The sequence below is a fragment of the Treponema sp. OMZ 803 genome, from assembly GCF_024181165.1.
Taxonomy (GTDB): Bacteria; Spirochaetota; Spirochaetia; order Treponematales; family Treponemataceae; genus Treponema.
Map to the genome: position 1 here is coordinate 2133006 of NZ_CP051195.1, position 115343 is coordinate 2248348.

Annotated in this window: 99 protein-coding genes, 4 tRNA genes and 1 pseudogene (2 of these 104 cut by a window edge); 48 read left to right on the plus strand and 56 right to left on the minus strand. The window is 45.5% G+C overall.

Features of this window, described 5'->3' with window-relative positions; translation table 11 throughout:
- The 7 genes from pyrE to pyrB form a co-directional block, all read right to left on the minus strand.
- Positions 1–565, minus strand: the 5' portion of a protein-coding gene (gene pyrE, locus ABH09_RS09690) for an orotate phosphoribosyltransferase (protein ID WP_253714225.1). The gene continues 107 nt to the left of window position 1, outside the view; 565 of the gene's 672 nt are visible here — the first part of the coding sequence; its start codon is at positions 563–565; the stop codon falls past the left edge of the window.
- Between the two features lie 68 nt (positions 566–633).
- Positions 634–1941, minus strand: a complete 1308-nt coding sequence (locus tag ABH09_RS09695) for a dihydroorotase (protein ID WP_253714226.1) — start codon at positions 1939–1941, stop codon at positions 634–636.
- 3 nt (positions 1942–1944) lie between these two features.
- Positions 1945–2712, minus strand: a complete 768-nt coding sequence (gene pyrF / locus ABH09_RS09700) for an orotidine-5'-phosphate decarboxylase (RefSeq protein ID WP_253714227.1) — start codon at positions 2710–2712, stop codon at positions 1945–1947.
- A gap of 68 nt (positions 2713–2780) precedes the next feature.
- A complete protein-coding gene (locus ABH09_RS09705) occupies positions 2781–3755 on the minus strand; it encodes a dihydroorotate dehydrogenase (protein ID WP_253714228.1) in 975 nt (324 codons plus the stop codon).
- A gap of 37 nt (positions 3756–3792) precedes the next feature.
- Positions 3793–4632, minus strand: a complete 840-nt coding sequence (locus tag ABH09_RS09710; RefSeq protein ID WP_253714229.1) for a dihydroorotate dehydrogenase electron transfer subunit — start codon at positions 4630–4632, stop codon at positions 3793–3795.
- A gap of 12 nt (positions 4633–4644) precedes the next feature.
- Entirely contained in the window at positions 4645–5103 is a 459-nt protein-coding gene (locus ABH09_RS09715) for an aspartate carbamoyltransferase regulatory subunit (RefSeq protein ID WP_040858957.1), read from the minus strand.
- A 68-nt stretch (positions 5104–5171) separates the two neighbouring features.
- Complete coding sequence (gene pyrB / locus ABH09_RS09720; RefSeq protein WP_253714230.1) at positions 5172–6089, minus strand: aspartate carbamoyltransferase; 918 nt, start codon at positions 6087–6089, stop codon at positions 5172–5174.
- 328 nt (positions 6090–6417) lie between these two features.
- On the opposite strand from pyrB, the gene ABH09_RS09725 reads away from it, so the two are divergent.
- From ABH09_RS09725 to ABH09_RS09785, 13 genes are all read left to right on the plus strand, one after another.
- Positions 6418–7173 (plus strand): head GIN domain-containing protein, encoded by a 756-nt coding sequence (locus tag ABH09_RS09725; RefSeq protein WP_253714231.1) that lies wholly within the window; start codon positions 6418–6420, stop codon positions 7171–7173.
- A gap of 46 nt (positions 7174–7219) precedes the next feature.
- Positions 7220–7573: a nitrous oxide-stimulated promoter family protein gene (locus ABH09_RS09730; RefSeq protein WP_253714232.1), complete on the plus strand. Its 354-nt coding sequence runs from the start codon at positions 7220–7222 to the stop codon at positions 7571–7573.
- The gene (locus tag ABH09_RS09735) at positions 7570–8070 is read left to right on the plus strand and encodes a methyltransferase family protein (RefSeq protein ID WP_253714233.1); all 501 of its coding nucleotides are present in this window, start codon (positions 7570–7572) and stop codon (positions 8068–8070) included. The genes ABH09_RS09730 and ABH09_RS09735 overlap by 4 nt, the downstream gene beginning before the upstream one ends.
- Positions 8071–8231: 161 nt before the next feature.
- Positions 8232–10199: an ABC transporter ATP-binding protein gene (locus tag ABH09_RS09740; protein ID WP_253714234.1), complete on the plus strand. Its 1968-nt coding sequence runs from the start codon at positions 8232–8234 to the stop codon at positions 10197–10199.
- A gap of 16 nt (positions 10200–10215) precedes the next feature.
- Complete coding sequence (locus ABH09_RS09745; RefSeq protein ID WP_253714235.1) at positions 10216–10827, plus strand: class I SAM-dependent methyltransferase; 612 nt, start codon at positions 10216–10218, stop codon at positions 10825–10827.
- Between the two features lie 71 nt (positions 10828–10898).
- Entirely contained in the window at positions 10899–11396 is a 498-nt protein-coding gene (locus ABH09_RS09750; protein WP_253714236.1) for a GNAT family N-acetyltransferase, read from the plus strand.
- A 220-nt stretch (positions 11397–11616) separates the two neighbouring features.
- The gene (locus ABH09_RS09755; RefSeq protein WP_253714237.1) at positions 11617–13431 is read left to right on the plus strand and encodes an ABC transporter ATP-binding protein; all 1815 of its coding nucleotides are present in this window, start codon (positions 11617–11619) and stop codon (positions 13429–13431) included.
- Positions 13432–13822: 391 nt separating this feature from the next.
- Positions 13823–15583: an aspartate--tRNA ligase gene (gene aspS / locus ABH09_RS09760; protein WP_253714238.1), complete on the plus strand. Its 1761-nt coding sequence runs from the start codon at positions 13823–13825 to the stop codon at positions 15581–15583.
- Positions 15584–15586: 3 nt separating this feature from the next.
- The gene (locus tag ABH09_RS09765; protein WP_253714239.1) at positions 15587–16624 is read left to right on the plus strand and encodes an amino acid--tRNA ligase-related protein; all 1038 of its coding nucleotides are present in this window, start codon (positions 15587–15589) and stop codon (positions 16622–16624) included.
- A gap of 405 nt (positions 16625–17029) precedes the next feature.
- Positions 17030–17689 carry a hypothetical protein gene (locus ABH09_RS09770; protein WP_253714240.1) on the plus strand — a complete coding sequence of 220 codons (660 nt, stop codon included), beginning with the start codon at positions 17030–17032 and terminating at the stop codon, positions 17687–17689.
- An 89-nt stretch (positions 17690–17778) separates the two neighbouring features.
- On the plus strand, positions 17779–18411 hold the full coding sequence (locus tag ABH09_RS09775; protein ID WP_253714241.1) for a hypothetical protein: 633 nt from the start codon (positions 17779–17781) through the stop codon (positions 18409–18411).
- 94 nt (positions 18412–18505) lie between these two features.
- Positions 18506–18679, plus strand: coding sequence for a hypothetical protein (locus ABH09_RS09780; protein ID WP_253714242.1), 174 nt, complete (start codon positions 18506–18508; stop codon positions 18677–18679).
- A 49-nt stretch (positions 18680–18728) separates the two neighbouring features.
- Positions 18729–19058, plus strand: a complete 330-nt coding sequence (locus ABH09_RS09785) for a hypothetical protein (RefSeq protein ID WP_253714243.1) — start codon at positions 18729–18731, stop codon at positions 19056–19058.
- 544 nt (positions 19059–19602) lie between these two features.
- Here ABH09_RS09785 and ABH09_RS09790 read toward each other — a convergent pair.
- The 6 genes from ABH09_RS09790 to ABH09_RS09815 form a co-directional block, all read right to left on the minus strand.
- Positions 19603–20277 (minus strand): cytochrome c oxidase assembly factor Coa1 family protein, encoded by a 675-nt coding sequence (locus ABH09_RS09790; RefSeq protein WP_253714244.1) that lies wholly within the window; start codon positions 20275–20277, stop codon positions 19603–19605.
- 65 nt (positions 20278–20342) lie between these two features.
- Positions 20343–21275 carry an ABC transporter permease gene (locus tag ABH09_RS09795; RefSeq protein WP_253714245.1) on the minus strand — a complete coding sequence of 311 codons (933 nt, stop codon included), beginning with the start codon at positions 21273–21275 and terminating at the stop codon, positions 20343–20345.
- Positions 21276–21278: 3 nt separating this feature from the next.
- On the minus strand, positions 21279–22379 hold the full coding sequence (locus ABH09_RS09800) for an ABC transporter permease (RefSeq protein ID WP_253714246.1): 1101 nt from the start codon (positions 22377–22379) through the stop codon (positions 21279–21281).
- Positions 22379–23884 (minus strand): ABC transporter ATP-binding protein, encoded by a 1506-nt coding sequence (locus tag ABH09_RS09805; protein ID WP_162664142.1) that lies wholly within the window; start codon positions 23882–23884, stop codon positions 22379–22381. The genes ABH09_RS09800 and ABH09_RS09805 overlap by 1 nt, the downstream gene beginning before the upstream one ends.
- Before the next feature lie 178 nt (positions 23885–24062).
- Entirely contained in the window at positions 24063–25154 is a 1092-nt protein-coding gene (locus tag ABH09_RS09810; protein WP_253714247.1) for a BMP family lipoprotein, read from the minus strand.
- 313 nt (positions 25155–25467) lie between these two features.
- Complete coding sequence (locus tag ABH09_RS09815) at positions 25468–27168, minus strand: methyl-accepting chemotaxis protein (RefSeq protein WP_162664144.1); 1701 nt, start codon at positions 27166–27168, stop codon at positions 25468–25470.
- A gap of 206 nt (positions 27169–27374) precedes the next feature.
- On the opposite strand from ABH09_RS09815, the gene ABH09_RS09820 reads away from it, so the two are divergent.
- Positions 27375–27851 carry an ABC transporter permease subunit gene (locus tag ABH09_RS09820; RefSeq protein ID WP_371922109.1) on the plus strand — a complete coding sequence of 159 codons (477 nt, stop codon included), beginning with the start codon at positions 27375–27377 and terminating at the stop codon, positions 27849–27851.
- Between the two features lie 397 nt (positions 27852–28248).
- Here ABH09_RS09820 and ABH09_RS09825 read toward each other — a convergent pair whose 3' ends face one another.
- The 5 genes from ABH09_RS09825 to selD form a co-directional block, all read right to left on the minus strand.
- Positions 28249–29394, minus strand: a complete 1146-nt coding sequence (locus ABH09_RS09825; protein WP_253714249.1) for an aminotransferase class V-fold PLP-dependent enzyme — start codon at positions 29392–29394, stop codon at positions 28249–28251.
- Positions 29395–29411: 17 nt separating this feature from the next.
- Positions 29412–29681: a putative Se/S carrier protein gene (locus ABH09_RS09830; protein WP_016670444.1), complete on the minus strand. Its 270-nt coding sequence runs from the start codon at positions 29679–29681 to the stop codon at positions 29412–29414.
- 3 nt (positions 29682–29684) lie between these two features.
- Complete coding sequence (gene yedF / locus ABH09_RS09835; protein WP_044013699.1) at positions 29685–30287, minus strand: sulfurtransferase-like selenium metabolism protein YedF; 603 nt, start codon at positions 30285–30287, stop codon at positions 29685–29687.
- Positions 30288–30341: 54 nt separating this feature from the next.
- Positions 30342–30575, minus strand: coding sequence for a toxin-antitoxin system HicB family antitoxin (locus ABH09_RS09840; protein WP_016670442.1), 234 nt, complete (start codon positions 30573–30575; stop codon positions 30342–30344).
- Between the two features lie 78 nt (positions 30576–30653).
- On the minus strand, positions 30654–31712 hold the full coding sequence (gene selD, locus ABH09_RS09845) for a selenide, water dikinase SelD (protein WP_253714250.1): 1059 nt from the start codon (positions 31710–31712) through the stop codon (positions 30654–30656).
- Positions 31713–32030: 318 nt separating this feature from the next.
- On the opposite strand from selD, the gene uvrB reads away from it, so the two are divergent.
- Together uvrB and ABH09_RS09855 are read left to right on the plus strand one after the other, a co-directional pair.
- Positions 32031–34022: an excinuclease ABC subunit UvrB gene (uvrB, locus tag ABH09_RS09850; RefSeq protein ID WP_253714251.1), complete on the plus strand. Its 1992-nt coding sequence runs from the start codon at positions 32031–32033 to the stop codon at positions 34020–34022.
- A gap of 295 nt (positions 34023–34317) precedes the next feature.
- On the plus strand, positions 34318–34926 hold the full coding sequence (locus ABH09_RS09855; RefSeq protein WP_162664148.1) for an ATP-dependent Clp protease proteolytic subunit: 609 nt from the start codon (positions 34318–34320) through the stop codon (positions 34924–34926).
- Between the two features lie 206 nt (positions 34927–35132).
- On the opposite strand, the pseudogene ABH09_RS13040 reads toward ABH09_RS09855, so the two are convergent.
- The 4 genes and pseudogenes from ABH09_RS13040 to lepB all read right to left on the minus strand — a co-directional run.
- Positions 35133–35933 (minus strand): annotated as a pseudogene (locus ABH09_RS13040) (hypothetical protein); the annotation flags it as partial.
- A 189-nt stretch (positions 35934–36122) separates the two neighbouring features.
- Entirely contained in the window at positions 36123–36359 is a 237-nt protein-coding gene (locus tag ABH09_RS09870) for a hypothetical protein (protein WP_162664150.1), read from the minus strand.
- Positions 36360–36385: 26 nt separating this feature from the next.
- Complete coding sequence (locus ABH09_RS09875; RefSeq protein ID WP_253714252.1) at positions 36386–37558, minus strand: thymidine kinase; 1173 nt, start codon at positions 37556–37558, stop codon at positions 36386–36388.
- Entirely contained in the window at positions 37559–39337 is a 1779-nt protein-coding gene (gene lepB / locus ABH09_RS09880; RefSeq protein ID WP_253714253.1) for a signal peptidase I, read from the minus strand.
- A gap of 430 nt (positions 39338–39767) precedes the next feature.
- On the opposite strand from lepB, the gene ABH09_RS09885 reads away from it, so the two are divergent.
- The 5 genes from ABH09_RS09885 (at position 39768) to rlmN (ending at position 46815) form a co-directional block, all read left to right on the plus strand.
- Complete coding sequence (locus ABH09_RS09885; RefSeq protein ID WP_253714254.1) at positions 39768–41870, plus strand: methyl-accepting chemotaxis protein; 2103 nt, start codon at positions 39768–39770, stop codon at positions 41868–41870.
- Positions 41871–42097: 227 nt separating this feature from the next.
- Positions 42098–43795, plus strand: coding sequence for an FAD-dependent oxidoreductase (locus tag ABH09_RS09890; RefSeq protein WP_253714255.1), 1698 nt, complete (start codon positions 42098–42100; stop codon positions 43793–43795).
- Positions 43796–44253: 458 nt separating this feature from the next.
- A complete protein-coding gene (locus tag ABH09_RS09895; protein WP_162664155.1) occupies positions 44254–44586 on the plus strand; it encodes a hypothetical protein in 333 nt (110 codons plus the stop codon).
- The gene (locus tag ABH09_RS09900; protein ID WP_162664156.1) at positions 44579–45730 is read left to right on the plus strand and encodes a tetratricopeptide repeat protein; all 1152 of its coding nucleotides are present in this window, start codon (positions 44579–44581) and stop codon (positions 45728–45730) included. The genes ABH09_RS09895 and ABH09_RS09900 overlap by 8 nt, the downstream gene beginning before the upstream one ends.
- A 59-nt stretch (positions 45731–45789) precedes the next feature.
- Positions 45790–46815: a dual-specificity RNA methyltransferase RlmN gene (gene rlmN / locus ABH09_RS09905; RefSeq protein WP_253715766.1), complete on the plus strand. Its 1026-nt coding sequence runs from the start codon at positions 45790–45792 to the stop codon at positions 46813–46815.
- A gap of 145 nt (positions 46816–46960) precedes the next feature.
- On the opposite strand, the gene ABH09_RS09910 is transcribed toward rlmN, so the two are convergent.
- Positions 46961–48001, minus strand: a complete 1041-nt coding sequence (locus tag ABH09_RS09910) for an OmpL47-type beta-barrel domain-containing protein (RefSeq protein WP_253714256.1) — start codon at positions 47999–48001, stop codon at positions 46961–46963.
- A 44-nt stretch (positions 48002–48045) separates the two neighbouring features.
- On the minus strand, positions 48046–48549 hold the full coding sequence (locus ABH09_RS09915; protein WP_162664157.1) for an OmpA family protein: 504 nt from the start codon (positions 48547–48549) through the stop codon (positions 48046–48048).
- 381 nt (positions 48550–48930) lie between these two features.
- Between ABH09_RS09915 and ABH09_RS09920 the strand changes: the two genes are divergently transcribed.
- A complete protein-coding gene (locus tag ABH09_RS09920) occupies positions 48931–49755 on the plus strand; it encodes an SDR family NAD(P)-dependent oxidoreductase (protein WP_253714257.1) in 825 nt (274 codons plus the stop codon).
- A 101-nt stretch (positions 49756–49856) separates the two neighbouring features.
- A complete protein-coding gene (locus tag ABH09_RS09925) occupies positions 49857–50351 on the plus strand; it encodes a flavodoxin domain-containing protein (protein ID WP_253714258.1) in 495 nt (164 codons plus the stop codon).
- A gap of 218 nt (positions 50352–50569) precedes the next feature.
- Here the strand turns inward: ABH09_RS09925 and ABH09_RS09930 are convergent, their stop codons facing one another.
- Positions 50570–53329, minus strand: coding sequence for a PD-(D/E)XK nuclease family protein (locus ABH09_RS09930; RefSeq protein WP_253714259.1), 2760 nt, complete (start codon positions 53327–53329; stop codon positions 50570–50572).
- Between the two features lie 247 nt (positions 53330–53576).
- Between ABH09_RS09930 and ABH09_RS09935 the strand changes: the two genes are divergently transcribed.
- From ABH09_RS09935 to ABH09_RS09945, 3 genes are all read left to right on the plus strand, one after another.
- A complete protein-coding gene (locus ABH09_RS09935) occupies positions 53577–54839 on the plus strand; it encodes a DUF2715 domain-containing protein (protein WP_253714260.1) in 1263 nt (420 codons plus the stop codon).
- Positions 54840–54895: 56 nt separating this feature from the next.
- Complete coding sequence (locus ABH09_RS09940; protein ID WP_253714261.1) at positions 54896–55414, plus strand: hypothetical protein; 519 nt, start codon at positions 54896–54898, stop codon at positions 55412–55414.
- Positions 55415–55528: 114 nt separating this feature from the next.
- Positions 55529–55780, plus strand: a complete 252-nt coding sequence (locus ABH09_RS09945; RefSeq protein WP_253714262.1) for a DUF2281 domain-containing protein — start codon at positions 55529–55531, stop codon at positions 55778–55780.
- A gap of 777 nt (positions 55781–56557) precedes the next feature.
- On the opposite strand, the gene ABH09_RS09950 is transcribed toward ABH09_RS09945, so the two are convergent.
- The 4 genes from ABH09_RS09950 to ABH09_RS09965 form a co-directional block, all read right to left on the minus strand.
- Complete coding sequence (locus tag ABH09_RS09950) at positions 56558–58399, minus strand: hypothetical protein (RefSeq protein WP_253714263.1); 1842 nt, start codon at positions 58397–58399, stop codon at positions 56558–56560.
- Between the two features lie 257 nt (positions 58400–58656).
- Positions 58657–59760, minus strand: a complete 1104-nt coding sequence (acrA, locus tag ABH09_RS09955; RefSeq protein ID WP_016518421.1) for an acryloyl-CoA reductase electron transfer subunit beta — start codon at positions 59758–59760, stop codon at positions 58657–58659.
- Positions 59761–59780: 20 nt separating this feature from the next.
- Complete coding sequence (gene acrB / locus ABH09_RS09960) at positions 59781–60581, minus strand: acryloyl-CoA reductase electron transfer subunit gamma (protein ID WP_016522167.1); 801 nt, start codon at positions 60579–60581, stop codon at positions 59781–59783.
- 15 nt (positions 60582–60596) lie between these two features.
- Complete coding sequence (locus tag ABH09_RS09965) at positions 60597–61769, minus strand: acyl-CoA dehydrogenase (RefSeq protein ID WP_253714264.1); 1173 nt, start codon at positions 61767–61769, stop codon at positions 60597–60599.
- A gap of 221 nt (positions 61770–61990) precedes the next feature.
- Here ABH09_RS09965 and ABH09_RS09970 point away from each other — a divergent pair, with 221 nt between their 5' ends.
- The 4 genes from ABH09_RS09970 to ABH09_RS09985 all read left to right on the plus strand — a co-directional run bounded on the left by ABH09_RS09970 (position 61991) and on the right by ABH09_RS09985 (position 67155).
- A complete protein-coding gene (locus ABH09_RS09970; protein WP_253714265.1) occupies positions 61991–63367 on the plus strand; it encodes an aldehyde dehydrogenase in 1377 nt (458 codons plus the stop codon).
- A gap of 110 nt (positions 63368–63477) precedes the next feature.
- A complete protein-coding gene (locus ABH09_RS09975; protein WP_253714266.1) occupies positions 63478–64500 on the plus strand; it encodes a calcium/sodium antiporter in 1023 nt (340 codons plus the stop codon).
- Positions 64501–64516: 16 nt separating this feature from the next.
- On the plus strand, positions 64517–65410 hold the full coding sequence (locus ABH09_RS09980) for an RsmE family RNA methyltransferase (protein WP_253714267.1): 894 nt from the start codon (positions 64517–64519) through the stop codon (positions 65408–65410).
- Positions 65407–67155, plus strand: coding sequence for a hypothetical protein (locus tag ABH09_RS09985; protein ID WP_253714268.1), 1749 nt, complete (start codon positions 65407–65409; stop codon positions 67153–67155). Before ABH09_RS09980 ends, ABH09_RS09985 begins: the two co-directional genes overlap by 4 nt.
- Positions 67156–67316: 161 nt before the next feature.
- Here the strand turns inward: ABH09_RS09985 and ABH09_RS09990 are convergent, their stop codons facing one another.
- From ABH09_RS09990 to ABH09_RS10005, 4 genes are all read right to left on the minus strand, one after another.
- Positions 67317–67952: a PrsW family glutamic-type intramembrane protease gene (locus tag ABH09_RS09990; RefSeq protein WP_253714269.1), complete on the minus strand. Its 636-nt coding sequence runs from the start codon at positions 67950–67952 to the stop codon at positions 67317–67319.
- A 13-nt stretch (positions 67953–67965) separates the two neighbouring features.
- Positions 67966–68619, minus strand: coding sequence for a pyroglutamyl-peptidase I (pcp, locus tag ABH09_RS09995; protein WP_371922157.1), 654 nt, complete (start codon positions 68617–68619; stop codon positions 67966–67968).
- A 373-nt stretch (positions 68620–68992) separates the two neighbouring features.
- Entirely contained in the window at positions 68993–69991 is a 999-nt protein-coding gene (locus tag ABH09_RS10000; RefSeq protein ID WP_162664180.1) for a DUF979 domain-containing protein, read from the minus strand.
- A complete protein-coding gene (locus ABH09_RS10005; protein ID WP_253714271.1) occupies positions 69984–70658 on the minus strand; it encodes a DUF969 domain-containing protein in 675 nt (224 codons plus the stop codon). The genes ABH09_RS10000 and ABH09_RS10005 overlap by 8 nt, the downstream gene beginning before the upstream one ends.
- Before the next feature lie 670 nt (positions 70659–71328).
- Between ABH09_RS10005 and ABH09_RS10010 the strand changes: the two genes are divergently transcribed.
- Complete coding sequence (locus ABH09_RS10010) at positions 71329–73023, plus strand: DNA repair helicase XPB (protein WP_253714272.1); 1695 nt, start codon at positions 71329–71331, stop codon at positions 73021–73023.
- A 163-nt stretch (positions 73024–73186) separates the two neighbouring features.
- Here the strand turns inward: ABH09_RS10010 and ABH09_RS10015 are convergent, their stop codons facing one another.
- From ABH09_RS10015 to tsaE, 3 genes are read right to left on the minus strand one after another with little or no spacing between them, the layout of a single operon-like run.
- Positions 73187–74272 (minus strand): HD-GYP domain-containing protein, encoded by a 1086-nt coding sequence (locus tag ABH09_RS10015; protein ID WP_253714273.1) that lies wholly within the window; start codon positions 74270–74272, stop codon positions 73187–73189.
- 3 nt (positions 74273–74275) lie between these two features.
- The gene (gene tsaB / locus ABH09_RS10020) at positions 74276–74941 is read right to left on the minus strand and encodes a tRNA (adenosine(37)-N6)-threonylcarbamoyltransferase complex dimerization subunit type 1 TsaB (RefSeq protein WP_253714274.1); all 666 of its coding nucleotides are present in this window, start codon (positions 74939–74941) and stop codon (positions 74276–74278) included.
- Positions 74938–75393: a tRNA (adenosine(37)-N6)-threonylcarbamoyltransferase complex ATPase subunit type 1 TsaE gene (tsaE, locus tag ABH09_RS10025; RefSeq protein ID WP_162664184.1), complete on the minus strand. Its 456-nt coding sequence runs from the start codon at positions 75391–75393 to the stop codon at positions 74938–74940. Before tsaE ends, tsaB begins: the two co-directional genes overlap by 4 nt.
- Positions 75394–75705: 312 nt before the next feature.
- Here tsaE and ABH09_RS10030 point away from each other — a divergent pair, with 312 nt between their 5' ends.
- The 9 genes from ABH09_RS10030 to ABH09_RS10070 all read left to right on the plus strand — a co-directional run bounded on the left by ABH09_RS10030 (position 75706) and on the right by ABH09_RS10070 (position 82207).
- Positions 75706–76533 carry an RluA family pseudouridine synthase gene (locus tag ABH09_RS10030; protein ID WP_253714275.1) on the plus strand — a complete coding sequence of 276 codons (828 nt, stop codon included), beginning with the start codon at positions 75706–75708 and terminating at the stop codon, positions 76531–76533.
- A complete protein-coding gene (locus tag ABH09_RS10035) occupies positions 76530–77384 on the plus strand; it encodes an RsmB/NOP family class I SAM-dependent RNA methyltransferase (RefSeq protein ID WP_253714276.1) in 855 nt (284 codons plus the stop codon). Before ABH09_RS10030 ends, ABH09_RS10035 begins: the two co-directional genes overlap by 4 nt.
- 46 nt (positions 77385–77430) lie before the next feature.
- Entirely contained in the window at positions 77431–78204 is a 774-nt protein-coding gene (trmB, locus tag ABH09_RS10040) for a tRNA (guanosine(46)-N7)-methyltransferase TrmB (RefSeq protein WP_253714277.1), read from the plus strand.
- Positions 78204–78557 carry a hypothetical protein gene (locus ABH09_RS10045; RefSeq protein ID WP_162664188.1) on the plus strand — a complete coding sequence of 118 codons (354 nt, stop codon included), beginning with the start codon at positions 78204–78206 and terminating at the stop codon, positions 78555–78557. The genes trmB and ABH09_RS10045 overlap by 1 nt, the downstream gene beginning before the upstream one ends.
- Before the next feature lie 9 nt (positions 78558–78566).
- Complete coding sequence (locus tag ABH09_RS10050; RefSeq protein ID WP_253714278.1) at positions 78567–78941, plus strand: chorismate mutase; 375 nt, start codon at positions 78567–78569, stop codon at positions 78939–78941.
- A gap of 67 nt (positions 78942–79008) precedes the next feature.
- Positions 79009–80643 carry a glycogen synthase gene (locus ABH09_RS10055; protein ID WP_253714279.1) on the plus strand — a complete coding sequence of 545 codons (1635 nt, stop codon included), beginning with the start codon at positions 79009–79011 and terminating at the stop codon, positions 80641–80643.
- A gap of 153 nt (positions 80644–80796) precedes the next feature.
- Positions 80797–81072, plus strand: coding sequence for a hypothetical protein (locus ABH09_RS10060; protein WP_253714280.1), 276 nt, complete (start codon positions 80797–80799; stop codon positions 81070–81072).
- A gap of 72 nt (positions 81073–81144) precedes the next feature.
- On the plus strand, positions 81145–82074 hold the full coding sequence (locus ABH09_RS10065; protein ID WP_162664191.1) for a hypothetical protein: 930 nt from the start codon (positions 81145–81147) through the stop codon (positions 82072–82074).
- 60 nt (positions 82075–82134) lie between these two features.
- Positions 82135–82207 (plus strand) — tRNA-Phe (locus ABH09_RS10070).
- A gap of 231 nt (positions 82208–82438) precedes the next feature.
- Here ABH09_RS10070 and ABH09_RS10075 read toward each other — a convergent pair.
- The 14 genes from ABH09_RS10075 to ABH09_RS10140 form a co-directional block, all read right to left on the minus strand.
- On the minus strand, positions 82439–83950 hold the full coding sequence (locus ABH09_RS10075; protein ID WP_253714281.1) for a carbon starvation CstA family protein: 1512 nt from the start codon (positions 83948–83950) through the stop codon (positions 82439–82441).
- Positions 83951–84149: 199 nt separating this feature from the next.
- The gene (locus tag ABH09_RS10080) at positions 84150–86069 is read right to left on the minus strand and encodes a PfkB family carbohydrate kinase (protein ID WP_253714282.1); all 1920 of its coding nucleotides are present in this window, start codon (positions 86067–86069) and stop codon (positions 84150–84152) included.
- Positions 86056–86964 carry a ribokinase gene (gene rbsK, locus ABH09_RS10085; protein WP_253714283.1) on the minus strand — a complete coding sequence of 303 codons (909 nt, stop codon included), beginning with the start codon at positions 86962–86964 and terminating at the stop codon, positions 86056–86058. Before rbsK ends, ABH09_RS10080 begins: the two co-directional genes overlap by 14 nt.
- 19 nt (positions 86965–86983) lie before the next feature.
- Positions 86984–87919: a nucleoside hydrolase gene (locus ABH09_RS10090; RefSeq protein WP_253714284.1), complete on the minus strand. Its 936-nt coding sequence runs from the start codon at positions 87917–87919 to the stop codon at positions 86984–86986.
- A gap of 20 nt (positions 87920–87939) precedes the next feature.
- Entirely contained in the window at positions 87940–88854 is a 915-nt protein-coding gene (locus ABH09_RS10095) for an ABC transporter permease (protein ID WP_253714285.1), read from the minus strand.
- Complete coding sequence (locus ABH09_RS10100; RefSeq protein WP_253714286.1) at positions 88847–89923, minus strand: ABC transporter permease; 1077 nt, start codon at positions 89921–89923, stop codon at positions 88847–88849. Before ABH09_RS10100 ends, ABH09_RS10095 begins: the two co-directional genes overlap by 8 nt.
- Positions 89920–91485 (minus strand): ABC transporter ATP-binding protein, encoded by a 1566-nt coding sequence (locus ABH09_RS10105; protein WP_253714287.1) that lies wholly within the window; start codon positions 91483–91485, stop codon positions 89920–89922. Before ABH09_RS10105 ends, ABH09_RS10100 begins: the two co-directional genes overlap by 4 nt.
- A 99-nt stretch (positions 91486–91584) precedes the next feature.
- Positions 91585–92664, minus strand: a complete 1080-nt coding sequence (locus ABH09_RS10110; RefSeq protein WP_253714288.1) for a BMP family ABC transporter substrate-binding protein — start codon at positions 92662–92664, stop codon at positions 91585–91587.
- Entirely contained in the window at positions 92661–94052 is a 1392-nt protein-coding gene (locus tag ABH09_RS10115) for an ADP-ribosylglycohydrolase family protein (RefSeq protein ID WP_253714289.1), read from the minus strand. The genes ABH09_RS10110 and ABH09_RS10115 overlap by 4 nt, the downstream gene beginning before the upstream one ends.
- A 502-nt stretch (positions 94053–94554) precedes the next feature.
- Positions 94555–95604 (minus strand): type I glyceraldehyde-3-phosphate dehydrogenase, encoded by a 1050-nt coding sequence (gene gap, locus ABH09_RS10120; RefSeq protein WP_253714290.1) that lies wholly within the window; start codon positions 95602–95604, stop codon positions 94555–94557.
- Positions 95605–95780: 176 nt separating this feature from the next.
- Positions 95781–98444, minus strand: coding sequence for a polynucleotide kinase-phosphatase (locus ABH09_RS10125; protein ID WP_253714291.1), 2664 nt, complete (start codon positions 98442–98444; stop codon positions 95781–95783).
- Positions 98434–99882: a 3' terminal RNA ribose 2'-O-methyltransferase Hen1 gene (locus tag ABH09_RS10130; RefSeq protein WP_253714292.1), complete on the minus strand. Its 1449-nt coding sequence runs from the start codon at positions 99880–99882 to the stop codon at positions 98434–98436. The genes ABH09_RS10125 and ABH09_RS10130 overlap by 11 nt, the downstream gene beginning before the upstream one ends.
- Before the next feature lie 49 nt (positions 99883–99931).
- A complete protein-coding gene (gene xseA / locus ABH09_RS10135) occupies positions 99932–101140 on the minus strand; it encodes an exodeoxyribonuclease VII large subunit (RefSeq protein WP_253714293.1) in 1209 nt (402 codons plus the stop codon).
- 46 nt (positions 101141–101186) lie between these two features.
- Complete coding sequence (locus ABH09_RS10140) at positions 101187–101867, minus strand: DUF3298 and DUF4163 domain-containing protein (protein WP_253714294.1); 681 nt, start codon at positions 101865–101867, stop codon at positions 101187–101189.
- A 122-nt stretch (positions 101868–101989) separates the two neighbouring features.
- Here ABH09_RS10140 and aroC point away from each other — a divergent pair, with 122 nt between their 5' ends.
- A complete protein-coding gene (aroC, locus tag ABH09_RS10145) occupies positions 101990–103108 on the plus strand; it encodes a chorismate synthase (protein WP_253714295.1) in 1119 nt (372 codons plus the stop codon).
- 67 nt (positions 103109–103175) lie between these two features.
- On the opposite strand, the gene ABH09_RS10150 is transcribed toward aroC, so the two are convergent.
- Positions 103176–103247, minus strand: a tRNA-Val gene (locus ABH09_RS10150).
- A gap of 179 nt (positions 103248–103426) precedes the next feature.
- On the opposite strand from ABH09_RS10150, the gene sufC reads away from it, so the two are divergent.
- From sufC to ABH09_RS10175, 5 genes are all read left to right on the plus strand, one after another.
- Entirely contained in the window at positions 103427–104158 is a 732-nt protein-coding gene (gene sufC / locus ABH09_RS10155) for a Fe-S cluster assembly ATPase SufC (protein ID WP_253714296.1), read from the plus strand.
- Between the two features lie 8 nt (positions 104159–104166).
- Entirely contained in the window at positions 104167–105615 is a 1449-nt protein-coding gene (sufB, locus tag ABH09_RS10160) for a Fe-S cluster assembly protein SufB (protein ID WP_162664209.1), read from the plus strand.
- A complete protein-coding gene (gene sufD, locus ABH09_RS10165; protein ID WP_253714297.1) occupies positions 105615–106919 on the plus strand; it encodes a Fe-S cluster assembly protein SufD in 1305 nt (434 codons plus the stop codon). The genes sufB and sufD overlap by 1 nt, the downstream gene beginning before the upstream one ends.
- A gap of 225 nt (positions 106920–107144) precedes the next feature.
- Positions 107145–108341: a SufS family cysteine desulfurase gene (locus ABH09_RS10170; protein WP_253714298.1), complete on the plus strand. Its 1197-nt coding sequence runs from the start codon at positions 107145–107147 to the stop codon at positions 108339–108341.
- 8 nt (positions 108342–108349) lie between these two features.
- Positions 108350–109135, plus strand: coding sequence for a TIGR00282 family metallophosphoesterase (locus ABH09_RS10175; protein WP_253714299.1), 786 nt, complete (start codon positions 108350–108352; stop codon positions 109133–109135).
- A 123-nt stretch (positions 109136–109258) separates the two neighbouring features.
- On the opposite strand, the gene trxA is transcribed toward ABH09_RS10175, so the two are convergent.
- The 5 genes from trxA to ABH09_RS10200 form a co-directional block, all read right to left on the minus strand.
- Complete coding sequence (gene trxA / locus ABH09_RS10180) at positions 109259–109564, minus strand: thioredoxin (RefSeq protein WP_253714300.1); 306 nt, start codon at positions 109562–109564, stop codon at positions 109259–109261.
- A gap of 62 nt (positions 109565–109626) precedes the next feature.
- Positions 109627–111519, minus strand: a complete 1893-nt coding sequence (locus ABH09_RS10185) for a hypothetical protein (protein ID WP_253714301.1) — start codon at positions 111517–111519, stop codon at positions 109627–109629.
- A gap of 80 nt (positions 111520–111599) precedes the next feature.
- On the minus strand, positions 111600–112409 hold the full coding sequence (locus ABH09_RS10190) for a class I SAM-dependent methyltransferase (protein WP_162664213.1): 810 nt from the start codon (positions 112407–112409) through the stop codon (positions 111600–111602).
- Between the two features lie 230 nt (positions 112410–112639).
- A tRNA-Tyr gene (locus ABH09_RS10195) sits at positions 112640–112721 on the minus strand.
- Positions 112722–112730: 9 nt separating this feature from the next.
- Positions 112731–112804, minus strand: a tRNA-Thr gene (locus tag ABH09_RS10200).
- A gap of 196 nt (positions 112805–113000) precedes the next feature.
- Between ABH09_RS10200 and ABH09_RS10205 the strand changes: the two genes are divergently transcribed.
- Together ABH09_RS10205 and ABH09_RS10210 are read left to right on the plus strand one after the other, a co-directional pair.
- Positions 113001–114266: an ABC transporter substrate-binding protein gene (locus ABH09_RS10205; protein ID WP_162664214.1), complete on the plus strand. Its 1266-nt coding sequence runs from the start codon at positions 113001–113003 to the stop codon at positions 114264–114266.
- A 253-nt stretch (positions 114267–114519) separates the two neighbouring features.
- Positions 114520–115343, plus strand: the 5' portion of a protein-coding gene (locus ABH09_RS10210) for a carbohydrate ABC transporter permease (RefSeq protein ID WP_162664215.1). It continues 94 nt past the right edge of the window; 824 of the gene's 918 nt are visible here — the first part of the coding sequence; the start codon lies at positions 114520–114522; its stop codon lies beyond the right edge, outside the window.

Sequence of the window (115343 nt, forward strand, 5' to 3'; positions counted from 1 at the left end):
TTAAAACCGAAAAACGAGAGAGCGATTCAAAGGGGCAGTTTTCGTTTTTAAAATTGGCATCAGCCTGCGCAAATTGATAAGAAAAAATCGCTTTTAAACTCACCTCGGCGGCTCCGGCTGCACGTAAGGACTTCACCGCGCCGATGCTGCTCTTCCCCGTCGAGATCAAATCTTCGATAAGCGCTATCTTCTTACCCGCAACGGCCGCCCCTTCTATTGTGCTGCCCGTTCCGTGATCTTTCGGCGCGGAACGCACGTAAGCAAGCGGTTTGTTCAAGGCGTTTGCAATGAAAGCTGCCCACGGAACCCCCGCCGTAGCAACACCCGCAATCACATCGGTATCGGCAGGAATTAATTGCGTAAAGGCCTCCGTAATGAGGGTGCGCTGTTGAGGCCAACCTAAAAGAGAGCGGTTATCGCAATAGATGGGGCTGCGTATTCCCGAAGCAAAGGTGAAGGGCTCCGCAACATTAATCTTGACGGCTTTTACCTCAAAGAGCGTGCGGGCAACCGCAATTTCTATTTCTTTTTTATCACGACAAATCGAATTACTCACAATACTCATAAATACCCCTATAAAAATATATATCAGACATCCCTAAAAGCACACTGCTTTCGGAACTTTCTCATTTCTTATGACTGAAATACGAAACGTCCGGCGGGGCGTTCCGGTAAGTCGGCGGCGAAACGGCCGTCGAGGTAGACTATCTTGCCGTTTACAATAGTCATATAATTTCTACCGATAAAGTTCCAGCCCTCAAAAGGAGACCATCCGCATTTCGATACTATGTCCTTTCGGCCGAGCTGCCAGTGTACCGCGGTGTCGGCAACGGTAATATCGGCATCGGCGCCTTTTGCAAGTACTCCCTTGCGCGTTAGTCCGAGGATTGCAGCAGGATTTTCACTCATCAGCTTTTGAAGCAGCGGCAGCGTGATATCTCCTTCCGCCGCCGCAGTAAGCATCAGCGCCAGCGAGGTTTCGGCGCCGGGTATGCCGAAAGTCAGCTGTGCCAGTTTTTCATCCAGCGTATGAGGCGCGTGATCGGTGCCGATGGTATCGACATATCCGTCCCGAATGGCCTGCATCAAAAATGCAGTATCGGATTGCGCTTTCAGTTCGGGCTTCATCCGCAACAGCATATCGGCTTCGGGGCTCGCTTCCCGCATACCGGTGTGTAAAAAAAGATGATGAGGCGTTACTTCCGCATAAATGGGATGCTGCCGGTTATGTAATGCAGGATTTTGCTTCGCCTTGATGACCGTCCGCATCTCTTCTTCGGAAGAAATATGGCAAATATACAGACCGTTCCCATAGCGGGCATTCAGCTCAATCGCTTTGTCGATCATCTCCGCTTCGGCATGCACAAAGACCAAGCCGCCGACCTTAAAAATTTCAGCCAGCAGAGCGGTATCTTCAATCAGCATAAGACCGGTGCTCACATTCATAAACACCTTCGTGCTGCGCGCCTGACCGCTGCCGATAACGCGCCGAATTTCATCAATATTATTGTTTTTTGAAGCGCCGAAGTGGAAGCCGAAATTAACAGCTGAAACCCGCGCCGCCTGTGCAATTTTTTCCGTAAGCGCCTGAGCCGTTACCGTCGGAGGCTGCGTATTCGGCATATCAAAAAAGGTCGTTATGCCGCCTTTTGCACAGGCGCGCGAGCCGGTATAAAAATCTTCTTTGTGAGTAAGCCCCGGATCTCTCATGTGGGTGTGTAGGTCGATAATACCCGGCATGACGAGGCGGCCTTCCAAGTCAACAACCCCGACGCGACCTTCCAAGTCAATTTCCTGCGAATCCTGTACGGCATCCACCTCTTTTGGATAATTCTGATCGGACATGCTCTGTTTGATGATGATATCTTCTATTATATCGCCGTTGATTACAAGGTCGATAATTTCGTTGCGGACGGTTTTCCCGTTTTTGAGTATGAGCACCGTTTAGTCCTCCGTTGCCTTTCTAATTTCCTCCAAAACCGCGTGCACCGCCTGAACGGGATCGGGATGTTGGGTAATCGGGCGGCCGACCACCAAATAATCGGCACCGTTTTTTACCGCTTCGTAGGCAGTCATCACCCGCGCCTGATCTTCTTTGCGGTTTTGAGCATACGAGCCGCTTTGGGTAAAGGCTGGGCGGACTCCCGGACATACGGTAATAAAATCCTTACCGAAACGCTGTTTAATAGCGGCAGCCTCCTGAGCGGAACAGACAATACCCTGCAAACCGGCATTGCTGACAGCGGCCGCCATCGCTTCGACGGTTGTTTCAACATCGACGGCTGCTCCGTAGAATTGCTGTAAATCGTGTGCGTTTAAATTGGTTAAGACCGTTACGCCGATGCAAATGCTCCGAGAGCCTTTTTCTTTGAGCATCTCGGCGACTGTCCTCATGGTTTTTTCGCTGTTGGAGCAATGCACATTGAACATGAACACATTTTGCTCCGCCGCAAAAAGGCAGGCCTGTACTACCGTGTTGGTAATATCATGGAACTTTAAATCCAAAAATACTTTTTTGTTTTTTCCGTGCAAATAATCGACAATGGCTCCCTTCGTCCGTAAGAAAATTTCGAGCCCTGCCTTATACACCGTAACGCTATCGCCGAGCTGCTCCACGAGGGCGGCTGCTTGGTCGAGCGTGTCATAGTCCAACGCAACAATCAATTTTTCGCGGACAGCGCTGCTGATGGTTCCGCATTGTGTTTTTTCCATATTGTAAAACTCCTCCGGGATGAGGGTATCTCAAAGCTGTTTGCTTTCGAGACTCCCCTACTCTCCTCTTATTGAACGGTATTGCGAACAGTACTGCGATGTTTGAGTTTGCTGCGGTATGCAGCTCCTCCGTCGGGATGGCTGCGGCCAACCAAATCCGTAACGGCAGTTTGATGTTTTTCGCAGTACCGTTCAAGACCGTCAAGTATTTCTACCGCAGCGCAAGGATTGTTAAAAAGACCGCAGCCGACCGCAACTGCCGAAGCGCCTGCAAGTATAAATTCAATTGCGTCCTCCGCAGTCCGTATACCGCCCATCCCGACAATCGGCAGCGACGTAACCTGCGACACCTGATAGACCATCCTGACCGCTATGGGCTTTACCGCCGGACCGGACAGTCCGCCGAAAATATTACCGAGCAGAGGCTTTTGCGTAGTGATGTCGATTGCCATACCGGAAACCGTGTTAATCAGCGAGAGCGCATCCGCTCCTTGAGCCTCCGCGATGCGGGCAAAAACCGTAATGTCGGTAACATTCGGCGACAGCTTCACGATGAGCGGTTTCCGGCTTGCCGCCCGTACCAGTGAGACCACCCGCTCCGTTTGTGCCGGATCGGTACCGAAAGCCATCCCTCCGTGCTTTACATTCGGGCAGGAAATATTGAGCTCTACGGCCGCGACTTCCGCGATGCCGTTCAGCCGGGCGGCAAGTTCCGCATATTCTTCTGCGGTTTTGCCGTTAATATTAATAATCAACGGGATGTGCAGCTGCGGAAGGATTTCCGGCAATACCCGCTGCACAAACTCATCATAGCCGACATTTTCCAAGCCGACGCAGTTGAGCATACCGGACGGCGTTTCTGCAATCCGCACCCCTGCATTACCGTCCCGCGGCTCAAGCGTTAACCCCTTCAGTACCGCCGCACCGAGTATATTCGGATCAAAGAAATCCGCATAGTCGGTACCGTAGCCGAAACAGCCGCTCGCCGTCATCAACGGGTTCGTTAAATGTAAACCTAAAAAATCCAAGGTAAGTTTGCTCATATCATTCTCTCAATTATCACGGCTCATTCTCTCATTGTTACGGCAATTCGTACGGAAACAAAAGCGAATCGAAAACAGGGCCGTCGGCGCATACTTTTTTCACCCCCGCAGCCGTTTGAATGGAACATCCCATACAGGCGCGCACACCGCAAGCCATCCGGCGCTCAAGGGAAAGCTGACAGGGTAACTGCGCCGACTGCGAAAACGCACGTATCTTATTCAGCATCGCAGTTGGCCCGCAGGCATAGATCATCGCAATGTCCGCAGAAGAAGTCCCGCTGCCTCGGTGTTTTTCGATATACGCTGAAAGTACGTCCGGTACAAACCCGTGAATACCGAGGCTGCCGTCATCGGTACAAAGGATGAGTTCAATATCCGCAGGCAGGGCAAAAAAATCGATAAGTTCTTGAATATGCCGGTCGCGTCCTCCTGCAAAAAAAATAATGCACGCTTCCGACTGCCTGCTGCGAATCGCCCGTATCAGTTGAGGCAGCGGCGCAAGTCCTATACCGCCTCCCGCGATAATATGACAGGAGCCGGCGGAAGGAACCATAAAGCCGTTCCCCAAGGGGCCTTGAATAGCCACGTTTTCACCGGCACGGTACTGCGTTAATTCTTGTGTGCCGACACCTGTCGGACGGTATACAAAGCTCAAGGTTCCCTGTTTCTCATCAAATGAATGCAGACTGATGGGGCGGGGTAAAATATGGGATTTATCGTGCAAACTGATCATGTAAAACTGTCCCGCACGGGGAAGATCGGTGTCTTCCAGCCTCCGCGGCAATCGGACGGTAAGACAGTCACAATCTGCTCCCGCATATTCATGGGAAACAATTTCGGTTTTTTCAAAATGCTTTTTTCCGCACCGGTGTTCCATACCGCTTCTCCGCTAATTTAAATTAAGCTTAATGTCGGCGACCGGAGTGACCCGTTCACAGTAAAAACACTTGTAGCAGTCCTGTCCATGCGAATGCACCTTTATAAACCGCGATGGTACCGCTTCATTATTTGAAATACATTTAAAATTTTCGCAGTGTATAAACGCTTCAATTTCATCTGGCAATTCAAGCGGTATTTTCTGTACAACCTTACTGTCTTTAATAATGTTCACCGTCGCATGGGGCGCCAACAGCGAAATTTTTGCCAGCTCCGATTTGGTCAATGTTTTATCGGCAATCTTAATCAGGCCTTTTTTATTGTGCGCCTTGCTATGCAAATTAAAACCGACGGTTACCATATCGGTATACTCTTTTAATTTCAGCATTTTGACGATCGCAAAGGTACGCTCCGGCGGTATATGGTCAATCACTATTCCGTTTTCCAATGCAGTTATCTGTAATTCCATCATTCAACTCCTTCTTGTAGTTCCGTTATTCGCACGGACAGTTTAATACCTCATTGCTTCTTGAGCTTTTATTATTCTAGAGAGAGCATCATCATTGCTTGTCTAATCGGGATGCCGTTCCGCGCTTGCTCAAAATAACGCGCATATTTTGTAGTGTCCAAATCCACATCGATTTCATTCACACGCGGTAGCGGATGCAGGATAATCATATCGTCTTTGCACTTACCTTCTATGTTGCCTCTATTGATGATATAAATGTCCTTCACCTTTTCGTATTCCTCCGGATCGGGGAAGCGTTCGCGCTGAATGCGGGTCATATAAAATACATCGAGTTTATCCAAACAGCCGGTAAAGTTTTCTTCTATATAATAAGTCACTCCTGCATCATCCAAATCGTCAAGCAGATATTGCGGCATAGCAAGGTTTGACGGAGAAACAAAGTAGATAACCGGATGAAAATGCTTGAGGGCTTTAGCCAACGAATGGACGGTACGCCCGTATTTTAAATCACCGGTAAAAGCAATATGGAGATTTTCCAAAGTGCCTTTTTCTTTCATAATGGTATACAAATCAAGGAGCGTTTGACTTGGATGCTGGTTTGAACCGTCGCCGCCGTTTAACACCGGCTTATGAGAAACGGAAGCTGCAAGGCGCGCCGCTCCGTCCATCGGATGGCGAATAACAATGATATCCGAATAGGATTCCACCATGCGTATGGTGTCCGAAAAGGATTCTCCTTTTTTAACCGATGAATGTTCCGTATCGAAATAGAGGATATTTGCGCCGAGCCGCATCGCAGCAGATTCAAATGACAGTTTTGTTCGCGTGCTCGGTTCATAAAACATAGTTGCAACAATCTTGCCGTGCATCAGCGAAAGTTTTTCCTCATCGGACATTTTTTCTATTGCTTCCGCCTTTTTCAAAATGAGCAGAATTTCTTCTGCGGTGAAATCATTCATTGAAATGATATCCTTCTTCCCGTTTATCATAGAACCTCCTCAAGCAAAAAAAAAGGATACTGTCTTCATTTAGAAAACAGTATCCTTATTTGTTACGGTAATAATGCTTACCGGCAGTTGAAAGGGTGAACCCCTGCGGATTATACCCCCGAATGGTACACAAGGATTATACTGGTGCTGCCGTAAGCGCTTTGTCATTATTGCCTCTTTCAATTTAAATTGCAGGTTTATAACATAAAAAAGAAGGATATGTCAAGTATTGAATTTCCTTCGGGTGACAGCCTTGGATGATACATTGACATATTTACAGCCTTAAAGTATGCTAAAAACCACAAATTTTATCAATTGAGGGGTTGTGATGAACAGGACAAAAAACAATATAACCAGTATCGTATACATTACCGTTATCGTATTGCTTTTGTTTGCCACCGGCGGCTGCCCGGGGTCGCTCATCCCTATTCGCGGGAACGGGACCATAAGCCGACAGAACTTTCCACTGAATGATTTCAAGACCGTTTCCGTCAGCGGCGACTGGACTGTCGAGATAGCACAGAACGGAACATTTTCCGTTACCGTAGATGCCGATAAAAATCTTTTTGACTATTTAGATATACGAGTCGATGGTAATCATAACCTCCATATCGGCTTCAAAAAAGGGTACGCTATAAGCAACGCCCACTGCAAAGCTTCAATTAAGATGCCGATTTTAAGGCGGTTAACAACTTCCGATTCGATTACCGGGGAGATTAACTCATTTAATAATATGTCAGGAAAAGCAATGTCGATTGCTATTTCAGGGTCAGGTGATATTACCGCAAACGGCATTAAGGTAAAAGAGTTAGCCTTGGAAATATCCGGTTCGGGTGATTTTAAAGCGACAGGGGAAGCTCAAACGTTTACGGGAAGTATTTCCGGTTCCGGCAATATTAAAGCTGTCGACTTGAAAACCGAAAAGGCGAATATTTCCATTTCCGGCTCAGGCTCTGCAAAAGTATGGGTTACAAACTCTTTAAAAGCTCATATCAGCGGGAGTGGCAGTGTTCTTTATAAAGGCAACCCCGCCAATGTTATCCCAGATATCAGTGGCACCGGCAGCGTAGCCCCTCTTCCGTAGAATGCGCCCGCGTCCGTTATTCTGAAGCATTGCCGGTATACATACCATGACCGTAGAAGATGAAGTACGTTTAGTTGATTCGATGATCGACTTGTATGCGGCGGCGCACCACACTCATTCTTCACAGGTCGATGCAGAGAATATTGATGCAGCGGTGCCGGATTTAGAGGCATTAAAAGCATATACGCACAAGCGGATTGAACAATGCCGGTATCGTAGCGACAAGCAGAAGAAACCGTTTTGTAACGTTTGCCCCATACATTGCTACAAACCGGAAATGCGTCGGCAAATCCGCGCAGTTATGCGCTACAGCGGCCCGCGTATGTTATTCCGTCATCCGGTATTAAGCCTGCAGCACCTTATCGGTACCATCCGCAGCAAAAGGACTCGTCCCCTATGAAAACAAATGAACAAGAACATCTCCCTGTAATGGGTATCGGTCCTGTATGTATTGCAATTATGATTGCGTTCACTGCCGCAGGTATTACTGCGGTAAAATTCGATCTACTGACAAGCGGAAACGTGCGTAGTGCAATCATTGCAATCGTTTTTGTCATTGCCGGAATACTGTGTATTGGTGGCGGCATCGCACTGTGGTGCGCTGCAGTATTCGGTTCCCGTATCGATATTACGATAAAAGCAAATCAACTTGCAACCGACGGCGTATATGCCCTTGTACGAAATCCCATTTATTCCGCTTTTTTATTTATCTGTACCGGAGTACTGCTATTTTGCCGAAATTGGTATGTATTGATTTTACCGCCACTCTTTTGGGTATACCTTACCGTGTTTATGAAATTGACGGAAGAACAATGGCTTTCCGAACGTTTCGGCGATGAATACGCAGCGTATTGCAAACGGGTTAATCGCTTTCTTCCATGGAAAAGACGAAAATAATGTTTAATTAAAACGGCTTATATGAAGCACTTAAAGAAGCGGTTGTTGTCTACAAGTATCTTTGTTAGATATTGTTGACAATCTATTCCTGTTTGCATATATTTTCTATGACTAAACAACTGACGATACCGTCGATTATTTGATATGGAGGACTATTCTCTATGAATGATACAAAAAAGCCGCAGGGAAAAAGCGCTGCAAAGAAGCGGCAATCCCCGGCAAATGCTACAGAGGAAAATCCGGCACAGGAGAGTGCCGTACCGCAGCAGCAAGAACGAAATCCGGCAAAACAGCAAGCCATTAAACGACTGTTAAGCTATGCGGGCAACAGCAAGAAATTTTTATCGCTGTCGCTGGTGCTTTCCGCTTTAAGCGCACTCGTCAGTTTTGTGCCGTACATTATGGTGTTCTTTGTAATGCGCGATGTGATTTCCGCAGTTGCGGCAAAAGAAGCGGTGAATGCAGCAGCTCTTACACGCTATGGGCTGTGGGCGGTCGGTGCTGCGGCGGCGGGCTTTGTGCTGTATTACGCGGCGCTCATGCTTTCACACGCGACGGCATTTACCATTCAGCAAAACCTTTCGATACGGATGGCGGAAACACTGGCAGACCTGCCCATTGGCTGGCATATTACGCATGTCAGCGGCAAGGTACGCAAGGTGTTTGAAAAAAACATTAATCAACTTGAAACGCTCATTGCTCATAATATGCCTGACACCGCACAAAACATGGTCTCTCCTTTTGCGATACTCGCGCTTACATTGGTATTCGACTGGCGGCTCGGACTGATTTCTCTTTTACCGCTTGTGCTTGCGTTTGTTCTGCAAGCTGTTTTAATGCGGATTAGCACCAACTCGGGCTTTATGCAAAAGTATGAAGACGCGCTTGAGCAGATGAACAACGCGGGTACCGAATATGTACGCGGTATTTCGGTTATCAAAACTTTTAATCAGTCTGTTTACTATTTCAAAAACTTTTACACCTCTATTATGCACTATAAAGAATTCGTTCTCCAATATTCGATGTCGTGGGAAAACGGCTATGCGATTTTTTTATCGCTTATCAAACTCGGGTTTGTCTTTTTACTTCCGGCAGCGTTATTGATGGCTGGGACGGCAACGCTTGACCCGCACTTTTTTTACAGCTTTGTGTTTTACCTTGCTTTCGCACCGGTTACCTACACAATGCTGATGAAAGTTATGTATGCAAACACGTTTTATCAGCGCTCAAACGATGCGCTCAACCGTATCGAAGATATTTTGCAAGCACCGCTGACCAAAGAACCGGAAACATCCATACTGCCTAAAAAATATGATATAGCATTTAACAACGTGATATTTTCATATAAGACGGAACCGGCTGCCGCCTCTGCAAAAACCGCACCGGAAACAGACGGAGGAAACACCGGCAGAGCAGCCCCATCTCCTCAGAGCCGAACCGCGATAAACGGCATCAGTTTGCACATCCCCGAACATTCGCTCACTGCGCTGGTCGGTCCTTCAGGCGGCGGTAAAACCACTCTGGTCAATTTGCTCGGCCGCTTTTGGGAAGTTGATGCAGGAAGTATCAGCATCGGCGGTATTGACATCCGCGATATAAAAACACAAGACCTGCTGCACACTGTCGGCTTTGTGTTCCAAGAGAATAAGCTTTTTAAGGAAAGCATTTTAGAAAATATCCGCTACGGCAAAAAAGATGCAAGCCGCGAAGAGGTAATGGAAGCGCTCCGCAAAGCCGAGTGTATGGACATTATCGACAAACTCCCCGCCGGTATCGACACGGTGTACGGCACCAAGGGCACATACGTCTCGGGCGGAGAAGCCCAGCGGCTCGCCATCGCCCGCGCCCTGTTGCAGGATGCCCCCATCATCGTGCTTGATGAAGCGACCGCCTTTGCCGATGCCGAAAACGAATACAAAATCAAAAAGACCTTCGACGTACTGCTCAAAGACAAAACCGTCATCATGATTGCGCACCGCCTGTCCTCAGTCGTAAACGCAGATAAAATCTGTGTTATAGAAGAAGGCAAAATCGCAGAAGAAGGCACACATAAGGAACTGCTTGCGCGGAAGGGTTTGTACGCAAGTATGTGGGACAATTTCCAAAAAGGTATCGAGTGGAAAGTGTGAATCAGGGGAGGAGAAAATGAGTTTAGGAGATAATTTTAGAAAACCTGCAGGCTTTATCGGTAAGCTGATTGTCGCGGGAATGAATTCAGGACATACGCGCATGGCGGAATGGGGCTTTTCGCATTTGGATGGAAAAATTTTAGGTAGCGGCCTTGATATCGGATGCGGCGGAGGTGCAAATGTCAAACGATTGCTTGAGCGCGGCTGCGAAAAGGTAACCGGCATTGATTATTCCGATGTCTGTGTTGCGCAATCGACGAAATGCAATAAGGCGTATATCGAACGGGGAGCCTGCCGTATACTGCAAGCAAGCGTTTCTTCCATGCCGTTTGAAAACGATTCATTCGATATTGCGACGGCATTTGAAACGGTTTATTTTTGGCCGGAAATAGAAACAGCGTTTAAAGAAGTGTTCCGCGTGCTCAAAAAAGGAGCGCACTTTTTTATCTGCAACGAAGTAGACGGGCTTCATAAAGGCGATGAAAAATGGCCGAAAAGAATCAGCGGTATGAAAATCTATACCGGTGAACAGTTGAGTGCACTGCTGACTTCGACAGGTTTTACCGGTATACAAACCGACTCGCTTTTTGCAAAAAGGTATCTGTGTGTAACAGCGCGGAAAGGGTAAATAATTGATAATTGATAATTAAATAAGATGGTATTGGTAACCGGTTTATAAAAAACATTATCGAGGTATTTATGATATTAAGAAAATATGAGGTGCAAGATTCCAAAATCATTTGCAGTTGGATTAAGGATACAAAGCAGCTTTATCAATGGTCTGCCGACAGAATAGGGCGGTTTCCGTTAAACGGCAATGAGTTAAATGAATACTATGATTCGATGAACGGTATACAGTCTATCATCCCTCTTTGCGCCGTTGACGAACACACCGTGCTCGGTCATTTGTTTATCCGGTACCCAAATAAAGACGATAAAACACTCGTCCGATTTGGGTTTATTATACTTTCGCCTGAGTGCAGAGGAAAGGGAAATGGAAAGGAAATGGTAGCCCTTGCAATAGAATATGCAAAAAACGTTTTGCATGCTTCAAAAATAACATTGAGAGTGTTTACGAATAATGAACGCGCTCGGCATTGTTATGAAATCGCTGGTTTTCAACCAACAGGGAAAGTTATAACCTATATGATGCCGGATGGCGTATGGGAATGTATTGAAATGGAATTGAACATCTAACTTTGAGGTCGGGTTTCCAAAGGGTGAAAACCTTTGGTCGCCAGCTGAGTGGAGTACCTTCCTGTACTCCTCTCAGCACGAGATTTGCATCAAACGCAAATCTCGTGCCTGTATGAAACCACCGCCATCCGTTGCGGTTCTGATTAGAAGGGGTCGTAGGGGAAGACCTTTCTTTTTATCGAAAAAAAAGAAAGGTCTTCCCCTACAATATGGAGAAATTATGTTACAAAGATTTTTTGCGTTATCCGATGCGGGGACGCGGAATTTACGCTTGTCGATTACGCTCGGGGTTATTATCAATTTATTTGTGATGGTGCCGCTAGGACTTTCGCTGTATGTGCTGCAGTATTTTTTGGCGCGTATTATGCAGCAAGGTTTTCAAGCCCCGAATGTATGGGCGGTGGTAGCAGCCGGAGCGGCGTTTATTGCCGTGCTGTTTATCCTTGAGAAATTAAAGTACGGCAGAACGTATAACGGCGCGTATGAAGAAGCGGCGAATGTACGTATTTCGCTTGCAGAGTCGCTTCGGAAGCTTCCGCTGTCGTATTTCGGCAGGCAAGATTTATCGTATTTAACCTCGACGCTTTTAAACGATGTTACAACGATTGAACAAGCGTTTTCTAATGTCGTACCGGAAATGTTCGGCGGTATTATTTCGATTTTAATTGCGGCGGCTCTTTTAGCGTTTTTGGATTGGCGGATGACTATTGCGTTGTTTGTTTGCGCCTTTGCAGGATTTTTTATTGTTGTCGGCTGCCGGAAGCTGTCGGAAAAAAAGATGAAAAGCGTCATCGTACGGAAGGATGGGATATACGATTCGCTGCAGCAGATGATAGACAATATCAAGGTGTTGAAATCTTCCGATAAAAAAGCTTTGTATGTGCAAAAGCTCAAAGACGATATTACCGAAACGACGAGCGTTGCGCTCAAATCGGAAGCTGCGATCGGAGCGCTTATGTTCGGTGTGGCTGCGTTGATCCGGTTCGGCTTTCCGCTCGTCATTTCGTATGGAGCGTACTTGCTGTCGCAGGGGCAAATCGAACTGTTGACCTATATCGTTTTTTTACTGGTCTCATGTCGTATCTTCGATCCGTTGACGACAGTGTTTATGCTGCTCGCCGAATTCTTTTATACACTGATTGCTGTTGAGCGGAAGCAGGCGATTGTCAATTATCCCAAGCAAACGGGAAGCGAAGCTTTTAAGCCGAATGGATATGATATCTGTTACGATAATGTGTCGTTTTCGTATAATGAACCGAGCGGCAAAGGTGCGACTGACATCGGTGGAAGCGCTGCCGGTAATTCACATAATGCAGGCGGCGCCGCAAACAACACCGGAGAAAACACGGTAAGCGGAATCAGCTTTACTGCAAAGCAGGGCGAAATTACGGCTCTCGTGGGACACTCCGGTTGCGGAAAATCCACCATTGCGCGATTGGCTGCGCGCTTTTGGGATGCGTCATCGGGTACAGTCAGCATCGGCGGCGTCGATGTTTCTACGGTAGAACCGGAAACTCTGCTGGGCGCATTTTCGATTGTGTTTCAGGATGTCGTGCTCTTTAACGACACGGTATACAATAATATCTTAATCGGCAATCGGAATGCGACAAAAGAGCAGGTACTCGCCGCCGCAAAAGCCGCGCAGTGTGAATCGTTTATCGAAAAACTGCCGCAGGGCTACGACACGGAAATCGGCGAAAACGGCTATACCCTTTCCGGCGGAGAACGCCAGCGGCTTTCCATCGCCCGCGCTCTCCTCAAGGACGCACCGATCATCCTCTTGGACGAAGCAACCGCCGCCCTCGACCCTGAAAACGAAACGCTCATTCAGCACGCCATCGGTACACTTATAAAAGGTAAAACCGTTATCGTCATCGCCCACCGCCTCCGCACCGTAGAAAACGCCGATAAGATTATCGTGCTCAACAAAGGTACCATTGCCGAAACCGGCACTCACGCCGAGCTGATGGAAAAAGACGGTATTTACCGTGAGATGTATAGGTTGCAGAGAGAATCGGAACAGTGGTCTGCGTAACTTGCAAATATGCGGGCATCTACTTCGTCGCATCATCAAAAGTGTACATCCGTGTACACTTTTGATAGCGAGTTTCAGCTGACGCTGAAACATCGCTTCTGTTTAAACCAGCGGCATCCTTGCCGCTACTGAAAATCCTCAACATTTCAGAACCGCCACGGACGGCGGTGGTTCTAGTCTGTAGCGTGTTTGCTTTGCAAACACGTAGGTACGAAATGTACATGGATGTACATTTCGTACCGTGCCTGCGGGTGTTTTTTGCACGCTCCTAGCATCTGCTCCACCTATTTGCAAGTTGAGGGGATTACTCTCTCTTCTCTGTCCAGCATGAATCAGAACACGAATTGCATAAACACTCCGTTTCAACTATACTTATTCCATTATGATAGAAATGAAACGTACAGTTACCTGCGGAGAGCTGCAAAAAAGCGACGCCGGTAAAACAGTAGTATTAAACGGATGGGTGCACCGCAAGCGCGACCACGGCGGTATCTCTTTTATAAACTTACGCGACCGCTATGGGCTGACACAGGTGGTTGTCGATGACGATGCAAGCGCTGAACTAAAGGAAATCGCAGCCGGTTTGAAGATGGAATATTGTATTGCCGTTGAAGGCACAGTGCGGGAGCGTCCCGATTCCATGGTCAACACGGAAATGACAACCGGACATATCGAAGTGAAGGCGCAGCGCATTGTCGTGCTGTCGAAAAGCGCCGTGCTGCCCTTCCAGATTGACGAAAAAACCAACGCCAACGAAGACCTCCGGCTCAAGTACCGCTACCTCGACCTGCGTTCCCAGACTATGCAGGATCACCTGATACTGCGCTCAAAGGTTACGTTCGCCGTGCGGGAGTACCTCACAGCGCGGAACTTCTTGGAAATTGAAACGCCGACCTTTATTAAATCGACGCCGGAGGGTGCACGCGACTATTTGGTACCCTCTCGCCTCTATCCGGGCAAGTTCTATGCGCTGCCGCAGTCCCCGCAATTGTACAAGCAGATACTGATGGTCTCCGGCTTTGACCGCTATTTTCAGATTGCCCGCTGCTACCGTGATGAAGACGCACGCGGCGACCGCCAGCCTGAGTTCACACAGATCGATATTGAAATGAGCTTTGTTTCCCGTGATGACGTGCTCGATGTTACCGAAAATATGTTCCGCACGGTATTCAAAAAGACGATCGGTGCGGACTTGGCGCAATCCTTCCCGCGAATCAGCTATGATGATGCCATCGACCTCTATGGCACCGACAAACCCGATATTCGCTTTGAGATGAAGATGCAGGATGCCGCATGGCTGGCTGAATGCACCGAATTTGCCGTGTTCAAAGATGCGGTCGCCGCCGGAGGAGCTGTCAAGGCGCTTGTAGTGAAAGGACAGGCACAAAACTACAGCCGCAAAAAGATTGAAGAGCTTGAAGCTGCGGCAAAAATCTACAAGGCAAAGGGGCTTGCATGGACAAAAGTTGCAGGCGGCGCATTTGAAGGCGGTATTGCTAAATACTGTGCCGGTGCCGAGGCTGAAATATGCAAAAAGCTGAATGCCAAGGACGGCGACCTCCTCCTCTTTGTTGCCGATGCAAAATATAAAACTGCCTGCACCGCACTCGGCGCTGTCAGAAGCAAACTCGGCAAGGATTTAAATTTGCTCGATCCAAAAGTATTCGCCTTTTTGTGGGTTATCGACTTCCCGCTCTTTGAATGGAATGAAGATGAGCAAAAATGGGATCCCGCTCACCACATGTTCTCCGCGCCGCAGGAACGCTACCTCGACACGCTGGAGCAAAACCCCGGCGAGGTAAAGGGAGACCTGTACGACCTCGTACTCAATGGCTACGAAGTCGCTTCCGGCTCAATCAGAATCCACAATCCGGAGCTGCAAAAACGGATATTCAACATCGTCGGCTTTAACCCCGCCGATGCGGAAAAGAAGTTCGGCTTTTTAACGGAAGCATTCAAATACGGAGCGCCGCCCCACGGAGGTATTGCCCCCGGTCTTGATCGCATCGTGATGCTGATGGCAGGCGAAACCTCGATTAAAGAAGTAATCGCCTTCCCCAAAAACACCTTCGCCGTCAGCCCCATGGACGAAAGCCCCAGCGAGGTTGATGAAAAGCAGCTTGCCGAACTGCACTTGAGCATTCGGGAATAAACAGTGGACATAGAAGCTATCGAATTCCGTGCGGCTTGTTTACAGGCTGCGCGGAATTTTTTTATTACACATGGCTATCTGGAGCTGGACACTCCGGCGCTTGCTCCGGCGCTCATCCCCGAAAGCTGTCTCGAAGTGTTCCGCACAGAATACCTCAAACCCTTTAAGACCGGCGAAGAAGCGGCAGTCCCGCTCTTTCTTGTCCCCTCCCCGGAAGTATTCATCAAACCAGTTATCGCCGCGCACGGGCGATCGGTGTTTCAGCTTTCCAAATGTTACCGCAACTGCGAATCCGTCGGACATATTCACAACCCTGAATTTACCATGCTGGAATACTACACCATGCAGGCGGATTACCGCGATTCCGTCACGCTTACCGAAACTTTTCTACAGACTATGGCGCAGGCAGTTGCGGGGCTGCCGCTTGCCGATCCCGAATTGGGTGCAGTGCTTTCCAAACCGTTTTTGCAGCTGACTATGGACGAAGCCTTTAAACGATTCGCCGGTTTTTCCCTTGCCGAAGCGGAAACACCGGAACTTGCCTTTCATGCTGAACGGCTCGGCCTCGGCGACAGGGCGCAGTATGAAGACTGGGCGTGGGATGATTTATACGAGTTGCTTTTGGTGCACTGCATCGAACCGCAGCTTCCGCCCGATGTGCCCGTTGCGCTGCTGGACTATCCCGCGCGGGTACCCTGCCTTGCACGGGAACGGTCGGAACAGCGTACCGCCGCTGACGGACGGACATATATATGGAAGACAAAAGAGCGGTGGGAAGTATATGTGCGCGGAGTAGAGCTCGCAAACTGCTATACCGAAGCGCGGGATGCGGGAGAGATCAACCGCTCTTTTGTGGATGAAGCAGCGGTTAAAAACGCAACGGCACGGGTTCCGCATCCCGTACCGGAGAACTTCGGCGGGATCTGCGCCCGTATGCCGCCCTGTTCGGGCGTCGCGATGGGTTTTGACCGCTTAATCATGCTCCTCGGCGGCAAAAAAACACTCGAACCGTTTTTATATGGTAGATTTTCTCGTCTATGATACCTACAATACAGAGAGCAGCTCTAAAAACTCGCTTAGAATTTGTTTAGAGGGATCCCATACTGATTTTGTAGTTTGTACATACCAATTCCGGATTTGGAACGACATCCATGTCCTCAACTGCAGCGGTTTTGGCATTCAAAAGCCCTATAAACAGGACGTGATTTTCTTTGACTTGTTTAGTGAAGATAGGCCTAATCTGTCTGCTGATGATTCGTTTCGGCGAGTATTTATGGTAGAAAGATACAGTTGTTTGGCGAGGTGCAGCTTAGATTGAAAGCGCATAGTTTCTATGATATTACGAGGAAAGGTCGAAAAGATGTTAGATGGACTCGTGCTACTGCACGAGCTGAATTTTTCAGGTATAAATCTAGATTTAATATTAAAAAAAGGTATAATAGAAGTATGAAACCTAAAGAAATAATAACAGAAATCAATAAAATAGAAATAGATATTGTTGATTTTATAAGTAGTTACAGAAGTGAACAACTTGTCAGTAATTATGATGATTGGAATTATAAAGATGTCATTGCGCATCTTTTGGAATGGATTATGTTTTCAAAAAATAAACTAAACGCTATTGTACATAACCAAGATTTTCAAGAAATAAGTAATATCGATATATTCAATAAACAAAATTATATAAAAAATAAGAATAATCATATTACAGAATTACAGAAGAAACTAATCTTTGAACTGAATGAATATAAAAATATTGTGCTATTGTATACAGAAGCGGATTTACAGAGAAAAGATTTGCCAACAGGTTTTTCATTTGAATTATGGCGGTATATGATAATGGATACTATTATACACCCTGTAATGCATTTATTATATTATTTAATTAAAACAAAAAACTATAAGTTATTTTTCAAATTGTGTAAAAAATATAATGACATATTTTATTGTTATGCAAAAGGAAATCTTGAGGTGTATTCTTTTTATGAATATATTGAAGATAGTAAAAAATTTATTGAGAATATAAAAGAATTAGGCGAGCAGTATAAAAATGATGATATGATACATGCAGTTTTAAAAGCCAATAAAATAGATGAAAACATCTAACACCCGCTTCAACCTGACATTGCGGACAAGCCGCAAATGCAGGTTAAGCGGATGTTATGCTAATACTCAACTTTTGTGTTTTATAAAAAATGAAGAAGACTAGTAATAATGATAAAAATAGCGGTTGGGAAATACTTTGTTATTTACTAATTGTATTTTTTTTATTTTTAGCATGTAAGAATTATTATAATCTTTCACACTTGGAAAAATTTGGAATCATTGAAACCGCAATTATAAAATCATATTCAATAAAAAGTCATATAGGGAGAAGTGGAACATATTATCATGTAAAAATTGAATATAGTTTGCTTGGTGAAAATTTAAAACAAATTTGTTCTTTTGATTTCAAGGCAAGTGAAGAATACTATGAAAATAAAAGAATACAAATTATTCACGATTCTAAAAATGATTTTAAACTTCCAATAGCTGAAAAAGAAGCGTATAAAAGAAATGAAATAAATGGAAATTTTATCCGCGCAATGGGAGTTTTATTTATTATATTATTAGCAAGATATGTTAATTACATATTCGAAAAAAACCGTAATCGAAACAAAAGAATAAAAAAACTTATAAAAAAGAAACCTGAATTAAAAGAGAAGTATAGAAAAGAAGAATGTATAAAAAATATAAGCATTTTAATCTTGTTAGTACCTTTTCTGTTAATTCAGTGCTTAATTGAATGGATAAAAGAAAGGTTTAATAGCAGAAAAAGAAATAAATAATGGCAGCCTGCTATACACCGATACGTTTTACAACTTAACTGTATGTTAGATGAACGTACTATCGTACGAATTATCAATTCAGGAGTTATAAAGTATGAATGAAAAAAATGAACTAAAGAAAAAGTCGGATATTGATTTATGGATCATTTTTATATCAACAATGCTTGTTATTATTTTATACAATAGTTTTTTATCAATAATTAGAACTATAACAAAGAATGCATGGGGATGTGTATTTATTTTCATTATATTTTGGAATGCTTATTAAATAATTTATTTGATCTAACACCCGCTGGGGCGCTATAATGGGATAATAAATGAGAAAAATTACGATTATATTTATATTATTTTGTATAGTATTTGTTTCATGTTCACAAAGACAGATTCCATTTAACAAAAAACAATGGATGAGAGAAAAAAATCGATTTTATATGACCGATTCGCTTATTAAAAAATTAAATGAAGATAAACCCAAAAGAGCTGAAATATTCGATTTGCTAGGAAAACCAAAACTTGAAGGTAGGATAAGTGATAATGAGGTCTCTTATTGGTTAAAATCTGACGGTTTCCTTGCTATGTGGGAATTATATATTGATTTTGATGATAACGGAAATTTTAAATCTGCTGTGGTTGCATATGCCGATTAAAAAGAGAAAAATCTTTTTCAGCAAGTTTTAGTTGCTGAACATAAGCCGAACTTTAAGATTCAGTTTAAAAAACTTTTTCACATCACATACTCACCGCTTTTTATAAAATATTTTGTGTTGACAAATCCATAAAATAGTATGTACAGTATAGATGTATATGACATTTAAATGGGATGAAAATAAAACTCTGAAACTATAATGTTAGGTCGACAAGCTAACCACTTGCGGAAAATTTATAGGGGTTCTTAAATGAAAAGGAATACATTTATTGTGCTACTAGTCTGTCTATTGACAATATCAGTAGTAGTTGGATTCGCAAGTTGTGAAGTAAGAGGATCACCCTGTCTGCAATGCCGTGGAACTGGAAAATGCTCCCACTGCGATGGGACTGGACAAGATTACGATAGGCATTATTATAATCATAATTGCGTTGCGTGTAAAGGTTCCGGAAAGTGTCATAGATGTAAAGGAACCGGAATATTATAATAGCAAAGAAAGTCTAAAATCCAGGTTTACAATATCACATAGGACGGCTACTAAGCAATTATTTTTCTTCCAATAGATTCACAACATTAGGGCTATCAACTTCTTTATAAAATAAGATTTTTTGATATGTCCAAATCCCATTTTCTTTTTTAGCCTTTACATAAACCCTAGAAATTCCGTTTTTTCCCTTTATCTTATATGAAATTGAAGCATCACCGGAAGAATCTCCACGTGCATTAATTGATCCCGATATCATTCCTATTTGTTTATAATCGGGTCCAATATACTCCATTATCTCATGGTTTGTTTCAATTAATTCTATTGAATGCTTGAATGGTATGCTCATTTTAAATATTTGCATTATCGAAATAACAATTATGGAGGACAAGCCAATAATAATAAACAAAACACAAACTACAGTAATTATTATTTTCTTACTTTGTTTTTTCTTTATATCTTTGATTTCAGTTTCGGTTTTATTTGCTAAAACTGTTTCTTTTCCGCAATAGGGGCAAAGTTTAGCCCCATTAGGAATTTTTTTATTACATGATTCACAGATTTCTAAAGGCTTTAAAATTAACATTACAATAAAAACCCATATTCCTATTCCCGGCCAAATTCCAAGCCAAAACCAATGGGGAGAGCGATTTTTCTTTTTTGCAACAATTATGCCGGCTATTATTGGCCCAATCCATAAAATAAGAAAAATGATAAGGAATATTTTTGTGTCCATTTTATACTTCCTTTAAAAAAAATGCGTGAAACTTTTAAAAATTTCACGCATAAGGTCGGGATTCTTTAATACGGTTCGCCGTTTGCCTTTGGCGCGGCTGAGTTTTTACTGAATAGTACGAGGGCTATCAGCGTAACAAGATAAGGGAATATCTTGAGCCATACCGGCGGTATGCCGCTTAAAGCAGGGATAACCTGCGAAACGTTCGCAACGGTACGGGCAAACCCGAAGAAGAAGGTTGCACCCAAAATACCGAACGGCTTCCATTGACCGAAGATCAAAGCGGCGATAGCCAAGAAGCCAAGTCCGTCTACGCTGCCGTTAAACTCTCCCGAATAGGTTACGAGAATGATGGAGCCGCCCAATGCGGAAAGCGCACCGCTCGCACATACCGCAAAGTACCGCATCCGATGTACGTTGATACCGGCGCTCGCAACGGCAGACGGATGCTCGCCGCAAGCACGCAGCCGTAACCCGAACGAGGTCTTATACAGCAGTATCCACGATAGAATAAGTATCAGTAGTACCAGCCACGTGCTCCAATACACTTGCGAAAAGAAGAGCGGCCCCAATACGGGAATTTTTGAAAGTCCGGGGACGTCCTGCCGGATAATACCTGCAACACGTACGTTTCCCGAACCGGTTATGGTACGAGCCATATAGATGGTTAACGCGGCGGCGAGCATATTGATAGCAGTACCGCTGATAACCTGATCCGCTTTCAGTGTAATCGACGCAAAGGCATGCAACAGCGAAAAAAGGATACCGGCTACAGCGGCAACCAGCAAGCCGATAGGAATAACAATCCCAGCCGGAACGGAATGTTGCAGCAAATTGATAGTGACCGCTGCGGAAAAACCGCCGATCAGCATCAATCCTTCGAGGCCGAGGTTCGTAACGCCACTCCGTTCGCTGTATAGCCCACCGAGCGAAGTAATCAAAAGAGGAATCGTATATGCAATTACATATGGAAAAATAAGGGTTAAAATATGCCACATACGTTATACCTCCTCCGCAGCAAGCCCTGCTGTTTGACGTGTGCGTATTTTTTTGGAAATCATACCCCAGAAGCGTTTAAAGAGCAGGCTGGTCGCTGTAAAATAGATGATAACCGCAATGATGGTATCTGCAATTTCCGGCGGAACAATAGTGTTTGCGCTCATAAAGCCCTTACCGACATGAAGCACGCCGAAGAAAATCGAACTGAGCGCAACGCCGACCGGAGTACCGGCGCCAAGTAAAGAAACGGCGATACCGTCAAACCCTTGTGAGGGCATTACGCCGATCTGCATATTCAGTGCGTAGCCGGTATAGTAGGTAAGTCCCGCCAAACCCGACAGCGCTCCCGCAATCATCATCGAAATAACGATATTCCGGTTTACTTTGATTCCTGCGTATTCCGCACAGTTACGGTTATAACCGACTGCTTTTAATTCAAAGCCGAGGGTAGTCTTATCCAAGATAATTTTAAGAAGGATCATTGCAAGAATACCGAGAAAGATACCGTAGTTTACATATTCGCTGCTGAACAAATCGGTAAGCCATGGGGTACGAAGCGAGCGGGCAACTGCGATGGATTTACTTTCCGTTTCTAGATATTCCGCTTTTAAGTAGCCCGGTACGATATAAAAAACGAGCCAATACGCAATCCAGTTCATCATAATGGTAGAAACAACTTCATGCACATTGAACAGCGCTTTTAATAAGCCGGGAACAACGCCCCAAAGCGCTCCGCCTGCGATACCGATAAGAATCAGTAAAATGAAAAAGAGCGGCCGCGGCATAGATGTCGCCGACAAGGCAAACATACTGCCAAGCAATCCGCCGATCAGCATCTGCCCCGAACCTCCGATATTGAAGAGTCCGGTTTTAAATGCAAATGAAACGGAAAGCCCCACCAATAAGAGTGTCGTTGCCGTTGCAAGCGTATTCCCGATGCGTTCAATATTCATAAGTCCGCCACGGAAAAGGTAAGAAAAAGCGGTAAAAGGATTTTCTCCGATACAAATAATCAGAATCGCTCCGGCAATTAAACCGAGCAATACGGCGGAAAGACTGATTACAAGGGTATTATCCGAAAGCGAAGTGTGTCTTTTTATCATCACTGTTGGCCTCCATGTTTGCGCGTATCTCCGGCCATCATCAATCCCACTTCCTCGACCGTCGTTTCTTCAGGACGAACTATACCGGTTAGGGTGCCGCGATGCATAACTGCAATTCGATCCGACAGATTAAAGATTTCGTCCAACTCAAAAGAAATGAGCAATACGGCTCGCCCTCTGTCCCTGTGTTTGACCAATTCTTTATGGATTGCCTCGATAGCGCCGACATCCAGCCCACGGGTAGGCTGTACGGCAATCAGCAGTTCCGGATCAAGGGCAATTTCACGGCCGAGGATAGCCTTTTGTTGATTTCCACCACTCAAGTTCCGTGCAGCCGAGTAAACCCCTTCGCCGGAGCGAACATCGAATTGCTTGGTAATATCACCCGCAAATGTGAACATCCGGTTTTTATGCAGGAACCCGTGCTTTTGAAAAGGTTCTTTGTAGTATGATTTGATAATCGTATTTTCGGCAATCGTATACTGCATAACCAAACCGTGTTTCTGGCGGTCTTCGGGAACCAATCCCATACCCGATTCATTGCGTTCGCGGATAGAGGTCTTTGTGATATCCTTACCACTTAGCAGAACGGTTCCTTCCGCAATCGGCATTAATCCCGAAAGTGCATGAACAAGCTCACTCTGCCCATTCCCGTCAACCCCCGCGATACCGACAATTTCGCCTTTATGCACTTGCAGTGAAAAGTCATTGACAGCAGGTACTTTTTTTGCACCGATAACTTTGAGGTGTTGTATATCGAGTACGACTTCGCCGGGCTGTGCAGGCGTTTTTTGTACCTTAAATTCAACCGGACGCCCGACCATCTTTGCTGCCATCTCGTTTTTGGAAGTAGTGGCGACGTCTATCACATCGATCAATTTTCCTCGCCGTATGATGGTGCAGCGATCCGCAACGTCCTTAATTTCCTGTAATTTATGGGTGATGAGGATAATGGATTTTCCTTCCTTTACCAGATTCCTCATTATTTGGATAAGCTCTTCGATTTCCTGCGGCGTTAAAACGGCGGTAGGCTCGTCAAAGATGAGCACTTCCGCATCGCGGTACAGCATTTTTAAAATCTCCACACGCTGTTGCATACCGACTGTTATATCCATAATGCGTGCATTCGGATCGATTTGTAATCCGTATCGGGCGCTTAATTCTTTTATTTTTTTTTCGGCCTTATGCAAGTCGAGAAAAAAGCCGCCTTCTTTTCCGAGGATAATATTTTCGGTAACGGTAAAGTTATGCACCAGCTGGAAATGCTGATGTACCATACCGATACCGAGTTCGTTAGCATCATTCGGATTATTGATAACCACCTGTTTACCGTTTACAAGGATTTCTCCCGCATCAGGGTGGTATAAACCGAATAAGATACTCATAAGAGTGGATTTACCCGCGCCGTTTTCCCCGAGAATTGCATGGATTTCCCCCTTTTTTACCTGCAATGTTATATCATCATTTGCAACAATACCGGGGAATTCTTTGCGGATATGGCGCATTTCAATAGCATATTGTTCAGACAGATCAGGCCTTCCTTTATTTACACTGTAAACTTTTATCTAATTACTATTGTTAAAAACCTCAGTTTTTAGAGATTTCTCAATAAACGATTAAAGAAAAATCCGAGGCGTACGTAGTCATACATCCTCGGATTTGCAGAAAACAAACGCTTATCGATTAGCGGAATAAATCGCCCTGCTTGTCGGCAACGACAATGGCGCCTGACTTAATCTGCTGATAAATTTCATTCACTTTCGCTTGTACCTCATCGGAAAGGTTGGGGTTCTCCGGAGGAATACCGACCGCATCTTCTTTTGCAGTCAAAATAAGTGTTCTTCCACCTTGAAATTTACCATCGAGTTCGTCTTTGACCATATCATAAGATGCACGGTCTACATACTTCATTGCAGAAGTTAAAACGACCGATTTTTTATCGGGGAGTAATCCTTCGTTATACTGATTAACGTCGACACCGACAACCCATACGTCTTTTCCAACCTGACGGCGCGCTTTTGTTTCATTGATTACGCCGACGCCGACGCCGCCTGCTGCAGCGTGGATACAGGTAACACCGCGGTCAAACATGGAAGCAGCGATCTGCTGTCCCGCTGCAATATCGCTAAACGTTCCCTGATATACGAAATCCTCCGGATGCATTTCGATGTTCGTTCCAAGATTTTCATTGGCATATTTAATACCTTGCTGCCATCCCCAGTTGAACTTCTGAACAGCCGGAATTTCCATACCGCCGATAAATCCGAAGCGGCCTTCTTTTAATTGAAGCGCTGCGGCAAGGCCGGCAGTGAAGCCTGCTTCCTGTTCGGCAAAGAGAATACCGATGGTATTCGGCCCGTTTTGAGCATCATACGAATCGGCAGGATGAGCGTTGCCGTCGATAAGGACGAGTTTTGCATCAGGGTATTTTGTCTGTGCCTTGAAAATTGCAGTTTCAAATTTAAAGCCAGGGCAAACGATGAATTTATATCCTGAATCATAGAGATTGGAGATTTCTTTCACATAGTCCGCTTCGGTTGTCCCCACCGGCTTTAAGTATTTAATCTCAACGCCAAGTTCCTTTTCCGCACGGATAATGCCTTCCCATGTTCCCTGATTGAATGATTTATCATCAATCGTCCCCGCATCGGTAACCATACCGACTTTCATAGCTTTCTTTGTCGTTTCCTCGCTTTTTGTACATGAGCAAATGACAAATGCACTTAATACCAGTACAGCTGCTCCCAGTACCGCTTTTAAGCTTATTTTTCGCATATTTGCGCCTCCTCAAATAAGTTCAATAAGTATACCTCAATAAAAATACCGTGTCAAATCGTTAATATAATGGAGGTAAACGCATCAGGTAGAGTAGATAAAAACCGCAAAAAAATTGAGACTGTGAGACCATTTGAACCGCGAAGAGGTTCAACTCTGGTCGAATAGTATCAATTTTTTCTGCGGGGTTGTTAAAAGCAACCTGATGCGTTTACCCATTTAGCGGAAAAATATGCGAAATTTTATTCAAAATTTCGCACAAAAAGACAGCAGTCGCCTAGAATATGTATAATGCGAAAGCCCTGATACCTTGCTAGAGTTGGAATGAATCAACTTCCCGTACGACTTCTTGGATAGCTTGTGCATTTTTTTGAGTAACTTCGTGGACGGTTTGGATTGCCTTGTTGATGTTCAATACATCACCGGTCATTTCGCTCATTTTCTCTGTCAGCGCTGCGGTTAGGGTATTGAGCATCGCCATTTCCTCTGCAGTATGGCGGCCGTTATTTGCCATTTCTTCCGATTTAGTTTTTATATCATGTGTTATACCGTTGATATCCGTAATAGCTGCGGTAATTTTTTCACTGCCGGTTTCCTGCTGTTGCATTGCTTCCAAAATACCGGCTTCCTGCTCGGAAATTTTGCTCACCAATGTGTATACCTGTTCAAACGCCTTTTCAGTCGTGCTTTCGGTATTGGTTAATTTCTGGATAATCTGTAAAGATTCTTTAATGACCGCGGCAATCTTTTTTCCTTGCATACTTGATTCTTCCGCTAATTTCCGAATTTCATCGGCAACGACAGCGAAACCTTTACCCGATTCACCGGCATGTGCCGCTTCAATAGCTGCGTTCATCGCTAAGAGATTAGTTTGGCTCGCCACATTTTGAATAACTTCACCTGCTTCCAAAAGATCGCCTGACCTTTTGGCAATTTCCATTGCCGCTTCATTGGCATTTTTTGCCCCTGCCTTTCCTTGCATACTCAGTTGATACGCATCTTTGATAACGGTATTACTTTCTTCAAGTAATTCGGTAACGGCTCTCACGTTTGTTATCATCGTTTCTATCAATGAAGAAGACTGCATAAGTTTATTTGATTGGATAACAATGTAGCCGTCGAGCGTATTGAGTGTTTCCAAAATCGTTTTTACCGTACTGTCGGTCGTTGTTACACTCTCGGCCTGATTCATCAATTGCTGCTTGAGGCTATTGATATTTCCGGCAATGTGACCGGCGCCTTCTGACGTAGTCTGCATTGTTCCTTCAAGAATGGTTCCGTGCTCCGTCAAATTACGGAGAGCGTGATGAATCGCTTCTATGACCGATTGATTGGCCGTTTGCTTTGCGCGTAAAAGCGCCTCATCTTCTTGCAGCTGTTTGATGTTTTCCTGTTTTCCAAGATCCGTAATCAAGAATAACACCGCAGCGATAATAACGGCATTAATAATGATTTGCGGAAAGAGAAGCAGATCGAACATGAGCGCGGCGGCCTCTGCGAACGGTTTCTCTCCGAGGAGCGGTACAAATACCATGATGTGCAGTATTTCCCACACTCCACCGAAACCTGAAAAAAGCAAAATCGTTTTGTACGTTAAAGTTATGCGTTCGTATTTCTGCCGAAGGATCAAGACGATACCGGCACAGACAATACCTGAGAAAAAAGTTGCTGCAGAACAGCCGAGCGCTGTCCATCCTCCGACAGTGTATCGATACACGCTGCCGATCAGTCCGACAATGATTCCCGGCAGAGGTCCAAGCAGCGCCGTTGCAACAACGACAACGCCTGTTCTGATATTCGCGAGCGCATTTCCCACTTGGATACCGAGAACCGAAGCCAAAATATTTAAAATAGAAAAGACCAATGTTAATCCGATTGCAGCAATAAATTCCGCTTGTGTTTTTGTATGATATACCAAAGCGGCTTTTATCGGTCTTATTTTAAATAAAAAATAAAGGACCATAAAAAAGAGTGCTACATTTGATGTAAGCGAAAAAAAGGTAGTTGCATTCACTGTTTTTCTCCATAAAGATATAAAAATATTTTGAAATTGATAATCCCCCTCCCCCCGATGCAAAGCGCAGAGGTAGTATCCCCTCCGCACGAATAAATATTTCTAACAATAGGAACGATTATCAAAAATCGTGTTAAATACGTATCATATTATGTGATAACGCATCAAGTCTGCGATGATAAGGACAACCGCTGGGTATTGATTTTGTGTATACACCTGCCGGCGTTGTGATGGCGCAGTTTTTTGTGAACCTTCCATACACCGTTAAAAACTTTTCCGCATCTTTTGATATACTCGACCAGAATTATGTTTTTATCGGAAAAAATCTCGGCTTATCCAATGTACAGATATTTTTTCATATTGTGCTTCCAAACCTCAAATATCAGATAGGCTGCATCTGGATAATATGCTTTGCACGAGTGTTGGGAGAATTCGGCGCTTGTATGATGCTGGCCGGAATTACCGGTATGAAGACGAAAACGCTTACCACCGCTATTTTTCTCAATATGACTACCGGCGACTTTGAAGCAGCGGCGGACTGTTCCTTTCCCATTGAGCGATATCGCCAGTTTGCAAATCGGAACGAACGACTACGATACGGCAATTTTTATTGCAGTACTCAATGCGCTGCACACACCCCTACCGCTTTTGAAAACACATTTTCCGTAAGCCTTTTGAAATAGCCTGTCCAGAAGTGTACATCCGTGTACACTTCTGGACGCGAGTTTTTGCTGCGCAAAAACGTCGCTTCTGAGTAGAACCACGGACATCCTGTCCGTTCTGAAAAAAGCCCTTCCGTAAGCCTTTTGAAATAGACTGTTAAGCAGTTGTACATCCCTGTACAACTGCTTAACGACGAGTTCGCACTGCGAACTCGCTCCTGTCGAGAACCACCGCCCTCCATGGCGGTTCTGATACGTTGAGGATATTCAGAAGCGGCACGTAGTATATAGCTTTCCGTAAGCCTTTTGAAATAGACGATGCAGATACAAGGCGCTTAGCAAATTCCAACCGGAGGCGTATCTATGATACGTTGAGGATTGGAATTTGCGTAGCAACGCAGTAGATGCGTCGTATATTTCAAAAGGACTCGCTGATGGCGCCAAGAGCATCGATACTAGCCTCTATCTCTTCCGTGGTATTAAACGTAGAAAAGCTGAAGCGGACGATCCCTTGTGCTTCCGTTTTATAGCTCTGGTGCACAAGCGGAGCGCAGTGGGCACCCGGACGGGTTGCAATGCCGTACCGCTCATCAAGGAGGCGGCTCACTTCCGCAGACGGCACGGTTCCAATGTTCAGCCCGATAACAGGACCGGCATTTTGTACGTTCGGTGCATAGAGCGTGATAAACGGAAGGTCTGCGGCGAGCTTGAAAAAGTATGCGCGCAGCTTTGCTAAATACGCAGCGGCGTTCTCTTGTCCAAGCTGTTCGATATATGCACATCCTGCCGTCAGTCCCGCAAAGGAAGGCACATTCATGGTACCGGCTTCAAAGACATCAGGCATTGTCGCGGGGTGTGTTTTGTCAAAAGAATGAATGCCGCTGCCGCCGGAAAACACCGGCTTAAAAGCAAAGTCGCCGTTCACGACGATGCCGCCGGTACCCTGCGGACCATACAACCCTTTATGCCCGGTAAAGCAGACAATAGTTTGCTCATACTGTGAAATATCCATCGGCATGGTACCGGCGCTTTGGGATGCATCGATAATCAGTGTTAGATCATTCTTTTTACATAAGCCGTAAATTCGCTGCATATCGGGAACGGCGCCGATAACGTTGGAGCAAGCGGTAACAATAATCGCCTTGGTATTGCTCCGTATCTGCGTTTCCATTGCCGTATAGTCAAGCTCGCCTGTTTCAAGGTCAAAGCCGATAATCGAAAGCTCCGCCCCCTGACTTTCCAGCTGATAGAGCGGACGCAAGACCGAGTTATGCTCGAGTGCAGTGGTAATGAGGTGATCGCCTGCTCCGAACAAACTTTTGAGCACGAGGTTCAAGGCTGCCGTTGCATTTTGGCACAGTGCAACTTGCAGCGGATCTGTTATATGGAAGATGCGGGCAACGGCAACACGGGTTTTATACAAAGAAGCAAGCGCCGCATGGGCGGTTTTATGCGCAGCACGCCCCGGATTTGCAAACTGCTGAGAGGCAATCGCGTCATACACTGCATCCGCAACACTGTCCGGCTTATGGAGCGTCGTCGCGCTATTATCAAAATAAATCATACTACTTACCCTTCTGACTATTTCCCAGACATCTTCACTGCGGTTCTGTCTGCACCGTGGACGGTAAGGGTATACACATCCTGATACGCGGCTCCGCTTGTTTTTAATAAGTCAACCGCTTTTTCAGCATCTTCACGGTTGACCCGCAGCGCCATCCCGCAGCCTTCTGAGATTTCCGGAGGGAGCGGGATCAGACGGGCGCCGGATAGACCGGTCACTGCCATTTCCGCTGCGATTGCCTGATGAGTACTATCAAATGAAATAACGCAAAATACTTCGTTCTGCATGGCTTAGGGCTTTACGACCTTATTGGTACGCATAATTTCCGTAATACGGTACATATTGGTAGCCGAACCGACTTGCAGTTTCTCTTTTAAGCCGTAGAAATCCAAACACAGCCCGCACGCAAGCACTTCCGTCCCCTTTTCCTGCAAGGTTTTTAAATCATTGACGGTTTTTTCGTTCTCGGTTGCAAGGCGGACACCGGAGTTATACATCACCACCATTTTAGGAATACGATCCTGTTCCGTCAGTGCATACACAAAGTTCTCCAACAGCTTTGTGCCGAAACCTTCATCACCGGTGCCCATCTTGTCGGAATTGATCACCACAACATATTCGTCAGCGCCTTGTTCCAGTACGCTTGTGTCGTTCAAAATAGCACAAGCCTCGCAGCCTTGAAAGTCATAGAGTACGGTATATTCCGCATCGTTCAGCTTGGTAACGCTCGCCTTAATATTCAGCTGCCCTGCCATCTTAGTCAGGTTCTGGGTCGCAATTTCGTTATCCACCCGTATCAGGATGTTTTCTCCTGCGGTGTTTTCGCGCAATACTTTTTTCGTCATAATGACGGGAATGGGACACACTTTGCCCATCGCATTTACTTCAATCATCATTTTCCTCCATAAAAACCTATCTCACCACAATCGGATAATCCGCACGAGGTTTTATACATCACATTCTTCAGGTTTGCTGTTAGGAGCTTTTTGTAAAACAGCTAAAAACTTTTCTCGCGATCCGTTTTTTGCCCGTTGCTCAATATACTGTTCCGTTTGTAGTGCCGATAATTTTTCTCCTATTGCAGCGGCAATAAATTGATTTATTGAGATGTTATCGATTTTAGCAACTTCTTTTATCATTGTGTGATATGAATCCGGGATTCTAATACTCAATGTGCTCATTTTTGACCTCCATTTAATATATCCATAAATTCCCGCGGCGTTAGCGCAACGATTCCTAAATGTCCCGCTTCTTTAAAGCTATCTCACCACAATCGGATAATCCGCGCGAGGTTCGATGGCGCCGATTTGGAATAGATTGATTCCTGCCTCGGCAAAGGCCGGTTTGATTTTTTCCGCTTCGGCGGGGCTAACGGCAAAGAGCAAACCGCCTGAGGTTTGCGGGTCAAAGATAATTTCTTCGAGTGCAAAATCTTTTATGCCGAAGTGAATTTTCCCTTGAGCAAAGTTCCGGTTCCGCTGTCCGCCGGCGGTAAGCAAAAATTCACCGGCTGCCTGATACGCTGCCTCGATATAGGGAATACGGTTTGCGTCAAGGCGGGCGGTAAAATCCGTGCCGGTCATTTCCGAAAGATGTCCGCTCAAGCCGAAACCGGTTACATCAGTGCAGGCATGAACGGTAAAGTTCCGGAGAACCTCGGCTGCGTATTTATTGAGGTAGGTCATTGAGGCAGCCGCTTCGTCAAAGGCGGCGCGGGAGACTTCTCCTGCGCTGTACGCGGTGGTGATAATCCCGATCCCCAGTTTTTTGGTTAAAAATAACACATCTCCCGCCTGCGGGGTGTTGTTTCGCCAAATGCGCTCAGGGTGTATCGTTCCCATCACGGAAAGTCCGTATTTTATTTTGGAGTCGTGGATGGAGTGTCCACCAACGAGTGCCGCCCCTGCTTCTTTTACCTTTTCCGCGCCGCCGGTTAGAATACTTTGCAGCGCCGCGTATGCATTATCGCGGGTTGCTTCCTCAGGATAGCAGACAATGTTCATTGCACATACCGGCTCGCCGCCCATCGCGTACACATCGCTTAAAGCATTCGCTGCTGCAATCTGCCCGAAAAGGGTAGGATCGGTTACCATCGGCGGGAAAAAATCAAGGGTCTGGATGACTGCTATATCGGGTGTCAGCTGAATAACAGCCGCATCATCGGAGCTGTCGAAGCCGACCAATAAGCCTTCGTGTGAAGTCTTGGGGAGAGTTTTCAGTAAGGCGCTCAAAACACCAGCGCCGATTTTTGCATTGCATCCGCCGCAGACAAAAAGTTCATCGCCCTGCCCGCTCGCGGATTTATTATAATTTTCCACGGATTTATTATAATATATGGGGATGCTTTTTACAAGCAAATTTCCGACTACACCCAGGATAAACGCATCAGGCCGTTTTTTTAACACCCCCCACGGAAAAATTGAAACTATTCGACCAGAACTGCCAAGGATGGCAGTAGTTCCACGCAGCAGCGATGTTTTTGCACAGCAAAAACTCGCGTTCAAAAATTGACAAGGAGGTCAATTTTTGAACGTGTCACGGATGGCGGTGATATTACATTCTTTACTGCGTATTTTCGTGTACCCGTACCAAAATCATAGAAATAAACTACAGAATACAGTACAATCTCATCCATTATGAAACAGTTTAAACTGATAGCGGATTATCAGCCTTCGGGCGACCAAGGGGATGCGATACGGCAGCTTGCGGACGGCATACTTGCGGGTGACCGGTTCCAAACGCTCAAAGGTGTTACCGGTTCGGGCAAGACTTTTACGATGGCGAACATTATTCAAGCGGTGCAGAAACCGACGCTGATTATCAGCCACAACAAGACGCTTGCGGCGCAGCTCTACCGTGAGTTCAAAGGCTTTTTCCCAGAAAATGCCGTCGAATACTTTGTTTCATACTATGATTACTACCAGCCGGAGGCTTATGTCCCGGCGAGAGACCTCTATATCGAAAAAGACGCTGCGATTAACGATGAGATAGACCGGCTGCGGCTTTCGGCAACATTCAGCCTGATGGAGCGGCGGGATGTTATCGTTGTGTCAACAGTGTCGTGCATTTACGGCTTGGGCTTACCCGAATCGTGGCGCGATTTACGGATCACCATAGAAAAAGGGCAGACCGTTGATCCCGGTAAACTCAAAAAGCAGCTGATCAGTCTGCAATACGAGCGCAACGATGCGGTATTGGAGCGCGGCAGGTTCCGTGTGAAGGGCGATGTGATGGAAATATTCCCTGCGTATATGGAAGAAGCCTACCGCATCGAGTTTGACTGGGAAGAGATTGTGCGTATCCGCCGCTTTAGCCCGCTGACCGGCGAAGTGAGCCAAGAATACGAAGAGCTTTCGATTTATCCGGCAAAGCACTTTGTTATGCCGGAAAATGCTATCCCCAATGCCATCGAGCGGATTAAGCAGGAGCTTGATGCCCGTTTGGAAACGCTCAAGGCGCAGGGAAAGCTCTTTGAGGCTGAACGGCTGAAAACCCGTACCGAATACGATATCGAAATGCTCTCCGAGATGGGGCATTGCCCGGGCATAGAAAACTACTCTGCGCCGATTGCGAACCGCAAGCCGGGTGAGCCGCCTGCAACGCTTTTTCATTACTTTCCCAAGGACTTCCTCCTTTTTATGGATGAAAGTCACGTAACCTTTCCGCAGATCGGCGCGATGTACGAAGGCGACCGCAGCCGCAAGCAGAACCTTGTAGACTTCGGCTTCCGACTCCCCTGCGCGCTGGATAACCGCCCGCTCAAAATCAATGAGTTTGAAACAATGCTCAATCAGGCTGTCTTTGTTTCCGCAACGCCCGGCCTGAAAGAGCTACAATATTCTACCCGCGTTGTTGAGCAGCTTATCCGCCCGACCGGTCTGTTAGACCCGCTCATCGAAATTCATCCGAGCGAGGGGCAGATGGAGCATATCTACGGCGAGGTGAAAAAGCGTATCGCAAAGGATGAGCGGAGTCTTATCCTCACCCTCACCAAGAAGATGGCGGAAGACCTTACCGACTACCTCACCGGTTTGGGCTTAAAGGTAAAGTACATTCACAGCGAGGTGGAAACCATCGAGCGGGTAGAAATCCTCAAAGGCTTGAGGGCGGGTGAGTTCGATGTGCTCATCGGAATTAACCTCCTGCGGGAAGGTATCGACCTGCCGGAAGTGTCGTTTATCGGCATCCTCGATGCGGATAAAATCGGCTTTTTGCGGTCAACCACCAGCCTTGTGCAAATTGTCGGACGGGCGGCACGTAATGCCAACGGCAGCGTGGTGATGTATGCCGACCGTATCAGCGACGCGATGAAAGAAACAATAGAAGAAACAACCCGCCGCCGTTCAATCCAGCAAGCATACAACGACGAACATGGCATTACGCCCAAGACCATCAAAAAATCCATCGAGGATATTCTGGTACGCGAAACGGAAATCAAAAAAGAAGCCGCCCGCGCCGAAACCGAGCCGCTTGTCAACAGCTTCAATATTCTGAACCCCGCCGACCGCAAAAAGCTTATCAAAAAGCTCGAAGCGCAGATGGCTGAATATGCCGATATGTTGTTGTTTGAAGAGGCGGCGGTGGTGAGGGATAAAATCGAAGAGATTAAACGCCTCGGGAGCTTTTGAAAATATGCATACCGTCTACGGCGTTGCTACACAAAAATAAATGCTCGACGTACAACAAGTACGCCTCCGCTTTATTTTTGTTCGCGCCTTGTATCCGGTATCACTATTTTCAAAAGGCTTACGGCAGGCGCATCTAATTCGTTGCTGCGCACGCATTCCATACCCGCTGTACTAAAGTGCGCTTTTTTAGTATGGTAGTACGTCAACGGTTTTTATGACAACCGTATTTTTATTGATAGGCATTTCTGAAAATCAAAACGGTTCAGGGATGTTTTATACTCATAAAGGACACCTCATGAATACTTTTTATAACGCGGAAGAAACATCAAAAGAAAAAACAAGCGATAGCGCAAATGATCAGCTGATGCAGAAGTTCTTGAATACCCGTCAAATTATCTTGTCGGGTGAAGTGAATAAAGAGCTGGCGGAAAAGGTTATCCGTCAGCTTTTGATACTCGAATCCGATTCCGCTTCAAAACCAATTTATGTGTATATCGATTCTCCGGGCGGAGATGTTGATGCCGGTTTTGCGATTTTCGATATGATTCGGTTCATTAAGCCGCCGGTTTATACGATCGGAATGGGATTGGTAGCCAGTGCAGGTGCGCTTATTCTTTTAGCGGCGCCGAAAAACTATCGGCTTGGGTTGCCGAATAGTCACTACCTCATCCATCAGCCGTTATCCGGCATCAAAGGGGTCGCAACGGATATCGAAATCCATGCAAAAGAAATCGAAAAAATCCGCACAAAAATTAATGCGCTTATCGCCGAAGAAACCGGTAAGGACGTAGCTGAGGTTGCTAAAGATACCGATCGCGACTATTGGCTTTCGGCAGACGAAGCGGTGAATTACGGGCTCATCTTACAGGTCATTAAAACCCGCAGCGACCTTCCCAAAAAATAAAAACAGCACCGCCACGGACGGCGGTGGTTCCATATAGCAGCGACGTTTTTGCTGCGCAAAAACTCGTCGTTGACCAGCGTACAGGGACGTACACTGGTCAACAGCGCTGTTAATGACCACATCATTCAAAGATGTGCTTCCTTGTACATCTTTGAATTACGGGTTTTTCAGTGAAAAACTCGTTGCTATCCGAAACCACTGACGTCTTATTTAATCGCTTCAACATCTTCTCGAGTAAGACCGGTAGCTTGTATTATCTTTTGCATGGAATCTCCGTACTGTTTTAGTATCTTTGCTGTTTCGAGTTTTGCTTGGCGGGAACCTTCGGCGAAACCTTTGGCTTCACCTTCATCGAAAGCGTCCATAAGAGCTACCGGTAAAATATGGTATTCTCTCCGTGCTAATTCATTCTGTTTTACTGTCTGTATCATCTGCTCTATCCTCCCTGTATATTCAGTTGTTACCTTACCGGTTTTTACATATTGTAAAAAGCCCTGTAAATCTTTATTATCTGCTGTGCTAAATGCATTTGCATTCTCAATATAATCTTTTTTTGTATCTTTTGAAAATATGCGGGTATCTGCGTTGTCGCTTAACAAAAAACAGTCCTCGACGTACAGCAAGTACGCCTGCGGGTGTTTTTTGTACGCTCCTAGCATCTACTCCGCCTATTTACAAAAGGCTAACGGAAGGCTTTTTTCGAAAAGTCTGGTTCAGCAGCGGCATGGATGCCGCTGGTTCTAGCAGCAGCGATGTTTTGCCGAATGGCAAAACTCGTGTTTTCCGATAGACACGGACGTCTATCGGAAAACACATCTCAATATCATAAGATGTACCGGCTTCGTCTTTTACCAATACGTCAAGACGAACATTTTTTGCGCTCGAATTAGTGGTAACGGTATTTTGGGACGATAGATACGTGATTTTCTCTATCTTAGCGTTAAAGAGTATCTCAAGAAATTCTTTACAAATAGATTCATGTTCCATGACTTTGCAGAACATAAAATCGTCTGCGATTGTTAATTCTTCAAATGGTCTTTTAGCCATCTTTCGCCTCCGTTAGTAATATCTCTTATAAAGTACTGATGCAAAAATGGCTAAAGAAATGGAGAAAAAATCATCTTTTTTATTCGTGCGGTTTAATACCTGCCGTTTCTCGGCAATGATCTGCGTCGGGGGTGTTGATTGTCAAGCGTTCAGCCCATTACCTTAAAGCCGTCATCGGGCTTTAAGGTAATGGCTACGGTTTTGTCCTTTTCGACGGTAGTATCGGTTTTTATTTCTGTTTTGTTTGTCTTTGCTGTAAAGACCTCATCTACGCTAAAGGTTATCTTGTACTTGGGCGTTGTCGGCTTATTTCCGTTTGCATTCTGGCAAGCCGGTACACAAAACCGATGAAAATAATGGGGAACGGATAAGAACAAAGGTATCAAACCTTCCGCACAAATAATGTGCCTGTTCAGTTCCACACAAGCGGTCGTTTGTTATCGGACAGCCGCTTATCAAGATACTCCTTATTTAAGTGCAGCTCTTTTACCAATGTGCGCATTTGATCGGCGGAGAGTAGATTCTGTTCGGCAAAAAGGAAGATGAGCGCCCGTTCTGCGATGCAGGGAACACGGAGCGCATTGATCCGTTCAGGCGAAGGATTGGCGCAATCGAGATATTCAGTCTTAAACGTATTAAATAATATGGAATGCTCCATATTATCTTGAATTGCCGCAAGTTCCTGCATAAGCGGCTGCATATTTCCTCTGCTTGCTTCTATTCCAAGCGGCTTTAACGTAAAGAACGTGTACTGCTTACCGGGTAAAAAATGGTGCTGATCGCAGCGGGTACAGTAATTCGGTTCAAAAGGGTCTTCTTTTTTGCGGTCTCCCCCGATGATAATCAGCGGATCAAAATAGAGCGCGGGGCATTCAACGCCGTTTACAATGTAGTATCGATAGGTATTGTAGCCATTTTGCAGACAGTCTGGATGTTCGCAATAAGCGGAGAACGGATATATTTCCGTTGCCGTTTCTACCAGCAGCCGCGCTGTTGCATTGAAAATTTCGCCGCGGAAGTTTAGCAGCAAGGTCGGCATCACAAACACAAGGCCGCGGCGGTCGCTTTCTTTTTTAATCACGTATGCGAGCCGTTCGTCATAAAATGCTGCCTCATCGATAATCCACGTACCGATATGCGGATTTTCCTGCAACAGCTTTTCAAGCGCAAACGAATTACCGACCGTCGCAATATGTTCCCCGCACCGCTGGTAGCCGCCGCGGTAGGCAAGCGCATCCTCAGGATAGTCGGGAAAACGCTCTTTATCGAGGCTGTAGCGTGCAAAAAAGGTATATCGCCTATCCGCCGAGCCGATACCGCTTGCAGGATCAAACAAATCTTTTTGAGAATTTGCTCCACTGGTCAGCTTTTGCACGGCGCCGCTTTTAGTGCGGGCGACTTGCGCATCCCGCCATACGTGTCCCGCATATTCTGTTTTTCCCGACCCCATCGGCCCTACTACGAGAATACGGCGAGAGGCGGTGGTAAAGTCAAAATGAGCTTTCGGCTCATGCATCAATAAAGAAGGAAAGCCAAGGTTTTTAAACCATGCATTAATCTGTTCTTGTGCGGGTTCCAATTGCATTTATAAAGCTCCAAATCGCGAGAAGGGAAATACCCGCAGTATCGTTGTACCGAGTATTTTTTCCGCAGGGACATATTTCGGTTCAATATTACTTAAAAATCGAATGGATTGTGCATCGTTTTTATCTACGGAGGTCAGCTTAAAAACAGTCGTATGGCGCATATCTGTTGAATTAAACCGGTTGTCCCCCATCATAAAATACGCATTTTCAGGAATGTACTCATCCTGTCCGGCAGGGAAGACATTCATGTTGCGCTGATTAGTCCATGCAAGATAAAAGGCGTAGGTTTGCGCTTCTTGTAAAAGACTGTTCCGCACTTCGTCGTTGATGAATTGCTCCGCCGTAGCGTTTGCACGGAAAAGCTCAATATTGCGGATAACGATTTTACCGAAGCAGAGTTTGATAAGCGCATTCAACTGCGCAAACCGTTTTTCGTATAACGAAGCTTGCTGTGTATCGCCGCTTTGCCAATAAGGAACCCAACTTGTCATAAAGCTGCGGAACCATGCAAGCCCGCCGTTGGTGGTTAAAATTTCGCGGCTTATCGTATCGTTTGCACGAAAGAGTGCGCTCATCTCATATTCAGCTTCCTGTAAGAAATCTGCAGCTGCCGCCGTGTCGTTATTGCCTTTTAAAAGCGAAAGCCGGTTGACAAGCGATTCGGTTTGCTTTACTGCATCGTTTAAGTTGAGTGCTTTTCGCTGTGATTCAACTGCTTCCATTATACGCAGTTCTTCGGAGCCGATATATATATCTTTGATTAACCGGCGTTCTGATATGGGAAGACTTGCTAAATCCCAATTTGCATAGAGGCTATCTTCTTCTACCGGTAAAAATTCGGTATCGTTGCGGTGTTTAACGTACAAAACCCCGTCGACCAGCATCAGCTTTTCGCCGGGAAGTCCGGTAACCCGCTTTACCAGCGGATCCGCTTTCGGTTTGCCGTTGTCATCGGTATTAAGATTCACTCGTGCAAGGGTGAGCATATACACCAACTGCGACATAAATGTTTTAAGCCGTGCCTTGGGCGTGTCGGGATAATTCGGGTTGTTCAGAATAACAATGTCGCCGCGCTGGTACTTTTTCCATTGCGGAAGTCTAAAAGACGAAAGCGGAAAAAAAGGCCCCGAAGGAGTTTTAACACCGATAACCGTATCACCGATCATAAACTCCGGCACCATAGATTCCGATGGAATGCGGTATACCTGAAAAATAAAGATGTTGACTAATAGCACAAAAAAGATCGCGTAAAAAGCGGCATCCACCCATTCGAGCAGTTCAATTAAAACTTGTTTTATTATTTCTTTAATCGTTTTTTTATTACGCAGCTCGGTTAAAATTATTTTTATGCGCTCTCTCAATTTTTTCCCTTTGCGCGAAAAGATTTTTTTCTTTTGAATAGGTTTGATATCCGGAAAATATTTTTGTAAGTTCTTGTTTTTGAGATAATGGACAGTACGCGATTTTAAAATAAAAATACTAAACCACAGCAGCGCAAGAATGGCATCCATTGTATAAGGTGAATGCTCTACAAGTGCACGGGAGCATATAAAGCAAGCTATCATAACAAACGGCCAGTAGTCAAAGAGCTTTCTCGTAAAAACGAGTGAGATATAGGTTCTCTTCCGGTTTAACTTTAATTGCGCGTAAGTGAGCGCGGAAGAGAAAATAACACCGGCAACACTTCCTACAAAGGCTAAACCATGCATATTATTGACAATTAATAGGAGAGAAAAAACGAAAGACAGCCCCGAACAAACACGGAAAAATAGTGCCATGAATTACCTCGTAAATAGTTGTTTATTGTAGCTGTTATCATTTAGAATGTCAATTTTTCGGTGTATATCGTGTAACAATATTTTAATTTCAATATTATAAAGCAATTAAACGCTTGAACAGTCAATAGTAAAATGATAGTATCTGCTCTTAATTAGAGAAAGCTGATATACGGGGATTCAATAATATCGGCTTTTCTTTATAGGCCGTTTTAACGGCTACACATCCTACAAGTGAAGTACTCCATATAGTAGCGGATTCTTGTATCAACTATTCACTGCTAACATGGACGATCCTCCACGACATTCAATGTAATGCGGTAGTTTGATGTAATCTTGATATTAAAAGGAGATACTTGACAAAATGAATGAAAAAAGTATAATACCCGATACGTACGTGCGGAAATCATCATTACAAGACGGGAGGTATCTTATGAATACCGGAAAACGAATTTTCCCGCTTAGATATAAGCTCGTTTTATTTTTCGGGTTATTGATTTTAGCGGCGGGCATTACGCTGGGAACTTTGGCAATAAGAACAGCCCGTAAAGCCGTTATGGAAAAAATTGAAGTCCATCTTACCGACAAGGCAACAGACGTTGCAGAGATTGTCGACGGAAGAGCCTCTTCCTTTGTACAATTTGTAGAAGGACTTGCCCGTATGCCGTTTTTACGTGATAACAGTCTTTCATTGCAGGAAAAGGCGCGAATGATAACAATAGAAGCGGAACGGAATACAAATATAGATTACTTCGGCGTATGCGATCTCGAAGGTAATCGGTATGACGCGCATAGATCCCTCACGCTTGTAAGTGACAGGGAATGGTTTCAGTCCGCTGCTAAGGGAAAAAACTATATTACGGAACCATTCCTTTCGCAAATAACGAATACTATGCAAATACTCTTTGCTGTTCCGATCTATGACGACATGGATACCATCATCGGTGTTCTTAGTGCGGCGGTACCGGCAAAATTGCTTTCCCAAGAAATAGATAATATTGTAGTCGGCAAAAATGGATATTGTTATATTGAAGATTCGTCGGGTACAGTTATTGCACATAGAGATTTCACGTTAGTGCAGAACCGCGCTAATTCACAAGAAAAAGCGAAAACAGACGCAGCACTTACATCTCTAGCGGCATTTGAAAAACAAGCTTTGGCATCCCAAGTATCTTCTGTAGGATACTATGAGTATAACGGCATCAATAATATAGCATCTTATGCTACCATACCGTCAACCGGCTGGACTGTTATTATAAAAGCTCCGGTGGATGAATTTATGGGAACCGTGAACGCGCTTCGCAAAGGCATTATGCTTACCGGTATTATTATTTTAGTATTATCGCTTGTCATTGTGTATATTATCGCCTATAAAATGATGCAGCCTGTTCAGGCGGTTGTCGCTGCATTGGGAGATATTGCTCACGGCGAAGGGGATTTAACGGTTCGCTTGCCGGTTTTTGGGAATGATGAAATAACGAATTTGTCCGCATACTTCAATGAAACAATCGAGAAGATTGGATTATCGATACGTGCCGTCGGCGTAAATAGCCAATCGATGGAAGAAGTCGGAAATGAGCTTGCTTCCAACATGGTAGAAACCGCGAGCGCCATCAACGAAATAAGCGCCAATATCGAAGGTGTAAAACAACAGGCAATGACACAAGCCGCAAGCGTAACCGAAACGGCAGCCACTATTGAAGAGATCGTTCGAACGATTAAGCAGCTTAATGGCAGTATCGAAATGCAGGCGGAAAGTGTTGCGCAGTCATCTTCTTCTATAGAACAGATGGTTGCAAATATCGCTTCAATTACCAAGACGCTTGAAAGTACCGACGGTGCTATTAAAAAGCTGGCCTCTGCAACAGGGGACGGGAAAGAGACGGTCGCGACCGCCAATACCGTAACACAGAAAATTGCAGAGGAATCGGGCAGCTTGTTGGAAGCGTCGAGCGTTATTCAGCATATCGCTTCGCAGACAAACCTACTTGCTATGAATGCCGCTATAGAGGCAGCTCATGCAGGAGAAGCCGGTAAAGGTTTTGCGGTTGTCGCCGACGAAATCCGCAAACTTGCGGAAGATTCTGCAACACAAGGTAAAGCAATAACTGCAACACTGAAAATTTTAAGCGGAGAAATTGAAACGCTTTCGGATTCTTCCAGAACTGCTGAAGAAAAATTCAGTACCATCTTTAACTTATCGGAACAAGTAAAATCGATGAGCGATCGTCTGACCGAAGCGATGCGTGAACAGGAAAACGGCAGCAAGGAAGTGCTTACCGCAATTAAAAATATCAATATGGTAACGGTTGAAGTAAGCGAGGGGTCTGCCGAAATGCTCAAAGGGGGCGAAGGCGTTGCGGAAGAGATGCAAAAGCTCAACGATCTTACTCGTATCATTACCGACAGTATGAATGAAATGGCAGCAGGAGCGGTTCAAATCAATAACGCTGTACAGGAAGTAAATGAAATTACACAAAAAAATAAGCACAATATTGAAAGCTTAGTATCCGAAGTTAATAAATTTAGAGTTTAACCGACTTCCGTGAAAACTTAAACAAGAAGGTGTCCCAATTCTTCGACGCCTTCTTGTTTGAATCTCCATCTTTTCAATTCAACCTTTAATCGCTCGTTCCTCCTTCTATAAACGGAATACGATATATTCTGAGAAGAAGTGTCGTATTTTTTTATATATATTTTTATAATGACTTGTATAATGAATGGGCAGTTCAAATTGACTCTGCCTTTACCAGGAGGAATAATATGGCAAAAAAAGTTGTGATTGCCGGAGGCGTCGCAGGCGGAGCTTCCGCCGCCGCCCGTGTAAGACGTTTGGACGAAAGCGCCGAAATTATCATGTTCGAAAGAGGACCGAATGTCTCTTTTTCTAACTGTTGTCTGCCGTTTTTCTTAAGCAGAATGGTGCCTGCAAGTGAGAACCTCGTTTTAATGACGCCGGAGCAATTTAAAAAGCAATATAATATCATTGCAAAAACCTCGCACGAGGTATTAAAGGTAAATGCTGCGGCCAAAACGGTTACCGTAAAGGATTTGACTTCCGGCAAGGAATTTGAAGAAGCTTATGATGTGCTGGTGTTGTCGCCCGGTGCTTCGCCGATTGTGCCCGCTTCCGTTAAGGGGCATGATAAACCGCACGTGTTTACTGTACGCAACGTAGTCGATATAAAAAAGATAGACGATTATGTTCATGCCAATAAGATAGACGATATTGCTGTTATTGGCGCAGGTTTTATCGGTATGGAAGTTGCAGAAAATTTCCGGCTTGCAGGGAAAAATGTTTCGCTTGTCGAAAAATTGGATCAGGTTATGGCTCCCTTCGATTACGATATGGCACAAATTCTGCATAAAGAATTGCACGATAAGGGCATTAATCTTATTCTGGGCGACGGCATTAAGGAAATCGGGAACGATTTTATTGTACTGGAAAGCGGAAAAAAGGAGAAAGCGCACGCCGTTATTATGGCGCTTGGTGTACGCCCCGAAACGGAACTGGCAAAGACCGCAGGAGTGACGCTCGGCGAAACAGGCGCCATTTTAGTTGACCATAATTACCGAACAAATGTAGACGGGATTTATGCCGTCGGGGATGCCATAGAAGTAACGCATTTTATTACCAACAAAAAGACACGCCTTACGCTTGCAGGCCCCGCCCAGCGGCAGGCTCGTGCCGCTGCCGACGATATGTACCGCATACCGCACAGAAACACGGGCGTTATCGGTTCTTCGGTTATCCATTGTTTTGATTACAATGCTGCCTGCACCGGTCTTAACGAAAAGGACTGCAAAAAGAACGGCATCCAGTACGATTATGTGTATGTTATTCCGGGCGATAAGGTCGGTCTTATGCCCGCCTCGAATCCGCTCTTTTTCAAACTTATCTTTGAAAAACCGTCGGGAAGAATTCTGGGAGCACAGGCTGTTGGAAAGGGTAATGTCGATAAGCGTGTCGATATTATCGCATCATTCATTATGCTGAACGGTACGCTTGAGGATCTAAAAGAGCTCGAGCTGTGTTATTCACCCATGTTCGGAACCGCTAAAGACGTTGTAAATCATGCGGCGCTGGTGGGAATGAATATTTTGAACGGTGTGTTCAAACAGGTACCGGTTACGATGGTACGCGAATTAGTGGAAAAGAATGCCTGTATTATCGATGTGCGCGAACCGCGTGAATTCGAGATGGGGCATATTATAAACGCAGTCAATATTCCTTTAAGCCAACTCAGGGAACGGATGCACGAGATTCCGAAGGATAAACCTGTGTATGTGCATTGCCGATCCAGCCAGCGCAGTTACAATGCGATTTGTGCGATGCAAGGTCGTGGGTACAAGAATGTATACAATATCATGGGTTCGTTTTTGGGCTTAAGCGTATATGAGTATTTCAACGATATAAAAAACGGCCGGAAACCCATTGTTACGAAGTACAATTTTAATTAGGATCGTAATTTGCAGGGCTCCGATATGCCGGCAGAAAAGGAAGGGCTGTCCAAATTCGATATTTTAAACCTTGCCATTGGTTCGATTATTGCGATGTATCGTCGTTTAAGCTTTCGGTGAATCTCATCAATGTAGGACTGGTGATAGGCGCTCTGTTTACTCCGATTGCGCATTTTTCGCTTTCAGGATGGCTGTATCTTATTTTCGTAACCTCGGGCGGTATTTTAGGGAATATGCTTTTGAAGAAGATGAAGCGCAAAACATCGTACATGCGGAACTAAACAAGTTAGTTTTGTTTCCCATCAGCTAATTAAGGCACCTTCTTAAAACAGATTTTGTGTAGCAAATACGGGGGCTTGCAATAAACGCACCTATCTTATAGAATAAGTGCATCAGTATTAAAAATAAATCGTTCTGTTTTTCAGAAAAGTTTATGAATTTATTAAAGACGAAGCAAAATGGAATCGGACAATAAGCATTTTATTAAAGTAACGGAAAACGCACTCACTCCTCTCAGTTCTGAACAAAAGGTAGTATTAAACCGGCGCGGGAACCAACTCTTTAACGAAGGCTTTATAAACGAAGCTCAACGTATCTTTGTTACGACCGGTTATTCGGACGGGCTTACAAGAGTCGGCGATTACTATATTGCGCATGATAATACACTGGAAGCACTCCGCATGTATTGTCTTGCGAAAAATAAACGAAAATCCGACCCGATTATTGATTCGCTTGTTCGGCTCATTAGAGTGTTAATAGATACTGAAACAAAAGGAGTAGAAAATGTTTGAAAGTATTGAAAATGGTTATTCCGAGCAGACCGATTCGTTATTTCCTGCTCAAGAGCTTCCTCACGCAGAAGGAACCGATGAACTTACAAAGCTTTCACGCGAGGGCTACCTTCTCTTAAAAGCAAATGAAATTGATCGGGCAGAAGCTGAATTTAAAAAAATGTTGGAACTTGATGAAAACAATAATTATGCCCTTGTCGGACTTGGGGATGCCGCACGAAAGCGGAATAAATGCAAAGAAGCCGCAGAATACTATAGTGAATGTTTACGGCACCATCCGGGGAATAATTATGCTTTGTTCGGATTAGCAGATTGCTATAAAAATATGAATTTATATGCTAAGGCAATAGAAATTTGGGAACAGTACCTTGAGCATGATAATGCAAACATTACCGTCTTTACCCGCGTTGCTGATGCATATCGAAAGATACATGATTTTCAAAATTCAAAAAAACTCTATTTGAAAGTACTTGAGATCGAAGAGAACAATCCTTATGCGCTCATCGGCTTGGGGCACCTCCATTATGATTTTAAAAAGTATCGAGAAGCGCTCGTTTATTGGCAAAAGATTTTTGATCAAAATCCTGAAAATGTCGATATCCGTATCTTAACATCGATTGGAAATTGTTACCGAAAGATGAAGCAATTCGACCGCGGTGTGTATTATTTTGAGAAAGCGCTTGAAAAAGATCCCGATAATTTTTACGGACTTTTTGGTCTTGCCGATTGTTATCGTGGTATGAAGCAGCAGCAACATTCAATAAAATACTGGGAAGCAATTCTGAGTAAAGATCCGAATAATAAAGTAATTCTTACCCGTATGGGCGATGCATACCGGCACATCGGCGATTATGAAAAAGCCGAGCAGATTTATCAGCGTGCGCTCGATATCGATTATGATTCTTATGCGATACTTGGGCTTGCGATTTTGTGCAAGATACAGGGAAAATATGATGAAGCAATAACCAGTTTAACGCATTTGTTGCAGGCGGATCGGAAAAACTATCGTATTTACCTTGAACTTGCCGACTGTTATATTCACATAAACGAAAAAGCCAAAGCGATTGAAGTACTGCAAGCGTTCCAACAGTACGGCATTAAAAACCAAGCAGTAAGCGATACCCTTTTTTCATTACAAAATTAAGGCAGTGGTGATTGGGACAGAGCGATAACGGCATTGTAAAAAAAACAGCCCTTTCGGGAATGCTGCCGGAAGAAATTGATGCGGTATGCAATTTACCGCAACGCTTTCACTCTATACAAATTTTTCAATGGATTGCGCAGGGGTGTTCGTCGTTTGAAGGTATGACAAATCTTCCACTTAAAGTGAGGGAACGACTTACCGATGAATATACGCCGTGCGATACTGTATGCGAAACCGTGTTGAAAGATCCTGACGGTACGGTAAAACTCGGAATAGGCTTGCATGACGGCAGCAGCATTGAAACGGTACTGCTGTTTGATAAAGCTTCGCGTAGGACTGCCTGTGTTTCCTGCCAAGCCGGCTGCCCGATGGGCTGTACCTTCTGCCAAACAGGCCAGCTCGGTTGTTTGCGTAATCTTAGCCCCAACGAAATTGTAGAACAATTTTTGCATCTGGAAAAAATCTGCGGTAAGTTGGACAATATCGTGTTTATGGGCATGGGCGAACCGTTATTAAACCTCGACAGTATCGCAAAAACTATAGCCGTTCTTACTCACCCCAAGGGCAGAAATCTTTCACACAGGCGGATAACACTTTCCACGTCCGGTATCTGCAAAGGCATTTATGAGCTTGCAGATAGCAAACTCGATATTCGCCTAGCCGTTTCGTTGACGACCGCGGACGAAGACTTGCGAACAACCTTGATGCCGGTTACAAAAGCAAATCCGCTCAGCGAATTAAAAAAGGCAATCCGCTATTTTAATGATAAAACCGATAAGCGGGTAACTCTGGAACTCGCGCTGCTTAAAGATGTAAACACTTCCTATAAAGCTGCGCAGCAAGTACGCGCTTTCGCCGAAGGACTCAACGCTCATATCAACCTTATCCCGTGGAATCCCGTGCAGCAATTACCGTATAACACTCCTTCCGATTCCGAAATACGATCATTCTATAATTATTTAACAGCGGAAAATCTCAATGTAACAGTTCGCCAAAAGCGTGGCAGAACTATCGGCGGCGCCTGTGGGCAATTAGGTAAAAAAGGACGTACCGAACCGAAATACTCCGGTACAAAGCAAATCTAACTATATTTTTAGAAATCTCAGCATATAAAAAAAGCACCGACTAATCCTGGTCGGATTAATCGGTGCTCCGGTTAACTAAAGGTTAAGTTTCAACCGCTAAAATAGCGCAGCTGAACAACACTGTTGAAGTTTCAGTGTACCCGATTTATTGACCATCGGCGGGAACGCTCCATGTCGCCGGTTCGTTTCCCTCTCTGTCGATAATCTCTATGTCAGATGCAGGAGTGATCTTATCTACGTAGAACTTGTATGAGACGGGCTCCGATACGTTACCGACGTTATCAATTGCTTTTACATCGATATTGTAAACAGTGTCGGTAGAAAAATGGAGCGGCTCGATATACTTAACGTAATCGGCATCGTTGATTTTAACATAAAGTGCATCAACACCGGAAAGTTCGTCGGTCGCACCGAATGCCACCGATTCTTTGGTTGAAACGATAATACGTCCCTCTTCGTCAACGACATCGGAACTCGGGAAAATCATGTATGCATCATCTTTATTGATAAGGCGATCACTGTTTTCGATAAAAACAGTCGGAGCGGTTGTATCAACGATAACGGATGTTACCGAAATAGGAGCTAAGTTGCCGACGTTATCAACAGCCGTATAATATATCTTTGCAGGTCCTTCTTCGCTTATAGAGTAATAAGCACCTTCATCTTCTTTCCCATTACCATGGAGTGCTAAAGAATCCAAATCTGTGCCGATATAAGCTCCCGCAGTCCCGGAACCGGTTAAATCATCGATTGCCGAAATATACCATTTTGTCTCTGCAGAGCAGTAAGCAGCTAAACCTTTATAAAATAACGGTTCAGTTGTATTCAGCGTCGTTTTGGGCGCGGTATTGTCGACAATTACCGAAAGGGTTTTTGCAACTTCAAGGTTTTTGCTGTTATCGAAACCACGATATGAAATATCATGTTTACCTTCTTCCAAGATCTGGAAGGGATTGCGATAAGTCATAAAGCTCGAACCGTCCAGTGAGAATTCGACAAAATCGAGACCCGTCTCTTTATCTGCCGAATTAAGCTTAAAGAATACATCGCTGTTGACAAAATGTTTATCACCGTTACGGTATTGCATTGCCGCGCGTTGATAATCATGGGTCATTGTTTCAGGCACTTGTGCCCAAACTGAGAAGCAAAGAGCCGCAAAAGCAGCGGCAAAGAGTGATTTCTTCATAAATCCTACCTCCAAATACTATAAAAGATGACTCCGCATCTTTTTTAATAATAAATTTCAACTCTGCGGTTGTGTTTCCGTTCGGAAATTTCCGCATGAGATCCTGCGGGGTGCTCAGCCCCTTCCGCCGATATGGTAATATTACCCGCTGTAAAGGCTCCGGTTGATTCAAAATACTGTGCGACGGCATACGCACGTTGTAACGACAGTTTTTCTTCTTCTTTTGTGCTATCCAATTTTGCACAATGTCCGACAATTTTTATCTGTGTTACATCCTTCGCTTTCAACAGTTCGGCAATACTGTCCAACTTATGCGCGGTGAACGTATCAATCTTATACGTCTTCGGAGCAAAATAAACCGTCGTTTCGTTGCCGGTATTATTTTTCTCGCTTTGCTGCGGCTCATCTATTTTCTCTTCCGCAGGGGCATTTTCAACCTGCTGCGTTTCTGCAACAGGCTTTTCTTCCTTCTGCTGCTTAGGTTGTGTGGTACATCCCATCACAATTACCGCGATCAGCAACAGAAGAATACCTTTTAGCTTGCTCAAATTTTGACCTCCTCAAAATTTTTGTATTGTATAAAGGAAACTTTTGAAAACTAAAGTCTCTAAAAGTTCCATCCAGTTTTATAACTTCTCTTCAAACCGTTTAGTACTGTTATTATTTTAAATTGACATTTTTTACTGGGATTCAAAGAATATCGGCCGATACTCTTGCCAAAAGATATGTTATTGATAAGTGAAGTATTCTCTTACCGTTCGTAAGCTTTATATCCAAGGTGCTCCTACACCATAGATGTTATACTATCATCCCCATTTTTTTGTCAAGCCTCTTTTTTAAAAAGCCTATTTCTAGCTGAGTTTTTTTTGTATATTATGCATTATCATAGCTACGGTAGCGTGCAAGATTCGATAGTATGGGGTAACACAATGAATACGGAATACGGAAAAAAGGCAAAAAAAGTCGCAGTGGTAACGGGCGGAACAAGCGGAATCGGCTTGGAAACGGTCAAAGCTTTAAACAATAGCGGTTATACTGTGTATACCGTCAGTAGGCGCACGCTTAACGGTCAAGTACCTGAATATGGCGAGCATTTTTCTGCGGATGTAACAGATGAAGATGCACTGATCAAGGTCTTTGCCGAGGTATGGGAACGGGAAGCTCGATTGGATGTATGTGTCTGTGCTGCCGGTTTCGGTATTTCGGGAGCCGTTGAGTTTACGAAGCTTGAAGATGCAAAAAAACAGCTGGAAGTAAATTTTTTCGGCGCTTTTTTAACGATGAAGACAGCCGCTTCATACATGAGGAAGCAAGGCTTTGGAAAGATTCTCGCGGTGAGTTCGGTCGCAGGAGAAATTGCCATTCCTTTTCAGGCTTTTTATTCCGCATCCAAAGCAGCGCTTGGGAAATTGTTGGAAGCATTTGCCGCTGAAGTTTTCCCGTTTGGTATACAGTGTGCGCTTATTATGCCGGGAGATGTCGCAACTCCGTTTACGGATGTCCGTAATAAGTCGAATGCAGGTAACGACATATATTCCGGAAGGATCACAAAGAGTATTGCAAAGATGGAACGTGATGAACGGCATGGCATACCGGCGGATAAACTCGGTTCTTTTATCGCATCGTTAGCGGATAAAAAGCGGATTGGCTTCTTGTATCCCTATAACGCTCCCTATGCTCTGTTGATAAGCCTGTACCGTTTACTACCTCGCCGTTTAGCCCTCTTTATTGTCCGAAAGCTCTATGCCTGTTGAAGAAAATAAGACTTATTCTTGCTTTTTCTATAGGAATGATTATATTATACTTACAGTTGATGTGTCAGTAATGATAAATCCATCATCAATAGGAGCGTTATATGAGCAAAACAGGAATTTTTTATGCAAGTAAAGGCGGCGTAACCGAAACTTTTGCAAAGCAGATTGCGGAAAAGCTGGGAGCCGATTTGCATAATATGAAAGATACGAAAGTTGATGCGATAGCGGACTATCAGAATGTCGTGCTGATGTCCTCCAGCTATTTTTTCGGCGCCTTAATGGAAGATTGGGGCGGTAAAGTAAAACTGCTGCACACCGTTGATTTTTCCGGGAAGAATGTCGCGATTGTCGGCGTTGGAAGCCAAGAACGCCATCCCGACAGCTTTTGCTCCGGAGCTGCGGACTTCTATGATAAGCTTCGCTTCAGCGGCGCCCGCTTTGTCGGTGATGTATGCCCCTGCGGATATGAATTTAAGTTCTCCCGCATGGAAAGAGGCGGCAGAATGCTCGGTCTGTGCTTGGACAAGGGCGATGCTAAAGTGAACGAAAAAATCGACGAATGGGTAAAAGCCGTTCAGCCGGTATTTGCAAAATAAGTTTTGTTGGTAAGATTTGTTTCGCATCTTTCAGAATAGAGATGCCTATTACAAGCTTCCGGAATCAACAACCCCCGACACAAGCGTCGGGGGTGTTGTTCTCATAAGGTGGTTGCACTCGGCTTTAATACCCTTTGTTACGACGCAAGCGTCGGGGTATTAAACCCTCCGCACGAATAATATACATTGAGGTTTCTCAGATATTTCCGGAAGCTTTTTTATTCCTCAACGGTAAAGGTTGTTCTGCAAATAGTGTGAAAGGGACATCCCATACAATCCTGCCATTGTACGGCTGCCGGTTTTCTAAAGTCTTCCATACCGACCTGCTGCGCGTATTCTTGAGCAATTTGTAAAAAAGCCTGAATCGACGGTTCAAATTCTTCCCTCGTTTTAGAAGAACGGGCACTTCCCTGAGGTATCACCTCTTTATCGTTGACGATGTATTTTTTATCTTCCTTGGTGATACCGAGGAAAAAAGCATGGAGTACTTCCTGTTTCAGTCTATTTTCTGCAAGGAAGATGTACATCGGCATTTGGAAATCTCGCATAGCTTCCGAGGTATAGTCTGTAGCGGACGGAACCTTGCCGGTTTTATAATCAATGATAACGGCGCGGCCTTCCGCTTCCTGATAGGAGATGCGGTCTACGAGCCCGTGATAGAGGATATCTCCGCTCCGATACTGCAGCTCGCCTTCCATTAAATACGGCGCATAGCCGTCCAGTTTTTCCGCATCGAACGTAAGCACAAAGTCAACGCTTTTTAAACTGCGCTTTTTAATCGATTCGATAAAAGGCGCGGCGAGCGGCCCTCGAAAATCGGTTTGGCTGTGAACGGTCTCATTAAATATCGATTCAGCCCACTCCCTATAATCGGCGAGATGCGCAGAGATAAACACCCTATCGTTTTCCCGTATACGCTGATAGAGCCGCTCCAAAATACGATGACAAATGATACCGATATAGCGCGGATTGAAAAGTTCCGCATCAGTGTCTTCTTCGTCGATGGAAAGCGCCGACGACAAAAACCATTGAGCCGGACAGTCGGAAAAAAGATGTAAGCCGCTTTGACTGATGCGGAATGCCCCGTCCGTATAGTGTCCGTCTTTGAGCTTTTCAGAAAGTACCGGTAGGCTGCCGTTAAAAGGTTCGGTTAAAAAGGAAAAGCCGCGCTTTTGTTTAATACCGGCGAATTGTTCAAATCCTGCTTTTTGTACGGAATACAGCGCTTCCGGCGCAGGTTCTTCCCGTTTAAAGAAGCGATATTCCTGCAAAAGAGAGTCGCTGTCATTCAGGTCGGGACGGGGCGCAAAGGCGGTAAAAATGCCATTGCTGACGGTAAAGCCCGAAAAAGTCTGTTCGGAAACGGAAAAGCGCACCGTGCCGTATGTTGCATACACCGCAAAAAAGGCCTGCGTTGCATCTTTTTCGATAACGCCGAGTTCTTCCCGTTTGTCTTTCCGTAAAAAGGGAAGTTTTTGATAAATCACCCTGCTTGCTTTTTGATTGCAGTTGAGGATAAAGTGATGAGCAAAGGGCGTTGCAGCCGCGACTCTAAACGGAAAGATGCTGACCGCTCTTCCGGTATTTTGCGGTACATAGATTTCGCGGGAAAGTTGAGCGGTAAAAAAGCGATAGGGTTGTGCCGGCAGACAGTCGGCAAAATCTTCTTCAAGCTGTACCAATTCCTGCATAAGCGTAATGCAGCGGCCGATGACGGCATTGTCTTCGGCTGAAAAGCCGTCGGGATTCAGATACTGCGCTCGAAAGAGGATGTACTGCCGCCTCATTTCGGAAAAGCTTTGAGCCTGCACGAATCGCTCCGCAGCTTTCATAAAGGGGAGGAGCCATTCCTTTGCCTGCTCTTTTTCGGCTTGCTCTTCCTCAGCACTGCTATGGGGATTATACGGGATAGGGAGTTTAAACGCCTCCTTCCAGACGTTTTTATAGTGTCCTTCATCCTTCCACGAAACGAGACAGTTGTTTTTTATACCGAAATTGATGAGCGCCTGTATCTGCGCAGGATGCTTCCACGGAATATGAGGATTGAGCAGCAGCGGTTTAAGGCTTTCAAATGAGTAATGTTCCTGTACGCACTGTTCAAGCAGCGGAAAGAGCTGCCCTGCCTGCTGTTCGCCGAGTTTAAAGCCGAGCCGAAATTCTGCAGGGATATTCCGCAATGCAAACTCCCGCTTGAGATACGGTACGGTATCTTCAATACCGGCAATGCTGAGCGCAATGTCATCGGCGGGAACTCCGTTTGTCAAAAGCTGCTCAACAGCGAGCGCCGTAGAGCGAATTTCTTCCCGCATGGTGCCGAATTGGATAAGCGGCGTTGTTTCCGCTTTAAAGGCAGGGGCGGAGAGCATCGACAGTTCCGGCCGTTCTTCTAATAGGCCTCGGTACTCGTCAAAATCTTCCATTAATTCGGGATAGAGTAAAATGTACTGTTGTGCATGAGGAATAAATTCCGCCCCTGCCCACGAAGGTTCAAAGAGCCGGTGCGCATCCAAAAATTCCGTATATGCTTTTTTCAAAATCCGTAAATCGGAGAACTCGGCGTCTTTACCGGCTTTATGCTGCGCCGCGCGTTTTTCCCAGTGATCCAACTGCGGCAAAATACCGGCAATCCATTGCGCAAAGATAGCGCCGTCGGCTGCGTAATCCGCCGGGATGATGTTCTGTAGAAAGGGCTTTTCCGCCGCAGCATTGTCGGCTGCAATATGATGCGCAAAAAGCAAGCGGATAATCTGAGACGCCGGATTTTTATTTTCCGCTTGAGCGATACAGCACTCCGCCTTAAAGGCATCCCATGCGATAAACAGTTCGGCAGGAACCGCTGTAAGGCCGGTCAACGCAAGCGCACGATGCATCCAAAGCCGAGCCGCAATCCGTGACGGAAACACAAAACAGGTGCGGGCGTCCGTACCGTAGCGGCGGATACAGTCTTCTATAGTGGAACAGCCGGATATGATGCGCATAACAACCTCTTAAATATGTGAAACCTCTAAAAATCTAGCCGACTTTTTAGAGATGCTTATGATCTGGTTTTTATCAGCGATGAAAGCTCAATAATGTATTATACACAAAAAAATCGGATTGAGCATCTCTTAAACGCAATTAGCGGTTTGCTTTACTTTTGCCCGGCAGGATAGTATAATAAGCGCATCGGCTCGCCTAGTCGGGGCATTTAAATTAAGGGATACATGAGAACGGAGGGATGAATAAATGCACAAATTTTATTTTGTATTACTTCTTTGTTTTTTCTCTGCGATTCCCTGCTTTTCACAAGAAACGGCGCTGCAGTCCAATGATACGGCGGAAGTCGAACACCGAGAACATGATACGAGCAGCGGGCAGCCGAACAATACTGCGCCATTGCAGAAGAAACACGCCGGATTTGACGAATATCTTTTTGCGCCGACTGCCGGCATGGGTATCGGTTTTGAGCTTTCTACATCAAAAAATACATTGGAACTTCCGTTCGTCTTAGGCCCTTCAATTAAATTCGATATGCAATTTTCCCTTAGATCCGGTTTTTCGTTTTTACTCTTAAATGAAGTATTTTTTCCGCTTGCCTACACCGCAACAAACAAGGATTCTGCACAAGCGGGTTATATTCCGGTGTGGCATGGCGGGGTATTGTTCGGATATACTCACGGAGTAAAAACCGATTTGGAAATTACGGCAGCAGGCGGTTTGGGCGTGATGTTTATCTTACCTGAACTCGTAACTCAATTGAGTATTTCAAAATTTTTTACCGAAAAATACGGACTGTATTTCACATTAAATAATAAATTTGTTTTTTTACCTGCGGCTTTAGCGGACGATGGAAAAATGCGAGCGATGAGCACGGTAGATGCCGCCTTGGGAGCTTCCTTCCGTATCTATCCGAAAGAAAAATCGGTTACAGCTCAGCCTACGGTAAAATCTAAAAAACAGCGGAAGCGGGTTTTTGAACAGTATGTATTTGCACCGTCATTTGCCTTGTCAACGGTATTTTTAGGGATACGGCCTGATTTGTATATCATTATGGGACCATCACTTAATCTTGATATGATCTTTACAAAAGAAAAATCCGGTTTCAGTTTTTTTATCCATAATAATACGGCGGTGTGGTTTACAACCTATCCCAAAGACCCTGATGAACCGACACCGAAATTGGTATCTTTGCCGCTTACTCTATTTCATTTTATGTTCGGGTATACTCACGGTAGAGGCAGCAATTTTGAAATCTCTGCGGGTATCGGTCCGGGGTTTGCGCTTTCTCCTGCTCATTTTTTCAGACCGGTCACACTCATGCCTACTGTCAGCACGGAAATTGCATTCACAACATATTTTTCAAAAAAATACGGGTTATATGTTTCGGCGCTTAACTCGTTTATATTTATTCCTTTCGGTTCATACAGGGGGGCTGACGGAAAAAGAAAAATAAGCTATTTATTTATCGACATGCTCAATATCAGCATTGGGCCTTCGTTCCGCTTATAAGGAACGGTTCATTTTCCGCTACTATCGGGAAATATCAAGAAACGGAGGTTTGAGATATGAAACATCTACGATATTATTTATATTTTTGCATATTGTGCATCAGTGTGATGTCATGCACAAGTACGCCGGCTACCGGAGCGCTTTACTTTCCTATTACCGTATTAGCCGGTGTTGCCGATTTAACGGTTTCAACGGCTGGAGAAATACAAGCAGATGCTAGTGATAAAACCGAAGCCTTTGCAAGAAATGCAAGAATGCTGAATAAGGATTTGACTTTTGATCAAACAGAGAAGCATACTCAAAGAGAATCTCCGTCCGAATACGATTATCTTTCAAACATTCAGTTACAACCGCGGAGGGACAGTGCGGAAACGGTGAATCAGCAAAAAAATGATATGGAGCCTGTTTCTTCGATTAGATTGCAAAAAGGTGAATCATTTTCTACGCCGATACCGGTGCATAAGAAACTAACGGTCGTTGTTGAAAATAAGGATAGCAATGAACTAAGGTTTATGTGTACCGGTAAACAGTTCGTACTGCAGCAAGGAGAAATGGTGATGCTGCATTTTCGGTAAACTATAACAGCCGCTTGCTATCACAGTAGCTGCAAAGACCACCAAGCTCGCAGCGTTTAATGAAACGGTAAAGTGTGCTATACTGCTATGGGATGGGTAGATAAGGAGCATTCTATGAACGATATAATGATGCGGCAATACAATATGCTTTCAAAGGAGCTGCAGCAGGAAGTGCAGCATTATATTGAATATTTATTTGTAAAAATGAAAAAAACGAATAGACAACATATTGTAACAATACCTCAGCAAGAAAAAAATAGAGCTTATGGTGCCCTGATACAGTATGCTGGTTGCCTACCGCCGGATATTGATTATAAACAAGAAGCTATAGAATTTGCGGTTACTAAATATGAAAGTCTTACTTGATACAAATATTTTGGTTGATTTTCTGGCAAAGCGTCCTGTTTTTTTTAATAATGCACAAATTATTATTAAGAAATGTAAAGATAATGAAATGACAGGAATTGTAGCAGTTCATACCATTTCAACGTTTATTTTCAGCCGCTCAAATAGCGCGGCTGAAAAACACGTCGAGTTTGCTTGCTGCAAACTCGCTGATTGTACGTACGCTATCGCGTACCAATTCAGCATTCTCCAAAATTGATATTTTGTTCGGCTGCTGAATTTTAGGGAACGTTATTTTATATCTTAAAGAAGTATATTCCGGCAGAGAATGTACGAGAAATTTTTTGCAATTTATTCGAAATCATTGAAATCGGTAGTGCAAATAAAGAAAGCATTTTAAACGCTTTAAAGAATAAAACATTTCCTGATTTTGAAGATGGTTTGCAATATCAATGTGCATTAGAAGAATCGGTAGATTGCATTATTACACGCAATAAAAAAGATTTTTTTGGGTCAAAAATACCCGTGTATACGCCGGATGAATTTTTAGCATAAAGCTTTGTTGATTAAAGCTAAACGTCTCTCTAAAAACAGCTTTAGCTTAGAAAATGGGTATACCGATAGCAAAAATCGCTGAGGGTACAGTCCCTACGCAAAAGACAGTAGAACCGTTATACCCAATGCTGCCCGCCGAATATGGCGATAAAACCGATAGAACCGAAGCAAGATGTTTTAATCCATCCCCTACCGCAGTTAGTTGCAGGGCATCTTCTCATTTAGAAAATGCCCTGCAACTAACTAACCGTGAGACTTGCCTTGATTTTGTAATAAAGCAAGGGATGTATTGGTATGTTTTTGTATGGAGCCATGATAATTTGGATTTGGATTTCCATTTATTGTCTTTGCTTCACCACGATATATATATTTTTTTAGCTTATTATATATTTCTAGTGAGCCAGTATAATTTTCAGGCATATTCTTTTGAGGGACTAATTCTTCTAATTGTTCAGGATTTTTTCCTTCTAATGGACTATTTTTTATATATCCATGTATTTCTAGATTATTTTTTATAATTGGGACAATATATGGTATTTTTGCAAATGGGCCTTTTAAAATTTCTTCTTTTGGAAAAGTTACATTTTTTAATATAAGATTATTTACGTTTGAAGATGCCATATTTGCTGGTAAAGTTGTATTATCAAAAGTTAAATCTACTGGACCAGTTGTTGATTTATATTGCATTTTTGATAAATTTCCACCTTTAAACATTATATTTCCTGCTACATTGTCTCCTTTAAAATGTAAAAATTTTAGATCATCTTCATTCATATTATGTGTATCTATATTTTCTAATATTAAATTTTGTATTCTTACTGATCTAACATCTTCATCTATGACAGGATTATGTCCTTCATCAGTTCTTTTTCTGAATTCTAATAGTTCTTTCAGTGGGATAGGTGTGTTATTATTTTTACCACCATCATATTCAGTTACATTTGGACCTGGGCACATAAATTCATAGACATGTAAAAATTTTACACCACCATTGGTTTCTTTAATTTTATTTGGTCCAATAAGTTTTGGAAGTAGGTTCTTTACATTTCCTGTTACATATACATCTTTGACAGTAATATAATCTTTTAATGTTTCATTTCCAAGTAATTTTAGTAAATCATCAACTTTAGGGTAAGGAGTTATATCGTGACCTGATGGATCTGTTTTTTCAGTTTCGTTACTTCCAACTATAACATTAGAGTTGTTGTCTAATTTAAAATTGCTACTGAAAGAAAATTTATTAAGATCTTTTATATCAAAACTTTTTTCTATTGTGCTGTCGAATTTAATGTCAATTGGACCGTTTGATGTTTTGTTATTCAGTTTAAGGGCGGAAAACTTCTTTTTTTCTCCTATCGTTAAAACACCTGTTAAAAGTTCCGGTGTTATTTCCTTAGCTGTTATTGTCGAGTTCTGATTTGTAAAACAGTTAATGTTAAGACTATCGGTATACAGGTCTTTTCCGTTTAAGGTATCCAGTTTTGCCTTAAAAGCTGCGGAATTGATCTCTTCTATATAAATATCGCCCGTTAACCGATAACCGATTATTTCTCCGTAGTAATCTTCAACAGGCGCTATTGTTACTTTGTTTCCTTGCGTGTCGGTAAATATTCCTGTCTCCGGCGTTGGGTTTGCTTCCGCTTCCACTACGGCAGAAACTGCCGTTTCTTTTTCAATCTTTACCTTTTGCGTAATGGTATTATCTGTAACATCCGAATATGTTGCATCGCCTATCGTAAGCGCTTTGACCTTATAGCCTGTGTTTGCGGAAAGTGTAAAGGTAAACTCGCTGCCTTTATCAACCTTTCCATCAGTTGTAAGAGCGGGGCTTACTCCAATGGTGCCGTTTGCGGGCTGGGTTACGGTAACTTTGTATTTTGTATTCGGTGTAGGATTGGACGGATTGGGATTAGGGGTCGGATTGGGATTGGGGTTTCCCTGTTCCGGATTTTCAGATGGAGGATTAGTTAAATCGGGGGCAGGAGTTTTATGTAATTGCTTACAAGAAATAAGCATCACAAGCGGGCTTAACAGCAGCGCCGCTCCTAAAAATACAACAAAAACTTTCGCACGTTTGTTTTTCATAATTGCCTCCATTTTTCTCTATATGTGTAGCTTATATAGCTTTATGATACCATAGTTTTAAGTGGAGTGCAAGGAAGAATTTAACAGGGATTGATAGGGGCATTGTATCATCCTCCGATTATTACTAAAAAAGCCTGTTCTTCCACAAAGGAAAAACAGGCTTTTTGCATCTCAAAGGCTCTCTAAAAAACGATCAGTCTTCTAGCAATGTAAAATTCGGTGCGCGCTAAGCATAAGCTCAACACGACCCTTAAAAATTACAGGCTGCCTTTTGCCGCTTTAACCGCTTCAGTCAGCATCGGAAGTACCTTGAACAGGTCTCCTGCAATACCGTAGTCGGCTACACCGAAGATCGGCGCATCGGGGTTCTTGTTGACCGCGATGATGTACTCGGAATCCTGCATACCGGCAAGGTGCTGAATTGCTCCGGAAATACCGACTGCCACATAGATGTGCGGATGTACGGTTTTACCGGTCTGTCCAACCTGATGGTTTGCATCCATCCAGCCGGAGTCAACAACGGCACGGGATGCTCCGACAACGCCGCCGAGCGCCTGAGCCAAATCTTCAGCAAGTTTGATACCCGCTTTGGGATCTTTACCGATACCGCGGCCGACGGAAACAACCACATTTGCTCCGATCAAGTCTACGATATTCTTTGCTGTTTTCTTGATTTCGAGGATATCGACGCTGATATCGGCCTTGGAAAGTTCAACTTTCGGCTTTTCAATTACGGTCTTTGCCGCTTTTGCCGAATCAAAATCCTGCTTCTTCATAACGCCGGGACGCACGGTTGCAATCTGCGGGCGGAAGCGGGGACACACAATCGTTGCCATCAAGTGACCGCCGAAAGCCGGACGGGTCATCTTCAAGTTGGTATTTACCTTAAAGGGTGTCTTTTCGACATCCATCGTCGAGCTGGTGCGGAGGAATTCCTTGTATTTTTCCGTATCGACGTCAAGGTGCGTGGTGTCGGCGGTCAATCCGGTATGGAGCCGTGCGGCACAGCGGGGGCCTAAGTCGCGTCCGATGGTTGTTGCACCGATGAGGAAAACCTCCGGTTTTTTATCCTGCACCAATGCGGTAATCACTTTTGTATACGCATCGGTTGTATAATCGGCAAGAAGATCGTGCTCGCAGTAGTACACCTTGTCGGCACCGTAACCGCCGAGATTCTTTAATGCATCTTCTTTAATACCTTTTCCAAGTACAACGCCGCAGAGTTCGCCCTTTAATTCATCGGCGAGCTTCCGGCCTTCGCTCAATAATTCAAACGAGGTGTTGAGGATTTCTCCGTTGCGCTGTTCACAAAATACCCACACGCCTTTGAAGGCTTCAGTGTCTTTGCTATCGTAAGCCATTTGTACATTCTCCTCCTTCATTAAATGATATGTTTTTCTGCAAGCATACCGACGAGCTTTTCACAAGCGGCTTTGTCGGCGCCTTCCATCATCGTACCGGCGCCCTTCTGCGGCGGGGTAAAGGACTTGTATACGTTTGTCGGAGAGCCTTCCAAACCGATCGTGTCTTTATCGATGAGCGGGTCGTCCTTCAAGGTTTCGTAATTGTATACCTCATACGGCTTTGAGTAGCATTCCATAATACCGCTAACGCTCATATAGCGCGGTTCATTCAGCTCTTTAATACAGGTGATAAGACAGGGAGTCTTTACCTTGAGCATCATATAGCCGTCTTCGAGCATACGCTTTACCGTCAGTGTGTTGCCTTCTTTTTTAATATCAGCTGCGTAGGTGATCTGCGGGAGATTCAGTTTTTCAGCGATCTGCGGGCCTACCTGCGCGGTGTCCCCATCGATTGCCTGACGGCCGCAGAATACAACGTCTTCCGGCCCGACACCGACGCGACGTACTGCTGCTGCCAAAATCTGGCTGGTAGCATACGTGTCGCTTCCGCCGAACTCACGGCTGGAAACCAGTACCGCCTTGTCAACGCCGCGCGCCAACAGCTCACGGAGCATGCTTTCTGCAGGGGGCGGCCCCATCGAAATAGCGACAACTTCACAGCCGGTTTGATCTTTCAGTTGCAGCGCCGCTTCAATCGCGTTTAAGTCATCGGGGTTGGTGATGGTCATCATCGAAGCGCGGTCAAGCTGCCCGTTTTCTTTGACGGCAACTTTTCCGGATGTATCGGGAACTTGTTTTACACAAACAATAGCTTTCATCTGTTCTTGTCCTCCTTAATTGACGCCGAGGTTTCCGGCAATAACCATGCGCTGAACTTCGCTCGTGCCTTCGTAAATTTCCGTAATCTTTGCGTCGCGCATCATCCGCTCAATCGGGTAGTCGCGGGTGTAGCCGTATCCACCGAAGAGCTGCAGACAGCGTCGGGTTACGTCGCTTGCGACCTCAGCCGCAACGAGCTTTGCCATTGCCGCTTCTACGGAATAACGAATATTGGGATTTTCGTTGGCTGCCTGTTTCTTGCATGCTGCCGCATAGACAAGATACTGAGCGCCTTGAGTGCGGGCTGCCATATCCGCAAGCTGGAACTGAGTGTTCTGCTGCTGGCTGATGCGCTTTCCGAACTGGACACGTTCTTTTGTATATTTGATGGTTTCTTCGATAGCGCCTTCCGCAATACCGAGCGCCTGTGCTGCGATACCGATACGTCCGCCGTCAAGGGTTGCCATAGCGATGATAAAGCCGCGTCCCTGTACGCCGAGGAGGTTTTCTTTCGGCACGATGCAGTCTTCAAATACCAGCTCGCAGGTGGAAGATCCGCGGATACCCATTTTCTTTTCATGCTTACCGATGGAGAAACCGGGGAATCCTCGTTCTACGATGAATGCGCTGATTTCTTTCATAGAACGGCCTTTCTTATCTTTTACCGTGCCGGTTACTGCAATAACGATAAAGACGTCGGCATAGCCCGCATTGGTGATAAAGATTTTGCTGCCGTTTAACACCCAGTGATCGCCGTCAAGCACTGCGGTTGTCTGCTGACCTTGAGCATCGGTTCCGGCGCCCGGTTCGGTTAACCCGAAAGCACCGATCTTTTTACCGGCGGCTAAATCGGGAACGTACTTCATCTTTTGTGCTTCCGTTCCGAAATGCAGAATCGGATCGATACACAGTGAAGTATGCGCGGAAATGATAACGCCGGTTGTTCCGCATACCTTGCTCATTTCTTCCACACACATGGCATAGGTTAAAACGTCAGCCCCCTGTCCGCCGTACTGTTTCGGGACGGGAATGCCGAAGAATCCCAGCTTTGCCATCTTTTTGACATTTTCTTCAGGAAATTTTTCCTCTTCGTCGACTTCGGCAGCGAGCGGTTTTACTTCGTTTTGCGCAAAATCGCGAAACAGCTGCTGCGCCATGAGCTGTTCTCTGCTCAACGTAAAATCCATGTTGAATCTCCTTCGTTATATTGATTTTTATTAAAAATCTCTACTTTATATAGAGGCTTTTCTATAGTATAATAATGACCTACGCTGTTGTATCCCAGCAAATAATAGTAGTATTTTTATAGATAGATTATATCAGCAAACCGTCGAAATGGATAGGGGAAGAATCGTATTTTATCATACTTTTTTTCTCTTGAGCCTTTGCGTCGGGGGAGAACGATTATATGACAAGAATAGCCATCGCCGCGCTGGTGCGGAATACTTCAACTTTTTTTGCATCAAATGCGACAAAATCATATCAATTCCGCGCAGAACAGCTCCGTAAGTTGGGAGCCGCCGTTCACGCGTATGAGCAACGGATAAGCGATGCACTCTATAAGGATTTACACAAGGCGCCGATGGAGACCTACCTTACGGAAATCGGGATGGTGCAAGGAGAAGTCCGCTTTCTATCAAAACATTTAAAAAAATTGATGAAGCCGAAACGGGTGCGCACGCCGCTCAGTCATTTTTTAGCGTCGAGTACGATTTATTATGAACCGTACGGCACCGTGCTGATTATGTCGCCGTGGAATTATCCGGTCAATTTAACGTTGACGCCGCTTGCCGGTGCGATTGCCGCAGGAAACTGCGCGGTGATAAAGCCGTCGAATTATACTCCCGAAACCTCAAAAGTAATCGCCGATTTGATTGCGGAAACCTTTGATCCGAGCTTTGTTACGGTTGTAACCGGCGGACGAGAAGAGAATGCCGGGCTTTTGGAGCAAAAGTTCGATTACATCTTCTTTACCGGCGGTACGGTAGTCGGTAAGCTTGTTATGGAAGCAGCTGCGCGGAACCTGACGCCGGTAACGCTGGAACTCGGCGGCAAGTCCCCCTGTATTATCGATAAAACCGCCGATATGAAAGCGGCGGCGCGACGTATCCTTTTCGGTAAGATACTGAACGGCGGACAAACCTGCGTCGCTCCCGACTATGTGTTAATTCACACTGCGGTAAAAGAAGCGTTTATCGAACAGTGTAAGGCAGTTCTCCGTGAATTTTTTCCGACGGACGCGTATGTCTCATGCAATATGACGCGGATTGTCAACGACAAACATTTTGAACGGCTTTCACATTTGATGGAAGGAGAATCGGCTGTTATCGGCGGAGAAAAGGATGCGCACGGGCGTTTTATTCCGCTGACGATACTGGACAATATCAGCTTTGAATCGCCGGTTATGCAGGAAGAAATTTTCGGCCCTATCTTACCGCTCATCCCGTTTAGCGATGTGCAGTGGGCTGTCGATCAAATCCGTGCCCGCCCGAAGCCGCTTGCCCTCTATCTCTTTACCAAGGATGCCGCCGTAGAGCAGAAGATCCTGTCGGAAGTATCGTTCGGCGGCGGGTGCATCAACGACACAATCGTGCATCTTGCGACACCGTATATGCCCTTCGGCGGTGTCGGGACAAGCGGCATGGGGAATTACCACGGGAAACAAAGCTTTTACACATTCAGCCACGAAAAGAGCGTTATGAAAAAATCCCTGCTGGTAGACTTACCGATGCGCTATCATCCCTACAGCGAGAAAAATTTCAACCTCGTTAAAAAGTTTATGTAGGTGCATACCGAACGGTGTATCCGGCTGTGCCCTGCAAGTCGTCTTGCGTGATTCCGCCTAAACCGGTATATTTCCACATATTCCGGGTACTGATATTTTAAGAGGTTTATATGGATGCACTCTTATATAATTTTTTAATGAATTCATCGGTTGTAATATCGTTGATTGTGCTTGTTGCAAGCTTGTTTACGCTGAGTAAGGGTGCGGATTGGCTGGTAGACAGCGCGGTTGCCCTTTCGCTTAAATGGGGAATGCCCAAGATGGTGATCGGTGCGACGATTGTCAGTCTCGGCACGACCCTGCCCGAAGCGTCGGTGTCTACATTGGCGGCAATTAAAGGCAATGCGGAGCTTGCGCTTGGAAATGCTATCGGCTCGATTATTGCGGATACGGCTCTCATTATCGGGCTTGCCGCCATGCTTGGTACGGTGCCGGTTGATAAACGGCTTATTCATCGGCAGGGTACCGTTCAGTTTTCGGCAGCGCTGCTGTTGACGCTTGTTTCGCTTCCATTCTTTTCTCCGGGCAGGGAGGGAAAAATCTATCAGTGGATGGGCTGGATATTTGTCATGCTGCTCGCGTGTTATATGTACATATCGTTCCGCTGGGCAAAAGAATCTATGGAAGAGAGCGAGCAGGATACGGCAGAAGAAAATCAAAAACCGCTGTGGTTGCTGCTTGTGTGGCTGGCTGTAGGAATCACGGTGGTCGTGCTCTCGTCTAAGATACTGATCCCTGCGGTAGAAGTTTCCGCCATAAAGATCGGTATTCCGCAGAGTATTATCGCGGCGACTTTGGTCGCGTTCGGCACGAGCGTGCCTGAATTGGTAACTGCCATAACCGCCGTTCGGAAAGGACACGGAGAACTCGCGGCAGGCAACATCATCGGGGCGGATATCTTGAACGTCCTCTTTGTGTTGGGTGTAGCGGCTGCGGTAACTCCCGCCGGTATCCGTGTACCGGTAGATTTTTACTATCTGCAATTCCCGACCATGCTGCTGGTGCTCGGCATTTTCCGCTTTTGTTCAACACGTCAGCGCAGCGTCATAACACGGCTGCAAGGCGCGGTTCTTTTTATCTTTTATACCGCATACATTGTTCTCAATTTTACATTAAGACATATCACGGGTTAAGGGCGGCAAGGCTGCCATGAATATCATTTTATTACGACAGGAAGAACTTTCAGACGGGAATTTTTCTTTTGCCAAAACTGATGAACGCTTTTTACATATCAAAAAAGTGCTGAAGCTCGGTGTGGGCGCAGTATTCAAGGCGGGTATCATTGACGGGGAAAAAGGAACGGCGGAGATCACTTCCTTTTCCGATGAGCTGTTGACTGCACGGTTTACCGTATCGGAGGATGCGGGCGGAGAAGGCGATGTTTCCGCGTTGCCGCCCATCAGACTGATACTCGGGTTTCCGCGTCCCATTCAGCTGCGCCGTATTTTGCGTGATGTCGCAGGGCTTGGAATTGAGGCGTTGTATCTGACCGGTACCGAGCTGGGTGAGAAATCCTACCTGCAGGCGGATATCGCTGCGGAAACGGAGATAGAGCGGCTGCTGATTGACGGATGCAGTCAGGCAGGGGATACTCATATTCCGAAAGTGTATCGAGCTTATAGTGTACGGCATTTTTTCGACCGGTATGAGGATGATATCCGTCCGGATCATCTGCGGGCAGCGCTCGATGTTCCTTTTCAAATTGAGCAAGGTTCTCAAGGTTCTATTGAACAAAATCGCATGAAACAAGGTTATATTGGGCAAAACCGTATTGGACACGCGCATAGTGAACAAGGCGACACACGCTGCATTCCTGTGATGCATCCGCTGCCTCAGCTGCAGTGGGACGGAAAACAAACGCTGTGGCTTGCCGTCGGGAATGAGCGGGGCTGGAGTCTGAATGAACGGCTGCTGTTTGCAAAAAAGCAGTTCACTGCCTATACTATGGGACGGAGAATTTTGCGTACGGAAACCGCCGTTACTTCCGCTGTTGCAGTGTGTCTTGCAAACTCCGGCGCATGGGATATGAGAGGAACGCGATGAATCAGGATCAGGTAAAAGAGATATTATTGCAGATTGAAGAGTCGGGGCTTGAATTTTCGGTAACGTTTACCGGCAAGGCGAGCAAGAAAGTCAACGGGCTGTATAAAAGCGACACACACGAGATTCTGCTGCACAATAAAAACTTTTCCGTCGATAACGAACTGCTGTACACCGCTATTCACGAATATACGCATCATCGGCTCTGCGAGCTGGACGGCACCCGTTCCGGCCGTGTACATACGCAGCGGTTTTGGAGCTATTTTCACCGGCTGCTGCAAAAGGCGGAGGAGAAGGGGCTGTATAAAATCACGATGGAAGAATCGCCTGAGCTGCTCGAACTGACGGATACAATCAGGACGACCATCATGGCGGAGGACGGCAAGCTGATGAAGGAACTCGGCAGGCTTTTGAGCAAGGCGCGGGTGCTCTGTAAGCAAGCCGGTGTCCGCTACGAAGATTATATCGACCGTGTGCTGTGCCTGCCGCGCGCCTCCGCTGCGACGATTGAGAAAATACATGCGTTCGATGTAAAGCCGGAACTCGGCTATGAAGCGATGAAGGTGGTTGCGAATATTGCAAACCCCGATAAACGCGCCGCAGCAGAAGATCTTTTTTTACAAAAGCACAGCCCTGCGTTTGTGCGCGACAGCGTAAAAAATAAACCGCAGGATGAAGACCCTCGGCGTAAGTTGGAAAATGAAAAACGCCGGATAGAGCGCACGATTGTCAGCCTGCAAGCGCGACTCAGCGAGTTGGAAGACACGCTTGCAAAGATGCCCGTAACGCCGTTTATCTTTTGTTTTTTCTTTTTGCTGCGGCTGCTTTCTCCCCTTGCTGCGGATAATACCGGAGTCGGGCAAATGCAAATACCTGCGATACCGGACATTCCTGAAGTTACTATCGGCGGAGGGATCACTCGGCCGCCTGCGCCGCCCGTTATTCAGCCTCCGACATTTTTACAGCAAAAACGTACTCCATCGTCAGCAGCAGGGGCGAAGGGGAAACAGACGGGAAACGCCGCTTCCGCTTCCGATTCCGGTAAAAGCGATGTAAAAAAATCAACGGCGCTGAATGGGCTCAACGCTAAAACACTGGCGGCATTAAGCCAGAACAGCGGTAACCTGACGCTGCTCAATAATTTGCTCGGCAGCGATGCGGGATTAGGCGGCAATGCAGGGTTGGGCAATGTAACCGGTTTGCAAACCGATACGGGCGGCGCCGTTTTAACAAAAATTTTAACCGAACTGGAAAAACTGCAAGCGCAAACCGCTCAGGCTGCCGGCACAAGCGGCGGTACGATTACCGGTACCGTCAATGCTGCGAGTGCTGCCGGAAATACCGGCGCGGGCAATGCGGCAGATGCTCACGCTGCGCTTGCACAAGGGGCTGCGGCGGAGCTTATTCGGTTGCGGATAAACGGTAAGGAAATTAAAGACGATTTGGTTTATACATTTTGTTCCGCTCCCGCCGCAAACGGTTCGTTCTTGTATGGAGCAGACCGCCGTTTTACGGCTAACGGCGCCGAGCTGAATGAGACCGCTTATTTTCTGTGCCGGAAGACGGAAGCTCAGCAGTACGAGATTACGATGGATTTACGCCAAGAACCGCTGAATGCAAATTCTTTTCTGTATAAACTCTATCAACTGAGCCCCGTATCGGTGGAGCAAACTTCGGATATCATCTTTTGGCATTATAAAGCTTCCGACCTTGAGGTAGAGTTGATATTCAGAATTGTGCATCTCTAAAAGCTCGGTTAGCTTTTAGAGATGCACGACGAGTTTTGATTTAAGTCTTTACAATGTAATGACTTAAATCAAAACATCGCAAATAAATTTAAGGAAACTGTCCAAAAACTGAAGTTGTTGGACAGCCCCTCTAAAAAACTGCGGTTTTTCGAGGTTCATAATTAAGGACGCGAAGGCGTAACAAGCCGTCCCGCATATAAGCAGGCAATGCCGAGTACTGCCGCTGCGGGAAGTATGAAGCCGCCGCCCAGCGAAATAAAAAAGTTATAAAGCCCGTGGAGAACAACCGCTGCGAGAAAGACGAGCGCAGCTTTCCGCTTTGTTTTGGTAGATATCATCGATGCATAAAAACAGCCGAGTGTCCCGTGTAATAAGGCGGCAGTAAACAGTCTGAGAAACTGCACGTTGGAATACCGCAAACTATACGAGATATTTTCAAAACCGCTAAAGACAAAGCCGAAGAATACGCCAAGCAGCATACTTCGTGTAATCCCGAATCTTTTTTTTAAAACCATAGCAGCCGTTAAACCGAAGAATCCTGTTTTAACACCTTCTTCTATCCAGGCTGCCGTAATAAAGCTGTTAAACAGGAGCCGTACCGCTTCCGATTGTTTTGCAATACCGACATCTAAAAAAGTATGCACACTATGCTGGAGCGCAAGCACCGGAAGCAGTGACGCTGCCGCTGCAAAGAATACGGCGGCAAGCGCATAAACAGGAACGTGTTTTTTTATTGCAATACAGACCGCTGCCGATGCCGGTAAAAATGCCGTGATTAGCAGTCCGATAATACTCATGCTGAACCTACTGTTAGCAGATTTTCCCGCCCGAGACCTTTATGTCGGAACCGTGTTTGACGATGGCTTCAAGCGCGTGGGTAATGCCGCTGACAATTGTTTCCAAGCTCATCGAGGGGGTAAGCGCCGGTTTCCCGATTACCTGTTCGGGCAGAAACGGAATATGGATAAAGCCGCTTTTCATCGGTTTCCCCGCCACCGTCCTTTGCGCCGCAAGGTGCGCGACACCGTAACAGACATGGTTGCAGATAAAAGTACCCGCCGTGTTGGAAATTGAAGCGGGAATCTTATGCGCTTTTATGTTTTCAACGATAGCCTTTATCGGAACGGTAACAAAATATGCAGCGGGGCCGCCTTTTACCACCGGTTCATCGATCGGTTGATTTCCTTCGTTATCGGGAATACGGCAGTCGTCGATGTTGATACCGACTCTTTCTACGGTAATTTCGGATCTGCCGCCTGCCTGCCCGATGCTTAACACCGCATCGGGATTTTCTTTCTCGACCGCTTCCGTTATCTTTGCTAAAGACTTTCCTACGACTGTCGGAATTTCAAGTTTGATAATCTGTGCGCCTAAAATGGTATCAGGCAATCGTTTAATGGTTTCCAGCGCAGGGTTGATTTTTTCTCCGCCGAAGGGATCGAATCCCGTAACTAAAATTTTCATCATGGCTCCTACAGGGCAATCGCATCAGAAAGTTTTTGGATATCCCTGCCGCAGCAGAGGCTGTCCGCCCTTTCCTTTTGAAAATATACGGGCATCTACTTCGTTATTTCACAAAAATTAGTCCTCAACGTGCAAAAGCACGTTTGCGGGTAATTTTTGTTCATGCCTCGTATATGCACCGCCTATTTCCAAAAGGCTAACGGAAAAACTTGTTTTAACAGACATAACCTCTATTATTCTGCGGAATTTGCTCGATTTGTCTGATGTGATTGCCCTTCTGCTAAAATAAACTGCACAAAATTTTTTTAAATTTTGTGCAGATGGAAGGCAACCGTGTAAAGTATTTCCAGTACGGTTGCCCTTGTTTCTACTCCTAAAAGGCGAAGATTGACATCAAGATGATGTGCACGATGATCAAGGCAACCGACATAAAAGCTTGAGTTTTAATAAGCGTGTATTTATTTTCGGTTTCCAAAATTGCTGCGGGAACGATGTTGAAGTTCGCCGCCATCGGCGTTAAAAGTGTGCCGCAGTATCCGCAGGTCATACCGAGTGCACCGACAACCGCCGGATTCCCGCCTTGCATAATAACAAATGGAACGCCGACGCCGATGGTAATGACGGTGAAGGCGGCAAATGCGTTACCCATAATCATCGTAAAGATTACCATACCGAGGCAGTAGGCGATAACACCGAGAATGGGTACTCCTTGCGGTACAATACCGCTTGCAAACTGACCGATGATTTTACCGATACCGGCAGTTGCGAATATCGCTCCTAAAACGCCGAGTAATTGCGGGAGTAAGCTGGAGGAGCCGACTTGCATCAGCATCTTTGAAGTATCGTTGACGGTATTTTTCAATGTCGGTTTTGCCAACACCACCGCGAAAATCAACGCAATAATCGATGCAGCGCCGACAACCTGAGCGGTCGAAAAACCGAAGATGATTGCCTTACCTGCGGCATTGGTTCCAAGCGAAATGTTAAAACTTTTGACCTGCGCCAATAGCATTGCTACAACGCCGATTAAAACCGCCGGAATAAAAATCTTATTGCCGACCTTTTGCGAATTTTTTTCTACCTCTTCTTTTTCGGCAGTCGGGATGTCTGCAATCTTTACCTGTTTTGTCAATGTCAAGATGCCCAGCAAAATCAATAAACCGCCGATAATGGCTCCGCCGTTCGGAACGTTCAATACGATCACTTTGCCGAACATGAACAACAAGCCTAAAATACCCCAAAACAAAAACGTCCCGCTCAAATGCTTTTTCCCTTTTAAGGAGATGAATGCGGTAATAATGGAAACAAGACCGCAGAGGCCGTATATGATTTCGTCGATAATCATACTGTGAGAATGGATAAAACTAAACATCGCGCTTCTCTCCTTTTCTTAAATGCTTTTCGAACAGCCAGCACTGGACAAGCGCGATGAGCACCATCGCAACACCCGCTAAAATGGAATACTTTGCGACATCGATATTGCTGATATCAAGTCCCTGTTCCTTCAAGGTGCCGGTAATCAACAGAACACCGGATGCAACGGGAAATATGTTTTGCCCGAAGAAGTTTCCGTAGTTTTCGGAAGCGCCGGCAAGCCCTTTGATTTTTTCAATATCTTCGTCAGTCAGTTTGATATTCTTCCGTGCGGCTCCCTCAGCCATCGGCAAAATGAGCGGACGGATAAACTGAACATGACCGCCCAACCGAATTGAAAAAGCGGAAGCAATCGTTCTGATTACAATGTAAAGCCAAATAACCATACCGGCGCTTGCGCCTTTAATCTTTTTGATACATTCCGCGGCGCGTAGTTTTAAGCCGTACCGTTCCATAATGGCGATAACAGGGAACGAAATAAAAAACAAGCTCATATAACGGTTATTGACAAATCCCGTTCCTATTGCATTGAGTACTTCAACCAGTCCCATTTTTGCAATTAATCCGGTAACGAGACCGGAAATCAATACGACTGCGACAACATCGAGTTTAAAAATAAAACCGACGATGATAATCGCAATGCCGATGAGAACAAAATAGTTCATATCATCTCCTATAAAAACTTTTGTAGAACACATTTTATCAGACTTACAGCCGACTGTCTATTTGCGTGATAAACCAAACACCGCAGATGCGCCGTTGACCAGTGTACGTCCCTGTACCCTGGTCAACGACGAGATTTGTGTATACCACAAATCTCGCTACTGCTTAATACCCCCGCCATCCTCGCCCAAAAATGAACATCCTTGTTCATTTTTGGGCTGCAAGTTTGCATTGCAAACTTGTTACTGTATGGAACCAGCGACATCCGTGTCGCTTCTGAGATACGTTGAGGATTAATTTGTGCGCAGTAACGAAAGAAATCCCCTTACAGCCATCGCTTTTGAAAATAGACGGCGTAGATACGAGGCGCGAGCACAAATTAACCGCAGGCACGTTCAAAAATATACATCCGTGTATATTTTTGAACTGCGTGTTTGCAAGGCAAACACGCTACTGACGAGAATCACCGCCATCCATGGCGGAAATGATACGTTGAGGACTGTTTTCAGCAGCGGCATGGATGCCGCTTGTGATAATCAGAAGCGATGTTTCGGCAGTGCCGAAACTCGCAGCCAAAACTATACACGGATGTATAGTTTTGGCGCAGATACGCCGTATATTTTCAAAAGACCGATTTGACTAAATCCAGAGTATAGCGTAAAATTATCCGTTATGTCCGCTTCGTTAAAACCGCTTATCATTCAAGGCGACCGCTCCATATTACTCGACGTCCATGCGCCGGAAGCAACGGATGCACGCTTTGCACTTATCCCCTTTGCCGAACTTGAAAAATCCCCCGAACATTTGCATACCTATCGTTTAACCGGCTTGTCGTTATGGAATGCCGCAAGCGCAGGCTTCACTGCCGAAAAAATTACGGAGACGCTCAAACGGTTTTCCCGCTTTGATATTCCCCCTGCGGTACTCGGTTGGGTGGAAGAAACGTTCAGCAGATATGGCAAGATCAAACTGACCGAGTGTGAAGATAATTCGTTTTTGTATTTGACAGCGGAAAGCGATCGGATTTATCAGGAATTAAAAGCTTCGCCGAAGCTCGCAAAGTATCTGGTTGCGGCGGAAAAACCGCGTTCGTTTTTAATTGCGCTTTTGAACCGCGGTACGGTAAAACAGGCATTGCTGAAAATGGGCTGGCCGGTGCGCGATGAGGTACCGTTGAAAGACGGTGCGCCGCTTGCGGTAGCTTTACGTACGCAGACAAAAAAGGGAAGAGATTTTATTATCCGCGACTATCAGCGGGAAGCGGCGCAAGCATTTACCGGTGATAAGGGGCCGGGAACAGGCTTCGGTACGATTGTACTACCGTGCGGTGCAGGTAAGACGATTGTCGGTATGCTGGTTATGTCGATGCTGAACACTGATACGCTGATTCTAACTACCAACACCGCCGCGGTGCATCAGTGGAAGCGCGAGCTAATCGATAAAACCGAACTGGAACCCGATACCATCGGTATTTATTCGAGCGATACCAAAGAGATTAAGCCGGTTACCGTGGCAACCTATCAAATTTTGACATGGCGACCGGATACCGAATCGGAGTTTCCGCATTTTAAGCTGTTCCGCAAACGGAACTGGGGGTTAATTATCTATGACGAAGTACATCTACTTCCGGCTCCGGTGTTCCGCATTACCGCAGAGCTGCAAGTAATCAGACGGCTCGGCTTAACCGCAACGCTGATCAGAGAGGACGGCTGCGAGGGTGATGTATTCAGTCTTGTCGGCCCGAAGCGCTATGACGTGCCGTGGAAGGAGCTGGAAGAAAAGGGCTGGATTGCCCATGCCTATTGTACGGAAATACGCATCCCCTTGCCGGTCTCTAAAGAGATTGAGTATGCCGCCGCCCCCCTGCGCGAAAAACACCGGATTGCGAGTGAGAACGAAGCAAAAAACGAAATTGTCCGGCAGCTGCTTGCACGGCATACCGACGACCAAATTTTGATTATCGGACAATACATTACGCAGCTGAAAAAAATAGCCGAAGAGGTACATGCGCCGCTCATCACCGGAAAAACGCCGAATGCCGAGAGGGAAGTGTTGTACGACTCATTCAGAGCGGGCGATATTTCCGTACTGGTGGTTTCCAAGGTAGCGAATTTCGCAATCGATTTACCGGATGCTTCCGTGGCAATCCAAATTTCCGGAACTTTCGGCAGCCGGCAGGAGGAAGCCCAGCGGCTCGGGCGTATTCTTCGGCCTAAAGAGCGGGATTCGTTTTTTTACACGCTGGTAACCCGCCATTCCGTTGAAGAAGAATGCGCCGATCATCGCCAAAAGTTCCTTGCGGAACAGGGCTATGCCTATTCGCTCATCACCGATGCGGATTTCGCCGCCGATACACGCATACGATAGTGCAATGGAATCAACAGGGGGCTGTCTCAAAAACCGATTACTTTTTCGGTATCCCTGATGCAACGCAACAGATGTGCCGTATATTCTCGAAAAACCGTCAAGCTGTCCGATTCGATTCAGGGGAATGATAACTTTTGATTATGAATTGATCGCTAAACACTCACTACACCACCGCTCGTGGCACGGAATCCGGAGAATGTTCCTCTTCTTCATCTTTGAGGGTTTGCCATATTCTATCAAATGCATGGTGAATCTTTTTAAAATGCGTTACCAGCAGTGGATCAAAATGTTTTCCTGCATTTTCAAAAATATATTGTACCGCTTCATCATGTGAAAGCTCGTTTTTATACGAACGCTTCATACGTAACGCATCATATACATCAGCTATCGCTACAATTCTTGCCGAAAGGGGTATCATCTCTCCTTCCAATTTAAACGGATATCCAGAGCCGTCCCATCGCTCGTGATGGCTTAACGCTATTTCTTTTGCCATTGCAATAGGATAAGAAGACATAATAAGCGCTCCGTTTATTGTGTGTTCCTTCATTACTTCCCATTCGAGGCCGGTTAGTTTGCTTTGTTTTTGCAGAATATAATCCGGCGTCCCGATTTTTCCCACATCATGAATGGCAGCTAAAAAGGAAATATTATCGACAAAGTCCTGGGTAATTTGAGGATACCGGTTAAGTCCAAACAAGTAATCGGCAAATTCTTGGCAATAAAAATTGAGCCGTTGTGCATGGTTTCCGGTATCATTATCTTTCAACATAGATGCTTGCAGTAAACCGTTTAACATCATTTTATACATTTCGATCTGTTGAGCCGTTGTATCTTCAATAATTACCCAATATCCAAGCAAGTAACGATTCTCCTTATCAAAAAGCGGATGGAACCGTACTCTCGTATACAATGTTTTTAATGTATGCGATTTATGAACCATATTACCGATCCATGACCAACCCTTTTCTCGCGATCGTATACTTTCAAAAAAGTCTTTTATTTCCGTTTGAGTAAAGACTCTACCGAAAACATTAAAAAACGGCTTTTTTTCCAATGTATAATAACCTGCAAACAGTTTATATACGCTTTCGGTCATGTGGCGTATAACCAAATTACTGTCTACAATCATCGTAGGGATACTCCCTACTTTTGTTAATTCAGCAAGCTCGTTAAAATACGCCTCTTGTTCTGCCGCTGACATCTCTCCTGCAATTTGTTGTTTCCGTCCCGATGATATACTTTTTTCCATAGATTAGTCCTTCTCCGCATCGCTCTTCCGAACATACTGAGGCCCCGCATAATCTGCAGCATTCTTCAGTACATTACCGTGCCTTTGCATATACTTAATCATTGAATATGCAAAAGAGAGAGGAGCCGCTTCAATAAAATAAAAGCGAATATTACTTTGTAAAATTGCAACAGCATCTTTAAACGCTGCCGTTCCGTAGCCGGTAACCAGCCATTCTTCGTTTTTCGAAAAGTACGGGAGCATATCTGCCACCGTCTTGTCAAAAACTTCCGTTACTGCTGTTCCGTTTTTAAAGAGTTGGATATAAAAGCGATCTCTTTTTGCATCTATCACTGCGGCAATACTTCCATTCCACACCTCATACTGTGATGCAATGCATGGAAGTGTAGGAACGGGAATAAAGCAGCTATTACTGCTGAGCTGTAGCGCTTTTGCCGCGGCGAAGCCAAGTCTTAGGCCGGTAAAAGAACCGGGTCCTTCCGGCGCCAGTACTATTTCCGTGTCGGCGGCAGTAAATCCCGCTGCTGACACGGCAGCATCAATCAGAGGGAGCAACCGTTCAGCATGGGACGGACCGTTACCGGCGAAGGATTGAGTAACCAATCCTTTAGAGCCAAGCGCCGCAATTGTAAGGGTCGGAGTGAGGGTATCTATTGCAAGTATATTCATGGTGCCGCCTCATATTCGATTAAGCTGTCCGTTTGATACGGCCAGTTTGTGATAGTAATAGTTCTGCTTGTATCTTCTTCTGTTTTGATATGGATAAGGATGGTGCGTGCCGGTAATTCGGACATAATTTTTTCACTCCACTCGATGATACACACGCCCTGACCGTAGAGCATATCTTCAACGCCGAGATCTAAAAAATCTTCAGGTGAGCTGAGACGATACACATCCATGTGGTAAAGAGGCAACCGTCCGTAATATTCCGATATGATGGTGAAAGTGGGGCTGGTAACTGCTTCGGATATACCAAGCCCTTGCGCAATACCTTTTGTCAGCTGCGTTTTCCCTGCAGCAAGCGACCCTTGCAATGCGAGCACATCGCCTGCATTGAGTAAGCAGCCCAAAGCCTGTCCAAAGTTAATAGTATCTTCTACCGTTTTTGTTCTGTATACCATATCAGCCCTAACTTTTTTCTTTCTTAGTTAAAGAAAACATCCTTCGTAATAGTTACAAGCGCAAATATACTATTCCGAAATCTGCTGTTTGTATAGGCCATCAACAGGAGTAAGAGAACGAATAGGATTCCTTAACAGATAATTTACTATCAATAAGTTTATCCCCAGCAGTATATGCGGGTATCCCATAAAAATCAAACTTTTCATAATAACTTCTCCTTTTATTTTAGCATAACACTTGGATAAACCTTTGTCAAGTATCTTGTCTCATCGTAAAAAAATAACTATAATGCGTTTTTATTGTTGTGAACTATGTACAAAGAAACATCCCGTATTTATTTTGAAGATGATTACTGTGCGGTTGCGTATAAAGCAAGCGGCGAGCATTCCCAAACGTTTTTCGCGCCGCTTTTTCCGCATAAACCGTTTGTCACTCCAGTCAACCGGCTTGATACTCCCGTATCCGGTCTTCTACTGCTAGCTTTTTCTGCACAGGTACAAACGCTGTTTTCCCGCGCGTTTGAAGCCGGATCTGTGCAAAAAGAATATTGGGCAATATGCGAACGGTCTACAGTACACTCCGCAGCAGTATCGGAGCCGCAGCGGCTGGAGCATTGGCTCGGCTTTCATACCAAAACACAAAAAGCTTTTGTCGGCGCGGCTCCTATCGATATAACTCATGCAAATACAACTGCTGCCGATATCACAAAACCTAAAAAGCATAAGGAGCCGGCGCTTAAAAAAGCCGTTTTATATTGGACTTTATGCGGAGAAGGCGACCGGTACGACTTTATCCGTATCAGTCCGGAAACAGGGCGCACGCATCAGATTAGGGTACAGATGGCAGCCGCCGGACATCCCATCAAGGGAGATTTAAAATACGGAGCGCGGCGCAGTGAACCGAGCGGCGGCATACGGCTGCATTCCTACAAGCTCTCGTTTATCCATCCGGTTACGCACCAAAACATTACCGTTGAAGCGCCGCCGATGCAGCCCGATACCCTCTGGAAAGCTTGCATAGAGGCATGCACAAACAATACAGCGTTCACAAATAAAGGACACCATGAAGCAGGTACGGACACAACTGCCCCGGCTGCATTACCTACAAGCCATCAGATAGGCGCGGAGCGGCACCTGTGAAGCGGTCGAAGCAGGTAAGCGGGGCAGCCGCGTTTGAAGCTTACTACAACGCTCTTTTCGACAACCGTTGGACGGCGCTTCGGGAAGCGCTCTTACAAAAGACGCAACCGGTGGCGTTTTCGGTATGCGGCGGAAAGCCGTATTATCTTGACCGAGCGAGTATCTATGCGGCACAGGCGCTTCCGCCGATTGATGAGGGCAGCTATTTGGATATGTGCGCCGCTCCGGGCGGCAAAACGCTGGTACTCGCCTCCGGTATGGGACAGGAAGCGCAGATACAGGCAAACGAGTTGTCGCGGGCACGCCGAGCACGGCTGCTAACCGTACTTGATGAACACCTGCCGCCGGACATAAGCGCCCGCATCGAAGTTACCGGTTATGACGCCGCTACCCTCCCCCGCTATCGGCAAGCCTATTACGACCGCATTTTGCTGGATGCACCTTGTTCTTCGGAGCGCCATGTGCTTACCGATGCAAAATACCTTGCCTGCTGGACACCTGCACGAATTAAAATGCTGGCACAGCGGCAGTGGGCGCTCCTTTCGGCAGCTTTCTTACTATTAAAACCGGGCGGCTTTTTAGTATACGCAACCTGTGCGCTTGCCGATGCGGAAAATGACGGCGTTGTACAAAAGCTGTTAAAAAAATACGGAACCGAAGCCGCCATCCATGGCGGTACCGCAGCAATGGAATTTGGCGCGGCAAATCCCGAAACAATCGGCAAAAACAGTACACCGCCCATACTCGGCGAAAAAACGCTGTTTGGCAGCCGGTTTTTACCCGATACCTGCGGAGGAGCAGGCCCCTTGTATTTTTCGCTTATCGAAAAAGTGAATCACGAGAAGCTGTAAAAAACAGGTTTTTTTTAAGCCGCTCTCACAGCAAAGAAGGAATACCATGATAACAGAACAGACAGACCATAGTGAAAAAACCGGCATAGCCGATACGCCGCCGCAGGGACGCCCCATCAGAACCTTTGTACTGCGAAAGGGGCGGATTACTGAGGCTCAAAAAAAAGCGTATGCCGAATATGCGCCGCGCTGGTGCATCCCCTACAAAGCGCAGCAGCTTTCTTTTCCGGGGATTTTTGCGAATGAGCATCCGGTTATCATCGAAATAGGCTTCGGCATGGGGGTCGCAACAGCTGAAATCGCAGCACAGCATCCCGAAAACAACTATATCGGAATTGAAGTTTTTCAAGCAGGGGTCGGGAAGCTGTTAAACGAAATTGAACAGCGCGATCTTAAAAATATCCGCATTATCGAACACGACGCTATCGAAGTATTGGGAAATATGATTCCCGACGCCTCAATTGCAGGGTTCCATATCTTTTTTCCCGACCCGTGGCAAAAGAAAAAACATCACAAACGGCGGCTGCTCCATCGCCCGAGAACCGACCTGCTGGCTCAAAAACTGCAAGAAAACGGCTACCTTTACATGGTAACCGATTGGTACGACTATGCGGAGGACGCCTTTGCCGAACTTTCGGCCACCGAAGGGCTCCGTTCAAAATACGAAGGTTTCGCCCCTCCGCAGCCATGGCGTCCCAAAACCAAGTTTGAACAAAAAGGCCTCGATAAAGCGCACCCCATCACCGAGCTGATGTTTATCCGGACTAGGCAATGCGCACCCTTGCATGTTCCAATCGGACAAGTTATACTCGATCAATAATGGCATCTCCGATAATTAGAAAACACGTCACTATTCGTTTTTTGCATAGAACCGTACTTTTCCTCTTTACCGTTCTGATTGCCTTATTTGTTTTATTTATTTTGGGAAATGTTCAAAACTTTCTGGATTCAAGTCAGATTATTATTCTACGATTTCTGATAGCAGGCGGCATCTTACTGTTCTTAGTTGCTGTTTTTGCCTTTTTGTTTGAGATTAACTATAGTATTTATTTACGGAAACCCTACTACCTCGGTCGCTGCATTATCAGCGGTATCGCCTGCATATTCGGGCTGGCAATCGCAATCGTAGCTTCCGCTATTCTTCTACTTTCTAACGGTATCAATCAGGCATAAGGACATACAATGATTTTTCGGAAAAAACTGTACGCAGGAAGAGCAGCCGTATGCGCCCAAAATACACAGGAGCAGATCAAAACTGCCGTCGTTACCGCATACACACGCTTTTTGGAACTCAACAGATTGCATGAGAAAGACATCATTTCCCTACAATTTTCGATTACATCCGATATAACGGCAGCAAATCCTGCAACTTTATTGCGCTCCGCCGGTTATGCTTCTGCGACTGTGCTTTTTTGCAGTGCGGAACCGAATATCGACGGCAGTCCTCATGGTATAATCCGTTTTCTCTTTTATTACTATGGGAAAAAGAAAGCCGTACCGGTTTATTTGGGCGAGGCGGAAAAACTCAGGCCGGATCTGTTTAATCGCACAGTCTAGTGGATATTTCTGAAAACTATAGTTTTTTAGAAGTTCCCTTTACTTTCTTTAAGGACATTCTAGTTTTATGAGCATCAAGGAAAATAATACATCGATATGGGTTGTAAGCCGTGAATATGCCGGTTTTGCAGAAGCCGGAGGCGTAAAAAACGTTGTAAAATCGTTGGCAGAAGCAGCTGCCGATTCCGGTTTTGCGGTTACGGTATTTTTGCCCCATTACGGTAACAATAGCGAGGTTCTGGATAACTGTACAGGAGAAGTGAACATCCGTGTCGGCGACACATCGCATTTAGTGAGATATTTTGAACTTTTCAGGAAAAATATCCGTTTCATCTTTATCGACTCCGGCATTTTCACGGAAAAAAAAGATATTTATACCTACTGCACCGAAGAACTCGATTATTTTAGGGAAAAGCTGCACCGGCCCGATCTTAAAAAAGGAGACGGTTACGTAGACAGCCATGAAATGAATGTATTATTCCAAAAAGCAATCTATTGCTATGGGTTACGGCATCATATCGCTCCGCAGGTATTGCACTGCCATGATGCCCACACCGCTTTGCTGCCTGCGTTTATCTTCGCCCGCTGTACGGGTAGGCGGCTATTTAGGCATACACGCGCACTTATCACTATTCATAACGCAGGGGACGGCTACCGTCAAACCTTTTATTCATTTGAATATGCGGCACATTTAACCGACCTCCCCCGCAGGGTATTGGAATACGGCAAAATCGATTATACCGTCGAACCCTTTCTTGTCGGTTCCGACTTTGCCGATTTAACGACGGTTTCTCCGTGGTATGCGAAACAGCTGATTTCACCGGAACATTCGCCGTATTCCTATCTTTTTTCAAAAAGCCTTGCCGAAAGGCATATTCACATTACCGGTATCACCAACGGAATTGACTTTACAGCCTATAATCCTTGCAATACGGAATGTTCAGGGCTTCCCTTTGCATTCGACGTACAAAAAGAACAATTTGAAGGAAAATATGCCTGCCGTTCATTTTTATTGGATAAATTGCAGACGCAGACCTGTACAGCGCCACTGTATGATGGCATACAGCAATACGGCAGCATAGACCGACAGGAGAAAAATAAAACACTCTACCTGATGTATCACGGCCGGTTGGTTCGGCAAAAAGGCGTAGACGTATTACTCAAAGCAATTCCCCTTATACTGGAACACTCCCCTAGCCTGCGATTCATCGTAATGGGACAGGGAGACCCCGAGCTTGAAGCCGAAGCAATCGCTCTCGCTGCCGCGCTGCCCGGGAAATTCGTCTATTGCAAGGGATATAACCGGAAGGCTGCTCGGCTCATCACTGCCGCAGCGGACTTTATTGTTTTACCAAGCTTATTTGAGCCATGCGGCTTGGAGGATCTTATCGCGCAGGTCTACGGTACTATCCCGATTGCAAACGCACAAGGGGGCTTACAGAAAATCATAGACGGAAAAACAGGCTTCTTATACAAGCTCCCGAACGGCGAAGAACAAAATACCGACATACATATTAAAATATTAACGGAAACCGTACTGAAACAAACGGAATATTTTTTAACAAGCGATAAAACAAAACTCATCGATATTCCATATTTTAAAAATATTATTTTACAGGCATACACAGCACTCCATACAAAATTTTCTTGGAAGCATATTTTTGCCGAACAGTACCTAAAACTCTATTTCCCTAATAGGTGATTTTTTCTTGTTATTGAAAGCCCCTCATTTTATGCCGATATAGAAAGGGAGAACCAATCAACAAGGGAAAAAATGAAAAAAGAGATTATTATAAATTTTTTGAATAAGCATTGGGACGAGTTTACTACTTTATTATCCGGGATAACTAATGCGATGCCTAGCCGCACACTTATGGAGGAAATTCCCGATGACCTCTGCGAATTTACAAATTTACTTTCAAAAATACTTGCAGTGCGGCAAATGTACACAACTGATAAACAGAAGGGACTTTTAGAAAAAGCACAGCAATTCCGAAAAAATGACTCTTCCTATAGCAGAGAAGAACACGCGTCAATTATCGTTAAAAACGGCCTTTTTATGGTACAGCCTCAGCAATACAATGAAACATTGGATAGCTCTTTTAAGACACTTGTCGATTCGGTTCTCTAGCAAAAAATAATAATTTATGAATAATAAAGTACCTCTAATAAGAAATATAACATTTAATAGGAAATGCAAAATATGAAAGACAAAAAAACTGAATTGGAACTTAAAAAAGTAGCTATGCCCATTCCAGCCAAACGACGATTCGGCGATAGAAAAGAAGGAAGACGTATCCGTTCGGTAGAGCCTATGACGGTAGTGGCTCCCTTTATTATGCCATCAAGAATAGGATCACAAAATTTATTTCAAGACAGCATCAATGTAGCGGCAATTGAACATTTCGTGCATAAAAAGAGGGCAGAAGGCCTTACCGGTTTCGGTATTATGCATGTAGTGATCGCTGCCTATGTACGAACTATATCTCAACGGCCGGGAATTAACCGATTTTTAAGTGGATTACGGCTTTATGCTCGCCATAATATAGAAGTTGTTATGGCTGTCAAGAAAGAGATGACGCTGGAAGCCGAAGAAACAATGATGAAGTTTTTCTTTGACCGAAGTGCAACCGTTACTGATGTATATAACGAGATGACCCATAAAATAGATGAATATCGAAATACGCGGAAAGAAAAAGAGAGTGCTTTTGATAAAATCGCACGTAAACTTGGATTTATGCCGAATTTTCAATTACGTGCAGCGATCGCGTTTCTGAACTGGCTCGATTTCCACAACTTGTTACCGGAAAGATTGAGACTGCTCAGTCCTTTTCACTGTTCTGTTGTATTCTCTTCTATGGGATCATTAGGTATCCGTCCTATATTTCACCATTTGTACAATTTCGGTAATGCCCCCGTATTTATTACTTTTAGTGCAATGCGGAGATCACAAGAAATTACGCGAGATGGCACGGTTACTAACATACGGAACCTCGACCTTACTGTTACAACCGATGAGCGCATCTGCGACGGATTTTACTATGCATCCGCTTTCCATGAATTGCATAAATATTTAGAGGAACCTGAATTGCTTGAACAGCCGCCCGAAAAGATTATCTACGATATAGAATAAAGCTGTACATGGATACTTGACACATGTAAAAAAATCGGATATAAATTCTTTATTATTTTTGCCGTTGTAGCTCAGTCGGTAGAGCAAAGGACTGAAAATCCTTGTGTCGACAGTTCGATTCTGTCCGACGGCATTATTCTTTTCCTGTCTTTAGTTTGCTTTTAATAACTGCTTATTTTTAATCTCTATTCTTCAATATAAATAATACGGATATGTAAAAGCTGCTCGGTATTAGATCCCCAAAAGACTTCAGTTTTTTAGCGATTTTCACAAATGTGTATATGCTGTAAAAGAACGTGTGACAGATTACCGGCGTGATGAAGAAGCCGTCACTTCTGTTAAGGCGGCTTCTTCATCATATTATTTAATTACTATGATGCGCACGTCCGATAATAATCTTCCGTTGACTTTCAAGGCTCTGTTGAGGCCGCATATAAATTCTCGTCATAAAGATGATAAAGAATACCGCTGCAACGACAATACCGACGACATACGAAATCGTAATTCCCTGCATGCCGAGCCGAACCAGATTGAAACACTCCGGCGCATACATCAGATAGGTAACGGAAACAGCCGACATAAAGGTAGCAGGAATAACCGCGATCCAGCAGCGATTCCGGTTAGGATAGTTTGTCGCAAGGTAAGCGCCGCCCGTCCATAAAACAATCATCGCAAGCGTTTGATTTGACCATGAGAAATAGCGCCACACAACGTTGTAGTTGATAAGCGAAATGCAGTATCCGACCAGCAGTAGCGGCACCGCGATTGAAAGCCGTACCTTCAATTTCTTTTCGTCGAGTTTAAACCAGTCAAAAATAATCATACGAGCACTGCGGAACGCGGTATCGCCCGAAGTAATAGGACACGCAATAACGCCGACCATAGCGATTGCACCGCCGACCGTCCCAAGAAGGCCGGTACAGATGGAGTAAACCGATTTTGAATTACCACCGCCGATGTCGAGGAGAGCTTTAAGGCCGGTACCTGATCCGTCTTTGTTCCAAAAGAACGCGATTGCTGCCGACGCCCATACCATTGCGATGATACCTTCGGCAACCATTGCGCCGTAAAAAACCCAGCGTCCCTCTTTTTCATTCTTTAACGTACGCGAAACAATGGGAGACTGCGTTGCGTGGAAGCCTGAAATAGCGCCACACGCTACCGTAATAAACATCAACGGCCAAATAGGGCGCTGGTGTGCACTTGGGTAGAGGTTTTCGAGTGTCAGTTCCATCATAGGGCGGGTTCCGCTATTCAGCATTGTTGCAATCGAAACGCCGACAGCCATTAAAATAAGGAAAATGCCGAAAATCGGATAGAATCGCGCAATAACCTTATCGACTGGAAGAAGGGTCGCAAGGAAATAGTATACAAGGATGATAATTGTCCACACTTTTACATTCAGCCATTCCGGGGTCAGCAGCGCAAGCAATCCCGCCGGCCCCACCATAAATACGACACCGACCATAACGAGCAGCACCAAGCCGAATACACGCATGATATTCTGCATGGTATGACCTAAGTATTTACCGGTTATTTCGGTAATACTGGCGCCGTCATTACGTACTGAGAGCATACCGGAAAGATAATCGTGTACACCTCCGGCGAGCAACGTACCGCCGACAATCCAAAGATAAACGCTTGGTCCCCACAAAGCGCCGGAGATTGCGCCGAAGATCGGCCCTAAACCGGCAATATTCAAAAGCTGGATTAAAAAAGCTTTCGGTTTTGAAATCGGCACATAGTCTATTCCGTCAGGATTAGCCATAGCCGGAGTCCGATTGGCTTCATTCGGACTAAACACTTTTTCTACAAATGTACCGTACACTAAGTAACCGACAATGAGTGCTGCAATACACAGCAAAAACGTTACCATAAAGAGTACCCTCCTGTGAATTGGATTTATGAATGACCCGTGAGCTTGCATTACTATTGAGTCATTACATATAAAGTATAAATCCGTTTTTCTCGCTTGTAAATAAAAAAAGAAGAAAATATAATCCAAATATAAATCCCACACCGATCCGTTTTCATCCACCTTAATTCCTACACAGCTTCCGCCATAATCCGCCGGCCTATATACAACACTGCTCCAGTGTCGCTCTATCGATTAAAGATGGAACAACCCCTACCCGCGTTGTCGAAAATCCGGCGGCATAAAGTGCATACGGCAATGCGTCAGACAAGCTTTTTTGTTCGGATAAAAAGACGGCCAATGCCGCAATAAAGGCATCGGCAGCTCCGGTTGTATCGATGGGTTTAAATATATCGACAGCTGGGAACCATCGCTCGTATTCGGAAGTTCGTACATAACAGCCATCGCTGTCGAGCGTTACGATAACCGTCTTGACGCCTTTTTTCAAAAACCATGCGGCTTTTTCTTCCAATGTTCCGGCAATGGGACACAGTCTGTATAATTCTTTACGGTTCGGAATAAAATAATCCAGTTCCGGTAAAAGTTCTTCCGCTATTTCTTTTACGGCGGAAGGTTTCAGCATAATTGCAACGTTATATTTTCGTGCGGTTTCAATCGTCTTTTTAACTGCTTCCATAGGTATTTCGGTTTGCAACAAACAAAAAACTGCATCGGTAAAGAGCTGTTCGCTGCGGTATATTGAATCTGCAGAAATCGTTTCATTAGCACCGCCGTATAATACGATACCGCTTTCTCCATCACCTTGGATATGAATATAGGCTTTACCGGTAGAATGCTCTTCGTCTACATGCACAGCCGTTGCATCAATGCCGTTATCATGTAAGAGGTTCAAAATCATATCACCATCAAAGTCCCTTCCGACATTGCCGACCAGCGACACCTTGGCACCGAGTTTCGCCGCACCGACCGCTTGATTTATCCCCTTGCCGCCCGGTATTATCGAAACACTTTCAGCAGAAATACTTTCTCCGGTCTGAGGATAATTGTTTACGGTAAGCAAGATATCCATATTGATACTGCCTACAACGATGATTCGTTTTTTGCGCAAGGGTGCAGGCAGATCAATGCTTTTGTAATGATTACAAGTAAATACTTCGGTATATGCCGGTATATCCGTTGCTTTCTTTTCGATTTTATCTATTAAATACCGGCATACAAAGACTCCGAAATGAAATAAGGAAAGCGGAATCGCCGATATGGGCGGAAAGGGTTTGATATATTCCGCATCGTCGATACAGATAACGGAAAGATCCTGCGGTATCCGGAATTTATGTACCGTTGCATACTCATACGCCGTTACCGCCGTATCCCAATCACAGCAAATAAGCGCAGAACAATTATGTACCGAAAGCGCTTCCTGAACATTTTTACATTCAACATATAAACAATGGTGATCGAATAGACACCGCTCAACGCCTTGCCGTATTGCACATTCTTGCATATCGGTTCCGTCATACACACAGCGTATTTTCGTATGCCCCAATTGTAACAATATATCTGCTGCGGTATATCCTGCTTTTTGGTAGTCATAGAATATACCGTTGGAACCGACAGCATTGGTATTCAGCGCTAGAAACGGAATACCGCGTTTATGCAACACCGCAGCAGCTCCAGTTCTATTGCATACTGTCGCCGCCGTTCCGACACTATCACCTTCTGCAACAATACCGGAAGTATCATTTTCTGCAGCAACTTCGACGGGTTCCCATAGAGCCGCTTCTACCCTATTCTTACATAAGGCGGCGATGTGTTTTGATTCGCTTTCCGCAGAAGTAGAAAGACACACCTGCACTTGGTACCCTTGCCGCTCCGCTTCATGCAAAAAACCGTTTGAGATCGATTGCCGTTTTTTTATGCCCGACAGTACAAGCCCTAATAAAAAGCTTTTTGAATTCGTATTATTTTTAATAAAATCATAGGGAGTGTACCGGTATTCCTTAACGATTTTAAGCACTCGTTCGCGCGTTTCAAGCTTTATCCCTTTATCCTTTCCGTTGATAATTTTTGAAACCGTCGAAACGGAAACACCGGCAAGCTCGGCTATATCATTTATCGTCAAAGGGTACCTCTGCCGCCGAGGGGATTGAGGTTTGCGCTCCCTTACGGGTAACAACAATTGCTGCGACCTCAGTTGCATAACGGACGGCCTGCAGTAGCGAAGAACCGGACGCAAGCCGAACCGCAAGCGCAGCTGTAAAAGAATCACCGGCGGCTGTCGTATCGACAACGGGAACGGAACGAGCAGGTACAAGATGCTTTCCCTCCGATTCGGAATTTACAAAAGCACCTTTTTCGCCGAGTGTAACAATGACATTCTTTACACCTTTTGTACGCAGCATATCGGAAGCGCTTTCATAGTCCGAAACATCTTTGCCTGTCAGTAATGAGAGTTCCGTCTCGTTCGGCTTGATAATATCAATGTATGCATAGAGTTCGGAATGAAATAGTTTCGGTGCAGGAGCGGGATCAAGAATAAATGTCTTGCCTAATTCTTTTGCCCTGCGGGCGGCGTACAGTACCGTTTGTATCGGTATTTCCAGCTGACACAATATGATATCACAGCTATGCAGCAAATCGTCGTTATCGGCGATATCTTTTTCGGACAGTGTTTTATTAGCACCGGGAACAACAACAATACTGTTATCGCCCGCATCGTTTACCGTTATCCACGCAAGTCCTGTTGCGCAATCAGTGCGTACTAAAAGGCGGGAAACATCCACGCCTACAGACTGTAAGCTCTTCTTTTCGATTTCAGCATAGCGGTCTACGCCGACCGCTCCGAACATAACCGTTTGCGCACCTAACGAACCAGCTGCGTATGCTTGGTTTGCTCCTTTTCCGCCCGGTATCATATCGACAGTTTCCGCTAAAATCGTTTCGCCTGCTACCGGTATATGCGGAACACGAACTACCATATCGGCATTTAAACTGCCGATAACCAATATCTTTTTCATATTCATGCTTCCTGTTATTTTATGTATACGCCATACAGCATTGCTCAAGCAGCCGGACAAAACCTTCTCGATCGATATCCATACAAGCTGTAACATTCGGTTTTGGTCTGTTATTATTTACCCGCTTATCTGCAAGCGTCATACCGGCGGTATACTTTCCTTGCGTCTCGATAACAACATAGTAATCGCATACTTTAAACAACTCAGGTTTGATCAAATACGCAATAGTACACGCATCGTGGATAGGTGCGCCTTGGAATCCCAAATCAGAGTGAAAGCGGCCGAAGAAATCGAGCAACTCTGCAACCAGCACGGCAACCCGTTTTTTGGATTTACGCAGTCTTTCTATTTCTTCCGAAAAGATCATCGCTTTTTCGGTTACATCAAGTCCGCACATCACAATGGGAATACCGCATGAAAATACAATATGTGCCGCTTCGGGATCGACAAGAATATTAAATTCCGCTGCAGATGACCAATTACCGTGATCGATACCGCCGCCCATTAAACATATCTGCTTGAGATTTTTTTTCACATCGGGATATGCTAACAGCAAAATTGCAAGATTCGTCAGGGGGCCTGTTACAACAAACGTTACCGGTTCGGGGCTTTCAGAGATAAGCCGGCGGTGCAGTTCCCATGCGGATTCAGGCACACCGGTAAAATCCGTCTCCGGCAGAACCGGTCCATCCAACCCTGATTCACCGTGCACACTCGGTGCAACTTCCAATCTTCTGACGAGCGGATACGATGCCCCTTTTGCAAGCGGCGGAGCTTTTCCTAAAAACGAAATAATCTTGCGTGCATTAGTATATGTTTTTTCAACGGTTTGATTACCGGCGCTGACACTGACCCCCAACACTTTGAGCTTTTCGGATGCAAACGCCATGATCAATGCTATTGCATCATCATGCCCGGGATCGCAGTCAATTATAATCGGTATTTTATTGTCCATAGTTTTCTCCTTTAAGCAATTTACGCTTTCCTACCGCGCTTCCGCCATGCTGAAAATACAATCAGTCCGATAACGGTTGAAATATAGGGAACGGTTTTTATGAATTCGTCAGGGATGCTCATCGCCGCTAATACATTCGACAAGGCATCGGCAAAGCCGAAAAACAAGGCTGCAAACATCGTCGGCACCGGAGCCAACCGTCCCATTGCCGCAGCAGCCAACGCAATAAAACCGCGCCCCGCTACCATGCCTTTTGTAAAGGTACTCATGTATGCCATCGAAAGGAATACCCCGCCTAACGATGCCAAAAATCCGCTGATAAGCAATGCGATAACTCTGGTCTTACGAATGGGTATCCCGACGGATTCAGCTGCATCGGGATTTTCGCCTACGCAGCGAATGTGCATACCAAGCTTTGTTTTATACAGCAAAAACCAGACGGCAAATACCATAAAGAACGCAATGTATGTCAACACGTTTTGCCCCGACAGAATGCTGCCTAACACGGGAATAGCGGCGATACCCGGTATAACCACTTTAGGAAACACCAGTGAAACTAAGGAAGATGTACTGCCTTTATCGTGAATCAGTACATACATAATAAATACCGTTCCGCCTGCGGCCAATGTGTTTAACGCAATACCGGATAAAATGATGTCGGTTTTTAGATACAGCGCAAAGTAAGCTAGTAACACAGCAATTAATAAACCGCCGCCTAACGCAATTAAAAAGCCTATAAACAAACTGCCGGTTAAGCCGGTCCCCAGCGCTCCGAATGCCGCGGCAAAAAGCATAATGCCTTCCAATGCTATATTTGATGCACCTGAATTTTCCGCAACAACCGAAGCTTGTGCGGCAAACAATAGCGGAGTCGTAACACGCAAAACGGAATAAGCAAACTCCGCAGTTAAAATATAACTCAAAAAGTTATCCATCTAAGCCGCTCTCCTGTTGCATTTTAATGAGTGCTTTTTGCCGCCATTTACTTAAAAAGGCCTGAGCTGCGGCAAGCATTATAATAACACCTTGAATGATTGAAACCATTTCTGCAGTAACGTCCGTAGATGTCGCCATCTTATCGGCACCGATTTTTAAATACGCCAAAAAGAAAGCAGCAATCGGAATATAGTGCGGTTTATTTTTTGCAAGAATAGCGACAACGATACCGTCAAACCCGTACCCCGGCAAGCTTTGCCATTGGAACCGGTCATACATTCCCAATACCTCAACCGAACCGCCGACGCCCGCGATAAAACCGCCGATAAGCTGTGAGTATGCGATAATTGCCGTCGTGTTTAAGCCGGCATAACGGGCAAAGCGGATATTCCTTCCGGTTTGCATCAGACGATACCCCCATGCCGTACGGCGGATAAACAATACGGTCAGCACTACTACGGCGCACAATATCAACAGTCCGAAGTGCAATCGCATTCCGGGAATAAGACGTGCCAATTTTGCATTGGCAGGAATCAGGTACGTCGCCATAAATCCTGCCGACGGATCTTTAAAGGTCGTATTGGCAAAATATTTGGTTATGTAAAAGAATACATAATTCAACATTAAAGACGAAACCAACTCATTTGCATTCCATCGCTGCTTTAAAAAAGCCGGAACCCAGCAAACGACAGCACCGCATAACCCGCCGATAATAATCGATACAAGCGGTGCAATAACAGGAGGCAGCGGTATAAGCAATGCGGTAAATACTGCAGCGGCGCCACTCACATAAAACGCCCCTTCCGCACCCATATTAAACATATCTGCGCTGAACATAACGGCAACTGCAAGACCGGTAAAACTGAGCGGAATACATAACTCAAGTACGTTACCGAAACGGCGTGCCGATTCAAGCGGCCCTAAAAAGAGCTTTGAAAAAGCGAGCAGCGGTTCTTTACTGACAAATAAAATAATAAGAAACGATAAGAGCACCGCAATGCCGATCGCTGCAGCAAACCGTATCAATTCAAATCTTTTTTCAAATGAAAGGCGTCCTATTAATTTCATCGTAAACATCCTGCAAGTTCGTGTGCACCTTGCTTTTTTAAGCCGAGCATATACTCTCCCAACTCAGTTTCGCTAACCATACCGGCATCCGGAAAATATGCTGTAATTTCACCGCCGTACATTACAACCAAACTGTCGCTTATTTCCAGAATCTCCGCCAAATCTGCCGAATTCACCAAAATAGCAGCACCGTTATCGCGCATTTCAATAATCTTTTGATGAATAAACTTTGCAGCGCCGATATCAACACCTCTTGTCGGTTGATCTGCGATAATACATCCTGCCGAGGTTGAAAATTCGCGTGCAATAATAACCTTTTGCATATTTCCACCGCTCAGCATTTTTACCGGCACATCGGCACTTTTTGTTTTAATCATAAATTGGTTGATAAGCGTATCAGCCCATTGTTTTATTTCATTCTTCTTTAGAATGCCCTTATGTACAAAGCGCTCATCTTCCGTAAAGACGGCAAATAAATTTTCTTGAATGGAAGCAGTTACCGCCGTTCCTACTTTTATTCTATCCTGCGGTATATAGGAGATACCTTCTTTTCTGATTGCAGCAATACTGCGCGATGTTATATCTTTACCGTTTAACATTACGCTCCCTTCAGTACAGTGCTGCAATCCGGTTATGGTATCGATCAACTCTTTTTGCCCGTTTCCTTCAACACCGACAATACCGAGAATTTTCCCTGCAGGTAAATCAAAACTCACATGCTTGAGTATGGGACGTCCGGCATCATCATCCATACATACATCCCGCAATTTTAAGACGGTCTCTCCGGGAACGCTTGGTTGTTTTTCTATTTCCCAATGTATATTTTTACCGACCATAAGGTTCGATATTTCTTTTTCAGAAATTTCTCCGGCGGAATACACGCCGACGGAAGTACCGTTACGCAATACGGTTATCCTTTCGCATATTTCTTTAACTTCATTTAATTTATGACTGATAAATATAATCGTACATCCCGAATTCCGCAGCTCTTTTAATTCAACAAATAATTCTTCCGTTTCTTGCGGAGTTAATACAGCGGTCGGTTCATCCAAAATTAAAATGCGCGCACCTTTATATAACGCCTTCAGAATTTCTACTTTCTGGCGCGTCCCTATGGGCAAATTTTTAATCTTTTCTTTCGGGTCAATAACAAAATGATATTGATTGATAATTTCTTGAGCCTGTTCATTCATGAGTTTTTCACGAAGCAACGGGCCTTTTCCGGGTTCCATTCCAAGGCATATATTTTCTGCAACACTCATCGATTCGACAAGCATAAAATGCTGATGTACCATACCGAATCCGTGACGAATAGCGTCAAGCGGGGATTTGATATGCAATTCGTTTCCATTATATAAAATCGTACCTTCAGTCGGTTGCTCAATACCGAATAATATTTTCATCAAGGTACTTTTACCGGCACCGTTCTCACCGACAAGCGCATGAATTTCTCCGGCACGAACCGAAAAATTGACATGCCTATTAGCCGTAACACCGTTAGGATATATTTTTGAAATATCCTTCATTACTAAAATATCATCTGCCGTACTTTCAACATTCATTCGGATAGTCTCCGCATAAGCACAGAAAGTGAGGCCGGGGATTCCCAAAAAGTTAGTTATGTTCGAGACATCCCCAGCTTCCGTGCAATGCTTTTTTAATTATGGGCGAGCGGAATCGATATATGCTGTTATATCGGCTTGCTTCATACCGAATGCTGTCTTAACTGCAATCTTTCCATTTCTGATTTGGGTTTCATACTCGGAAATATGCTTGCGAACTTCGGCAGGAACTTTCGCCTGATACACTTCATTATCTGCAAGACCGACGCAACCTTCATTTATTCCCAATGCGACACGTTTGCCCCATACCAGTGTATTGCTTTGTATTTCTTTCATTGCAAGATACATGGACTTATCAACGCGTTTCAGCATCGAAGAGATAATGAGGTTTGATAAAACGGGATCGGTCTGCTTGTACAGCATAGCCTGATCGCTATCCACCCCGATAATGAATTTATTCTTTTCCTTTGCAGCCTGCAGCGCACCTTCTCCGGCATTCGATGCGCAAACAAATATAATGTCGGCACCCATCTGATACTGTGTCAACGCAAGTTCTTTTGCTTTTGCAGAATCGCTGAAATTTCCGACAAAAGAAGAAATGATTTTAATATCGGGAGAAACGGTTTTTGCACCTTGTATAAAACCGACTAAGAAATCGAGGATAACGGTATTATCCATACCGCCGATAAACCCGATTTTCTTCCCCTTTGTCATTTCCGCGGCAAGTACGCCTGCAAGGAAGGAACCTTCATTCTGCTTGTATTCTATCGAATAGGTATTTTTAAACAGCCCCGCAGAATCGGAAGCATAATCCATTGCCGTATCGTAGACGATAATTTTTTGATTCGGATAATCTTTTGTTATCTTTGATACAAGCGCCTGCATTTGCCACGTTCCGCAAAAAATAATATCGTGCTTTTCATCACAAAGATCACGCAATGCAGGTTCCCATTTTGAGTCATCATACCCGACTTCAACCACCTTGGTTTTGCAATGCAGTTCATTTGCGATCATCTTCATACCGTTGTTTGCGGAATCATGGAAAGACTTATCTCCAAGGTTTCCATTGATGATCAGCGCGACACTCGGTTCCTTTGAACCGCTGTTCTCTTTTGCACCGAAAGCAAACATAGACATGCCTAACAGTACAAACAGACTGACAGAAAGAATCTTTTTCATACATCCTCCAATTGTTTTACGACCGATACGGTCTTGTTAATAAGTTCTTGCAAACTTACCGTTTTATTTCCCCGTAAATAGGTTATAATTTCATCGCCAAAAGGATCCGTCCAGTGATCTTCGATTCCCTTTGTGCCTAATTTTGCACCGAGCGCAGCTCCCAGCTGTGCAGCATTACAATCGACATCTTGTCCACACATTGCGATATAGTGCATGACATCATTAAAATTATCTTTGCCGAAATACAACGCAACTACTTCTGCCGCTGCATTCGGATACGCATGGATCCAATTATACCGCTTGTATTTTTCTTCGCATGCCGCCCATGCCTCATAAAAATCCTGCTTTTTCATACACTGTGCCAATGCAAAGTGAAGCACAGAGGCATATTCCGAATCCCGTGGAATGCAGGAAACGGCTTTTTCCAAACATCTCCGCATAGGATCTTCCCCGTATGCAAGGCTGACCAAAACAGCGTTAAACACCTCTCCGAGAATTCCATTCCCGTGGTGCGAAATTTCCGCGTCGCGCCATGCAAGCAGTGCAGCCTTACGCGGATTTAACGGAGCTACCTGACCGCACACGGCACCCCGCATTTGTGCACCGATCCATTCACGGTAGGGATTCCTAAACAGACCGCTTTCCGGAGGATACATCCCTCTACGTAAATTATCCAATGCAACCTGTTCGGCAGACCAACCGCAGGGAATTAACTCCAGCCATTGATCGGCAATATCAGCACTTGTCGGCATCCCCTGTGCTTTAAAGCATGCTTCCAGAAATGCGATCTCGTACGTTATATCATCGTTGTAAGTATTCGGCTTACGCACATACGTATGGATTTCGCCGAATTTTTTCTTTAGCTGTGCCGTCGTATATCCTTCAAGCGCCGTTCCAAAACCACCACCGCATAAACGGCCAAGCCACGCGGCCTTTGTTTTATCGTACAATACTGCATTCGACAGTGTTTCCGTTTCTGCTGCGGGAAACGCAATTGCTTTTTCATATTCGTCGAAACTTTGATAGAGCGTACTTTTCCAATAGTCGCTTGCAGTATCGCTCGGACACATAAAAAGGATATTAAATATGCGGGCAGTAATCCGCTGCAGCGTCTTCATATCATTCCGTTTTAGTGCATCAAGCCCTTCAGGAATCAACTCCTCTGCGGCACTCACATCGCACCCCAGCGCTTCTATGGACTGAACCGCGGCAATCACCACACTTTCAGGAGCATGAGAGCCGGGCACATGACTTGCCCACTGCACACGGAGCAGATTGTCCACCTGCTTTTCAGCGGCATTCGACGCCTCCCATGTTTGCTCGTCTTCCGATAGCACCACCGGAACGGCATTTTTTGTTAAATCGTAAATATATTCCCACGCTTTCATATCATCCTCACATCGAATCTAATTTTATGAAAACGTTTTTAGAAAACATTTTCATAACTTTACATACAGGATACACCCCAAAATTCCATCTGTCAAATGTTTTTTTACAAAGTATAGAATTATCGGACACTATTTTATTCGTGTGGAGGATTTAATACCCACCGTTTCTCGGCAGCGCTCTGCGTCGGAGTTGTTGATTTACGGCGTTTCATAATTTAAAATCATTGGCGCTTGTTTTATCGCTGAGTTCATAAGAGTGGGTTTTGGACAGATATCTCTAAAAACTAGACCTATTCGATAACTGCGTTTTCGAATAGATCGACGAGTTCTAAATCGCGCAAATAGCACGATTTAGAACATCGCATTTCAAGGTAACCTGTTCAGAAACGGAAGTTTCCGAACAGGTTTACTCATCGAGTTTTTAGAGATGCCCAACAATAATGAGAAAGGATAAATCAGCACTGCAAAAACACGCATTCATTTCTGCAGTACTGCAGAAAAATTATTTATTCATAAATTTGAGCAGGTCGATAACGCGGTTGGAATATCCCCACTCGTTATCATACCATGACACTACTTTAAAGAAGCGCTTTTCGCCCGGGAGGTTATTCTGGAGCGTTGCCTTGCTGTCATAGATGGAAGATCGTTTGTCGTGAATAATATCGGTGGAAACGATGTCTTCGTTGCAATAGCCTAAAATCCCCTTCATATAGGTTTCGGAAGCTTTCTTGAATGCTGCATCCAACTCTTCAATAGAGGTATCTTTTGTTGCACGGAAGGTTAAATCGACAACCGAACCGGTGGGAGTCGGTACGCGGAATGACATACCGGTCAGCTTGCCCTTTGTTGAAGGTAATACTTCGCCGACAGCTTTAGCAGCGCCGGTCGTAGACGGGATAATATTGATAGCAGCTGCCCGTCCGCCGCGCCAGTCTTTCATCGAAACACCGTCAACGGTTTTCTGTGTTGCGGTATAAGAGTGGATCGTTGTCATCAATCCCGTTTCAATTCCGAAACCTTCTTTTAAAATGACATGAACAAGAGGTGCCAAACAGTTGGTGGTGCAGCTTGCATTGGAAACAACGTGATGTTTTGCAGGATCATATTCATTTTCGTTTACACCCATAACGATGGTTTTAATGGGCTTTGCGGCGTCAGCGCTTTTACCAGGCGCGGAAATAATAACCTTCTTTGCACCTGCTTCCAAATGGCCGTAGGCTTTTTCGTTTGTGTACAAGCCGGTGCTTTCGATAACGAGATCGATGCCTAATTCCTTCCACGGAAGCTGAGCAGGGGTTAAGCCCTTGCCGGAGACGCATTTGATTTCATGCCCGTTAATCACCAGTACATCATCGCCTTTTGTACCGATTTCGGCATTCATCTTGCCCTGTACGGAATCATATTTAAGCTGATAGGCAAAATACTTTGCATCGGTTGAAAGATCGACAACCGCAACGACATCAAATTTATCCTTTCCAAGCAAATTCTGTTCAACCAATGCCTGGAACACAAGCCGACCGATTCTGCCGAATCCGTTAATAGCTACTTTCATGTTTATCTCCTTAAAATAGTGGAACACACCGGAGAAAAGCCTTTAAATAATACTGCGGCTATTCTTTGTGTTCTATAACTCTTTTTTTAACTGTAAATAAAAAGAGTACGGTTGTCAATATTATCCATACGAGGGTTTAAGCTCCCGACACTTTGCGTCGGAGATGTCGATTGTGTTTACAGCCGCGGGTCGGTCGGCTCACTTTCCATAGCAAGTACGCCGAATGCACTTTCGTGAATACGCCGGAGCGGTTCTTTCCGTACAAAGCGTTCGAGCGCTTCGATACCGAGGGCGAACTCCCGGAGGGCAAGGCTCCGCTTTTTTGCAAGTCCCCGTTTTTTAAGCCGGGTAAGGTTTTCCGGCTTGCAATATTCCGGCCCGTAGATAATCCGGAGATATTCTTTCCCGCGGCATTTTACGGCAGGCTGCAAAAGCATACCGTCCGTACCATAAGCGGTAAATTGATACGGCTTTACCACCATTCCTTCGCCGCCCTTACCTGTAAGCTCAAGCCACCACCTTACCGCATCGGCAATTTCCGCCTCATTGTCCAAATGCACTATTTTATACGGCGTTAGCTTAAAAAGCGTGGAATCCGCATGGCATATCTCGGCGATCTGTTCCATGTGCCATTGGTGGGTTTTATCGGCATGAACAGCTCCCTCCGTTGCTAAAATATGGAACGGCGCAAGTTTGTAATCATCAATGCCGGTAACCTCCCAGCAATAGGCGCGGTATGCGGAAACAAATTTTTCCGCTGCCTGCTTTTTCTCTGCAAAGGTATGCAGCATCTCGTGAGCGCCTTCTATACCGCGCTGTGCCGTTACACGCAGCATGGCTTCCGCTTCCGCAAGTGCATTGAGCGCCGCTGATCCCGTTGCTGCATACTGCGCCTGAATAAGGCTTTGCGCCTTTACCGACCACGGCATCAGTTCTGCATCCAGACACACCCAATCGGTCTGATGCTTTTCCCAAAAGCCTGAGCGGGTAAGCCCATCCCGTACCTTTGTTAGAAACGCTTGTTCGGTTTCCGGTTCGTTAAAGAAATTCCGCCCCGTGCGGGTATAACAGATACCAAAGCCTTCCCCGGTAATGCCGAATCGGTGCGCTGCGGTTTGTTCATCTTTGCAGATAACGAGTACCGCACGGGAACCCATGTGCTTTTCTTCGCAAACCACCGCTTGAACCCCGCGGCTTTTGTAATAGCCGATTGCTTCGGCGGGATATTCCAAGAAGCCGTCGAGTGCGCTTGTTTCGCAGGGAGACATGGTAGGCGGCAGGTAGATAAGCCACTTGGGGTTTACTGCAAACCTGCTCACCGCTTCAAGGGCAGCGATGGAGTTTTCTTGCCGAATCAAAATGTTGTGTTTCAGCCGTGTTTGAACAATCCGCCGCCCCGTTACGTCTTCTATATCGAGCACATCATCATCTTGCTGCTGCAATGACATGATCGTATTGTGTGCAGTGTTGCTGCTTGCAGGTTCAACCCTATTCATCGCTGTAGTTGCCGCGACTTCGTGTATCAGTGCGCTTCCTGTTCCGCAGCATTCAGCCTCAAGCGGCTTTACCGGTTCGCAGTACATTGTGTGCGCCGGTACCGAAACGAGTTCCTCTTCGGGGTAGCGCAGCGCGGTGAGGGAGCCGCCGGAGACACAGCCTGTGTCAATATCAATGGTGTTGTTCAGCCATTGTGCGGATGGCACAGGGGTGTGCCCGTACACAACCTTTGCACGTCCGCGGTATTCCGCTGCCCAGTTGTACCGCACCGGTAAGCCGAACTCATCCGTTTCTCCGGTAGTTTCTCCATACAGACAGAACGAGCGTACCGCTCCCGAACCGCGTCCCTGCATCTCCTCTTTGAGCCCCGCATGGGCAACCACGAGCTTGCCTGAATCCAACACATAGTGACTGACAAGCCCGTACAAAAATTCTTTTACATCGTTCTTGAATGCATCGGGTTCACCTTCAAGCTGCCGGAGTGTTTCAGCCAAGCCGTGTTTTTCCTGCACTGCTTTTCCGGTGAGTTTTTTGTGGAGCTTCATATCATGGTTGCCCGGAACACAGAGCGCTGTACCGCTTCTGACCATGCTCATAACCAGTTTGAGTACGGCGGGCGATGCGGGGCCTCGGTCAATCAAATCACCTAAAAAAATGACCGTGCGGTTTTCAAGATGACTGACTTTTAACCCGTAGTTAGTGCCGTCATCTGCTATTTCTTCTATTATATAGCGGAGTTTTTGCAGCAGCTCAATCAACTCTTCGTAACAGCCGTGTACATCCCCGATAATATCGAAGGGGCCATGCAGTTCAGCCTTATCGTTATAGAGCTTCTCCCGCACAATCGCGGGCACGTTATTGACCTCTTCTTCCGACCGGAATGTGTAGAGTTTTTTAAAGCCTTCTTTTTTTATACTTTTGAGGGAACGCTTTAAATCCTGCAGCTGCCGCCGGATAACATGAGGCGGAACGTTCCGGTCTGTGCGTTGTTGATTTCTCGTTTCGCATAACTCCTGCGGCATATCAAAGACGATAGCAACAGGCAGTACGTGAAAAGAACGGGCAATGCTGATGAGCTTTTTCCGTGCATCAGGCTGAATATTTGTCGCATCCGCAACCGTGAGTAAGCCTTTTTTCAACCGCATCGAAATAATATAATAGAACAGTTCAAAGGCATCGTTTGAGGCTGCCTGATTATTTTCATCATTGGAAACGATACCGCGGCACGCATCCGACGAAACGGTTTCATACTGGGCGAAATGTTTTTTAGCAAAGCTGCTCTTGCCTGAGCCGGAAGCACCCACGAGCAGTACTAAGGCTGTTTTTGGTATTCTAATTTCCATACGTAAATACCGCCATCTGAGACGGCGCTCCTATGTTTTCTTCTTCTTCACCGACTGGGAAAAATGCAACCGTATAATTATTTTCACGCGCAACCCGTTCCGCCCATGCTGCAAATTCCGATCGAGTCCATTCAAACCGGTGATCGCTGTGCCGCACTTTTCCTGCTGAAAGATTTTCGTACCGTACATTGTATTCCCGGTTCGGCGTAGTCAGCACAATGGTCTGAGGCTTTGCGTAGGTAAACAGAGATTTTTCCAACGCAGGCAAGCGGTTGGGATCGAGGTGTTCTATTACCTCAACAACGGCTGCAGCATCAAACCCGCTGAACCGTTTATCCCGATAGGTCAGTGAACTTTGAAAGAGCGAAAGCCGCTCGCACTGCTTTTCAGGCATTTCGTTCCAGTGGAGTTTGTCTTGGCTTTTTTCTAATTCCGAATACGAAACATCAGTGCCGGCAATCCGGGTAAACTGCTTTTCTTTCAAGAGTAGTCTGAGCAGCTTGCCGTCGCCGCAGCCTAAATCAATAACGCTTGCAGCCCCGCTCTGCTTTAATTTTTCTGTGACAAGTTTGAGCCGTATGTCATGGAGCCGCTCTTTTTTTACTTTTTGCAGCTGAGTGTGAGCGGCAGCAGTATCTTCTATTTTCGTAAGTTCATCTTGCTCAGCCTCATTATCAGTGTCGGGTATGATGCCGTCTTCCACTGCCTGCAGTACTTCAAAGGCGGAACGCACCAGCGATTTTAGGTTGATTAAATACCGCGAAACAATAATTTCCCGTTCAGGGTGCTGCTCAAGCCAGCCCTTGCCCTTTTGCAGCAATTTTTCAACTTCATTCTGTGTGATAAAATAGTGCTTTTCATTATCCAAAACAGGAATGAGCACATAGAGATGCGACAGCAATTCTTTCAGCGACAGGGTATTTTTGAGCGTCAGGGTAAAATACTTTCCGTAGCCCCATTCGGAAAATTGCGTGTCGAGCAGGTGCCGTTCTGCTTCAACTGTGTACCCGAGCGGTTCAAAAAGCCGTTTAATCAACAGTTCACCGCCCCGCGGCGCCGGCAGCACGGAAATTTTTGCGGTTAAGGCAAGCGGCATATCGATAAATTCAGGATACTCTTTACAGCTACCGTTCATCGCACTCGAAAACGCCTTTGAAATTGCGCTGCTCATAAAAGAAGACGCAACATACGGCCGGTCGTTGACATACTGCCCCAGTAAAAAATCTTTCCCGGCAAAATTCTTTGCGTTGCGTACCATCCCGATGGGATCAATATCCAAAAGGAGAGCTGCTGTCACTTTTTCTTTTTCACACTCCGGATAAAATATATATGCAGCACCGACTGACAGCTCAACCTGCTGTAATTTATCGGGATGCTTGTGCAGCAAAAAGCTTAAAGCTGCGGCATTTTCTCCTTCCGCCGTTATGGTTAATAACATAGACACTCCGTTTTATCGACATAGGAAAAAATTTTTTTCCTACGAATCTCTAGGACTCATGTGTATCCCACTGTCCTTGAGCAGTGGCTTTGATTTCGCCGTCGGCAAGCCTAATGCGTAGTGAGCAGGCAGCTACCGCATCCTGCGCACGGCGGAGCACAAGTCCCGTCTGCCGATTGTAGACGATAGAATATCCTCTGTTGAGGATCTCCTGCGGGTTTGCCCCTTCAATGGTTCGGATTAGTAAGGCGAGCCGGTGCTTTGTGTTAGTCAGCCGCGCCTGCATTGTGTACAGCAGATTTTCTTTCGCATCGTCAAGGCGCATTAAAAGCGGCTGCTCGATACGGCGGAATTTCATCTCAAGCGACTCCGGTGTAAACCCTTTAATCGTAAGCCGTATTCTTTCCAAAGCGCTGCCGATACTACGCAGCATATCGGACTGTATTTGAGTGATGGTATCGGTAATTTCATCTAAGACCGGTACGGCAAGCTCGGCGGCGGCAGACGGCGTGGGTGCGCGCACATCCGCTGCAAAATCGGTGAGTGCCCAGTCGATTTCGTGCCCGACTGCGCTGATAACCGGAATTTCCGAAGCGGCAACGGCGCGGACAACTGCTTCATCGGAGAAGGGGAGCAGGTCTTCCAAAGAGCCGCCGCCTCTTCCGATAATGATAAGCTCCCCGAGTTTATACCGATTGGCGGTTTCCAGCTGGCGTACCAGCACAGGCGCCGCCTCCGCTCCCTGAACGGGAGCGGGAAGCACGGTAACACTTACCGTGCGGTTCCTGCGCGAAAGTACAGTGAGGATATCGCGCAGGGCGGCGCCCGTTGGGCTGGTAATCACGGCGATACGGAGCGGAAAAAACGGCAACGGGCGCTTCCTGTCTCGGTCAAAAAGGCCTTCGCGCGCAAGTTTCTGCTTCCGCTCTTCCAGCATTTTCAGAATAGCGCCTTCTCCGGCAAGCTCCATCGTTTCGACGATTATCTGGTACGAACCACGCTGCTCATATACCGACAGCGAACCTGATACAATAACCTTGAGTCCGTCTTTCGGCTCAAAGCCGAGTGTCCATGTACGGCCTTTAAACATAACCGCTTGCAATGCGGCTTTTTCATCTTTTAGGGTAAAATAGAGGTGCCCGGTGCTTGAAGGGCGGCAGTTGGAAATCTCCCCCGCGATGCGGAGGGAGGTAAAATTTTGCTCAAAAAGCGATTTGATAATGCCGGTAATCTCTTGTATCGAATATACGTGATCCATACCGGTATCATATCATAATGTTGTAAAAAATCTACGCTGTAAAAACCTACTTAAACAACGAGCGGGGAACAACAATTTCCGGCATACCGGAAGCATACGGCCCGACTTGGTATTGACTAAAGACAATGCGGACGGAATTTTTTTCAAGCTTAAAGACCGCAAAATTTTCTTTTGTAGGTTCCGTGCCTCTGTTAATCCAATCCTCGTCGGAGCTAAAGGTCTTCTTTTGAACTTGAGCATTCAGCTGTTTACGTGCCTCAGTTGAAAGAGCTGCAAGCCAGTCTTTTTTTGCCGGTTGCAAAGCTTCTTCCAATGAAAGCAGTTTCTTTGTTTGCTTGCTGTAGGTTATCGGAATAAGGGTGGTACTACCATGTGCTGCGCCGCCGACATATTGATAGACAGTTAAGAGAAAACTGATATGCTTCGAATCCTCATATACCGAACTGCTGTCAATATCGAATTGAAAACCTTGCGGATAGGCGGGCGCTTCCGCAGAAAAGAATTCGCTGTTAAAGGCTTCAAGAGCCTTCTGAACAACATCGGAAACTTGGGCATTGAGAAGAGGTTCTTTTTCAAAAACGGGATAGTCGATGTCGGCCTCGTAGCTGATCCCCTGCTTCTTGTTTTTATCTTTATCCTTCGCATAGACAGCAAACGCCAAGCAGCATAGCACCAAAATAAAACCGACTGTTGCACTTATACGTAAAGTACGGTTAAAATTCTTCATATTATTCTCCTGTAAAAATATTTAGTCGTATGTATCGACAATTGATAAAACATTTACAAAGTCTGAAAGGTTACCATAAAGGCGATCTTGTGCTCTGCTGATATTTAGAATAAGATACTGCCATGGCAGGAAATACATTCGGAACAATCTTTAGAGTTACTACGTTCGGCGAAAGCCACGGAGCCGCAATCGGCGTTGTCGTCGATGGGTGTCCCGCCGGCATTCCGCTGGAACTTGAAGATTTTACCGCTGCGTTTAATACGGCACGGCCTTCGGGTACTTTTGAAACAGCGCGGCAGGAACCGAATACCCCCGAAATCCTTTCCGGCGTATTTGACGGCAAAACCCTCGGAACGCCGATTGCGGTGCTTTTGCGCAATGCCGATGCGCGTCCGCATGACTACGAAGCACTAAAAGACCTATACCGTCCCGGTCATGCGGATTTTGCCTACGAGGCAAAATACCGCCGCCGCGACTGGCGCGGCGGCGGACGCGCATCGGGGCGTGAAGCCGCTGCACGGATTGCCGCCGGTGTTATCGCAAAAAAAGTGCTGGCACATTGTTCGATACCGTATTCTGCGCAGTATCCTGTGTGCAAGACTGGCGGTAAACCGCTGGACGGCAGCACATCCGCTGACGGAGAAAACCGCCTGCAGCATGGCACTACCCTCCCGATCACTATCCAAACCTCAGCAATAGAAATTGCAGGTATCCCCTGTAACCCGATCTCTGCAACGGATGAACTCCCTTCGGAAATAAACAGTAAACTCGCTTCGATTAAGCAGGCAGGCGATTCCGCCGGTGCTATTGTGCAATGTACGGTACGGAATGTTCCTGCCGGTCTCGGCGAGCCGGTCTTTGATAAGCTTGAAGCGGAACTCGCAAAGGCGGTGCTGTCCATCGGCAGCGTTAAGGGTATTGCATTCGGGGCTGGCTTTCAGCTGGCGCGTATGTCCGGTTCGGAGGCAAATGCTGTCGATAAAAATCATCACGGGGGAATTGCCGGCGGCATCTCCGACGGAAAAGACATTGTGTTTCAGGCAGTCATAAAACCGGTGCCTTCAATCGCTCAAGAACAGATAATGGAAACTGCAAGCGGAGACCGCATAAGTCATGCTATTACGGGACGGCATGATGTCTGCCTCTATCGGCGGATCATGCCTGTTATCGACGCGATGGTTGCCATTGTGCTTGCGGATATGATGCTTCGGCAGGGCACAGCGCAAATCTTAAAAGTTTAATTAAATCGACATCGGATTGTAGCAACATTGAATTGTAGTATTGTAGTAAAGGATGAGAAAGATAAAATGGACGATACTGGGTTTGAACCAGTGACTTCTACCGTGTGAAGGTAGCACTCTACCACTGAGTTAATCGTCCGTTTTTAAACAACGGAATGAATGTAGCATATTCGCCGATTTTAAGCAAGCTGACCATGAATAAATGCACCGGGAATATTTTAAGCGGCGGCTCCTTTCTGTGCAAAAAAAAACTCTTGTAACGTATTTTGCATCTTGTTATAATATTTTACTTATGTATTTCACACGAAGGAGTTGCGTATGAAACCGCTATTACATATAGAAAATTTACATCTGTCGGTGAATGAAAAGCCGATTTTGCATAATTTGAACTTGACCGTCAACGCGGGCGAGATACACGTAGTTATGGGGCCGAACGGCGCCGGAAAATCTACGCTTGCTGCAGCGATTGTCGGTAATCCCGTCTTTCAAGTTGACCAAGGCTCAATTTTTTTTGAAGGGGAATTGATCAACGATTTGCCTGTTTTTGAGCGGGCACGGAAAGGAATCTTTCTTTCCTTCCAAAATCCCGAAGAAATTCCCGGCTTAAAGGTCGAAGAATTTCTCCGCGCGTCAAAGGAAGCCGTCACCGGTAAAAAAATACCGGCGCTCACCTTCCACAAGGAGCTGCTTCGGTTGATGGAATCGCTCAGTATCAATCCCGAGTATGCAGACCGCAGTTTGAACGTCGGCTTCTCCGGCGGCGAAAAGAAAAAGAACGAAATTCTCCAGCTTGCAGTCTTGCAGCCCAAGCTTGCCATTCTGGACGAAACGGATTCAGGACTGGATATCGATGCCACCAGAATTGTATTTGAGGGCGTTGCAAAACTCAAAACGCCGGATATGGGCATCTTAATCATCACTCACCACAGCAAGGTACTCGATTACTTAAAGCCCGATTATGTCCACGTGTTGATTAACGGATCACTGGTAAAGACTGGTGGCATCGAGCTGGTAGAGCATATTCAAAAGCACGGATACGCAGGGATGTAGGAGCGGCTATGAGTAATGATTTTAGAGATTCCCGTTCGCCCCTGTTCCAAACGCGGAAGCGTACATTCGTCTCCGATATTGAGCGGGGCATTTACGATATAAAGGACAAAATCGATTATCAGTATTCCACCGGTATGGGGCTGAATGAAGATGTGGTGCGGAAGATTTCTGCCCGCAAGCTGGAACCCAAGTGGATGCTCGACCTAAGGCTGCAATCTTTGCAGTATTTTTTTGAACGGCCGATGCCGGACTGGGGCGCCGATATTTCCGACCTCAATATTCAAGAGATTATTCACTACATTGTTTCGGACGAAAAGCCGATGGCGACCGACTGGGATCAGGTACCGGAAGAGATAAAACAGACCTTTGACCGGCTCGGTATTCCCAAAGCGGAACAAACCTCGCTGGCAGGCGTCGGTGCCCAGTATGATTCGGAAGTAGTGTATCACAGCCTGCAGAAAAACCTTGCAGACCAAGGGGTTGTGTACCTCGATATGGAATCGGCGGTGCTGCGGTACGGTGATCTTGTCCGCGAGCATTTTATGAAGCTGATAAAGCCCAACGATCATAAGTTTGCGGCGCTGCACGGTGCGGTATGGTCGGGCGGTTCGTTTGTGTATGTACCCAAGGGCGTCAAGGTAGAGCTGCCGCTGCAATCCTATTTCAGACTGAACGCGAACCAGTCAGGACAGTTTGAGCACACGCTGATTATCGTCGATGAGGGCGCCTATCTGCACTTTATCGAAGGATGCAGCGCACCTAAGTACTATAAAAATGCGCTCCACGCGGGCGCCGTCGAGCTGTATGTCGGCAAAAAGGCGACCATGCGCTATTCCACGATCGAAAACTGGTCGCGCAACCTTTACAACCTGAATACCAAGCGGGCAATCGTAGAAGAAGACGGCGCTATCGAATGGGTGTCCGGCTCGTTCGGCTCGCGCGTAACAATGCTCTATCCTATGAGTATTTTGAAAGGCGACCGCTCGCGCTCCGAGTTTACCGGTGTTACCTTCGCTTCCGCGGGGCAGTGTCTCGACACCGGTACTAAAACCGTCCATATCGGTAAGAACACCGTGTCCGAAATGCACTCGCGCTCCATTGCGAAAAACGGCGGTGAGTCGAACTACCGCGGTTTGCTGGTCATCGGTAAGGATGCAACCGGCGCAAAGGCGCTCGCCGAATGCGAATCCCTGATGCTGGATAACGAGTCCCGCACCGACACCATCCCGATTATCGAAAGCCATACCGATGATGCCGACATCGGACACGAAGCGAAGATCGGGCGTATCAGCGATTCGATGGTCTTTTATCTGATGCAACGCGGCCTCGACGAAGCGACAGCTAAATCCTTGATTATCAAAGGCTTTGTCGAACCGATCTCCAAAGAGCTTCCGCTCGAATATGCCGTCGAGCTGAATAACCTTATTTCTATTGAGCTGGAGGGAACGATAGGCTGATGAGAAACGACAACTATTTTAAACGGCTCGATTATCATATACAGGATGTACCGACGGCTCCTTTTTCCGGTATCTTTTTTCATACGGAGTCTAAGACCGCACAGTATCTACCGATTGAAGACTTCCTCAAAACATGCAGTGCGGAGCAGATTGCAAAAATATTCAACACCGAAAAGTCTCCGCGCGAAAAAAACTGCGGGCTGGGGAAGCGTTTTACCGCTGAGGTGCAGGCAAAGCGGAACAGCGGCTTTTACCTCAAAATTGAAGCTGATAAAGCTAAATACGATAAGACCGAAAGCGGCAATACTCAAAGCGGTAAAGACAGCGGCAATCTTGCCGGCGTCGTCGGTGCTGCCGGTCAAGACTTTTTCGTGCACTTCACCGTTGACGCGGCGCATTCCGTGTTGTTTGACCGGAGCTATATCGACATAGCGGATAACGCTGCGACGCGGCTCATCCTGTACTTCGATACCGACGAAAAAGCCCCCGCGCTGCAATCGTATCGGAACGGACTTATCAGTATCCGTATTGGAAAACATGCCGCAGTCGAAATTATCAAAATTCAAAACTTTGCAGACACCGCGCTCAATTTTGAAACGGTGCGGATGGATGTCGGCGAAAGAGCACGGGTAACCGTTCACGACATACAGCTCGGTTCGCAAAAAAGCGGCGTGTCCTATTCTTCCTATATGCAGGAAGATTGGGCGGAAGTGTACATCTTCCCGCTGTACTTTGTCGATAAAACGCGCCGGATGGATCTTGAACATAATCTGATTATCAACGGCAAGAGCACGCTATCGGAGATAAAAGCCCGCGGCGCGCTCAAAAACGAGGCGCATAAGGTTTTCCGCGGCAATATTTTCTTGAATAAGGGCTGCTCAGCCTCCGTCGCTCGCTTTGCGGATAACAGCATCATGCTCGATAAAAATGCCGTCGGCGCGAGCATCCCGACTATCTTCTGCGATGAAGATGACGTTATCGGGGAGCATGCCTCGAGCTTTGCCGCCATCGACAAAGAAAAACTCTACTATTTAATGACCCGCGGCTTCGACGAACTCAGCGCAAAAAAACTGATTATCGACGCAGCCTTCCGCCCCGTCTTTAACAGTATTCCTGATGAAGCAATAAGGAACCGGCTGAACGCAGAATTTGATGCACGCCTATCAACGCAGATTCAGGCTCAAGCGGATAAAACAGCCGCATCCAAAATCGGAACAGCAACATCCGGCACCGAAACAGCGGCGTCAGACAGTGCTCAAGGCAAAATGGGGGCGGCGAATATAGGGCAACCGCATCGGAAATAGGTAAAACGGTTGCCTTCCTTTTGCGCGAAATTTTATAACATAAAATTTCGCGCCTTATTTTTTAGAAAAAAGATAAACGCATCAGATGAATAGGTAAAAGTCGCAGAATAAGTGAGATTGGGCGACCATTTGAGACGCAACGCGGCGAAATTCTGGTTGGACAAGCTCACTTATTCTGCGGGGAATACAACAAAATATCTGATGCGTTTACCTTGGAGAGAGATTATGTATAGACAATACTTCCCGTTACTGCAAAATCGGAATATTCACTATTTGGATGCTGCCGCAACTGCGCAGCGTCCGCAGGCAGTGCTCGACGGCGTACAGGCGTACTACACCCGCAGCAACGGAAATGCAGGACGCGGCTCCCATACCCTTGCGATGGAATCCTCTGCATTGATTGAAGCCGCCCGCACTGCGGTAAGCGGTTTTATCGGCGCCGACGATTCCGGCGAGGTGGTGTTTACCAAGAATGCGACCGAATCGCTCAATATCATTGCATACTGCTACGGATTAGAGCAGCTTCATGCCGGCGATGAAATAATCATTTCGATTGCCAACCATCATGCAAACCTTATCCCGTGGCAGTTCGTTGCACGAAAAACCGGCGCCGCGCTGCGGTATGTCTACCTTGATGAACACGGCAACTTCGACATGGCAGGTTTTAAAGCCCTGCTCGGCAGCCGTACCAAGATTGTAGCGGTAACCGCCGCTGTCAATACCACCGGGGTTGTCTTTCCGGTACGGGAGATCATCACGGAAGCGCATAAGCACGGCGCCGTCGCCGTTATCGATGCGGCTCAGTCTATTGCGCATTTTCCGCATGATGTTGCGGCATGGGATTGCGACTTTCTCGCGTTTTCGGGACACAAGCTCTATGCAGAGTTCGGCGCCGGAGTGCTGTATGCCAAGCGCACACTTATCGAAAAAATGCCGCCCTTCCTCTACGGCGGCAGCATGATTGAATTCGTCGGTGAGCAAACCAGTGAGTTTAAAGCGGGCGGCGCAAAGTACGAAGGCGGTACCTTGGATACCGCTGCGATTCATTCTTTACAGTTGAGTATCGACTTTTTGAAAAAACTCGGGCTTGAAGAATTGCATAGTTATGTGGAAGGATTGCACCGGTCACTCTTGACTGCTTTAAAAAGCCTCGACTTTGTGGAAGCGTACTATACGGATGCACAGCGGCGGGTACCGACCGTTGCCTTTAACGTCAAAGACGTCCATTCGCACGACACTGCGTATATTCTGGATGAGCAAGGCGTTATGGTCAGGAGCGGACACCACTGCACGCAGCCGCTAATGGAATATATGGGCATCAACTCCTGCTGCCGCGCAAGCCTCGGTATCTACAACACGCAGGAAGACATCGATGCCCTCGCCGCCGCCCTCAAAAAAGTGTACGAAATCTTTAAGCGGTAGATTGCATAATGGGTGATGAACTGACTCTTTTTTTCGGCGGAGATATTTGCGGAACGCTGGGCGTCGATATTGCAGTACGGGTGATTCCGGAGCTGATTAAAGCTGAAAAACTTGATTTTATAATCGTAAACGGAGAAAATGCGGCGAAAGGCTCCGGCATAGAATTGGGACAAGCCGCGCGGTTATTTGCTGCCGGAGTTGATGTTATTACCGGTGGAAATCACAGTATGGAGCGGTTTGACTTACGAGCCGGTTTCGGACAGGAACCACGGATACTGCGCCCCGCAAACTACCCGCTTGCGCCGGGCAGCGGTATCATCACCGTGCGTAAACCACAGGGTACGTTGACGGTACTGAATATACAAGGAAGGGAAAACATGCGCCCGATCGATTGTCCCTTCCAAACGGCTGACCGTTTATTAGCGGAACAGACTGACGGCATAGTTATGGTGGATTTCCATGCGGAATCGGTACAGGAAAAAGAAGCCCTCGCGTATTATCTTGACAGGCGTGTTTCCTGTGTGTTCGGCTCTCATACCCATACGCAAACCGCCGATGAACGTATTCTCACAGGAGGTACCGGCTACATTAGCGATGCAGGTATGATAGGGGCATTCCATTCGATCATCGGCAGCTCTATTGAGGCTGCTGTAGCCCGAAGCCTCACGCTTACCCCGCAAACCTTCAACATACCGGAAAGCGGAGAAGCGATATTCTGCGGCATTATTGCAAGGATATCATTGGAAACAAAAAAAACGCTTTCGTTAAAACGGGTACATAAGGCGGGTATCTAAAGACCGGCGGTTCCGTAAGATGAAACCGCTCAACCGGTCGGTATTTCCTAAAATATGTTCTTATTGATGCAGAGGGGGAAATACCCCGATACTTTGCCTCGGGGTAGAATGACTGTCTGCTTATTAGAGTAATGCCAGTATCTTGGCTTTATCAATAAATCCGAGAGAGCGTTTAACTTCTTTTCCGTTTTTGAAAAGGATGAGCGTCGGGATACTGGTAACGCCGAATCTTACTGCAAGATCTTGCTGTTCGTCTACATTAACCTTCGCAAGAACAGCTTTTCCGTTAACTTCCTTTTCCGCTTCTTCAAAAACGGGGCCAAGCATCTTACAAGGCCCGCACCACGGAGCCCAGAAATCTACCAATGCCGTTTCGGCACCGTTGATTGCCTTGTCAAAATTTTCCTGATTTAAATGTAGTATAGCCATACCAATTTCCTCCATAAAATATGAAATGCATCGTTTACCGATCATCCGGTGTACTTATCTCATTACACAGAGTGCAGCACAAGCCACAATATATAATATTCCGTATAAAGCCTTAACGCCCCTTTATTTTTTACTTTTGCCAAACCGGGCGTACTGACAATTGCATCCGCTAAATTACGAATACGGTCGGATGTCAGCTTGGTAAAAGACTGCGTTCTATGTGCTATCTTTACCTGATCTCTGATAAAGGAGTTAACATCATCGGTATTTTGCTTTCTAATTGCAGGATCGATAATTGTATTCCACAGATCAAGCTGCTCAATAATACAGTCCTGTAAACTTTTATTTGCGGGAATAAACTCAGCCTGCAATTCACTCGCAATTTCCCGTGGTGAAATTTTTTTATTAGTGGTCCCCGGTTGTTGTGGCAAGGATTCAGCTTTAGAATTTCCCATCCGGGCGGAGCGACGTGTCTTCTTTGGTCGCATAAAGAAAGCGATAATAGAAGATATGATAGGAATCGTATACCAAAAAGGCAATAGAATTTTTGCATCCGTTAAAAGTTCTTGCCTGTTCATCATAAACAAGTCGGTATAGGATAATAACCGGTCGCGGGAAAATATTCTTCGAATCTCAGCCGCTTGATGTTCCGTAATACGCTTGTCAGCTGAAAGCATGGGAATAAACGGGGCACCCAGTAAGGCATACAATATCGGTACGTACTCCGCACATAAAGTTTTTAATAACTGGTTAAATGCCGAATCGGTGTGCATCGCATCGGATTGTTCAAACCGTATCAGCTGTTGATACCATTTCTTTAAACAAACATCCCGCAATTTTTTTCGGTTATCGTTTACCAGCGAGATAATTAATGGTACCGTTTTATCCAACATGATGTAATACCGCTCCCCATCAGGAGTTTTGAAACTGAGAAGATCGGGTAAATTAGCATCTCCATCCGAACCGGTTTTTTCCTGTATATATTCCTCAAGATCACTTTGACTATATTGCCCGAGCAACGGTACTCCACGGGAATCTTTAAAATTAACAATGGCAGCCTTATTAAAATAATATGGAGGTTTCTGAAGTGCCAAATCGAGATTCTTTAGGGCAGTTTCTCGTTGAAGCGACTGCTGCGTCTTATTCCGATAATAGTTATTCAGATATTCGATAATAAAGATAGCCTGCAAAATGGTAATTTCATCGCTCATTTTTTCGGTTTTCTTCGAAAATTCTTGTTTTACAACGGAACAAAGATAGCTCCAGTACAAATATACATCACCCGATTTTTTTAATGTGTACATTGCTTCGGACGAGTGGGCCTGAATCGTAAGGATAAACTTTCTAATTGAATACTCTTTTCCGGGGTTTGCCGTTATCAATTTTTTTTGAATAAAATCTCGTAATTCATCCTTCTGAAAGAAGAACCGTAATTTTGCGATTGCAAGATCAAGCATTTGATCGGTAGAAAAATTTCCCGGGAAAATAAGCGGAGGGGTGTCGTCAGGAAACATAAGCTGATACAGAAAGGTATCGTTTTCCGGTTCCGGCTGCAACTCGGTAAAATCGGTATTGATTCTAATATAACGGAGAAAACGCTTGGAAAAATTCTGCGGTATTGCGCTGGCAAGCGGAAAAGGTAATTCAGGTTTTTCACGAATCATCTCGTATTGACGTGTCACCTTATCGAGAAAATAGAATGGGACAAAGACAACTTTACCTTTCCGTTTGTCGTCGATAAGCTCTACTTTCCCTTCCGATTCAAGAGCTTCCAGCTCCGTTAACAATCTTGTTTCCGATATATCAATGAAAGAAGCAACATCAGGCTTTTCGGCTATGTTTCTTTGAGCATACTTTCGTAAATAATCGGTTAATTCGCTAATCCCAACAAATGGACTATTAAAGCGCAGAGCATAAGTGCGCAAAATATCCGGGAGTCTTACACTAACAGCCATTTGTTTCTTATTATTGCATACTTTTCCTAATTGAACAAGAGGAAAACTAAAGTTTGTGGGTATCCGATTTTAGTACCCGGTTAATTCAGTTTTAAATGCAAAATAATGGTTCTTCCCCCATCGTCACATACTTTCATCGCGATACGGGTATACAGTTTTAATTTACGCTTCAGCATCTTCCGCGCAGTGGTATAAAAGGTACGTTGCTCCATCAGTTCCATATCGCATTTTCGGGCAAAAGCAGAACCGTCATCCACATAAAAGTACATCTGCGCCGAAGTATTGCCTGTTTTTTGTACATATTTATTGGCATATTTTATACCAATTGCGTTTGTCGCATCAAAAATCAATTCACCCTTCGGAAAACGTTTTTTTAGCTCCGATAAAAAAGTTACTATCTTTTCTTCTCGAAAATATTGAAATACACCGGATACGACCAATAAAGACGGAAGAGAAGTGTCTATACCCTCTACCCACTCAAGTTTAAAGATATCCGCACCGATAAGCGTTTCGTTTTCTTTTGCTCCCAAGATATTTTTACGCAGCTCTATCACTTCCGGTAAATCGATTTCGTAAAAAGGAACATTGATGGCAGGCAATCTAAACGCAGCCGTTTCCAACCCGGCTCCGAGGTTAATGATATTACATTTTTCATGCTTGTCATAAAAACCTTTTATCATCTCGTCAAAATTATAATAGCGGGCGACTGAAGCCAGCATCGTATATTGGGATGATGATTTCCAAATCCGCTCAAATGCTCCTGCCGGAATTTTTGATTCCAACGACAAAGCCGTTCCATCATAAAAATATTCGGGAAAATGTTTAGACGCATAAATCCGCGCAGCCATCGGTATAAGCATCGTATCAGCCACACCGTTAAACTCATTCATAACCGCCTCCGTTAAGACTTGTACAGGGAATACTGAAAAATCCAAAAACTTCTATTTTTTAACGGCCTAAAGAATCTATTCCTGTTTGCTATACATAATACAATTAAATTAGGACTTTAAGTCAAGAGGAGACACATTTTTGTCATCCGTAAACAGTGGAAAATCGATAAGAAATGAAAACCGGCGAACCTCAGCTGGTATATTCGCCTTTATTTTTTTTGAAATAAAAATGGGGAGACAAGGATTCGAACCTTGGAAGGCGGAGCCAACAGATTTACAGTCTGCCCCCTTTGACCGCTCGGGAATCTCCCCATATCGATGAGCCAACTTAGGGATTCGAACCCTAGACCCCGAGATTACAAATCACGTGCTCTGGCCAGCTGAGCTAAGTTGGCATAAATATGAGATGCATCATATCGGTTTCCGTATTATCTGTCAAGTGTAAAACAAGAAAATAGATTTTTCTTGACAAATCGAAATTCACGGGTGATACTATAGTAAACGCTGCTAAAGCTATACTGCGGATTTTGCGTTGCAAAACCCAATTTCGCTTTTAGGCGGACAATAAATGTTTTGTTGGAGGAGTGTTTTATGAAAAAATTCACGGCTGTGATGCTTGCCGGCGTTTTACTCGCGGCATTTTCTCCCGTTTTTGCGAACGGCGCAAATGAAGGGGGCGGAGGAGAGAAAGTTACGCTGACGATGGGTTCTTGGCGTACCGATGACGTTGCACAGATCAGCGCGCTGCTTAAAGAGTACAAAAAGGTAAAGCCGAATGTAACAATCGAATTTAAACCGACTATCAATGTCGATTACAATGCGACGTTGCGGCTGCAACTTGAAAGCGGCACCGGCCCCGATCTGATGTATGCTCGTTCGTATGCAACCGGTGAAAAATTGCTTATGGATGGCTATTTTGCCGATGTGTCGGACATTCCCGGTTTAAAATCGAACTTTACCGCAGGGAATCGTGCTCCATGGACTGCCGCCGACGGACGTAACTTTGCCGTCCCGTTTAATGCAATTGTACAAGTTGTCTACTATAATAAGGACATATTCAAGAAGGCCGGAGTTGCGGTTCCACAGACATGGGAAGATTTTTTAGCTGTCTGCGATAAGCTGAAAAAGGCCGGTATTACACCGATCGCCAACGGACTTGCCGACGAATGGGACATTAATGAATGCTTTATGATGGGTATTTTACCGGGCTTTGTCGGTGGAGCCGAAGGTCGTATGGCATATCAGTCGGGCAAGGTACCTTTGAACGATGCTAAAATGGTAAGCGCTTTTCAGGCAATGGCCGATGTAGCAAAATATTGCCCCAACGGTTTTGCCGCTCTTACCTACAACGATTCAATTGCATTGTTTGCTACCGGACAGGCTGCCATGTGGGTAGACGGATCGTGGAATGTCGGGGCATTTAAAGACGTTTCATTCAATTGGGGAACGTTTATACCGCCCGCTCCTGCCGGTAAAAAAGCAGCCGTTTGTTTCCATCCCGACACAGGTATGGCGTATAATAAGGCAAGTAAGCATGTTCAGGAATGTAGAGACTTTTTAGCATGGCTATGTACGGTACAGGGCGCAACCGTTTGCGCCGAATTTATGCCGACCGGCTTTTTCCCGATGATTAATGCCCCCATCAAAATCAAAGATGCTCACGCAAATGAAATTCTCGCGCTTACCGCAGGAAAACTGCAGGATGCACGCTTTGTATGGGAACGCTGGATGGATGGATCCCCCAGCGGCTATGTACTGATGAATCAGGGCGTTATCGCTGTTATGAAAGGTGAAAAAACCGCTAAGCAAGCTGCCGATGCATTGGCTGCAGGGGTTGCAAAATCGTATAAACCTTAAGGTTTAGTTTCTTATCCGATACGGATGGGATGAGTTGCCGAAACGGTAAATCAACACCCCCGACGCAAGCGTCGGGGTACAATGCTCAACGTTTCGCATTGTATGTTCTATAAGGTGGTTGCAGTCGGCTTTAATACCCTTTGTTACGACGCAGAGCGTTGCCGAGGACGGCGGGTATTAAACCCTCCGCACGAATAACCTTTAAGGCAACCCATCCTCCGTTCATGTTGCTTTGAGCGACGGAGTTGCAAATATGCATATTAAAAAAAGTGATAAGTACGGATGGCTTATATATCTTTTGCCTGCTTTTGTCGTGTACACTGTCTTTATGGCTTTTCCACTGGCGGATTCAATCAGGCTTAGTTTTTTTTCCGGTTCTTCGGTCTCCGGTAAAAATGTCTTTGTCGGCTTAGATAACTATAAAGCTCTTTTTGGTGATGCCGAAAATGCCCGCCGGTACTGGGGTGCATTCAGCAATACGTGGTATTTTTTCTTTATTCACATGCTGGTTCAAAACGTTTTAGGCCTTACATTTTCGCTCATGCTCACCGCGAAGGGTATGAAGTGGACACGTTTTTATCAAACGATTATTTTTATTCCGGTTACTTTGGCTATTTTGGTTACCGGATATTTATGGAAGCTTATACTCAACCCCCAGTGGGGTGCCTTGCCGCTCCTGTTAAAAAATATCGGCCTTGAAACGCTCATAAAACCGTGGCTCGGTGAACAGCAATATGCGTTGACAGCTATTTCGTTGGTATCATCGTGGCAGTGGGTGGGTATCCCCGCTATGATGATTCTAGCCGGTTTACAAACCATTCCGGACGATTTGTTGGAGGCTGCCGACATTGCAGGCTGTAACGGCTGGCAAAAAATTCGATATATAAAACTCCCGTTAATAAAACCGGTGCTCGGCATGGTTGCAATTTTAACATTCGTAAATAACTTCAATGCGTTCGACGTTGTTTTTGCGATGGAAAATGTAAACGGTGCGCCGCAATATGCGACCGATCTGATCGGTACGCTTTTTTATCGCGTAGGAATTGCAGGGCAGCACCCCGTAGGTATCCCCAATCC

Excerpts from the sequence above, each read along its gene's own strand:
- pyrF (WP_253714227.1), bottom strand. The coding sequence starts at position 2,712 with ATGGAAAAAACACAATGCGGAACCATCAGCAGCGCTGTCCGCGAAAAA.
- ABH09_RS09705 (WP_253714228.1), bottom strand. The coding sequence starts at position 3,755 with ATGAGCAAACTTACCTTGGATTTTTTAGGTTTACATTTAACGAACCCG.
- ABH09_RS09710 (WP_253714229.1), bottom strand. The coding sequence starts at position 4,632 with ATGGAACACCGGTGCGGAAAAAAGCATTTTGAAAAAACCGAAATTGTT.
- ABH09_RS09715 (WP_040858957.1), bottom strand. The coding sequence starts at position 5,103 with ATGATGGAATTACAGATAACTGCATTGGAAAACGGAATAGTGATTGAC.
- pyrB (WP_253714230.1), bottom strand. The coding sequence starts at position 6,089 with ATGATAAACGGGAAGAAGGATATCATTTCAATGAATGATTTCACCGCA.
- ABH09_RS09725 (WP_253714231.1), top strand. The coding sequence starts at position 6,418 with ATGAACAGGACAAAAAACAATATAACCAGTATCGTATACATTACCGTT.
- ABH09_RS09730 (WP_253714232.1), top strand. The coding sequence starts at position 7,220 with ATGACCGTAGAAGATGAAGTACGTTTAGTTGATTCGATGATCGACTTG.
- ABH09_RS09735 (WP_253714233.1), top strand. The coding sequence starts at position 7,570 with ATGAAAACAAATGAACAAGAACATCTCCCTGTAATGGGTATCGGTCCT.
- ABH09_RS09740 (WP_253714234.1), top strand. The coding sequence starts at position 8,232 with ATGAATGATACAAAAAAGCCGCAGGGAAAAAGCGCTGCAAAGAAGCGG.
- ABH09_RS09745 (WP_253714235.1), top strand. The coding sequence starts at position 10,216 with ATGAGTTTAGGAGATAATTTTAGAAAACCTGCAGGCTTTATCGGTAAG.
- ABH09_RS09750 (WP_253714236.1), top strand. The coding sequence starts at position 10,899 with ATGATATTAAGAAAATATGAGGTGCAAGATTCCAAAATCATTTGCAGT.
- ABH09_RS09755 (WP_253714237.1), top strand. The coding sequence starts at position 11,617 with ATGTTACAAAGATTTTTTGCGTTATCCGATGCGGGGACGCGGAATTTA.
- aspS (WP_253714238.1), top strand. The coding sequence starts at position 13,823 with ATGAAACGTACAGTTACCTGCGGAGAGCTGCAAAAAAGCGACGCCGGT.
- ABH09_RS09770 (WP_253714240.1), top strand. The coding sequence starts at position 17,030 with ATGAAACCTAAAGAAATAATAACAGAAATCAATAAAATAGAAATAGAT.
- ABH09_RS09775 (WP_253714241.1), top strand. The coding sequence starts at position 17,779 with ATGAAGAAGACTAGTAATAATGATAAAAATAGCGGTTGGGAAATACTT.
- ABH09_RS09780 (WP_253714242.1), top strand. The coding sequence starts at position 18,506 with ATGAATGAAAAAAATGAACTAAAGAAAAAGTCGGATATTGATTTATGG.
- ABH09_RS09785 (WP_253714243.1), top strand. The coding sequence starts at position 18,729 with ATGAGAAAAATTACGATTATATTTATATTATTTTGTATAGTATTTGTT.
- ABH09_RS09790 (WP_253714244.1), bottom strand. The coding sequence starts at position 20,277 with ATGGACACAAAAATATTCCTTATCATTTTTCTTATTTTATGGATTGGG.
- ABH09_RS09795 (WP_253714245.1), bottom strand. The coding sequence starts at position 21,275 with ATGTGGCATATTTTAACCCTTATTTTTCCATATGTAATTGCATATACG.
- ABH09_RS09800 (WP_253714246.1), bottom strand. The coding sequence starts at position 22,379 with ATGATAAAAAGACACACTTCGCTTTCGGATAATACCCTTGTAATCAGT.
- ABH09_RS09805 (WP_162664142.1), bottom strand. The coding sequence starts at position 23,884 with ATGCGCCATATCCGCAAAGAATTCCCCGGTATTGTTGCAAATGATGAT.
- ABH09_RS09810 (WP_253714247.1), bottom strand. The coding sequence starts at position 25,154 with ATGCGAAAAATAAGCTTAAAAGCGGTACTGGGAGCAGCTGTACTGGTA.
- ABH09_RS09825 (WP_253714249.1), bottom strand. The coding sequence starts at position 29,394 with ATGATTTATTTTGATAATAGCGCGACGACGCTCCATAAGCCGGACAGT.
- ABH09_RS09830 (WP_016670444.1), bottom strand. The coding sequence starts at position 29,681 with ATGCAGAACGAAGTATTTTGCGTTATTTCATTTGATAGTACTCATCAG.
- yedF (WP_044013699.1), bottom strand. The coding sequence starts at position 30,287 with ATGATTGAAGTAAATGCGATGGGCAAAGTGTGTCCCATTCCCGTCATT.
- ABH09_RS09840 (WP_016670442.1), bottom strand. The coding sequence starts at position 30,575 with ATGAGCACATTGAGTATTAGAATCCCGGATTCATATCACACAATGATA.
- uvrB (WP_253714251.1), top strand. The coding sequence starts at position 32,031 with ATGAAACAGTTTAAACTGATAGCGGATTATCAGCCTTCGGGCGACCAA.
- ABH09_RS09855 (WP_162664148.1), top strand. The coding sequence starts at position 34,318 with ATGAATACTTTTTATAACGCGGAAGAAACATCAAAAGAAAAAACAAGC.
- ABH09_RS09875 (WP_253714252.1), bottom strand. The coding sequence starts at position 37,558 with ATGCAATTGGAACCCGCACAAGAACAGATTAATGCATGGTTTAAAAAC.
- lepB (WP_253714253.1), bottom strand. The coding sequence starts at position 39,337 with ATGGCACTATTTTTCCGTGTTTGTTCGGGGCTGTCTTTCGTTTTTTCT.
- ABH09_RS09885 (WP_253714254.1), top strand. The coding sequence starts at position 39,768 with ATGAATACCGGAAAACGAATTTTCCCGCTTAGATATAAGCTCGTTTTA.
- ABH09_RS09890 (WP_253714255.1), top strand. The coding sequence starts at position 42,098 with ATGGCAAAAAAAGTTGTGATTGCCGGAGGCGTCGCAGGCGGAGCTTCC.
- ABH09_RS09895 (WP_162664155.1), top strand. The coding sequence starts at position 44,254 with ATGGAATCGGACAATAAGCATTTTATTAAAGTAACGGAAAACGCACTC.
- ABH09_RS09900 (WP_162664156.1), top strand. The coding sequence starts at position 44,579 with ATGTTTGAAAGTATTGAAAATGGTTATTCCGAGCAGACCGATTCGTTA.
- rlmN (WP_253715766.1), top strand. The coding sequence starts at position 45,790 with ATGCTGCCGGAAGAAATTGATGCGGTATGCAATTTACCGCAACGCTTT.
- ABH09_RS09910 (WP_253714256.1), bottom strand. The coding sequence starts at position 48,001 with ATGAAGAAATCACTCTTTGCCGCTGCTTTTGCGGCTCTTTGCTTCTCA.
- ABH09_RS09920 (WP_253714257.1), top strand. The coding sequence starts at position 48,931 with ATGAATACGGAATACGGAAAAAAGGCAAAAAAAGTCGCAGTGGTAACG.
- ABH09_RS09925 (WP_253714258.1), top strand. The coding sequence starts at position 49,857 with ATGAGCAAAACAGGAATTTTTTATGCAAGTAAAGGCGGCGTAACCGAA.
- ABH09_RS09930 (WP_253714259.1), bottom strand. The coding sequence starts at position 53,329 with ATGCGCATCATATCCGGCTGTTCCACTATAGAAGACTGTATCCGCCGC.
- ABH09_RS09935 (WP_253714260.1), top strand. The coding sequence starts at position 53,577 with ATGCACAAATTTTATTTTGTATTACTTCTTTGTTTTTTCTCTGCGATT.
- ABH09_RS09940 (WP_253714261.1), top strand. The coding sequence starts at position 54,896 with ATGAAACATCTACGATATTATTTATATTTTTGCATATTGTGCATCAGT.
- ABH09_RS09945 (WP_253714262.1), top strand. The coding sequence starts at position 55,529 with ATGAACGATATAATGATGCGGCAATACAATATGCTTTCAAAGGAGCTG.
- ABH09_RS09950 (WP_253714263.1), bottom strand. The coding sequence starts at position 58,399 with ATGAAAAACAAACGTGCGAAAGTTTTTGTTGTATTTTTAGGAGCGGCG.
- acrA (WP_016518421.1), bottom strand. The coding sequence starts at position 59,760 with ATGGCTTACGATAGCAAAGACACTGAAGCCTTCAAAGGCGTGTGGGTA.
- acrB (WP_016522167.1), bottom strand. The coding sequence starts at position 60,581 with ATGAAAGCTATTGTTTGTGTAAAACAAGTTCCCGATACATCCGGAAAA.
- ABH09_RS09965 (WP_253714264.1), bottom strand. The coding sequence starts at position 61,769 with ATGGATTTTACGTTGAGCAGAGAACAGCTCATGGCGCAGCAGCTGTTT.
- ABH09_RS09970 (WP_253714265.1), top strand. The coding sequence starts at position 61,991 with ATGACAAGAATAGCCATCGCCGCGCTGGTGCGGAATACTTCAACTTTT.
- ABH09_RS09975 (WP_253714266.1), top strand. The coding sequence starts at position 63,478 with ATGGATGCACTCTTATATAATTTTTTAATGAATTCATCGGTTGTAATA.
- ABH09_RS09980 (WP_253714267.1), top strand. The coding sequence starts at position 64,517 with ATGAATATCATTTTATTACGACAGGAAGAACTTTCAGACGGGAATTTT.
- ABH09_RS09985 (WP_253714268.1), top strand. The coding sequence starts at position 65,407 with ATGAATCAGGATCAGGTAAAAGAGATATTATTGCAGATTGAAGAGTCG.
- ABH09_RS09990 (WP_253714269.1), bottom strand. The coding sequence starts at position 67,952 with ATGAGTATTATCGGACTGCTAATCACGGCATTTTTACCGGCATCGGCA.
- pcp (WP_371922157.1), bottom strand. The coding sequence starts at position 68,619 with ATGAAAATTTTAGTTACGGGATTCGATCCCTTCGGCGGAGAAAAAATC.
- ABH09_RS10000 (WP_162664180.1), bottom strand. The coding sequence starts at position 69,991 with ATGTTTAGTTTTATCCATTCTCACAGTATGATTATCGACGAAATCATA.
- ABH09_RS10005 (WP_253714271.1), bottom strand. The coding sequence starts at position 70,658 with ATGAACTATTTTGTTCTCATCGGCATTGCGATTATCATCGTCGGTTTT.
- ABH09_RS10010 (WP_253714272.1), top strand. The coding sequence starts at position 71,329 with ATGTCCGCTTCGTTAAAACCGCTTATCATTCAAGGCGACCGCTCCATA.
- ABH09_RS10015 (WP_253714273.1), bottom strand. The coding sequence starts at position 74,272 with ATGGAAAAAAGTATATCATCGGGACGGAAACAACAAATTGCAGGAGAG.
- tsaB (WP_253714274.1), bottom strand. The coding sequence starts at position 74,941 with ATGAATATACTTGCAATAGATACCCTCACTCCGACCCTTACAATTGCG.
- tsaE (WP_162664184.1), bottom strand. The coding sequence starts at position 75,393 with ATGGTATACAGAACAAAAACGGTAGAAGATACTATTAACTTTGGACAG.
- ABH09_RS10030 (WP_253714275.1), top strand. The coding sequence starts at position 75,706 with ATGTACAAAGAAACATCCCGTATTTATTTTGAAGATGATTACTGTGCG.
- trmB (WP_253714277.1), top strand. The coding sequence starts at position 77,431 with ATGATAACAGAACAGACAGACCATAGTGAAAAAACCGGCATAGCCGAT.
- ABH09_RS10045 (WP_162664188.1), top strand. The coding sequence starts at position 78,204 with ATGGCATCTCCGATAATTAGAAAACACGTCACTATTCGTTTTTTGCAT.
- ABH09_RS10050 (WP_253714278.1), top strand. The coding sequence starts at position 78,567 with ATGATTTTTCGGAAAAAACTGTACGCAGGAAGAGCAGCCGTATGCGCC.
- ABH09_RS10055 (WP_253714279.1), top strand. The coding sequence starts at position 79,009 with ATGAGCATCAAGGAAAATAATACATCGATATGGGTTGTAAGCCGTGAA.
- ABH09_RS10060 (WP_253714280.1), top strand. The coding sequence starts at position 80,797 with ATGCCTAGCCGCACACTTATGGAGGAAATTCCCGATGACCTCTGCGAA.
- ABH09_RS10065 (WP_162664191.1), top strand. The coding sequence starts at position 81,145 with ATGAAAGACAAAAAAACTGAATTGGAACTTAAAAAAGTAGCTATGCCC.
- ABH09_RS10075 (WP_253714281.1), bottom strand. The coding sequence starts at position 83,950 with ATGGTAACGTTTTTGCTGTGTATTGCAGCACTCATTGTCGGTTACTTA.
- rbsK (WP_253714283.1), bottom strand. The coding sequence starts at position 86,964 with ATGAAAAAGATATTGGTTATCGGCAGTTTAAATGCCGATATGGTAGTT.
- ABH09_RS10090 (WP_253714284.1), bottom strand. The coding sequence starts at position 87,919 with ATGGACAATAAAATACCGATTATAATTGACTGCGATCCCGGGCATGAT.
- ABH09_RS10095 (WP_253714285.1), bottom strand. The coding sequence starts at position 88,854 with ATGGATAACTTTTTGAGTTATATTTTAACTGCGGAGTTTGCTTATTCC.
- ABH09_RS10100 (WP_253714286.1), bottom strand. The coding sequence starts at position 89,923 with ATGAAATTAATAGGACGCCTTTCATTTGAAAAAAGATTTGAATTGATA.
- ABH09_RS10105 (WP_253714287.1), bottom strand. The coding sequence starts at position 91,485 with ATGAATGTTGAAAGTACGGCAGATGATATTTTAGTAATGAAGGATATT.
- ABH09_RS10110 (WP_253714288.1), bottom strand. The coding sequence starts at position 92,664 with ATGAAAAAGATTCTTTCTGTCAGTCTGTTTGTACTGTTAGGCATGTCT.
- ABH09_RS10115 (WP_253714289.1), bottom strand. The coding sequence starts at position 94,052 with ATGAAAGCGTGGGAATATATTTACGATTTAACAAAAAATGCCGTTCCG.
- gap (WP_253714290.1), bottom strand. The coding sequence starts at position 95,604 with ATGAAAGTAGCTATTAACGGATTCGGCAGAATCGGTCGGCTTGTGTTC.
- ABH09_RS10125 (WP_253714291.1), bottom strand. The coding sequence starts at position 98,444 with ATGGAAATTAGAATACCAAAAACAGCCTTAGTACTGCTCGTGGGTGCT.
- ABH09_RS10130 (WP_253714292.1), bottom strand. The coding sequence starts at position 99,882 with ATGTTATTAACCATAACGGCGGAAGGAGAAAATGCCGCAGCTTTAAGC.
- xseA (WP_253714293.1), bottom strand. The coding sequence starts at position 101,140 with ATGGATCACGTATATTCGATACAAGAGATTACCGGCATTATCAAATCG.
- ABH09_RS10140 (WP_253714294.1), bottom strand. The coding sequence starts at position 101,867 with ATGAAGAATTTTAACCGTACTTTACGTATAAGTGCAACAGTCGGTTTT.
- aroC (WP_253714295.1), top strand. The coding sequence starts at position 101,990 with ATGGCAGGAAATACATTCGGAACAATCTTTAGAGTTACTACGTTCGGC.
- sufC (WP_253714296.1), top strand. The coding sequence starts at position 103,427 with ATGAAACCGCTATTACATATAGAAAATTTACATCTGTCGGTGAATGAA.
- sufB (WP_162664209.1), top strand. The coding sequence starts at position 104,167 with ATGAGTAATGATTTTAGAGATTCCCGTTCGCCCCTGTTCCAAACGCGG.
- sufD (WP_253714297.1), top strand. The coding sequence starts at position 105,615 with ATGAGAAACGACAACTATTTTAAACGGCTCGATTATCATATACAGGAT.
- ABH09_RS10170 (WP_253714298.1), top strand. The coding sequence starts at position 107,145 with ATGTATAGACAATACTTCCCGTTACTGCAAAATCGGAATATTCACTAT.
- ABH09_RS10175 (WP_253714299.1), top strand. The coding sequence starts at position 108,350 with ATGGGTGATGAACTGACTCTTTTTTTCGGCGGAGATATTTGCGGAACG.
- trxA (WP_253714300.1), bottom strand. The coding sequence starts at position 109,564 with ATGGCTATACTACATTTAAATCAGGAAAATTTTGACAAGGCAATCAAC.
- ABH09_RS10185 (WP_253714301.1), bottom strand. The coding sequence starts at position 111,519 with ATGGCTGTTAGTGTAAGACTCCCGGATATTTTGCGCACTTATGCTCTG.
- ABH09_RS10190 (WP_162664213.1), bottom strand. The coding sequence starts at position 112,409 with ATGAATGAGTTTAACGGTGTGGCTGATACGATGCTTATACCGATGGCT.
- ABH09_RS10205 (WP_162664214.1), top strand. The coding sequence starts at position 113,001 with ATGAAAAAATTCACGGCTGTGATGCTTGCCGGCGTTTTACTCGCGGCA.